The following is a 115,343-nucleotide window of genomic DNA, read 5'->3' as shown; positions in this document are numbered from 1 at the left end:
ACGATGTCGGTGCAGAACGAGCAACGCATTGGCCTGCTCGGTGCCAACGGTCAGGGGAAGTCGACCCTCATCAAGACATTGGCCGGCACGCTTGCGCCCCTCGCCGGCACGGTCAAGACCGGCAAGGGCCTTCAGATCGGCTACTTCGCACAGCATCAGGTCGAGACACTGCGTCATGACGACTCGCCGTTGCAGCACTTGCAGCGTCTCGCGCCGGACACGCGTGAGCAGGAGTTGCGCGACTTCCTCGGTGGCTTCAACTTCCGGGGCGACATGGCGACGGCATCGATTGCCCCATTCTCCGGCGGCGAAAAGGCACGCCTCGCGTTGGCGCTGATCATCTGGCAAAAGCCGAATCTGCTTCTGCTCGACGAACCGACCAACCACCTGGACCTCGAAACGCGTCATGCCCTGACGATGGCCCTCGCCCAGTTCGACGGCACGTTGATTCTCGTCTCACACGATCGGCACCTGCTGCGTGCCACGACCGATCAGTTCCTGCTGGTCGCGGGCGGCGAAGTGAAAGCGTTCGATGGCGATCTCGACGACTATCGCGACTGGCTGCTGCAACACGCAGCGGACCAACGCGCGGCAGCGCGGGAAGCCAGCAGCGGTGGCAGCGATAACGCGGGTGACGACGGCGTCAATCGCAAGGATCAGAAACGCGCTGAGGCACAGGAGCGTCAGCGTCTGTCGGAATTGCGCAAACCGCTTCAGCGCAAGATCGAGAAGCTGGAGCAGACGATAAGCAAGCTCTCGGATGAGAAAGCGAAGCTGGACGCGATTCTCGCCGACAGCGGCACCTATGAAGCGGAGAAGAAGACGCTTCTGACCGACAGCCTCAAACAGCAAGCCGAGGTCACGGCCAAGCTCGCGGATGTGGAAGCCGAGTGGCTCGAAGCGCAGGAAGCCATCGAGCAGATCATCTGACGGGATAGCCCAGACAGCACGGGAGCACGGGCAGGCACGTCCGATGCCGGGAATTCCCCGACACCCGACACCGCTGCATCAATCCCGGTGTTAAAAAAAGCCGCTTCGATTTCGCATCGAAGCGGCTTTTTCATTCATGTCTGCGGCATCACAAACCGGCCACGACCGATATCGCCTGTTCCAGACGGTCGACGGCGTGCACTTCCAGCCCGTCGATCGGTTGCTTCGGGGCATTCGCTTTCGGAATGATCGCAATCGAAAACCCGAGCTTGGCGGCTTCCTTGAGTCGATCCTGACCGCGCGGACTCGGCCGGATTTCGCCTGCGAGGCCAACTTCGCCGAACGCGACGATGCCGCGCGGCAACGGCTTGTTACGCAGCGACGAGTGAATCGCAAGCAACACTGCCAGATCCGCCGCCGGCTCCGTGATCTTCACGCCGCCAACGGCATTCAGAAACACGTCCTGATCGAAGCAGGCGATGCCTGCGTGCCGGTGCATCACCGCCAGCAACATCGCCAGTCGGTTCTGTTCCAGCCCGACGGCGAGACGCCGCGGATTCGGCACCTGCGCCGTATCGACCAACGCCTGCACTTCGACGAGCAGCGGACGCGTTCCCTCCTGCGTCACGAGCACGCACGACCCGGGCACGCTCTGCTCATGCTGCGAGAGGAACAGCGCCGACGGATTGGCCACGCCGCGCAGCCCCTTCTCCGTCATCGCGAACACCCCCAGCTCGTTCACCGCACCGAAGCGGTTCTTGAACGCCCGGACCAGACGGTACGACGAATGCGTATCCCCTTCGAAATACAGCACCGTATCGACGATGTGTTCCAGTACGCGAGGCCCGGCGAGGCTACCTTCTTTCGTCACGTGACCGACCATGATGACCGTCACGCCGCTCTGCTTGGCCGTGCGGGTCAGTTGCGCAGCGCACTCACGAACCTGCGCTACCGATCCGGGGGCAGACGTCAGCGCTTCCGAGTAGATCGTCTGAATCGAGTCGATGACGACCACGTCGGGCTTCTCGGATTCGATCGCGCCGAGAATCTTCTCCAACTGGATTTCCGCCAGCAGATCCAGCTCACCTCCGCCCTCACCTGCGGCACCGAGGCCGAGGCGCTGCGCACGCAGCGCGATCTGCGCCCCCGACTCTTCACCACTCACGTACAGCGCGCGTCGTTCACGCGCGAGATGCGCGAGCGATTGCAGCAGCAACGTCGACTTGCCGATCCCGGGATCCCCCCCGATCAGCACGACACCGCCCGCCACCAGACCGCCGCCCAGCACGCGGTCGAACTCACTCACACCGCTGGAAAAGCGCGGAACGTCGGAGGCTTCGATTTCCGCCAGCTTGCGGACCGGCGTACTCTTGGCGAGCGACTGATAGCGATGCCCCGTGGACGCTTCCGCCACCGACTCGACGAGCGTGTTCCAGCCGTTGCAGTTGGGGCATTGCCCCGCCCACTTGGGGGTTTGACCACCGCATTCGGTACAGATGTAGACGGTCTTGGCTTTAGCCATGCAGCAATTCCTGTGGTGACGCTCAGAAAGCGTGAAGCGGCACGCGACGCGCCACCGCACACATCAATTCGTAGCCGAGCGTGCCGGCCGAAGCCGCCACCTCGTCGATGCAAAGACCGCGTCCCCACAACGTGACCGGCGTACCCACACGCGCCTGCGGCACCGGCGTCAGATCGACGGACAGCATATCCATCGACACGCGGCCGATCGTGCGCGTGCGCACCCCGTCGACCAGAATCGGCGTGCCGGTCGGAGCGACACGCGGATAGCCGTCGGCATAGCCGCACGCCACGGTGCCCACACGCATCGGCGCCTCCGCCTTGAACACGCTGCCGTAGCCAACCGTGCCACCGGCCGGGACGTCCTGAATGCCGATCAATTCGGCTTCGAGCGTCATCGTGGGTTGCAGATCGAGTTGCGCCGCCGTCACTTCGAGCCCCTTCGGCGACGAACCATACAGCATGATGCCGGGACGCACCCACGCACCATGCGCACTCGGATGGAACAACGTCGCAGCGGAGTTGGAGAGACTGCGCTCGCCGGGCACGTCGCACGCACCGCGCTCGAACGTCTCCATCTGATAGGCGATGCCGCGCTCGCCATCGGCGTCCGAAAAGTGCGTCATCAGCACAATCTGGCTGACGCCGGCAATCGCGCGGGCACGTTCCCACGCAGCGCGAAAACGCTCGGGCGCGAAACCGAGACGGTTCATGCCGGAGTTCATCTTGAGCTGGATGTTGAGCGGCTTGCTCAGCCGCGTGGTTTCGAGCATGCGCAGTTGCTCGTCGCTGTGCACGGTCGTCGTCAGGCCGTATTTGTCGATGACGGCCAGGTCTTCCGGCTTGAAGAAACCTTCGAGCAGCAGAATGGGACCTGCCCATCCGAGTTCACGCAAACGCACGGCCTCGTCGAGGTCGAGCAGGCCGAAACCGTCGGCGTCGCGCAATCCGGGATAAGCGTTTTCGATGCCGTGTCCGTAGGCGTTGGCCTTCACTACGGCCCATACCTTGGCATTGGGCGCGTGACGACGGGCGACATCGAGATTGTGGGCAAGTGCTGCGGTATGAATCGAAACTTTGATTGGACGGGGCATGGCGAGGATCGAATCTCAGGAGAAGCTCGCCGGCACAGGCCGGCGGCATAACGCATCGGCATATTTTCGTGTTATAAAGCCGTGCGCACAACTTGTTTTGCCGAAATCTTTATCCCGATAACAATATCGGTCTCAGACCGAGGGCGACCGGGCGCCCGACACGGGGGCTTCAAGGCCGAACATACAGTCCATTGACGTCATTTGCATGCTTGATCAGCGCAGATACCCCTGTGTTTAAGCCCGGTTTCTTCCCGTATGGGTATCCCTGGGGGATGCCGCGGATTCCGACAACCGAGACACGCAAGTTTTACGCCGCACGGGATCGACTCAAGTACCGATGAAGAAAGGCTTTTACACCATCATGGCCGCGCAGTTTTTTTCGTCGCTGGCCGACAATGCATTGCTGATTGCTGCAATTGCCCTCCTGAAGGATCTGCATTCTCCGCAGTGGATGACGCCGCTGCTCAAACTCTTCTTCGTTCTCTCGTACGTCATTCTCGCCGCCTACGTCGGTGCGTTCGCCGACTCGATGCCCAAGGGCAAGGTGATGTTCATCAGCAACTCGATCAAGGTCGCGGGCTGTCTGATGATGCTGTTCGGCTCACACCCGCTGATTGCGTATGGTGTTGTGGGGTTCGGCGCGGCCGCGTACTCACCCGCGAAGTACGGCATTCTCACGGAACTTCTGCCAGCCGAGAGACTGGTCGCCGCGAACGGATGGATCGAAGGACTCACCGTCAGTTCGATCATTCTCGGCACCGTGCTCGGCGGCGCGCTCATCAGTCCGCACATATCGGCCTGGGTACTGCACCACACGCCCGAGGTGATCAATTCGCCCGCGATGGCCTCGATGGTCGTCATCATGGGGATCTACGTCATCGCCGCCCTGTTCAATCTGCGTATTCCTGATACTGGCGCACGTTATGCGCGTCAGGAGCGCAATCCGATCAAGCTCGTTTCCGATTTCGCCGATTGCTTCGTCACCCTGTGGCGCGACAAGCTGGGCCAGATCTCGCTTGCGGTCACCACGCTGTTCTGGGGCGCAGGTGCGACGCTGCAATTCATCGTGCTGCGCTGGGCGGAAAAAGCGCTCGGCATGACGCTCTCGGAAGGCGCGATTCTGCAAGCCGTGTCGGCCGTGGGTGTCGCCATCGGCGCCATCGTGGCCGCCTCGCGCATTCCGCTCAAACGATCGCTGTCCGTGCTGCCGGTCGGCATCGCGATGGGGATCGCCGTGATGGCCATGGCGTTCTTCTCGAAGGACCTGCTGCCGTGGGGCACCGAATGGAAGGTGCCGCTGTACCTGATCGTCTCGTACATCTTCCTCATCATCGTCGGCGCACTCGCGGGCTTCTTCGTCGTACCGATGAACGCCCTGCTCCAGCACCGCGGTCACGTGCTGCTCTCTGCCGGGCATTCGATTGCCGTCCAGAACTTCAACGAGAATCTGTCGGTGCTGATCATGCTGTGCCTGTATGCCCTGCTGATCTGGTTCAACGTGCCGGTCGGGGTCGTTATCGTTCTGTTCGGTGTGTTCGTGTCGGGCACGATGTACCTCGTCATGAAGCGTCACCAGGCCAATCAGCGCGAGTTCGATTCCGTCGCGCTCATCGGCGAAGTCAAGCATTGATATGAATTCGCAATCGCCTTCCTCGCGTCAAGCGACGCGTCAGTCGTCCGTCCCCATTGCTCTCACCATCGCCGGGTCCGATTCCGGCGGTGGCGCAGGCATTCAGGCCGACCTCAAGACGTTTTCCGCGCTCGGCGCTTACGGCGCCAGCGTGATCACGGCGCTCACCGCACAGAATACGCAAGGGGTGACCGGCATTCACACGCCGCCGGCGAGCTTCGTCACTGCGCAGATGGATGCGGTCTTCCAGGATCTCGACGTAGACGCCGTGAAGCTCGGCATGCTGGCCAACGCCGATGTCGTGCGCGCGGTCGCCGCCGGTTTGCGTCAGTACAAGCCGCGTTTCGTGGTGCTCGACACCGTCATGATTTCGAAGAGCGGTCATGCATTGTTGCAGCCGGATGCCGTAGCCGCCCTGCGCGACGAACTCCTGCCGCTGGCCGACCTGATTACGCCGAATCTGCCCGAGGCGGCAGCGCTGTTGGGTGTGGACGCGGCGACGGATGAACGCGAGATGGAGCGTCAGGCGCAAGCCCTGCGTGCGCTCGGCGCCCGTAACGTGCTGGTCAAAGGCGGGCATCTGGCCGGAGATCTGAGTCCGGACTGGCTCGTGAGCGAGGCTGGCGTCGAGCGCTTCACCGCGCCGCGCATCGCCGCCCACAACACCCACGGCACAGGCTGCACGCTGTCAGCGGCGCTTGCGGCACTGCGTCCGCGCCGCGACGGCTGGTCGGACACCGTGCGCGACGCCAAGGCCTACCTCAACGGCGCCCTCGCAGCGAGCGACGACCTCAGCATCGGCAAAGGCATCGGGCCGGTGCACCACTTCCACGCGATCTGGCCGAAGGGCTGAGCCTCGCTCATCGGCGGGCTGTCGTCGCCCGCCTCATCGCCCACGTCACCGCTTAACGATCATCGCACTCCGGGCGATGAACAACGGCCACCGGCATCGTTTCCGATTGACGTCATCCACGCCCGTCGGCATCGACGCCACTCAGATCGAAAGGGGCAGATCGAAAGGATCAGATCGACGGCGCGCCATCATCGGCGGACTGTGCGATGACCTTGCGGGCGGCCGCTTCGGCACGTTCGCTCAACTCGTCGATACGATGACGGGCGCGCGGCGCCCAGAAATCCGGCACGATGAAACCGCGCGCGTGCTCGAACCAGTCGGGCGTATCACCAGCAGGCGCATTGCCACGATCCGCCGCCTCACTCCCGCCCTCAGCCCGTCGCCGCAACGAGACGATCAGCAACGGCTCGGCCACGCCACGTTCATGCCAGTGCGCTTCGATCCGCGCACGCATTGCGTCCAGCGATAGCGCCGCCGATGCCTCGACGCGCGCCGGGGCGAGCCAGCGGGCACGCGGGAGCATCGCCCAACGTTGCGCCTGCTGCACCGACTGCGTCGATTCCGCGTGCGACCACCACTCGTCGAGCGTCGCCCACCACCCTCTGCCGTGCCCGTCCGACGCCACCCACGGCAACCGTCCGTCATGGCCCAGCGGATGAAAGAGCCAGCCCTTGAGATACACCTGCGGCAACCACGGACCGGGTGCGGGCAGCGCACTGCGTACGGCGTCGAACGTGGTCAACCGCAGTTGGTGCCCCAGCAGTCGCGCCACCTTGTCGGCAAAGCTATCCGCGAGATTCGGCCCCAGCCAACGAAACTGGACAGCGCGCTCATCGAGCGGCGGCGACGATGTCTCGGGTGGCACATACAGGTACAACTTCACCGCAAGTTCCCAATGCAGCAACCGGCGGTCGGCCTGTCGCGAAAGCAGGAAATCGCACTCGCCCAACGTCATGTTGCCGCGCCGGGCATCGCGCACTTGCAGGCCTGCCGCCAGCAAGTCGAAATCCGGACTGTGAAGGAGCGCGAAGTGCAGCAGTTGCTCCGCGTAACGCCCGAGGCGATGACTTTCGCCTCGCGCGAGCATTTCGCGCAGCGGTTCGGGATCAGCGTCGCAGGCCAAGAGCCAGTCTCGCAACGCTTGAGACGGCGAGGTCGTGAAGGCTGTGAAGGTTGTGGATGTCGTCGACGTATCGACGAGAGAGGCACGCTCGCCGGCGGCATCGGATTGCGCGGCAGTCATCACGCGATGCGCATCGACATCTGCGGATGCACGCACCGATGCAGCCTCAGCATCCTGAAAATGCGCCAGCGCCGCCGGGAACCGCGCGGCGCTGAGCAGATCGGCGGACAACAATAACCACGCGAGGTCGCGCACAGGCGCCTCGCGCAGCGTTTCGATCAGTTCGCCGTAGGTTTGTCGTCCGGAGTCGTTTCGCACACCGCCTCGTAGGTAGCCCGCGCCAGGCACCAATCCGTCCAGGCTTTGGCCTTGTCGGGCAGACTGCGCAACAGATAGGCCGGATGGTACGTCACGATCACCGGCACCCCTTCGTATTCGTGTACTCGTCCACGCAGGCTGGCGATACTCGCCTGCGTGCGCAAGATACTCTGCGCGGCGAAGCGCCCCATCACCACGATCACGCGCGGCTTGAGCAACGCCACCTGACGCTTCAGATACGGCTCGCAGCTCGCGACCTCATCCGGCTCGGGATCACGATTGTTGGGCGGACGGCATTTCAGCACGTTCGCGATATAGACGTTCTCGCCGCGTTGCAGCGCGGACGCGCGCAGCATGTTGTCGAGCAACTTGCCCGCCTGACCGACGAACGGCTCGCCCTGCAAGTCTTCCTGCTGCCCCGGCGCTTCGCCCACGAGCAGCCAGTCGGCCTCGCGATCGCCCACGCCGAACACCGTCTGCGTACGCTTTTCGCACAGCCCGCAGAGGCGGCAATTCGATACCCGCTCCGTCAGCGCATCCCAATCCAGCGTTTCTACGCCAGGCAACTTCGGTCGCGACGGCGTGTCCTCACCGCCATCGCGCACGATCGACCACAGCGCGGCATCGGCAGCGGCATCGCCATCGCCGAAACCATCGCTGTCGAGCCACATCGGCACGTCGTCGGGCGGCATGTCGGCGGCGCGGCGGTTCGTTTCGCGCGCGACGGGAGCAGGCGCAGCTTCGCGTCGTACGGGTGCGGCGGGGGCGTCGTCGAGCGCGGGGGCACGCGTCGCGGGCCGTGCGGCGCCGGCCGACGGCACCGCAGTCGGCACGTCCCACGGAGGCGGCTCCTCGCCCGGCACCGCTGTCAGCGAAACCTCGGCGACTTGCACGGGAGACGCCTCAAGCGTCGCGACATCCCCTTCGTCTGCCGTGACGGCGGACGCCGCTGCGTTCGCCACGGCGTCGTTCGACATCCACACCGGCCACAGCCCGAACTCTTCCAGAATCGCTTTAGGCCACGGCACGATCGGTCTCCCACGACAGGCGCATCACGATAGCGTCTTCACGACGCCCGCTCGCCGGATAGTATCCCTTGCGTCGGCCGATCTGCTCGAAACCGAAACGCTCATAAATGCGCAACGCACGCATGTTCGACGGACGCACTTCCAACAGCACGCCGCCCATTCCCAGCTCGCGCGAGACTCGCACGACTTCTTGCAGCAACTGCACGCCCAGGCCGTTACCCTGCATCTCGGGCGTCACGCACACGTTGAGCAAATGCGATTCGTCGACGACCGGCATCAGCAGGAAGTAACCCAGCAGCGTGCCGTCGACAGCTCGCAGACACACGCCGTGGTGCCCGGCTTCGAGCGAATCCGCGAAGTTCTGACGCGTCCAGGGAAACGGATAGGCGCGCACTTCGATGGCGATGACCTCGTCGAGATCGGCCAGCGTCATCGGCGAATAATGGTTGGGCCCGGCCTGACGCATCAGGAGGCCCCCTTGCTGTCGACCTGACTTGCCGCCTGCTTGATCGCTTCACGCTCGGCGGTCGTCTGCGCCACCTTGTTGCGGATGTAGACGGGCATGGCCTGATCGGCGGGAATCGCCTCACCACGCACGAACGCCCGCGCCGCCAGTTCGGCGACGTAACGGGCACGCGGCATGGCGTCGGCGAGCACGGCCTGCGCCTGAACGCTGGCTTGCAGACGCTCGCCGAATGCCGTCACGGCGTTACCCGCGACGACGAAATCGGTGTCCGGCGCGCGGACTTGCTCGGCCGCATCGAGTGACGGCGCCTGCATCTCGCGCCAGTCGCCGGACGCGTCGTCCCATACGTAATCGGCCCAATAGGCCTCGTTCATTCGTGCGTCGAGCGCCACGAGCACCCGCTGCGTACCCACGCGCAGGGCACGCGCGGCCTCGGCACAGGCGAGCAACGTACCGACAGGCACCACCGGCAATCCGGCGCCGAAGGCCAGTCCCTGCGCGACGCCACAGGCCGTACGTAATCCGGTGAACGAACCGGGGCCCGCGCCGAAGGCAATGGCATCGCACTCGGCCAGCGTCACGCCGGCTTCGCGCAGCACGTCGCGGGCAGCGGGAAGAATGTGGGTACTGGAGACGGGGCCGGTATCGAGATGGCGCTCGACCACGAGGGCCGGTGCGCCGGTGGCGGCATCGTGACGATACACGGCGACCGAACAAAACTCGGTCGAGGTATCGAGGGCGAGAAGCGTAATCGAAGACATGACGCTATTGTAATCGGGCGCACGCCGCGCAATCTAGCGAGATCGCGCCGATCCTCGACATCTCCGGCCCTAAGCCACCGGCATGGCGAGCGAATCGGTCCAGGCAGCGGTTGACGGCTGAGGATCGGTTGAGCGTCGGTGGAGGGTCGGTTGGCATTCGGACTGGCGAGGGATCAGAGGTGCCGGAGCACCCCACCACCGGGGCTTCACCACTCCGTGCAAATCCGAACGTGCATTACTTTCAAAACAGGTATATAATGCGCGCTTCGCCTCGCAGGGCCTTATGTGATTCCCCGCCTGGCGACGATAACTGCGTTTTGCCCCAATCCTGTGATAAGCCGCTGTAGTTCTTGCCGGTACTGGCGTTCTTAAGAACGACCCGCCACCGTCCCCTGGCTTACGATACGGATTTCGATCCGCTTTCTGCCCCATCCGCGATTTGCTTCCTGCTTGCGACGAATTGGGTTTGCCGATTGGCGCCAACGCCCCGACATAACCTTACAATCCGCAAGAGGATTCATGGAACAGCATTCCAAGCTGTCTGCCATCGCGCAGACGTATTTCCCGTCGTCCGAAGAAAACGAAAAGCCTGCCATTGAGGTCGCCAGCGACGACGACGGCAAGCCCACGTTCGCCGAACTCGGCCTGAACGAAGCCATTCTCTCGGCACTGACCACCGCCGGTTACACCCACCCGACGCCCGTGCAACAGCGCGCCATTCCGGCTGCGCTGGCTGGCCGCGACCTGCTGGTGTCGAGCCCGACGGGTTCGGGCAAGACGGCCGCCTTCATGCTGCCGGCCATTCACCGCTTCGCCGAAATGCAAGCGGCCGGCGAGCTGAACAACCGTGCCCCGGCAGCGCATCCGCGCAACCAGCCGGCCGCCCCCGGCGAGAAGCCCCGCAAGGGCCAGCGCGTGCGTCGCGTTGCCGCTCAGCCGCTGCTGCTCGTGCTTACGCCCACGCGTGAACTCGCCCAACAGGTCTCGACCGCTGCCGATACGTACGGCAAGCAACTGCGCCGTCTGCGCACGGTCAGCATTCTGGGCGGCATGCCCTACCCGCGTCAGCTCGAAATGCTGGCCAAGCAGCCCGAAATCATCGTGGCGACGCCGGGCCGTCTGCTTGACCACATCTCCAGCGGCAAGATCGATCTGTCGCAACTGATGATGCTCGTGCTCGACGAAGCCGACCGCATGCTCGACATGGGCTTCATCGATGACATTCAGGCCATCGTCGACGCTACGCCGGAAACGCGCCAGACGCTGCTGTTCTCGGCCACCATCGACGGCCGCATGGGTGAAATCACCCGCCGTCTGCTGCGCGATCCGGAAACGATCGAGATCACGCGTGGCAGCGAGCAACGCACCAACGCGAACATCGAGCAAACGCTGCACTATGTGGACGATCGCGCCCACAAGGATCGCCTGCTCACGCACCTGCTCGGTAACGATTCGCTCGACCAGGCCATCGTGTTCACGTCGACCAAGCGCGACGCCGATCTGCTGGCCGATCAACTCGAACAAGCCGGTTTCGACAGCGCTGCACTGCATGGCGACATGCCGCAAGGCGTGCGTAACCGCACGCTGCGCGCACTGCGCGAGCGTCGTGTGCGCGTGCTGGTGGCTACCGACGTCGCCGCACGCGGCATCGACGTGCCGGGCATCACGCACGTGTTCAACTACGACCTGCCGAAGTTCGCGGAAGACTACGTCCACCGTATCGGCCGTACGGGCCGTGCCGGCCGTCGTGGCGTGGCCGTGAGCCTTGCCGCGCACGCCGAAATCGGTGCTGTGCGCCGTATCGAACGTTACACGCGTCAACCGCTGCCGGTGAACGTCGTGGCCGGCTTCGAGCCGCGCCGCTCGCCGCCGAAGGCTGGCGCCGGCGGCAAGCGCCCGGGTCCGGGCCGTGGCGGTCCGCGTCATGGTCAGGGTAACGGCGGCGGTCGTTGGAGCAACAGCGGCCCGCGTCACGGCAGCAGCGGTGGCAACAGCGGTTACGGTGGTGGTAACGGTGGCAGCGGCGGCTATCAGGGCGGCCAGCGCTTCGGCGGCAACAAGCCGGCCGGCGCACCGTTCGAGCGTCGCGAAAGCAGCGGCTATCAGGGTGGCTACCAGCAGGCTGGCAGCGGCAATGGTGGTAACGGTGGTGGCAATGGCTTCTCGAACGGCGCGTCCACGGACCGCTTCGAGCGTCGTTCGCCGCGTCCGTTCGACGACAGCCGTCAGGACCGTGGCACCCGCTCGTTCGAAGGCGGCGGCTATCGTCAGGACCGCGGCAACCGCAGCTTCGACGGCCAACGTCAGGATCGCGGCTATGGCAATCGTGGCAACGGCGGCGGCTTCAACAAGCGTCGCGGCGACTAAGCAACGCTTTTGTCGGTGAGACCGGTGAGAACCGGTTTCGCATCGATCGACACAAAACCCCGGTATCGACACACGTCGTCGATACCGGGGTTTTCGTTTGTGCGGGCGATTGCGGCCCGATTGCGGCCCACTCGAGACGTCATCGAATCGCATTATTACGCTCGACATGAGAGGCCTCACGCTGAATCAACGAACATGGCGCCGGCGCAATCCCCAGGTCGACTGAGTTGCGTCATCCGCGTCGGCGGGCCGCTCGTCCGCCAGGACGGGCTGTGACACGGGCGCCGACGATCTCCGGGAATGTCGAGCGGACACTTCGCGCAATCGGAAGGCTATCTCGAGAAATTGGCGCCATTTCAGTTCAGGAACGTCGCCGCCAGCGGCCTGAAGCATGTCGAGAACCAACAGTCCCTGAAAGAGATCATCTTCGACGACCGGCATCTGCGTCTGCGGATGCACACGGGTCTTCGCCACGCCAGCCGCTGTCTCCGACGCCACAACGTCGAAGATTCCGTCACACCCGGGCGCTGGATGACAGCTAGCGAGCAACATCCAGGATTGCTCCGCGTCCTCGCAAAAATCAATCCCGGCGTACGGATCTCTCATGCCGACGAACCTGATCCTGTAACTCCCGAAACGCAGCTTGTCGGCAGCAAACACCTCACGGCGCCGCGCAATGGCATGGCGAATCGCCGGCGCCAGTTCTGCCACACTCCCCCCCGGAGTCACCGGCAATCCCAAACGTTCGAGACAGCGACGTGCGTTCTTGCGCAACACCTTGTTCAACGGCGACCTCTCCAGGTGATCCAGCCAGCTCACGAGCCACAGCGCCACGTGGGCAGACATGAGTCGGAGACCGCGAAGATCCAGCAGCCCCAGCAGACGACGCCCTTGCTGATAGATGACACCCACCGAGCGGCAACCCTCCAAAGCGCGCACCGCCCCGGCAACCCCGAACAAGAGAGATGGCAACGCATCGACACTCAAAGCAATCTCGCAAGCAGAGACATATTCCATGGCTGCGGATGACGGCTGTCTCGCTTTTTCATAGGAATCCGCAATTTTGAGATGCCAGGCGGCCAGATCCAACCCTGCATCGCGCGTCAGGCCAGTTCTTCCCAGAAATATCGACTCACCGATCGTCTCACCAGAGGTAGAGCGCCTGCTGAGGAACCGCTGCACCTCGGTTGCCGTGATGCGGCCCTCAGCGTTATCAGAACTAGCGAGCAGGACGGGTATGAACCACGAAGTCCTCGGAATCATCACCGCGATCAGGCCATCGTTGAAGACTCTGACCGCCTCCTCGAATCGACACCACGGGACCTCGGACTGAAAAAGCATCTCGGCCCGCAGTTCTGGCGAAAGACTCTTGAATACCCGAAGGCTGCACTCTCCCGTTTCGATGGGATAGTGATTGGCCCGGTCGGCGAGGTACCGCCGCCCGTCGGGGTAGACCGAGAGTTGGCAGAACGCGAGCGCCTTGCGTAGCTCGCTCAGGTCGTGCGCATCCTTACCCTGAGCCCAACGCAGCCCCGCGTCCGACATGTCGTCAATGGTTTCGACATCCGCCAGAAACGCCTCGAAGTCAGCAGCACCCGCGCCACCGGGAGATCGTATCTTCGCCTCCAGCGCGGCGATCAACGCGCGACTTTTGTCGTGAGGCGTCGGGCAGGCGCCCGACACTTCGGCAGGTTGCAACGCAACAGACGAGGGGCCGAGGGGCGGTAGCATGGCGGTGGTCGTCCTGAGAAGATAACCACACCACCCTCTCACCCCGTTCCTGCCGACGATTGCAGAAACCGACGATCCCGCCCCTCGTCCTCCTTACCCCTAGCTTGCCGCGAACCGGTCCGTCGCCTCGATCAGCCAGTGCAGAATGCTCGGTTCGCTGAAGGCGTGCCCGGCATCGGGTGCCCAGTAGAAATCTGCCTCAGGCCACGCTTTGTGAAGATCCCACGCCGTTCGCGCAGGCGTCGCCATGTCGTAGCGCCCCTGCACGATCACTCCGGGGACGTCACGCAGCACATGCGCCCCGCCGATCAACTGGTTTGGTTTGAGGAAGCCGTCGTGCACGAAATAATGGTTTTCGATGCGCGCGAAGGCAATCGCGTAATGCGGATCGCCGAAGGCTTCCGCAAGCTGATCGTCCGGCAACAGTGTGATCGTGCCGCCCTCCCACATGCTCCACGCACGTGCCGCTTCGATGCGCACGGCCTCATCGGGATGCGTGAGACGCTTCTGATAGGCGCGCATCAGATCGCCGCGCTCTTCGAGCGGGATCGGCGCGAGAAACTTCTCCCAACGGTCAGGGAACAGCCACGACGCGCCCTTCTGGTAGTACCAATGCAACTCCTCGCGTCGCACCGTGAAAATGCCTCGCACCACCAGTTCGCTGACTCGGTCGACGTGTGCCTGCGCGTACGCCAACGCCAGCGTACTACCCCATGACCCACCGAAAACGAGCCATTGTGCATAGCCGAATCTCGTGCGCAGCGCTTCGATGTCGTCGACCAGATCCCACGTCGTGTTGTAGTCCAGGCTCGCGTGCGGCAACGAGCGGCCGCAACCCCGCTGGTCGAACAGCGTGATGCAGTATTTCGCGGGATCGAACAACCGGCGATGCTCCGGCGAACATCCGCCACCGGGGCCACCGTGCAGGAACACCGCAGGTTTGCCTTTCGGATTACCGCACCGCTCCCAGTAGATCTGGTGCCCGTTGCCGACGTCGAGCATGCCGCTTTCGAACGGTTCGATGGGCGGGTACAAACCGCGTGGCGACGTCGGAATGGTCTCGACGACCTTGCCCGGACCGCGCGGCGCGCGCTGCGATGCGCGCTTGGGTTGTGCGCTGGAAACGGTGTCCGGAACCTCGGGAATATCGGGTGGCATCGGCATCCTCACGTGAACGATGATCAAAGCGTGACTCGGTGGAACGCAACGCCTGGCGCGACGGACAATCAGTCGACGCACGCCGACGATGCGAGCGCGGACGAGTAGGACGAGGACCAATACATCAAAGTTCAGTGTAGCGCGGTGCCTCAAACAAGACAAAGCAGCGCGAAAACAAAATGGGACGATGTCGCCATCGTCCCATCGTGTTGCGTTATCTGCCGACTTTCACGCATACAGTTCAATCCCGCACGAATTCGGCAACTGCCCTCAGGTACCGTCAGTGGGCCAACGTCTGCCGCATCAGACCTCTTCGTACAGCGGCAGCGTGAGGAAGTCGACGAAGTCCTCGCTCGTGCTCATCTGCTCGAAGATCACGGCGGCGCGATCGTACGTCGGCGCGACCTGCCCCACGAGTTCCTTGACGTTGGCGAGTTCCTGCGCAATCAGCTCGCGCACCAGTTCGGCAGTGACCTTGCGACCGTCGTCGAGCTTGCCCTTGGGCGAGCGAATCCATTGCCACACTTGCGAGCGCGAGATCTCGGCGGTGGCCGCGTCTTCCATCAGGTTGTGGATGGGCACGCAACCGTTGCCGGCAAGCCAAGCGCCCAGATAATGGATGCCGACGTTGATGTTGTTACGCAGCCCGGCTTCGGTAATCGGCGCTTCGGGCTTGAACTCCAGCAGATCGCGGCCCTTGACGGTCACGTCGTCGCGCTGCTTGTCGATCTGGTTCGGGCGCTCGCCCAGCACCTTCACGAACTCCTCCATGGCGACCGGCACGAGGCCCGGGTGCGCGACCCAGCCACCGTCGTACCCGTCCGTCGCATCGCGCGCCTTGTCGCTACGAATACCCGCCATCGCCTTCTCGTTTGCTTCCGGATCGCCCTTGATCGGAATCAGCGCACTCATGCCGCCGATAGCCGGTGCATTGCGGCGATGGCACGTCTTGAGCAACAGCAACGCATAAGCACGCATGAACGGCACCGTCATGTTGATGCGGCTGCGATCGGCCAGACAGAAATCGGCATCGACCTTGAACTTCTTGATGCACGAGAAGATGTAGTCCCAACGACCGGCGTTCAGGCCCGAGCTATGCTCGCGCAGTTCGTACAGGATCTCGTCCATTTCGAACGCCGCGAGGATGGTCTCGACGAGCACCGTCGCCTTGATGGTGCCCTGCGCCACGCCCAGTTCGTTTTGCGCGAGCACGAAGACATCGTTCCACAGGCGCGCTTCGAGATGGCTCTCCAGCTTCGGCAGATAGTAGTAAGGACCGAAGCCACGCGCGAGCGACGTCTTGGCGTTATGGAAGAAATGCAGACCAAAGTCGAACAGGCTGCCCGACACGCGCACGCCGTCCACGCTCACGTGCTTTTCGTCCAGATGCCAGCCGCGCGGACGCACGATCAGCGTGGCCACCTTGTCGTTCAGCTGATAGCGCTTGCCATTCTGTTCGAGGCTGATGGTGCCGCTCACGGCGTCGCGCACGTTGATCTGACCTTGCAGCTGGTTATGCCAGTTCGGGGTGTTCGAGTCCTCGAAGTCGGTCATGTAGCTGTCCGCGCCGGAGTTCAGCGCGTTGATGATCATCTTGCGCTCGACCGGACCGGTGATTTCCACGCGACGGCATTGCAGCGCCGCCGGCAGCGGCGCGATGCGCCAATCGCCGTCGCGAATCGCCTGCGTCTCGGGCAGGAAGTCGGGCACTTCACCGGCGTCGAGCCGGGCGACACGCGCTTCGCGGGCGGCAAGCAGCGTCTGACGTTGCGATTCGAACGCGCGATGCAGCTTGGCGACGAAGGCCAGCGCTTCGGGCGTCAGAATGGCTTCGTACTCGGGACGGATATCGGTGGCGTCGACATGCAGTTGCATGCCGGGGGGCAGGCTCAGGGGCATCAGGGATCTCCAACAGCTCGATTTATGTAAGAGGTGCGCCGCAAGGGGGAACATCAGGGGCTTTGCGCGGGGCCTTCCGCCTCGTTGGGCTGGTAAGGCACGCATCTCCGTCAATGCCGCGAGCCACGCAGCCCGTCAGCATTGACCGTCGATTTTATTATTGAAGCCAATCATCATAAAGATGCATGGAAATCACTTTATCTATGACTTTTTAGTACATAATCCATGCCATGGATCGCTTCAAACAAATCGAAACGTTCGTTGCCGTGGCCGCCAAGGGAAGTCTGTCTGCCGCCGCGACGCTCGAAGGTGTGGCCCCGGCCGTGATCGGACGGCGTATCGACGCACTTGAATATCGCCTGGGCGTGAAATTGCTCGTGCGCACGACGCGACGCGTCACGCTCACCTTCGAGGGCTCCGCCTTTCTCGAAGACTGCCAGCGCATTCTCAACGAAATGCACAACGCCGAAGCCGCCGTGTCTGCGGGCGGCGTGAAAGCGAGCGGCCATCTGCGCCTCTCGGCGCCGGCCGGCTTCGGTCGACGGCACGTCGCCCCGCTACTGCCGGTGTTCATCGGCGCGCACCCGGACGTCACCGTCACGCTCGATCTCTCCGACCGGCTGGTGGATCTGGTGAACGAAGGCTTCGATTGCGCGATCCGGTTGGGCGAACTGGCCGATTCCAGTCTCGTGTCGCTGCGCCTCGGCGAGAACCGGCGCGTGTGCGTGGCAGCGCCCGCCTATCTCGCGCTGCACGGCCGTCCCGAATCGCTGGAGGCGCTCGCCCGTCACAACTGTCTGGCGTTCGGCGCCACTGCCAACCAGCAACGCGGCTGGACCTTCTCGCAAGACGACAAGGTCGTCACCATCCGCGTGAACGGGACGATGGAATGCACCGACGGTGCCGTGCTGCATGACTGGTGTCTGGAGGGCTACGGGCTCGCCTGGCGCTCGTGGTGGGAAGTCGGTGACGATATCCGCGCCGGTCGGCTCGTCACGGTGCTCGACGAATTTGCTGCGCCGCCTATCGGCATTCACGCCGTGTTCCCGCAACGCCGTCACCTGCCCTTACGCGTGCGCCTGTTCATCGACCATCTCAAGCATCACTACAGCAGTTCGGCATACTGGCAAGATGAACCGCTGCCGGGCGGCATGGCGTCATGAGAATTGCACCAACGCGGAGCATGGCACTTCGCACGGTGCGTGCCGGGCGGTGCGTCAATCCGACGCCGCCGTGCGACGGAACGTTTACTACGTAATAAGCGTCTCAATTATCGACATCATGCATGACCACCGGGTTTGCCCCCGTTGCTGCAACGCGCCAAAGCCATAGAATCGAATCGAAGGTTCCGCTGACGATGCGCAGGAGGCCATATGTTATTTACCCATATCCTCATTCCTACCGACGGCTCGGAGCTATCCGAAAAAGCCGTCACTGGCGGGCTCGAACTGGCACGAGCTCTCAACGCCAAAGTCACCGGCTATTGTTGTCTCGCCGAGTATCCCTACTCTCCCTTCAGCGAATACGTGCTCGAAGCCCCGGCAACGTTCAGTGAGCGGATCGCCGAGGAAGCGTGCGCGCATCTCGACGGTCTGGCGCAAGCGGCGGCCGCCGCAGGCGTGCCGTTCGAGCGCGACAGTTCCACGTTTCCAGCGCCCTATCTGGGCATCATCGACGCCGCGGAACGTCACGGTTGCGACGTCATTCTGATGGCGTCGCATGGTCGGCGCGGTCTCACAAGCCTGCTGCTCGGCAGCGAGACACAACGCGTGCTCGTGCACTCCAAGATCCCGGTACTCGTCTACCGTTGATCCGGCACTGAGCACCGTACGTATCCGAGCCATCAGGCCACCCGCGTGAGCGCGGGTGGCGTCCTGCTTCTGTTTGCCCGGCTTGCGGACCGTCAGACCGATTTCGATGCCACATCGTCGAGACGGTAGCGCGGGGCCGGCTTCGCGTTCGAAAACTTGGGGGCGAGCAAGCGCCGGTCGGCTTCCCATCGCGCCCAATCGTCACCGTCCTGCAACGTCGGGATCGTCACCGTTTCTCCCTGATCCAATCCCACCAGCGCCGCATCGACCAGATCCTCGGCGCTCATCGTGCTCGCCGCTTCCTTTTGCTTCGCGTATCCCGCGACATCCCAGAACTCGGTCGCCGTCGCCGCCGGCAGCACGGTCTGAACACGCACGCCCTTGTTCGAGAGATCGCGCTGGAGGGCATGACCGAAACTCAGCACGTAGGACTTCGATGCACTGTAGACACCATTGAGTGCCTCGACCGCGATGCCGACGACGGACGCGATGTTGACGATCGCGCCGGCGCCTTTCGCGGCAAAGACGGGCGCGACCGCGTAGGTCAAACGCGTGAGTGCCGTGATGTTGAGGTCGATCATCGCGGTCATCTCGTCGACGTCGCTATCGAGCACCGACGCCACCGATCCCACGCCGGCATTGTTCACGAGGAGCGTGATGCTCGCGTCGTCGCGCAGCACGTTTTCGAGGGTCGCGAGTTCGGCTTTGTCGTTGAGGTCGATGGCAAGCGTCTTCACCGAGCGCCCGGTTGCCGCGATCAGCCGCTCGGCGAGTGCCGTCAGACGTGCGGCGTTGCGGGCGACGAGGATCAGATCGTAGCCGCGTCGCGCCAGACGGTCGGCGTATACCGCACCGATCCCTGCGGAGGCACCCGTGATCAGTGCCGTGCCCTTCGTGGTCGGCACTGACGATGCGGTGGAAACTGGATTCGGGGATTGTTCAGTCGTCGTCATGATTCGTTTCTCGTTCGGAAAATGGCTCCGGCGGGCTGCCGGGATGACAGTCATTCTGGTACCGACGCAAAACATCCTTAATGACATAGATGCAATGATTTAGGTCATAGAAAATGACCTAAAAATCCATTGATACGACTTGAATCCTGTATATTCCAAAAATCAGGACATTCGTTGGAGCAATGAACATGCATACCGTCGGCCTCGTCGTCTACCCCGGATTCCAGGCGATGAGTCTCTCCGTGGCGAGCGTCTTCGAGTACGCCAACGTCTTGCGAGGCGAGCGCATCTATCAGTTCCGGCTGGTGTCCGAGGACGGCGGCCCGGTGATGACCTCGCAGAGCTTCTCCGTCAACACCGACCGGCTTCGGGACTCAACTTACGACACCCTGATCGTCGCCGGCGGCAACGACGGCCAACTGCCGTCGCCCGGCCTGCTCGCTTACCTGCGCAACGCGCCGAACGAAAGCCGACGCATCGCCTCCATCTGCACGGGGTCTTTCGTGCTGGCGGCTGCCGGGTTGCTCGACGGCAAACGCGCGACCACGCACTGGTTTCATGCGCAGGAATTCCGCCATCTTTACCCCGACGTTCTGCTCGACGAAGATCGCATCTTCGTGGTGGATGGACAGCTATGGACGTCTGCCGGCATGACGGCGGGCATCGACCTTGCACTGGCCATTGCGGAGAAGGATCTCGGGTTGGAGACGACGCGACAGATTGCCCGCAAGCTGGTCGTGTACCAGCGTCGCGGCGGCGGGCAGTCGCAGTTCTCGGCGTTGCTCGAACTCGATGCCAAGTCCGACCGGGTGCAGATGGCGCTCACGTACGCCAGGGAGAATCTGAGCGCTCCGCTGTCGGTCGAGACGCTCGCGGACGTGGCTCGACTGAGTCCACGCCAGTTCAGTCGCGTCTTTCGCGAGGAGACCGGCCAGTCGCCCGCGAAGGCTGTCGAGCGGCTGCGCGTCGAAGCGGCGCGACTGATGATGGAGACTACGCGTCACCCCATCGAAATCATTGCGCGCGAGACAGGATTCGGCGACCGGGAACGCATGCGTCAGGCATTCTTGCGCGCGTTCGGGCAACCGCCGCAAGCGATTCAACGCACGTCCGGGAGTGCGGCACTCGTGTGATGCCGAACGCCCCGGGTCGCGGCCTGCCGGGCGTACCGGGCGCGATGCCTTCCCGACAACGTGAGTCATCGATCTGAAGCGGCAATGAAAAAAGGCCCGTGAGCCGGATAAGCTCACGAGCCTTCTCTCGTTCAGGCGTGCTTGCAGCCCTCACCGCGACGGGAACGCCGTCAGGTCTGCCCCGGCCGGATAAGCCGGACGCGCGATCGTCTCGACACGATACGTTCCGCCGGCCAGCGACGCGCCCCCACGCGCATCGCCGTCCTGCGGGCGCACCGCGCCCTCCCTCAGCCCGGTCAGGCTGCCTTGACCTGCGCCTTCTTTTCGTCGAAGAACTGTTCGTCCTCCGTCGAACCCTTCAGGGCCGTGGTCGATGCGTCGCGCTCGATCGTTTGCGTGACGGCATCGAAGTAGCCCGTACCCACCTCGCGCTGGTGCTTGACTGCCGTGAAGCCCTTGTCGGCTGCGGCGAATTCGGCTTCCTGCAACTCCACGAAGGCGCTCATCTGACGACGGGCATAGCCGTGAGCCAGGTTGAACATCGAGTAGTTCAGGCTGTGGAAGCCGGCCAGCGTGATGAACTGGAACTTGTAGCCCATCGCACCGAGTTCCTTCTGGAACTTGGCGATGGTGGCGTCGTCGAGGTTCTTCTTCCAGTTGAACGACGGCGAGCAGTTGTACGAAAGCATCTTGCCCGGGAAGTGCTTGTGGATGCCTTCCGCGAACTGCTTGGCGAACTCGAGATCCGGCTTGCCGGTTTCGCACCACACCAGGTCGACATACGGTGCGTAGGCAAGACCGCGAGCAATGGCCTGATCCAGACCGTTACGCGTGCGGTAGAAGCCTTCGACCGTGCGCTCGCCGGTGCAGAACGGCTGATCGAGCGGATCCACGTCGGCGGTAATCAGGTCGGCCGCTTCGGCATCGGTACGGGCGATGAGCACCGTCGGCACGCCCAGCACGTCGGCAGCCAGACGCGCCGCCACCAGCTTTGCCACGGCTTCGCGCGTCGGCACGAGCACCTTGCCGCCCATGTGACCGCACTTCTTGACCGAAGCGAGCTGATCTTCGAAGTGCACGCCGCCGGCGCCCGCTTCGATCATCGCCTTCATCAGTTCGAAGGCATTGAGCACGCCACCGAAACCGGCCTCTGCGTCGGCCACGATCGGGGCGAAGTAATCGATATAGCCTTCGTCGCCCGGATTCTTGCCTTCCGACCACTGGATCTGATCGGCGCGCGTGAAGGTGTTGTTGATGCGGCGCACGACCTGCGGCACCGAGTTCGCCGGGTACAGCGACTGGTCCGGGTACATTTCACCGGCAACGTTGGCGTCGCCGGCAACTTGCCAGCCCGACAGGTAGATGGCCTTGAGGCCGGCCTTCACCTGCTGCATGGCCTGATTGCCCGTAAGCGCGCCGAGGGCGTTCACGAACGGCTCGTCGTTGATCATGCTCCACAGGCGCTCGGCGCCGCGACGCGCCAGCGTTTGTTCCGGCTGGATCGAGCCGCGCAGACGCACCACGTCTTCGGCCGAATAACCCCGCTTGATGCCCTTCCAGCGCGGGTTGGTCGCCCAGTCTTGTTCGAGTTGCTTCACTTGCTCTTGGCGCGTCGTCATGATGATCTCTCCTGGTTTCTCGATACAGATATAAAGGGGGTAATCCGTTGCTGCCCGGTGATCGCCGCGACTGCGGTTGACCGCTTTCGGCGTGTCCAGATCGGCAGGTCTTGTATAAGAGTTTAGGGATTTCTCATGCAGCGCAACAGAACGAATTAGCGTCTCATTGAAGATTTTTTATACATACAAATCAAATACTTGAACAAACAATTTCTCAATACGAAACGTTATTTTCCTTCCTGAAATTGTCGAGTTGTGCCAAGCAGCGCAAATTTTTACGCACCGCAAAGACATTCCACATCATGAAAAAAGCCGATGACACAGGTCATCGGCTTTGGAGGATATGCCTCACCAGGGACGCTATCGTCCCGAGGGTGGGTGCCTGGCGACGTTCTGCGCGCCTGTGCAAGCCGCGCTACGCATGTTTTAGGACGCGGCTCGGCTCGTGGACGGGACCGTCTTGGGCGGCTTGCAGACCAGCCAGACAGCCACGGCGATGAAGCAGCCGCCGAAGAAGTGAGCCATCGTGACGGCTTCGTCCAGAAACAGTGCGCCCCACAGCACGCCGAACGGCGGGATCAGGAACGTGACGGTCAGCGAGCGCAGCGGCCCGAGATCGGCAATCAGACGGAAGAACAACATATAGGCGACGGCGCTGCACAGGAAGCCGAGCGCGGCCATCGCCGCCCAGACGCCGGCGGTCGTCGGCCCCGGCATACCGGACGTTGCGCTCACGTACCCGAAGAACGGCAGCAGCACCACCGCGGCCCCCAGTTGGCTGCCGAACGCGACGAGTTTGGCGTCGAGGCCACCTTTTTCGGTGATCCAGCGTTTGGTGAGATAGCCGGCGAGCCCATAGCAGGACGTGGCGACCAGACAGGCGAGCGCGCCCATCAGGACCGGGCCCGACATCGTGACCGGGCCCGTGCGAGTCAGCACCGCCACGCCGATCAGCCCGAGCACCACGCCCCAGCTCTTCGCCCCGGTCAGACGCTCGCGGAAAAACAACGTGCCGATTACCACGCCCATCATCGGCGTGGTGGCGTTCAGGATGGCGGAGTATCCGGCGGGCAGCACACGTGCGGCGAGGCAGTACATCACGAATGGGATGCCGGAATTGATGACGCCGAGCAGCATCGATGCCCCCAGCAATCCTTTGAACTCCCAACGAACGCGCAGTGCCAGCAAGATCACGGCCAGACCGACGGCACCCAGCGTGACGCGGAAAAACGCGGTGGGTAGCGGCCCGAGCGCGGGCACGATGATGCGCATGAAAAGAAAGCTCGCGCCCCAGATGGCGGAGAGCGTCAGCAAGCGGGCGATATCGGATGAACGCATGGTCGGACGGACGGCACGCGGGGCCGCCCGGAAAGAATCGGGATGCCTGAATCGTCCCACAACGGCATCGGCAGCGCTGGTCATAATCGGACATGGCGCCGTTGGGTCGGAACGTCCTGGCCATCTCGATCGTTAGGCCCCCCACCCGGAATCGATCAGACACTCACCCAAAGATGAATTCGCATCCCCTGTTTTCGGAATTGTCGTATTGAAGCCGAGAAACCCAGTGCGATAGGGTCATGAGTCGTACTCACGGAGCCCTCATCCGATATGTCGTATTCAACGCTGCCCGCGCCAATCCATTGCTACACGCTACGTCCGCTTCCGAGACCTCACGTTCAGCGTCAGCACGCCCTGCCCGCCATCGCTTCGCGCGGCTACGATCTCTGGAATCATTACGAGGTTAGTTGGCTGGACATGCACGAGCGCCCGCAAATCGCCGTCGTCGAACTGGTCATTCCGTGCGACTCGCCGTTCACGCTTGAAATGACCGATGCTCATCGGTACTTCATGACACTCCGCGAATGCCGCTTCGAATCGACGCAGGCTCTGGAAGCGCACATCGCTGGAGAACTGTCGCGCTGCCTCAACGCGTATGTGCTTGTTCGCACCACGCCCGTTCGCCAAGCCGTTCGCAGCACCGCCATGGCCGGACCTCACTCGGAAACGCTGGACACGGAGCCTGTTCCGGTGGTGCGCGGCGGTGTCGATGCCAATTTATTGCGCCAGCGCCGGGACGCCGACGTGCCGTCGGAATCCGCCGTGCACGAGTGTCTGACCTCAGACCTGTTAAGTGTTCGTTGTCCGCTGAGCGGCGGTGTCGACTACGGAACGGTATGGATCGAATACGAAGGCACCCCCATCTGCCGACGCTCGCTCATGGCCTATGTCCTGTCGTACCGCGACAGTGCCTTATACATTGAGCAATGCGTCGAGACGCTCTTCTCCGATATCCTCACGCGCTGTGAACCGTCGCGATTGACGGTCGGCGCCCGCTTCACCCGACGCCACGGGCTCGACATCAATCCGGTCCGATCGACACATGCGGTCGCCATCACCAACCTGCGAACCGTTCGTCAATGAGAGCCCCTACCCAGAAATTTTCCGCTGCTTTTTCCCAGCCACCGGACGCCAACGCCCCGCTCATACCTCAGACGACACGGATCACCCCAGCCGTCGTCATGCTGGCGATCGGGTTTGTGAGCTTCCTTCTGATCTCGAACGCGCTGGGCGCGCGGGTGTGCGAAGTCACGCTCCCATGGCGTTTCGCCGGCGAACCACTCCGTCTCACCTTCTCCGCTGCGCTGATCAGCTTCCCATTGGCGTATCTGTTCTCGTCCGCTCTGACTGAGGTCTACGGCTATCGCATCAGCCGCCTGGTGATATGGAGCGGCCTTGGCGCGAATCTGGCAATGCTGGCGTTCCTATGGCTGATGGCCATGCTGCCGACCGACCCGGCTTGGGCGGCCCAAACCGGCTTTACCGATGAAGTTCAGCGACGCTGGTTCGAGTCCATTGCCCACATGTTTCTGGCATCCGTATCGGCATGCTTCGTGGGTGAATTCGCCAACGCCGCGACGCTGGTGCGCATGAAAGTCGCCATGCATGGCCGACTGGCGAGCCTTCGCCTGATGGCGGGCAATGCGCTCGCGGCACTGCTGGACTCGGTCGTCTTCGTCGTCGTGGCGTTTGCTTACGTCCTCGATATCGACGCCATGGCTCGCATGGCCGGGCTCGAATTCATCTTCAAATGCGCACTGCAATGGCTGATGTTGCCGATAACCGTGGGCCTGACCCGGTGGCTCAAGCGCAACGACAACATTGATCACTATGACGTCGGCACTTCGCTGAATCCATTCGGCTTGCGTCTGTCGTCACGACCTTCGCCGCACAGCGACCGATAGCAATCGCCAGCCGCCGCCCACGACACTCACAGACCTCACGCCGCGCTGGTATCCCGTGCGCGGCGATAGGCGACCCAGTCGCCGCCGACGATCCGCGGAAGTTGGCTCACCGCCGACTCGCCCACGGGGTAGACGATGCACGCGTATGCCGCACCGCCGCACGTCACGTCTTGCATCTCGCGAACGAACAACCCCGCTTCGCCCGGGTAGACGGCTTCAATCTCGTCGAGTACGGGAATCAGCGCCGGGGAAATACGATAGACATCGCCGGTGACCTGCTCGGCTTGTCCGGACGTCACCCCGTCCAGCACCATGCCCGGATAGTGACCGAAATCGTAGAGGCGTCCGCCAAGCGTGCAGGTACCGACGAACACCGGCGCCGCAATTCCGTGACGCGCCGCCGCACGCATCATGTCGTTGATCTCGCCCGCACGCAGCGTGCCATAGACGAAGACGTGCACGGCATCGGCCTGCGGATCGGTCGCGGGAGAAGGCGTCGAGGTATCGGGCGAGGCATTCGTCATGTCGGGGGTCCGGATCGAAAGTGACAGGCAACGAGTTTACACTTACAAAAATCCCAATTGTCGCGATCACGCCATGCCGAATCTTGCGCCCGAGCCATCCGGTCCGATGGATGCCGAGCCGCCGACCGCCATCCCAAGCGAGTTCGACAGCTATGTCGTGCCCGAAGCCTTCGCGCCGACGCGAGCGCGCCCGGTGCGCTTGCGGGCGCGGCCGTTGAGCGACGGCATTCGCGTGCCCAACCATCGACACGCCTGGGCGCAGGTCGCCTACACGCCGCGCGGCGTCATCCAGATCGCGGTCGCAGACGCCGCGTGGATCGTCCCGCCCTCGCGCGCCATCTGGATTCCGCCCGATATCGAGCACAGCCTTCAGGTCAATGAGCCGTCGTATCTGCGCACACTCTACGTGCATCCCGAAGTCATTCCCTCGGGCCTCGATCACTGTCGTGTGGTGGAAGTCTCGCCGTTGCTGCGCGAACTGATCGCCGCCATCGACGTCCCCGACGAGGACCTCGACACGCCACGCGAGCAAATGCTCGGCGGTTTGATTCTGGACGAATTACGCCGCGCGTCGCCGCTACCGCTGGAAGTGCCTCTGCCGCGCGACAAACGGCTTCTCACGCTTTGCAACGCGATGCTCGCCGATCCGGCGCGCGCCTGGACGCTCGATCAATGGGCCAGATATGCCGGTGCGAGCCCGCGCACCATCGGACGCCTGTTCCGACAGGAACTGAACATGAGCTTCGTGCAGTGGCGCCAGCAAGCTATCCTCGCGCAGGCGATTCCGCTTGCCTCGAAAGGCTACCCGCTGGCTCGCATCGCCCGCGAACTGGGCTATCGGAGTCAGAGCGCGTTTTCCGCGATGTTCAAACGCACCTTCGGACGCACCCCGACCGATTTCTTCTCCACGCCGCCGGACATCACATCTGGCGGAACAAGTGAGCGTACTGACGACTGACGGCCACGCGGTCTTTTCGTCGCTTGAGCTTGAGGGTCAGGCGGCCAAGCGGCGTGTGCTGCGCACTCACGACCTCGCCCACATTGACCACGGTGCTGCGGTGCACTTGCCAGAAGCGCGACGGATCGAGCTGCGGCAGCAGTTCGCGCAGACTCGTGCGAATCAGCAGATCGCCATCGACCGTTGCCACAACGACGTATTTATCCGCCGCCTCGAAAAAGCAAATTTCCTCGACCGGCACGATGCGGATCTCGTCGCGCACGGAAGCCCGTACGAATTGCAGATACTCGCGAGGGGCTTGTGGCATCGTCGGTGCCCCGAGCGCGCCGGCGACACCCTCCGTCGGCTTCGTGCCCCGCACACGATTCGCACCGCTGGCCCCATGACTGTCATGCGAACCATTGGCACCCTTCGCACCATTCGCCCCCGGCGCGCCGCTTATCGCAGCCGTCGCTGACGGCACGGTCTCCAGATGCGCACGCAGCGTCGTCAGCAACTGGGAGAGCGTGTCACTGGTTGGGGCAGCCAGGCGCTCGCGTACACGTGCCACCGTCCGCGCGAGTCGCTCCGGCTCGACGGGCTTGAGCAGATAGTCGACGGCAGCGGCGTCGAAGGCATCGAGTGCGTAGCGGTCGAAAGCCGTCACGAACACGATTTGCGGCGGATGCGTCAGCCGGGCGCAAGCGCGGGCGACGTCGATGCCGGTTGCACCGGGCATCGAGATGTCGAGAAACACGACATCCGGACGCGCTTGCGCAATGGCGGCAATCGCCGACGTGCCGTCCGATGCGTCGGGCAGCACTTGCAACTCCGGCCACGCCTGCGCGAGCATGGCGCGCAGCGCGTCGGCGAGCAACGGTTCGTCTTCGGCAATCAGGGCGACGGGGGATGTCATGCACTCCACTCTCTGCGACTAGAAACCTAGGTACCGCTTGCACTGCCGACGGCGTCCGCACCTGCGGACTCCCTCACCGGCAAACGCAGCGTTGCGACGACACCCTGCGGCACGCCCTCACTGAGCGTGAGGCGCGCCTCGTCGCCATAGAGCACCCGCAAGCGCTCCCGAATATTCGTCAGACCGATACCAGCGGTACGTGCAGAACGGTCGGCATCGATTCCGCCAGATGCCACGGGCCTGTCGACGGCGAAACCTGCGCCGTCGTCCGCTACGCGAAGCACGACATACGTCACACCGGACCTTGTGCCGGATGCCATGCCGGAGGCTTCACCGCTCCCCGCACGCTCCAGTCGGGCGCTCACGGTCACCGTCGCGCCCGTGGACAGCGGCTCCACACCATGTTTGACCGCGTTCTCGACCAGCGGCTGCACGAGCATCGGCGGAAGACTCACCGCGCGACATTCGTCCGGCAGATCGAACGTATAACGCAAACGCTCGCCGAAACGTACCTGCTGAATCGCCAGTAAGGCATCGAGCAGCGCAAACTCGTCGGCGAGTGTCGTCGCATCGGCACGGGTCGCCGCAAGCGAGGCGCGCAGGAATCGGTTGAGATGCCCGAGCAGCACGCGCGCCCGTGCCGGATCGCTCGCGATGAGCGAGTCGAGATTGGCGAGCACGTTGAACAGAAAGTGGGGTTCCAGTTGCGCTTGCAGCGTTTGAAGGCGGGCATGCACCAATTGTCTGTCGGCCGCCGCCTCACGCAATGTCTGCTGCGCTGCCGCTTCCCGCAACTGCGCGATACGCGCCCGGGACCAGCCGTGATAACTGCCGATCGCCGAGGCGATCAGCGCAATCAGCAACGCCAGCGGCAAGGCATGACCGTTCACGGGTCGCCACATCGACAGGGGCAATCCCAGCAACGCCGTGCCCGTCGCAATGCCCAAGACCAGGCCGGCGACACAGCCGCCGACGACGAGCGTCAAAAACCAGGGCATCGATGGTCGGGCGTCGCCCCAGATCACCCGGCGGCCGCCGTCGATGAACAGTGTGATGGCAATGCCGATGCACTGACTGAAGACAAGGTTCTGCCAGAATGCGCCGCCAAAGCCAATCACCCACAGCAGGAACGCCACGACCGTATTGAACAGCAGGACGCCGGCCAACTCGCGAGCGAAGCGATGACCGTGGCCGTGCGGCGCCCCGAGAGCGTCGGCATGCCCAGTCTGCGCGGATGGCTGAGATTTCATCGTCGAACTCATTGCCGTGCCCCTCCTGCTGCCGAGACCCAAGTCGCGACGGCGGCGCCAGCGTCAATCTTCGATGCGGACGTCATGAGGGTTTGCGTTGGTTTATGCGGCGTAATTTGCGTCTGTTTTAATGCACCTGCCTGCTTATCGCTATTGTCGCCATGCCGGGCATCGGTGTGCCCCGGCGCGGGAGATCCCCCCGGCGGTACGTCATGTTGCCACACTTGGGCGAGCGCGACGCTGAGCGTGCGCCCCGGCACCACGACGGCCGCAATGCCCGCAATCGCCAGCCCGGCGTACAGGCCGAGCATCTGTCGGCGATGCGCGGCGACGTGGTGCTGCCGGATCGCCCTCACGGCAAACACCAGACTCACCAGCACGTACATGGCGAGCGCGTGCAGCCACGAAAAATGTCCCTTCTCCAGTTCGCGAATACCGAAGCTCGTCGCGGCAGTCGCGGCCATCGCCACGACCCACAGACGCCCCAGCCACCGATGTCGCGGTGTGCCTCGCGGTATGAGCAGAATGCCTGCCCCCACCAGCAACGCCGTCACCGCCGCCCCCAGATGCATCGCCACTATCGTCGCCATGATGTCCTCGTCAGGTTGATTCATGGCGTGACGATAGGACGCGGGCGCACCCGGCACATCCGGCTTGCGACGAACGGACAGCGATCCTCGCCAACGGTCGCCGGACGGCGCGAATGACAGCGGTCGTTCCGGGGGCATCCCATCGCGTCCGGCCGCTATTCGATGGCGACGGCAGTCACAGCAACCGCAAGGACCGCAGCGGTCGCGCATTTTCGCCGAGGATTGTGACATGACGATGCACGCGAGCCGCCGACCGTCCGGCCAGGGACCAACAGTGCTGTCAGCAACAGTAAAGCAGGACAAAAAAATCCCCGCGCTCCTTGCGAAGCGCGGGGACGACGACCTGCATTTCCGGCGATGACGCCGGTTGACGCCGGCCGACGCCTTACTCGGCGGCGGCTTCGGTCTGCTCGCTCACCTTCGCGGCGGATTCGCCCTCGAAAGTGAAGCGACCGTTGCGCCAGTCGACCGGAATCGAGTCCTTCGGCCCGAACTTGCCCGCGAGCACCAGCTTGGCGACCGGGTTCTCGATCTCCTGCTGAATCGCCCGCTTGAGCGGACGCGCCCCGAACACCGGATCGAAGCCCTCGCGCGCCACATGCGTGAGCGCCGCCTTGGTGACTTCGAGATTCATGTCGAGCTTCGCCAGACGTTGACGCAGGATCTCGATCTGGATCGTGGCAATCGACTCGATATGCTTCTGGTCGAGTCCGTGGAACACCACGACTTCGTCGATCCGGTTCAGGAACTCGGGACGGAAGTGATCCTTGATCTCCGTCCACACCGCGTCCTTGATCCGTTCCTGCGGCTCGCCGACCATCGACTGAATCATCGACGACCCGAGGTTCGACGTCATCACGATCACCGTGTTCTTGAAGTCCACGGTGCGTCCCTGACCATCGGTCATCCGGCCATCGTCGAGCACTTGCAGCAGCACGTTGAAGACATCCGGGTGCGCCTTTTCGACCTCGTCGAGCAGGATCACGCTGTACGGCTTGCGACGCACGGCTTCCGTCAGATAACCGCCTTCTTCATAGCCGACGTAGCCCGGCGGCGCCCCGATCAGACGCGCCACGCTGTGCTTCTCCATGAACTCGCTCATGTCGATGCGGATAAGGTGATCCTCCGAATCGAACAGGAACATGGCGAGCGCCTTGCACAGCTCGGTCTTGCCCACACCGGTCGGCCCCAGGAACAGGAACGAACCATACGGACGATTCGGATCCGACAGCCCGGCGCGCGAACGGCGGATGGCGTCGGCCACGGCGGTAATCGCCTCGTCCTGCCCCACCACACGCTCGTGCAGCTTGCCTTCCATGTTGAGCAGCTTTTCACGCTCGCCCTGCATCATCTTCGACACGGGAATGCCCGTGGCGCGCGAAATGACCTCGGCGATTTCTTCCGTGCCCACCTGCGTGCGCAACAGACGCGGCTGCGACTGCTGTCCCGCGGCTTCGGCGGCGTCGGCATCCTTCAACTGGGCTTCGAGTTGCGGCAGCTTGCCGTATTGCAGTTCAGCCACCTTGTCGAGCTTGCCTTCGCGTTGCAGCTTTGCGATCTCAGCACGCACGCGATCGATCTCTTCCTTGACCTGCGCGCTGCCCTGCACGGCGGCCTTCTCGGCCGTCCACACTTCTTCGAGATCGGCGTATTCGCGCTCCAGACGCGAAATCTCTTCCTCGATCAACGCCAGACGCTTCTGCGACGCTTCGTCCGTTTCCTTCTTGACGGCTTCGCGTTCGATCTTCAACTGGATGAGACGACGGTCGAGCTTGTCCATCACTTCCGGCTTTGAATCGATTTCCATCTTGATCTTCGACGCCGCCTCATCGATCAGGTCGATGGCCTTGTCCGGCAGGAAGCGATCGGTGATGTAGCGCTGGCTCAGCTCCGCCGCTGCCACGATGGCCGGGTCGGTGATCTCCACGCCGTGGTGCAGTTCGTACTTCTCCTGCAAACCTCGCAAGATGGCGATGGTCGCCTCGACGCTCGGCTCTTCGACGAGCACCTTCTGGAAACGACGCTCCAGCGCGGCATCCTTCTCGATGTACTTCCGATATTCGTCCAGCGTGGTCGCGCCGATGCAATGCAGCTCGCCGCGCGCGAGCGCCGGCTTGAGCATGTTGCCCGCATCCATCGCGCCTTCGGCCTTGCCTGCACCGACCATCGTATGAATTTCGTCGATGAACAGGATCGTGCGGCCTTCATCCTTGGCAATATCGTTCAGCACGCTCTTCAGACGCTCTTCGAACTCGCCGCGGAACTTCGCGCCGGCCAGCAACCCGGCCATGTCGAGCGCGAGCACGCGCTTGTTCTTGAGCGACTCCGGCACTTCGCCGTTGACGATACGCTGGGCAAGGCCTTCCACAATGGCCGTCTTGCCTACGCCCGGCTCGCCGATGAGCACCGGGTTGTTCTTCGTGCGGCGTTGCAGGATCTGGATCGTGCGACGAATTTCGTCGTCGCGGCCGATCACCGGATCGAGCTTGCCAGCGGCCGCGCGCTCGGTCAGGTCGAGCGTATATTTCTTGAGCGCTTCGCGCTGCCCTTCGGCATCCTGACTATCGACGGAAGCGCCGCCGCGCACGCCTTCGATGGCGGCTTCCAGCGATTTACGGGTCAGGCCGCGTGCGCGAGCCAGCTTGCCCGTCTCGCCCTTGTCGTCGGCGAGCGCGAGCAGGAACATTTCGCTGGCGATATAGCTGTCGCCATGCTTCTGCGCTTCTTTGTCGGCCTGATTTAGCAGGCCTGCGAGGTCGCGGCTGACCTGCACATTGCCGTCGGTGCCCTGCACCTGCGGCAGCTTGGCCAGCGCCGTCTCGATGTCGTGCGCCAGCGGCTGAACCTGCACGCCTGCGCGTTGCAGCAGCGAGCGCGCGGCGCCCTCGGGTTGTGCGATCAGCGCGGCGAGGAGGTGCAGCGGCTCGATGTATTGCTGGTCGCGACCGACTGCCATGCTTTGGGCATCAGCCAGCGCTTCCAGGAACTGCGTGGTGAATTTGTCTTGTCGCATCTAGTGCTCCGGTAAGAAATCTCTCTGGATCGGATGTGCGGACAATCCCCTGTGGTTTCAAGGGGCATTACAGCGCGACATTTGACATTTCGCGCAATGCCGGACGAGGGCTGGCTTCAGGGCTTGTGGCGAGGGCATGGCGCCCTCTCGGTGCGGTGGGTGCATGCCTTGAGGCAACCGCAGGACACGCCCGGGTTTGAGGCTCATAATAGCCACTTTCAGCACGCCGCACCATGCGTCCTCCTGACGGCCGGAAGCCCGGATTCCCGTCATGGCGGGCTCGGATGTCCGTCGACATGTCTACCCAGATTTCCCGCCAAATCACCGCCGAAGCCAACGATCCGGGCGCCCCGAACCACCTCGAATGGCCTGCGGCCCGCCTGTCCGAGATCGACGAAGACGCCGTGCGCCTGCTCGTCCATACGTTCTACGGGCGCATTCGTGACGACGACCTGCTCGGCCCCGTCTTTCGGCAGGCGCTCGAAGGTCGCTGGGACATGCATCTGGAGAAAATGGTGGCGTTCTGGTCAAGCATCGTGCTCGGGGCCAAACGCTACCGCGGCAATGTGACGCAGGCCCATCAGCCGTTCGGTCATCTGAGCGGCGAGCACTTCAGCCGCTGGCTCGCCCTCTTCTTCGACACGCTGGACAAGCTGTTCGAACCGCAGGCCGCCTTCGCCTTCGCGGAACCGGCGATCCGGATCGCGGAAAGCCTTCAGTTGAACCTGTTCGGATGGGAATACACGCTGCCGCCGGCGCAACGGGCGCTGCTCGACAGCATCAAGCAACGGCGGCCGGCACGGCCACATCAGTGACCTGCGGCTAAGGGACGCTTAAGGGACGCTTAAAGGACAGTGAAGGAACGCCAAGGGGCCGTTAAGGGGCGCTAAAAGTCGTTTCAGGACTTCCCGGCATTCACCCAGCGCTCACGGGCGGCGGTATCGGTCTCGCGGGCGTCGACCCAGCGTTCGCCTTGCGGCGTCGATTCCTTCTTCCAGAACGGCGCTTCGGTCTTCAGATAGTCCATGATGAATTCGCACGCGGCAAACGCATCTCCGCGATGCGCCGACGTCACGGCCACCAGCACGATCTGATCGCCCGGCCCCAGTTCGCCATAACGGTGGATCACCAGCGCATCGAACAGACGCCAGCGTTCGCGCGCCTGCACGACGATGGCCTCCAGCGCCTTTTCCGTCATGCCCGGGTAGTGCTCGAGCGTCATGCGCGAGACATCCTTGCCGTCGTTCAGGTCGCGCACGGTACCCACGAAGGTCGCCACAGCGCCCACGCGCAGATCGTCCGCCCGCAAGCGCCGGATTTCCTCCGACAGGTCGAAATCTTCGGTCTGAACACGAATCGGCATGGAATCTCGTTCCCTCTAGCTCAACCACCGGTCACCGGCGGGAAGAATGCGACTTCGCAACCCTCTGTCAGGCGGGTGGACGCCGGCACCATCGTGTGGTTCAACGCCATGCGCAACGAGCGTTGCGGCCCGAGCGTCTCGGCCCAGACCGGGCCACGCGTGCACAGCCATTCGCGTACGTCTCCCACCGTGGCAACCCCTGCGGGCACCACGTCCACGCGCTCCTCAGCGACATTCAGCGCCTCGCGGACACTGGCGAAAAAGCGAAGATCGATCTGCATAAGTCTGTCCGGCGTGCCGCCCGGGTTTGCGGGCCGCACCCCTGTCTCTCAATATAGGAGGTCGGAGAACGGCAGGAACGCCACCGTCTGCCCCGCTTCGATGCGGTGCTCCGGCGGATTGTCGATGAGACCATCGCCCCAGACGGTCGAGGTCAGCACCGCCGAACTCTGATTCGGGAAGGCGTCGAGGCCGCCCTGATCGTTGATGCGGGCGCGCACGAACTCGTTACGGCGATCCGCCTTCTTCTGCGTGAAATCGGCGCGCATCGCAATGCGGCGCGGCGTGACATTCGTCGCCCCCTGCAAACGCAGGATAAACGGGCGCACGAACAGCAGGAAGGTCACGAAGCTCGACACCGGATTGCCCGGCAGGCCAATGAAATGGGCCGTCTCGCCGTTCGCCCGTTTGACCTCGCCATACGCGAGCGGCTTGCCCGGCTTGAGCGCGATCTGCCACAGATTGAGACGCCCCTCCGCTTCCACCGCCGGTTTGACGTGATCCTCCTCGCCGACCGAGACACCGCCCGACGTGATGATCAGGTCGTTGCCGCGCGCCGCATCGCGCAAGATCGCGCGCGTGGCCGCCAGATTGTCCGGCACGATGCCGTAATCGGTCATCTGGCAGCCCAGGTTCTCCAGCAGGCTGCGCAGCACGAAACGATTGGAGTTGTAGATGCTGCCGGCGCGCAACGGCTCGCCGGGCATCGTCAGTTCGTCGCCGGTGAAGAACACGGCCACGCGCAGACGTCGGGCGACCTGAAGCTTCGCGATGCCCACCGACGCCGCCAGACCCAGCGCCGGCGCGCGCAACCGGGTACCGGCTGCCAGCACCACGCTGTCACGGCGAATGTCGGCGCCTTGTCGGTTGACGAACTCACCCGCGAGCGGCGTATGACGGATGACGACCGAGCCATCGTCACGCGCATCGCACTGCTCCTGCATCACGACGGCATCCGCGCCCGGCGGCACCGGCGCCCCCGTGAAAATGCGCGCTGCGGTGCCGCTGGCGAGCGGTTGCGGGGCGTGCCCGGCGGGAATGCGCTGCGAGACGGGCAACACCGTCTCGGCGCCGAGCAGATCGGCTACACGCACGGCGTAGCCGTCCATCGCGCTCGTGTCCATCGGCGGGACGTCGAGCGTGGCGACGACATCGGCCGCCAGCACGCGGCCGTTCGCCGCGAGCGTATCGACCGTCTCGCGCGAATCGAGCGGACGCGCCGCAGCCAACACCGCGTCGAGAGCTTCTTGAGTACTCAGCATGCAAATGGCCCGGAAGTCATTGGGCGCCCTAACGCTAAGGCACGTGAAGCGTCATAAGCGTAATCAGGCGCCCGATTCATGGAACGACGGCTCACAGGCCGGTGTGCTCCGCGATATAGGCCTTCACGCGCTCGGCATCGTTCGGCACCGTATCGAAACGCTGCGGCAGCGATTCGAGTTGCTCGAAACCTGCCGGACGCGGCGGCTCGCGGTGCAACGCCTCGCGAATCGTCTCGGCGAACTTCGCCGGCTGTGCCGTCTCCAGCACGACCATCGGCACGCCGGGTTCGAGCGCTTCGCGCGCGACCTTCACGCCATCGGCCGTGTGGGTATCGATCACGATGTCGTAGCGCTTGGCCACGTCCTGAATCGTCGCCAGACGGTCCGCGTGCGTGCTGCGCCCGGACACAAAGCCGAACTGGGTCACGCGGGCGAACGCCTCACTGCCCGACAGATCGAAGCCGCCCTCGCGCTCGACCTTCGAGAGCAGGTCGGCCGTCGCGGTGGCATCGCGGCCCAGCAGATCGAACAGGAAGCGCTCGAAGTTCGATGCCTTCGAGATGTCCATGCTCGGGCTGCTGGTATGGAACGTTTCGGCCGACTTGCGCACGCGGTAACGACCCGTGCGGAAGAACTCGTCGAGCACGTCGTTTTCGTTGGTCGCCACGACCAGCTTGCGGATCGGCAGGCCCATCATGCGCGCGATGTGACCGGCGCAGACGTTGCCGAAATTGCCCGACGGCACAGTGAACGACACTTCGCCGTCCTGCCCGGACTTGCCGCCCGTGGCTGCGAAGTAGCCCTTGAAGTAATAGACGACCTGCGCCACGACGCGCGCCCAGTTGATCGAATTGACGGTACCGATCTTGTAGCGCGCCTTGTAGGCGTGATCGTTGGAGACCGCCTTGACGATGTCCTGCGCATCGTCGAACACACCTTCCACCGCCAGGTTGAAGATGTTCGGATCTTGCAGGCTGTACATCTGTGCGGTCTGGAAGGCACTCATCTTGCCCGCCGGCGACAGCATGAAGACGCGAATGCCTTCCTTGCCGCGCATGGCGTACTCGGCCGCGCTACCCGTATCGCCGGACGTCGCCCCCAGAATGTTGAGCGCATCGCCGTGCTGCGCCAGTGCGTACTCGAACAGATTGCCGAGCAACTGCATGGCCATGTCCTTGAACGCCAGCGTGGGGCCGTTCGAGAGCGCCAGCAGCGAGAGCTGCGTGTCCTTCTCGACGCCCAGCGGCAGCAGCGGCGTGATGTCCGCAGCGTCTTCGCCCGGACGCACGTTGCGGTACACCTCGGCGGTGTACGTGCGCTTCGTCAGGTCGGCCAGCACTTCCGCCGGGATGTCGCCTGCAAACTTCGTCAGCACTTGGGCCGCCAGTTCGGCGTACGACAACTGACGCCAGGCGCGCAGTTCGTCGGCCGTCACCTGCGGATATGCCGTCGGCAAATAAAGACCGCCGTCCGGGGCCAGGCCGCCGAGCAAAATGCTGGAGAACGATTGCGGCTCGCCCGAAGTCAGGCCCGCACCGCGCGTGGAGATGTATTTCATGGGAATCGTGTCCTGTCGTATCGGTTCTTGCGAGCGGTGCCCGATGTCCGGGCCCGCTCGCCTCGGCGTGGAAATCAGCGCAATCAGCTCAGCGCTTCCATACGAATACGCGTGACCTTCGAGAGCACCGTGTCCATCGCCTCGATCTTCGCGATGGCCGCATTGATGTGCTTTTCCAGCGTCTGGTGCGTCAGGATGATGATGTCGGTCTGGTGCTCGCCTTCGCGCGATTCCTTTTGCAGCAGCGCGTCGATGGAGATGTCGAGATCGGCCAGAATACGCGTGAGTTCCGCCATCACACCGGCGCGGTCGACCACGCGCAGACGCAGGTAGTAGCTCGTGGTGACTTCGTCGATGGGCAGCACCGGGGTGTCCGACAGCGAGTCGTGCTGGAACGCCAGATGGGGCACGCGGTGCTCCGGGTCAGCCGTCTGCAGACGGGTGACGTCCACGATGTCGGCCACCACGGCCGAGGCCGTCGGCTCGGCGCCGGCGCCCTTGCCGTAGTACAGCGTGGCGCCCACGGCGTCGCCCTGCACCAGCACGGCATTCATGGCGCCTTCCACGTTGGCGATCAGGCGCTTGGCCGGAATCAGCGTCGGATGCACGCGCAGCTCGATGCCAGCTTCCGCACGACGCGTAATGCCCAGCAGCTTGATGCGATAGCCGAGCTCTTCCGCGTACTTGATGTCGAGCGCGGCGAGCTTGGTGATGCCTTCGACGTAGGCGCGGTCGAACTGCACCGGCACACCGAACGCGATGGCGCTCATGAGCGTGAGCTTGTGCGCGGCGTCGACGCCTTCGATGTCGAAGGTCGGATCGGCCTCTGCGTAGCCCAGACGCTGCGCGTCGGCCAGTGCGACGTCGAAATCGATGCCCTTGTCGCGCATCTCCGACAGGATGAAGTTCGTGGTGCCGTTGATGATGCCGGCGATCCACTGGATACGGTTGGCCGTGAGGCCTTCGCGCAGCGCCTTGATGATGGGAATACCGCCGGCCACGGCGGCTTCGAACGCGACCATCACGTTGGCCTTGCGCGCGGCAGCGAAGATTTCGTTGCCGTACACGGCCAGCAGCGCCTTGTTGGCGGTGACCACGTGCTTGCCGTTCTCGATGGCCTTGAGCACCAGTTCCTTGGTGAGGTCGTAGCCGCCGATGGTCTCGACGACGACATCGATGGCGGGGTCGTTCACGACCTCGAACGGATCGCCGGTAACCACGGCGGCGTGGCCCACGAGGCCCTTGGCGCGTTCGACGTTACGAACCGCGACCTTCGTAATCTCGATCCCCCGGCCGGCGCGACGTTGAATTTCTTCCTGGTTGCGAGCCAGTACCTGGAAGGCGCCGTAGCCTACCGTGCCGAGGCCGAGCAGGCCCAATTTGATCGGTTTCATGCAGTTTTACTCAAAAGTCGAAATCGGTTGGCGCGCATCACTTGCCGTGGCGACGGCGATAACCGTCAAGGAAGCGGGCAATGCGACTGATGGCGTCTTCCAGGTCGCCCTCGTGAGGCAGGAACACTACGCGGAAATGGTCGGGATGCATCCAGTTGAAGCCACTGCCCTGCACCAGCAGGACCTTCTCTTCGAGCAGCAACTGGAGAATGAAGTCCTGATCGTTGTCGATGGGGTACACCGCCGGATCCAGACGCGGGAACAGATAGAGCGCCGCCTTCGGCTTCACGCACGTGACGCCCGGAATGGCAGTGAGCATATTGAACGCGATCTCGCGCTGCTCATACAGGCGGCCGCCCGGCACGATCAGGTCCTTGATGCTCTGATAGCCGCCCAGCGCTGTCTGAATGGCGTACTGGCCCGGCACGTTCGGGCACAGGCGCATCGAGGCGAGGATGTTCAGCCCTTCGATATAGTCGCGCGCCGGGCCCTTGTCGCCGGACACCACCATCCAGCCCGCGCGGTAACCGCACGCGCGATAGCTCTTGGACAGGCCGTTGAAGGTAATCGTGAGGACGTCTTCGGACAGCGCGCCGATCGACGTGTGCTCTTCACCGTCGTAAATGATCTTGTCGTAGATCTCGTCGGCGTAAATGATGAGCTTGTGCTCACGGGCGAGCGCGACGATGTCCTTGAGGAGTTCGTCCGAGTACAGCGCGCCGGTCGGATTGTTCGGGTTGATGATGACGATCGCGCGGGTGTTCGGCGTGATCTTCTTGCGGATGTCCGCCAGATCCGGCTGCCAGTCGGCCTGCTCGTCGCAGATGTAATGCACCGGCGTGCCGCCGGACAGACTGACCGCCGCCGTCCAGAGGGGGTAGTCGGGCGCGGGGACGAGCACTTCGTCGCCGTCGTTGAGCAGTGCCTGCATGGCCATCACGATCAGCTCGGACGCCCCGTTGCCGAGGTAGATGTCATCGAGCTGAACGTCCTTGATGCGCTTTTGCTGGCAGTAGTGCATGATCGCCTTGCGCGCCGCGAACACGCCCCGGGAATCGGAGTAACCTGCCGAATTCGGCAGATTGCGGATCATGTCCTGGACAATCTCGTCAGGCGGCTCGAAACCGAACGGCGCCAGATTGCCGATGTTCAGCTTGATGATGCGATGACCTTCGTCTTCCATGCGCTTGGCATGTTCGAGCACGGGCCCACGAATGTCGTAGCAGACATTCTGCAATTTCTGCGATTTGAGGATCGGTTTCACGGCGGTTGTGGTCTTGACGGGCGACGCAGGAGTCCGGACAGGCCGGGAATCCGCTGAAGTCGCAGGCGGGATGAAGTGAAAAATGCCGCACTGCAACGGTTTTGCCGTGCTGCGTACGGCAAAAAGCTATAATTTAGCCAATTATGACAGAGTTCGGCAATGCATCATTGACGGTTTGCGGCATGCAAGGCAAGATGCCCGCCCGTTAGCGAGTCCGTCACCTGCCGCATCCATGACGATCTGTCGATCGCTCAGCCACCACTGGGTAACCACTGGGTAGGGAATCTCCGAAAGTGAAACTGCATCAAGACCCGTCGCAAGCAGCATTGAACACGGTCACCGGCTATGGCCCGGGCTATGTCGAGGTCAACAAGGTTCGTCACGAAGAAAGCGTGATCATTGCACCGGAGGGAGACGTCCTGCCCTGGCCGGTGTCCCGCTTCGACGCGCTCGACGCCTCTCACTTCGAAGCGCTGCGCGCCCTCGACCCCGAAGTCGTCATCTTCGGCAGCGGCGCCCGCCTGCGTTTCGCCCATCCGCGCCTGACCACGGCGCTGACCAGCCGGCGTATCGGCGTCGACTCGATGGACACGCAAGCCGCCTGCCGCACGTACAACATCCTGATGAGCGAGGGACGCCGCGTCGTCCTGGCAGTGCTCATCGAGACTGAGGCGACTGAGTGAGCCGCCGCCCGCTCAGTTCCGGCCCATCGGCCGCCGACCCTCTCGCGCCACCCGCGCCCTTCCCTTCTGTCGCCACCGGCAGCACCGGTACGCCGGATGCGGCCTATCCGCTCTCGCCTGCCGCCTTCTGGCTGTTGCTCCTCGCGTTCGCACTGGTCTGGTTCGGCGTGCTCGACTATCGCCACCTGATTGCCAGCGATGAAGGCCGTTACGCCGAGATGGCGCGCGAGATGTGGACGACCGGCGACTGGATCACGCCGCGATACAACGGTTACAAGTACTTCGAAAAACCGCCGCTGCAAACGTGGATGAATGCGCTCACGTTTGCGGCCTTCGGCCTCGGTGAATGGCAGGCGCGGCTCTGGACCGCCCTGACCGGCTTTGCCGGCGTGCTGATGGTCGGCTTCACGGGACGCCGCGTGTTCAATGCCCGCGTCGGCCTGTTCGCCGCCGCCGCGCTTGCCGCCGCGCCGTTGTGGTCGCTGCTCGGGCACTTCAACGTGCTCGACATGGGCCTGTCGTTCTTCATGGGACTGTCGCTGTGCGCACTGCTGCTGGCGCAACGCCCCGGTATCGGGCGCCCGGCCGTGCGCGGCTGGATGTGGCTGTGCTGGGCCGCCATGGCGCTCGCCGTGCTGAGCAAGGGGCTCGTCGGCATCGTGCTGCCCGGCGCCGTGCTGGTGCTCTACACCGTGATCTCCCGCGACTGGGCCCTGTGGCGCCGCCTGTACCTCGGCAGCGGCCTGATCGTCTTCTTCGCGATCGCCACGCCCTGGTTCGTGCTCGTCCAGATGCGCAACCCGGAGTTCTTCGACTTCTTCTTCATCAACGAACATTTCCGCCGCTTTGCAATGGAAGGTCATAACCGGGATGGCGCACCGTGGTACTTCGTGCCGGTGTTCCTGGTGGGCTTCCTGCCGTGGCTGTCGGTGCTGCCCGGAACCCTACGCGCAACGTGGCGCATGCCGCGTCAGCCCAATGGTTTTGCCCCGGCCGTGATGCTGTGGGTATGGTCGGCCTTCATCTTCGTGTTCTTCAGCGCGTCGCACTCGAAGCTGATTTCGTACCTGTTGCCGATCGCCCCGGCGATGGCCCTGCTCTTCGGTTTGTATCTGGCGCAGTTGCGTCGGGACACCGTACGTATGCACATGGCCGGCTACGCGATCTTCCTGATCGCCGCGCTGGTGATGGTCGCCATCTTCGTCGGACGTGCCGGCAGCGTGCGCAACCCGAACGAGTTGTACAAGGCGTTCCAGGTCTGGTTGTACTTTGCGCTCGGCGCGGGGTTGATCGGTACGCTTGTCGCGTGGCGTCTCGCACGTCACAGCGCGCGCCGCGCCTTGCTGACGTTCGCCGGCGGCATGCTGCTGCTCGTGACGATCGGCGGCATGGGGCACGAAGTGTTCGGCCGTCAGAGCACGGGGGTGCTGCTCGTGCCGGCCATCAAGGCGGAAATGCAACGTCTCGGACCCGACGTGCCGTTCTACTCGGTGAACGTACTCGATCACACCATGCCCTACTACCTCGGGCACACGATGATCATGGTGCAGCACCCGGATGAGCTTGAGTTCGGCGTGAAGCAGGAGCCGCAGAAGTGGTTGCCGACGCTCGACGCCTTTTACGCCCGCTGGCGGGCCGATCCGAAGGCGCTCGCGCTGGTCGATCCGGACACGTTCGGCAAGCTCGAAGCCGAGCATCTGCCGATGCGCATCATCGCGCGCGATGCACGGCGGGTCGTAATCTCGAAGCCTTGGCCCGAAGACAACGTAAAATAACGCGCCCGGGCCTTTCCCGGCCCGATGGCGGTATCCATAATTATTCACAAACGTTCACAAACGTTCCATGAATCTCGCGACGTTTTCCCTTATTCTCACGGGCGTGCTGCTCAACGCGTGCGCTCAGTTGTTGCTCAAGGCGGGCGCCAATACCATCGGCGCACTTGAGTTCACGCGCGCCAACATCGTCCCCATCGGTATCAAACTGGCCACACAGTTGCCGATCATGGGCGGGCTCGTCTGCTACGCCATCAGTGTGGTCGTCTGGATTCTGGCGCTCTCGCGCGTCGAAGTCTCGATTGCCTATCCGATGCTGTCGCTGGGCTACGTCGTCAATGCGTTCGCCGCGTGGTATCTGTTCGGCGAGACCCTGTCGATGCAGCGCATCCTGGCGATCGGCATCATTCTTGTGGGTGTTTATATCCTGGCGCGCAGCTAAGTCTGCCCGTCCGGCGCAATCACCGGATGCGCCGCCCCCGTCGATCCTGGCGATCCCGTGGGCTGGCGCGCATCTCATGCAGCTTCCCCTGCATATTCGAGCTACTTTGAGGGTTAGTCATACATCATGAGCGACTCGGCAACCTCCCAACCGAATCAACCGTTCCTCCCGTTCACGCGCCCGACGCTCGACGACGCGACCATCAACGGCGTGTCCGAAGTGCTGCGTTCGGGCTGGATCACCTCAGGCCCGCAAGTGCAGGCCTTTGAAAAGGCACTGTCCGAATATTTCGGCGGACGTCCGGTGCGCGTCTTCAATTCGGGCACCGCTACGCTCGAGATCGGCCTGCGTATCGCTGGCGTGCAAAGCGGCGACGAAGTCATCACCACGCCGCTGTCGTGGGTCGCAACGTCCAACGTCATTCTGGAAGTGGGCGCCACGCCGGTGTTCGTCGATGTCGATCCGGCCACGCGCAATATCGACCTCGACCTGCTCGAAAAGGCGATCACGCCCAAGACCCGGGCCATCATCCCCGTCTACCTCGCCGGTCTGCCGGTGGATATGGACCGCCTGTACGACATTGCACGCCGTCACAACCTGCGTGTCGTCGAAGACGCCGCACAGGCGATGGGTTCGAGCTGGAACGGCAAACGTATCGGCGCGTTCGGCGACCTCGTGTCGTTCAGCTTCCATCCGAACAAGAATCTGACCTCCATCGAGGGCGGCGCGCTGGTGTTCAACAACGACGACGAAGCGCGTCTGGCCGAGAAATACCGCCTGCAAGGCGTGACCCGCTTCGGCCTCGACGGCATGGACGTGGACGTGCTCGGCGGCAAGTACAATCTCACCGACGTGGCCGCACGCGTTGGCTTGGGTCAGATGCCGCATCTGGCGGCGTTCAACGCCCGCCGTACGGAACTGGCACGTCTGTATTTCGATACGCTCGCGGGTGGCGCCGCCGTCCAGTTGGGCGTCGGCCTGCCCCATGCCGATTTCACGAATTCGAACTGGCATATGTTCCAGATCGAACTGCCGCTGGAGCGCCTGAGCATCGATCGTGCCGGCTTCATGGAGCAGTTGAAGGCGCGCGGCATCGGCAGCGGCGTGCACTACCCGGCCATCCACCTGTTTACAATGTATCGTGCGTTGGGTTTCAAGGACGGCCAGTTCCCGCATACGGAACGTCTGGGCCGTGCAATCCTGACCCTGCCGCTGTTCCCTGCCATGACGGATGCCGACGTTGCGCGCGTCTGCGAAGCCGTGAATGCTATTTGCGCTGATCACAAAAAATGAATCGACCACAACTCTCTATCGTCATCCCGGTATACAACGAAGAAGCTGGCCTCGGCGCGCTCTTCGACCGGCTATACCCGGCGCTCGACAAGCTGGGCGTGACCTATGAAGTGGTGTTCGTCAACGATGGCAGCCGTGACCGCTCGGCCGCCCTGCTTGCCGAGCAATATCGCGCGCGCCCGGATGTGACGCGCGTCGTGCTGTTCAACGGCAACTACGGCCAGCACATGGCCATTCTCGCCGGCTTCGAGCACACGCGCGGCGAATGGGTCATCACGCTCGACGCCGACCTCCAGAATCCCCCGGAAGAGATCGGCAAACTCGTGGCACAACTGGCCGCCGGGCACGATTACGTGGGCACGGTGCGCATGAACCGTCAGGACACGTGGTTCCGCCGCAACGCCTCGCGCGCCATGAACCGCCTGCGCGAGCGCATCACGCGCATCCGCATGACCGATCAGGGTTGCATGTTGCGCGGCTACAGCCGCCACATCGTCGATACGGTCAATCAATGCCGCGAAATCAACACGTTCATCCCGGCACTGGCCTTTACCTTTGCGCAGAACCCGACGGAAGTGGATGTCGCGCACGAGGAACGCTTCGCCGGTGAATCGAAGTACTCGCTGTACTCGCTGATTCGTCTGAATTTCGACCTCGTGACCGGCTTCTCGGTCGTGCCGCTGCAATGGCTCTCGGGCGTGGGCATCTCGCTGTCCGCCGCGTCGGGCGTGCTATTCATCGTGCTGATCGCGCGACGTTTCCTGTTCGGCTCGGAAGTCCAGGGGGTGTTCACGCTGTTCGCCGTGACGTTCTGCCTGCTCGGCGTGATCCTGTTCGGCATGGGCCTGCTCGGTGAGTACATCGGCCGCATCTATCAGCAAGTCCGCCAGCGTCCGCGTTATCTGGTGCAAGCGGTGCTCGAAGCGCAGGCCACCGGTCACACGGAACACGCAGCCGTCGGCGGGCAAAGTGCCACGCTGAGCACGGGGGCGACCGAGTTGGGATCGCACACGTCGTGAGCGCAACGTCGGCCAAAGCCGTCGTCTTCTCGCGGCCGCGTGCCGGCGAACCAGGCGGTTTTGCGAGACGAAACAAAAACAGGCGCCAAGCCGCACGAAATGGCGCTGAAGCCGGACGCCGGGAGATCATCGTCCCGGCACATTTACCGACGTGGCGGATCGTCGCCGGGTGGTCCGCGGGCTCGCCTGTCACGCTCGCCCGCCCCTGCCGGTTTGCCCTGTGGACTGCAAGTAGTGGATAATGCGCTCCTCGGCATTTGCGGCGACGGAAATGCCATCGTCATTCATGAACTAACGCTGGACGGCAAGCTTGTCACGCCGGAACAGTTTTCCCAGCTCAATCACTGACCGTAATATGAAAAAAGTCCTGATTCTCGGTGTTAACGGGTTCATCGGCCACCACCTGTCGAAGCGCATCCTGGAGACGACCGACTGGGAAGTTTATGGCATGGACATGCAGACCGACCGCCTCGGCGATCTGATCAACCATGAGCGCATGCACTTCTTCGAAGGCGACATCACGATCAACAAGGAATGGGTCGAGTACCACATTCGCAAGTGCGACGTGATCCTCCCGCTGGTCGCTATCGCCACGCCGGCCACCTATGTGAAGGCCCCGCTGCGCGTGTTCGAGCTCGACTTCGAAGCGAACCTGCCGATCGTGCGCTCGGCCGTGAAGTACGGCAAGCATCTGGTGTTCCCGTCGACCTCCGAGGTCTACGGCATGTGCACCGACGGTGAATTCGATCCGGAAAACTCGCCGCTGATCTACGGCCCGATCAACAAGCCGCGCTGGATCTACGCCTGCTCGAAGCAGCTGATGGATCGTGTGATCTGGGGTTACGGCATGCAGGAAGGCCTGAACTTCTCGCTGTTCCGCCCGTTCAACTGGATCGGTGCCGGTCTCGACTCGATCTACACGCCGAAGGAAGGTTCGTCGCGCGTGGTCACGCAGTTCCTCGGCCACATCGCTCGCGGCGAGAACATCAGCCTGGTCGACGGTGGTAACCAGAAGCGCGCCTTTACCGACATCGACGACGGTATCGATGCACTGGTTCGCATCATCGACAACAAGAACAACGTCGCCAGCGGCAAGATCTACAACATCGGCAACCCGACGAACAACTTCTCGGTGCGCGAACTCGCCAACATGATGCTCAAGCTGGCGAGCGAATTCCCGGAATACGCGGAAACGGCCAAGAAGGTGCAACTGGTCGAAACCTCGTCGGGCGCCTACTACGGCAACGGCTATCAGGACGTGCAGAACCGTGTGCCGAAGATCGACAACACCATGCAGGAACTGGGCTGGAAGCCGACCACGTCGATGGACGACGCACTGCGCAAGATTTTCGAAGCGTATCGCGGTCACGTCGCCGAAGCGCGTCGTCTGGTCGAAGGCGAATAATGCCTGTGCCGCCCGGCATGCCACGGCATCGAAGCCGTGGCATTGTCCGGACGTCGCGCGACACGCCCGGTGCGCCCTCGGCGCATCGGGCGTTTTTGACTCCACGCGTTTGACTTCACGTTTTTTGACGCTATTTTCGACCGCTGTCGCTGCCTCGGCCTCGGACGTCGGAAATGCATCCGGTCAACTGATTCGACATTCGAGACATTGCCCGCCACGCGGGCCATGCCTTCGATGCACCACTCCTCAAGGGCGGCTATGGCCAAGATTGTCCTGAAGATCGACGTCGACACGCTGCGCGGCACACGCGAAGGCGTTCCCAACCTGCTCGCCGCGCTGGCCGAGCACTCGGCACAGGCGACGTTTCTGTTCAGCCTCGGTCCGGACCACACCGGATGGGCACTCAAGCGAGTCTTCCGTCCCGGCTTCCTGAAGAAAGTCTCGCGCACCTCGGTCGTCGAACACTACGGCTTCAAGACGCTCATGTACGGCACCCTGCTGCCCGGGCCGGATATCGGCAAACGCGCGGCCAACGTCATGCGCACCGTGCAGAGCGCCGGGCATGAGACCGGCATCCACACGTGGGACCACACGTACTGGCAGGACAATGTGCGCACGCGCGACGCCGCCTGGACGCAACACCAGATGTCGCAGGCCCACGCCCGCTTCGCGCAGATTTTCGGCGCCCCGCCGCTGACCCACGGCGCCGCCGGCTGGCAGATGAACAACCACGCGTTTCGCCAGATCGACGCCTGGGGCATGAAGTATTCGTCCGACGGACGCGGTAACGCCCCTCACTATCCGATCGTGGACGGCGTGCGTCTGAAGCACGTGCAGATGCCGACGACATTGCCGACGGTCGACGAACTGCTCGGCATCGACGGCCGCGACATCAATGGTGTTGCCGAACACTTGCTTGCCCTGACTCGCGATCCGGCGCAAGATCACGTGTTCACGCTTCATGCAGAACTCGAAGGGCAGAAGCTGGCGCCGCTGTTCCGTCAGCTGCTGGCCGGATGGCGTCGTCAGGGCCACGATCTCATCACGATGGGGCAGTATTACGAGACGCTGGATCTCAGCGCATTGCCGGCACACCCGGTGGTGTGGGGCGAGATCCCGGGTCGCTCGGGCGATCTGATTCTCGAGGGCCAGGCGGCTGCCTGACGTCGGGGTGATCGACGCGTCCCGACCCGCGCACCGAATTTCGCAAGACCCCGAATTCGACAACCTTTTCCCGAACCGGCCTGGCAAGGCCACCCAAGGAGACCATAGTGACGGTAGCCATCGACACTCCCGTGCCCGATTTCACCGCACCTGCCACCGGCGGCGATTTTTCGCTCAAGGCCCATCGCGGCCAGAAGGTGGTGATCTACTTTTACCCGAAGGACAACACGCCGGGCTGCACCACGGAAGGCATGAATTTCCGCGACAGCTACGACCAGTTTCAGGCCGCCGGCGCCCAGATCATCGGCGTGTCGCGCGACAGCCTGCGCTCGCATGAGAACTTCAAGAACAAGCTGGAACTCCCCTTCCCGCTGATCTCGGACGGCGACGAAGCGGTATGCCAACTGTTCGGTGTCATCAAGCTGAAAAAACTGTATGGCAAAGAACATCTTGGCATTGAACGCAGCACGTTCCTGATCGACGCCAAGGGTGTGTTGCGCAAGGAATGGCGCGGCGTGCGCGTGCCGGATCACGTGTCGGAAGTGCTCGCCGCAGTGCAGGCGCTCTGAGCGAATCTCGCGTGGGCCGGCGTCCGCCTCGGCGGTCGTCGGGCATGCGCGCGAGCGCTATTCGGCGGGCTGTTGCATTCAGGTCGATGCGACCGCCAGTGAGGGCATCCGACGCTATACAAGCACGGCAAGAGACGTTATAGTCGGCCGTAATGATCAAGCGCATTGAACGAGACTATTGCAGGCGTCGCCACGGCGGCGCCTTCAGCCAAGCCGCCTCTCCGGTGCGTCCGGGCAGGCGGCTTTTTTGTTGCCGGGACGTGATGTATTGCCGTTTGTCCCGGCCGAGTAGTGTTGTGTTTTCTTGAACGGGAAATCTATGCCATTGCCATCGGCGCCGACCAAACCGGGCTCGCTGCTTGCCCCGGAACAATTCCCCACTCGCCTCAAACCTTCGCGCACGGAGGCCAAGAAACCGATTCCCTCGTCTGAACAACATGCACTGGGCGAAACGTCCGGTGCCGCCGGTGCTGCCGGCGCGACCGAATTGAAGGTCGTCCCCAAACCCGCCCCGGCGACGCAGACTGCTTCACAGCCGTCGCCTGTCGCGCGTTCGCCCCAGTCGCCGCAGTCGCCTCCGAAGGCCGACTCGACCGGTGCCGGCGCCTCGCTCAAGGCGGTCAAATCGCCTTCAACAGGGTCCGGTTCGAAACGCACACGCGGCAAGGATCAGGAACCGGCCAAGCTCTTCGTGCTCGACACGAACGTGCTCATGCACGACCCGAGCAGCCTGTTCCGCTTCGAAGAGCACGACGTCTATCTGCCCATGATGACGTTGGAAGAGCTCGACAATCACAAGAAGGGCATGTCGGAAGTGGCGCGCAACGCGCGTCAGGTGAGCCGCACGCTCGACGGGCTGGTCGCCGAAAGCGGCACGAAGTCGATGGCGGAGGGCATTCCGCTCTCGCGACTCGGCAACAAGGACGCCACCGGGCGTCTGTACTTCCAGACCGACCTGCCCGACGTGCCGCCGCTCGAAGGTCTGCCGCAAGGCAAGGCCGACAACCAGATTCTGGGCGTCGTGCGCGCGTTGCAGGACAAGTTCCGCGATCGTCAGGTCGTGCTGGTGTCGAAAGACATCAACATGCGCGTCAAGGCGCATGCGCTCGGCCTGCCTGCGGAGGACTACTTCAACGACAAGGTGCTCGAGGACAGCGATCTGCTCTACTCGGGTGTGATGGCCCTGCCCCCGGACTTCTGGACGAAGCACGGCAAGGGCATGGAAAGCTGGCAGGACAACCGTACCGGCACCACGTTCTATCGCATCACCGGGCCGCTCTGTGCGAGTTTCCTCATCAATCAGTTCGTCTATCTGGAGACGAACAATGGCGAGGCACCGTTCTACGCGCAGGTTCGGGAAATCAACGGCAAGACGGCGCTGCTGCAAACGCTGCGTGACTACGGCCATCACAAGAACAATGTGTGGGGCATCACGGCGCGCAACCGCGAGCAGAACTTCGCGCTGAACCTGCTGATGAATCCCGAAGTGGATTTCATCACGTTGCTCGGTCAGGCCGGTACCGGCAAGACGCTGCTGGCGCTCGCCGCCGGTCTGGCGCAGACGCTCGACGAGAAGCGCTACAACGAGATCATCATCACGCGCGCAACCGTGCCCGTCGGTGAAGATATCGGCTTCCTGCCGGGCACCGAGGAAGAGAAGATGCAACCGTGGATGGGTGCATTCGACGACAACCTCGAAGTGCTGCAAAAGACCGACGACTCCGCCGGCGAATGGGGCCGTGCCGCCACGCAGGAACTGATTCGTTCGCGACTCAAGGTCAAGAGCATGAACTTCATGCGCGGTCGTACGTTCGTGAACAAGTTCGTCATCATCGACGAGGCGCAGAACCTGACGCCGAAGCAAATGAAGACGCTCGTCACGCGCGCCGGTCCCGGCACCAAGCTGATCTGCCTGGGCAACATCGCGCAGATCGACACGCCTTACCTCACCGAAGGCAGCTCGGGCCTCACTTACGTGGTGGATCGCTTCAAGGGCTGGGGACACAGCGGACACGTCACGCTCGCGCGCGGCGAACGTTCGCGTCTGGCGGATTACGCCGCAGAAATTCTCTGACGTCCGCCCTCATCGAGGGCTTCGATGCACGACAAGACGGCGCCTTCGGGCGCCGTTTTTATTGGCTTCGCATGAAGGTCCGGCGTCAAGGTCGTCCATCAACGCACATGGCGACCGGATGACGATATCGCCCGGCAAGCCGCGAATTTGTGACGTCAATGCCACAAAACGCACGGATTCCGGTACTTTTGCGATGCATTCGGGCGGTAAGCGTCGTAAACTCTGCGCATGCGAACCCAGCGCCCTCTCCGCATGCCTCACCCTCTGACTCGCCTGATCGCCAGATACACCACGCAGCCGGCAACGCTGGCACGCGTGCCGTGGCGAAGCGCCGGAGTGCTTGCTCTGACGCTGCTCGTCGCCGCGTGTTCGTCCGGCCCGGCAGTCCGGCAAGGGGGGAACGCGAACTATGGCAACCGCACAGTCGGCCCCGAGCGCAGCGCCGGACAAGAGGAAATCACGCTCGAAGCGATGAGCCTCGTTGGCATTCCTTACCGCTACGGCGGCAATACGCCCGACTCAGGTTTCGATTGCAGTGGACTGGTGCGCTATGTCGTGGCACGTGCTGCGGGCGTGAATCTGCCACGGACCACCGCCGACATGAGTGGCGTGGGCACGGTGCTCGAACGCGATGATCTCGCTTCGGGCGATCTGATCTTCTTCAACACGACGGGACGCGCGCATTCGCACGTGGGCATCTACGTCGGTCAGGGGAAGTTCGTGCATGCCCCGAATTCGGGCGGCACGGTGCGTCTGGAGAGTATCTTCATCCCGTACTGGGCGAAGCGCATCGATGGCGTGCGACGTGTCGCCGCCAACAAGGCCCCGGCAGGCAACACAACCTACGTCAATCGCACGGCACCGGCAACGGTGGCGCAAACGCCTGCTGCCGCCCCGCTGCCGAACGTGCCGATGGATACAACGCCGAATCGTCCGCTGACGGCAGCAACGCCGTCGCCGCTGGAGGCCCCCAGCAACACCGCCGGACTCGCCTCCCCGCCGGCGCAGGACGACGACCCCATCGCCCGCTTCGCCAACAGCTCAATGTAAAACCGCCCGACCGATGGGAGACATTCCGTCGGCCGGGCCGGATCACCGCAGGTGCGCAAGCAAAGTTGCCGCCCCGCCGATGTTGATCGCTGCGCCCATCAACACGCCAAGGGGACGGTTGCGCAAAGCCTGGATCAATGTGGTCATATTCGCCTCCTTCGTTGCTCGATAAAACACTATGAACAAATGATAATCAATCGTAATTAACTATTGAAATTGATTATCCCGATGAAGGCGATACGTCATCTCAATGGGATCCGCGATCCGGTGTCAATGCAACGCCACCGCATCCACAAGCGCCGCCAGATCGCGGTTGAAGCGGTCCGGCGATTCGACAAACGGGGCGTGCCCCGCGCCGGGATAGACGCTGACGTTGGCCGTCGGGTCCAACGCCTTGGCCCGCTGCGCGGAGGGTCCGGCCTTGACGAGCGCATCACGCTCGCCGTAGATCAGCAGCAGCGGCTTATGCATTGCCCCGAGCCCTGTAGGCGCGTCTACCGTCATCCGATGCACCACGCGCTGCATGTCGAACGATGCCAGAGCGGCATTCGCTAGCAGGCGGTCGAATGTCGGGGCGTCCGGCTGAGTTTCGAAACACAGCTTCAGGAAGGCATTCTCGGCGTCGAGACGGGTTTTCAGGTCGGCGGATGTCATGTCGCGATAAATCTCGGGATGCGGCACGATCTGATCCGGCTTCAGCTCGATCACACCGCCCACATAGATCGCGCCCGCAATTCGCGCATCGCCATACGCCGCCAGATAGTTGGTGGCCACCGCCGCACCGAGCGACCATCCGACGATGACGGGCTGCCTGGCCCCCGACCCTGCGATCACGGCGGCCAGATCGTCTGCCCAACGGCGACCATCGGTGTAGGCGTCTGCGCGTTCCGGTTTACCCGACTGTCCATGCCCACGCAGGTCAAATGTAATCAGACGGTAGCGTTGCAGGAGCGGGCTGTTCGTCTGCGCATCCCAGCTCAGATGGCTGCCCAGCAATCCGTGGACGAAGACGATGGCTGGGCCATCCGGATTGCCGGATTCCTGCACCGCGATCGAAACGCCGTCCGGCGCGGTGACGGTGTACGAGACCGGAGCAGCTTGCGCGAGCGTGGCGGCACCGGACAAGGCCAGCACCGTCAACCAACGACGCAGGCCCTTGAAAAGGTTGAAACTGAACATGATTGAAAGACTTCGATGTGGAAGGATCGACAGTCTCAACCCTCACACCAATGTGAGAGTCAAGCAAAACTGCTAAGCTCGATCACATGACACATCCCGCGCCTCCCATGCCCCTCAAAATCGGCGAACTCGCACGAGCGACGGGCGTCAGCATCCGCGCCATCCGCCATTACGACGACCATGGGCTACTGACATCGACCCGCGCCGAGAACGGCTATCGCGCGTTTCAGCCGGTTGCGATCACGCAGGTCAGACAGATTCAGCGCCTGATCGCGACCGGCTTCAGTCTGGAGGAGATTCGCAGTTTTCCCGACTGCATGCGGCTGATCGAAGGCGCGAAGGCCTGCAAGGAAATCTCGGAGACGCAACGCAAGCGGCTGGCCGCGCTGGAGCAGCAGATTGCCGATCTGGAGCGTCGGCGGGCACGGTTGAGGAGCATGCTGATGGAAGATCGTGAAGCGACGGGAGATGCCGGGACGTCGTCACCCACCTAGCCACACACGGGCGCATGGCGGCGCCATCCCCGCCTTTCGTCACTCGCTCGGGCGGATCAATATCGCAATGCCCGACTCGCCGATCCGATCAGCAGACAACAAAAAAGCGGCCGAAGCCGCTTTTTTGCACGTCGAGAAAAGCGCCGTCGTCAGACAGCGCTTCATCTCACAGGAACTGCTTGCCGACCCACCACGCGATGGCGGCAATGAAGGCCGATGCCGGGATCGTCAGCACCCATGCCCAGACGATGTTGCCCGCGACGCCCCAACGCACAGCGGACAGCTTGCGCGTGGCGCCCACCCCGACGATAGCGCCGGTGATGGTGTGCGTGGTCGAGACCGGCACGCCGAGCCACGAGGCGAAGAACAGCGTGAACGCCCCGCCCGTCTCGGCGCAGAAACCGCCAACCGGCTTGAGCTTCGTGATCTTCTGCCCCATCGTGCGCACGATCCGCCAGCCACCGAACATGGTGCCCAGACCGATCGCCAGATAGCAGCCGATGATCACCCACAGCGGCGGTTCAGCGGCTTCCTGCGGCCACAGACCGGCGGCGATCAACAGCATCCAGATGATGCCGATGGTCTTCTGTGCGTCGTTACCGCCGTGTCCCAGGCTGTACATACCGGCCGAAACCAGTTGCAGACGACGGAACCAGCGGTCCACACGTGCCGGTGGCGTGCGGAAAAACAGCCACGACACGAGCAGCATGAAGAACGAGCCGAGCACGAACCCGAGCAGCGGCGAGACGAAAATGAATGCCACGGTTTGCAGCAGACCGCTCGCGACGAGCGATCCCGTGCCCGCCTTGGCCACCGCCGCGCCGACCAGACCACCGATCAGGGCGTGCGACGAGCTCGACGGAATACCGTAGTACCACGTGATGATGTTCCAGGCGATCGCACCGACGAGCGCACCGAAGATCACATAGTGATCCACGATCTCGGGGTGTACCGTGCCCTTGCCCACCGTCGCCGCGACTTTCAGGTGAAAGACAAACAGCGCGATGACGTTGAACATGGCGGCGAAAGCCACCGCCTGATGCGGCTTGAGCACGCCCGTCGAGACGACCGTAGCGATCGAATTGGCGGCGTCGTGAAAACCGTTCATGAAGTCGAACAGGAGCGCCAGAACGACCAAGAGTCCGACCAGCCAGAGGCTGATGTGCAGCGTTGCCATCGAAAGTCTCCGCTCAGGCGTTTTCCAGCACAATGCCTTCGATGATGTTGGCAACGTCCTCGCACTTATCGGTCACCGATTCGAGCAATTCGGACACAGCCTTCTGCTTGATCAGCTCTTTCACGTCCGCTTCTTCGCGGAACAGCTTCGACAGCGATGCGCGCAGCAAACGATCGGCTTCCGATTCGAGGCCGTCGATCTCTTCGCAAAGCTTCAGGATATCGCGCGCACGATCCATGTCGTTGAGCAGTGCGACCGTGCTTTGCACACGCTCGCAGCACTTCACGCAGATCTCGCCGAGCGTACGGGCCTCGGTCGGCACGCTCTTGATGTCGTACATCCAGACGGCCGTCGCCACGTCTTCCATCAGATCCAGGATGTCGTCCATGGTGCTGATCAGCTTATGGATCTCATCGCGGTCGAAAGGCGTGATGAACGTCTTGTGCATCAAGTCGATGGTCTCGTGCGTGATGCGATCCGCTTTCTTCTCGTTGTTCTGCACGGCAACGGTACGTGCCTCGGCGTTGGGCAGGTCGTTGAGCATGGCGGACAGCTCACGGCTGCCTGCCACCATGCACGCCGCGTGCTGGTTGAACAGGTCAAAGAACTTGCCCTCGGTGGGCATGAAGCGACCGAACATTATGGGGAAACTCCGGGTATTAATAGGGGACGGGTCGACACAAAAACGTCACATTCTACCTCGTCGGAGGCATGCGTTACCGCACGCGCATCCGAACAGGTGGAAATCGGGCGTCAGTATTGTGGGCCGGCCAGATTGTCGAACTTCGTGTAGGCACCGATAAACGCCAGGCGCACGTGGCCGATAGGACCGTTACGCTGCTTCGCGATAATGATCTCGGCCGTGCCCTTGTCTGGGGTATCGGGGTTGTAGACTTCGTCGCGATAGATGAACAGGATGATGTCGGCATCCTGTTCGATAGCGCCCGATTCGCGCAAATCCGACATCACGGGACGCTTGTTGGGACGCTGTTCGAGACTTCGGTTCAGCTGCGAGAGCGCAATCACCGGCACGTTCAGCTCTTTGGCGAGGCCCTTGAGCGAGCGCGAGATTTCGGAAATTTCGGTGGCGCGGTTCTCACCGCCGCCCGAGCCGCTCATCAGCTGAAGGTAATCGATGATGATCAGACCGAGCTTGCCGCACTGACGCGCCAGACGTCGCGCGCGCGCACGCAATTCCATCGGATTGAGTGCCGGCGTTTCGTCGACGAACAACTGCGTCTCGTTCATCTTCTGCATGGCATGCGTGAGCTTCGGCCAGTCTTCGTCGACCAGCTTGCCGGTACGCAGACGATGCTGATCGAGACGCCCCACCGAACCCAGCATACGCATGGCTAGCTGCGTGCCCGGCATTTCCATCGAGAACACGGCGACAGGCAGCCCTTCTTCCACGGCGATGTGCTCGCCGATGTTCATCGAGAACGTCGTCTTACCCATCGACGGGCGGCCGGCCACGATGATCAGGTCGCCACCGTTGAAGCCGGACGTCATGCGGTCGAGATCGACGAAGCCCGTCGGAATACCGGTGATGTCGCTACCGCCTTCGCGGTGGTACAGCTCGTCGATACGCTCGACGACCTGCGTGAGCAGCGGTTGCAGTTCGAGGAAGCCGCTCGTGCTGCGCGAGCCCTCTTCGGCGATGGCGAACACTTTCGCCTCCGCCTCGTCGAGCATCTGACGCACTTCCTTACCTTGCGGATTGAAGGCATCCGAGGCAATTTCATCGGCCACGGTCACGAGCTTGCGCAGCACCGCACGGTCGCGCACGATTTCGGCGTAACGACGGATGTTTGCCGCGCTTGGCGTGTTCTGCGCCAGTGCGTTCAGATAGGCGAGCCCGCCCACATCCTCGGCTTTGCCGGCGGAAGTGAGCGATTCGAAAACGGTGATGACGTCGGCAGGACGATCGCCGGAGATCAGGCGACCGATATGCTGATAGATCTGTCGGTGGTCGTATCGATAGAAATCGTGTTCGGACAGGAAGTCGCCGATACGATCCCAGGCGCTGTTATCGAGCAGCAAACCGCCGAGCACGGATTGCTCCGCCTCGATGGAGTGCGGTGGCACCTTGAGTGAATCGAGCTGGGGATCGGGCGCGTTCATGCCGGGCATTATACCGTCCCCGCGATCCCGGTCAGCCCCGGCGAAATCCCGCTTGCGCGACGATTTTTCCGAGCGTGGTTTGTTCAGCAGTTTCCCTGGAGGCAGCATAAGGTGGCGCTATCGAACGGTGACGTGGATGGAGGTGAGCGCGCAACCGGAAGGCGGTCGGCGTAGATCGGCGTATGACCGGCAACCGGATCTTCCGGCGGCCATGCATGACGGAACAGCAACAGAACGGACAGACATAAAAAAACGGAAGCCGGTAGACCGACTTCCGTCTTTTATTCGCGTCGGGAAGCTGACGCGGGTACGACTTAGGCGTGCTCGCCCAGCACCGACACCGTGACGTCGATCACGACGTCCGTGTGCAGTGCCACTTGAACCGGGAAGTCACCCACGGTCTTGAGCGGGCCGTTCGGCAGACGCACTTGCATCTTCTCGACCTTGAAACCTTGGGTGCCCAGGGCTTCGGCGATGTCGAAGTTGGTGACCGAACCGAACAGACGACCGTCAACGCCGGCCTTCTGTGCGATCTGAACGGTCAGACCCGACAGCTTTTCGCCTTCGGCTTGCGCCGTAGCCAGCTTGTCGGCAGCAGCCTTTTCCAGTTCGGCGCGGCGAACTTCGAATTCGGCGATCGCGTCCTTGGTGGCGCGGCGAGCCTTCTTCGTCGGGATCAGGAAGTTACGTGCGAAACCGTCCTTGACCTTCACGATGTCGCCCAGGTTACCCAGGTTGACGACCTTTTCCAGCAGAATCACTTGCATTATCTATTCTCCTTCGTCGACTGGCGATTAAGCACCGTGCAGATCGGTGTACGGCAGCAGCGCCAGGAAACGCGCGCGCTTGATAGCCGTATCGAGCTGGCGCTGGTAGTGCGCCTTGGTGCCCGTCAGGCGAGCCGGGGTGATCTTGCCGTTGTCGCCGATGAAGTCCTTCAGCGTTTCGACATCCTTGTAATCGATCTGCTCGACACCAGCGACGGTGAAGCGGCAGAACTTCTTGCGCTTGAACAGCGGGTTTTGCTGTTGGCGGCGGCGATCAAACTTCTTGTTTTTACCGTTAGGACGCGGCATGTTCAACAATCCTTTTCAAATGCTTGCAATGCTGTGATGTGAAACACCAGGGTGCGGCTATTGCGATGCTTCTTTGCCAGAAACCCAGCCCACTGGGCCGGTTTCTCAAGTCCCAACGCCATGACTTTGGCACTGATGGGACCGATCGCAACTGCCGGTATCGAGAACTCGACCTGACGGGCAACGCCCGCCTCTTCGGCTGTTCCCTCGTGCGCCAGCGTGACATCGATGACGGGAAGCCCGGCCGGGGTATAGCGCAGCGTGCCGATTTCGACGATGCTGGCCTCGAGCCGTAGGCGATTCACGCGGTCAATGTTTCCGTTGGCACCCTGATGCGTTCCGGTGCGCTAATTACGAAGCAGCAGCTTCGGTCGCGGGCGTCGCGGCAGCCTTCTTGGCTTCTTCGCGGGCCACTTCCTTCATCATCGGCGACGGTGCGGTCTCAGCCTTCTTCATCTTGACGACGAGGTGGCGCAGAACGGCGTCGTTGAACTTGAATGCGTGTTCCAGCTCGTCCAGGGTTTCCTGGTCGCATTCGATGTTCATGCAAACGTAGTGAGCCTTGGCCAGCTTTTCGATCATGTAGGCCAGTTGACGACGGCCCCAGTCTTCGACGCGGTGGATCTTGCCCTGGCGGGACTCGACCGTGCCACGATAGCGCTCGATCATGGCAGGCACTTGCTCGCTCTGATCGGGGTGAACGATAAATACGATTTCATAATGACGCATATGTTGCTCCTTATGGACAAAGCTGCCTGGGCGTCAGAACCAGTGCAGCAAGGTTGCAGAACCCGCGATTCTAGCGGATTTCATGTCGATCATCAACACCCGTCCTATCGGTACCCGCCATATCGCCCCCGCATCGCCCTTTGCAGCGCCCTCTCGGATGCCCCCGCGACGGCGCCTCGACAGCCTTCCCATGACGTCAACCGTTCTCCAGCCAGTAATTCGGACGTGCGTAAATCTGCCGCAACTGCTCGATGAAGAGCCGCACGCGGGCGGGCTGAAAGCGCTGCTGGGGATAGACGGCCAGAATGTCGTAGTCCGGCAGCGCGTACTCGTCCAGCACGGTTTCCAGCTCGCCTGACAGCAGTTCGCGCTGAATCTCCCACGTCGAGCGCCAGCCGAGCCCCAGCCCTTCGAGCGCCCAGCGGTGCAGCAACTCCCCGTCGTTGCAATCGAGATTGCCCGCCACGCGTGTCGTCACCAGCTTGCCCTGCCGCTTGAAGTACCAGCCGCGTTGCTGTCCGCCTTGCAGATTGAACGCGAGGCAGTTGTGCCTGGCGAGATCCTCCAGCGTCTTGGGACGGCCGTGCCGTGCGAAATAAGCGGGCGTGCCGCACACCACACGCCGGTTCTGGGCGAGTTTGACGGCCACGAAGTTCGGATCGACCGAGCCGCCGATGCGAATCCCCATGTCGTAGCCTTCGCGCACGATGTCCACCACGCGATCCGTCAGATTGAACGAGATCTGCACTTCCGGGTGCAGACGCAGGAACGCGGGCGCGTGTGGCGCCACGTGCTTGCGGCCGAACGCCGCCGGGGCAGACACGATCAGGTGACCGGAGACGGCATGCCGCCCGGCGCTGATCTCGTTCTCCGCCATGTCCCAGTCGCCGAGCAACTGTTTGCAACGCTCCAGAAAAGCGCCGCCCTCTTCCGAGAGCGCCAGGCGTCGCGTGGAACGGTACATGAGCTTGATGCCGAGTCGCTTTTCGAGGGCGTCGATGCGCCGCCCGAGGATCACCGGCGAGACCCCCTCCTTGAGGGCTGCGGCGGCCAGACTGCCCGCCTCGGCCACCTGCACGAAGGTTTCAATTTGTTTGAAACGGTCCATCGCGTCTCCATTCGATACTTTTTGTTCTTAAAAAAACGATCTTTTGTGATCTTATCAAACAAATCGTACCGGCTTAAAGTGACCTCCAACAACGATTCACTATTACTCACTGGAGGAGTCACATGGCCAAGATGACCGCCGTAGAGGCCGCCGTCCGCGTGCTGGAGAAGGAAGGCATCACTACCGCATTCGGCGTTCCCGGCGCCGCCATCAACCCGTTCTATTCGGCACTGCGCAAGGCCGGCAGCGTCGAGCACGTGCTCGCACGCCACGTCGAAGGCGCCTCGCACATGGCCGAAGGCTACACCCGTGCGGAAGCGGGCAACATCGGCGTTTGTATCGGCACCTCGGGTCCGGCAGGCACGGACATGATTACCGGCCTGTATTCGGCACAAGCCGATTCGATTCCGATTCTTTGCATCACGGGTCAGGCACCGCGCGCCCGTCTGTACAAGGAAGATTTCCAGGCTGTGGACATCGAGTCGATCGCCAAGCCCGTCACCAAGTGGGCCGTGACGGTGCGTGAGCCGGCGCTCGTGCCGCGTGTGTTCCAGCAGGCGTTCCATCTGATGCGCTCGGGCCGTCCGGGTCCGGTGCTGATCGATCTGCCGTTCGACGTGCAGGTCGCCGAGATCGAATTCGATCCCGAAACGTATGAACCGCTGCCGGTGTACAAGCCTGCGGCCACGCGTGCCCAGATCGAGAAGGCGATTCAGATGCTGGTCGCCTCCGAGCGTCCGCTGATCGTCTCGGGTGGCGGCGTGATCAACGCCGACGCCGCCGATCTGCTCGTCGAGTTCGCCGAGACCGTCAACGTGCCGGTCGTGCCGACGCTCATGGGCTGGGGCACCATCGCCGACGACCATCCGCTCATGGCGGGTATGGTCGGTCTGCAAACGTCGCACCGCTTCGGCAACGCGACGATGCTCGCCTCCGATTTCGTGATGGGTATCGGCAACCGCTGGGCGAACCGCCACACCGGCAGCGTGGATGTCTTCACCAAGGGTCGCAAGTTCGTGCACGTCGATATCGAGCCGACGCAAATCGGCCGCGTGTTCGGCCCCGACTACGGCATCGTCTCCGACGCCAAGGCCGCACTGACCCTGTTCGTGGAAGTCGCCAAGGAACTGAAGGCCGCGGGCCGTCTGCCGGACCGTTCGCAATGGGTCGCCGATTGCCAGAAGCGCAAGCGCACCATGCTGCGTCGTACCGATTTCGATCAGGTGCCGATCAAGCCGCAACGCGTGTATCAGGAAATGAATGCGTTCTTCGGCCGCGACGTGCGCTACGTGTCGACCATCGGTCTGTCGCAGATCGCCGCTGCGCAGTTCCTGCACGTGAACAAGCCGCGCCACTGGATCAACTGCGGTCAGGCCGGCCCGCTGGGCTGGACGGTGCCGGCTGCCATCGGCGCGAAGGTCGCATCGCCGTCGTCGGACGTCGTGGCGATCTCGGGCGACTACGACTTCCAGTTCATGATCGAAGAGCTGGCCGTGGCCGCGCAGTTCAAGGTGCCGTACATCCACGTCGTGGTGAACAACTCGTACCTGGGTCTGATCCGTCAGGCACAGCGCAACTTCGACATGGACTACTGCGTGCAGCTCGCGTTCGAGAACGTGAACTCGCCGGAATTGAACGGTTATGGCGTCGATCACGTGAAGGTGGCCGAAGGCCTCGGCGTGAAGGCCATCCGCGTGTTCCAGCCGAACGACATTCAGCCGGCGCTCGCTCAGGCCCGCAAGCTGATGGCCGAGTTCTCGGTGCCGGTGATCGTGGAAGTGATTCTCGAGCGCGTGACCAACATTGCGATGGGCACGGAAATCAACAACGTCAATGAGTTCGAAGAAATCATCGACGTCGTGGAAGAAGACGACGCAGTGTCGGCCTAAGTCCGCCAGCACTGCCAACGGTTTGCGGGGCGCGTGCGTCCCCTCCGCTTTCGGCTAGACCCCGTAACGGCCAAAGCACGCGCTCCGCAATCCAGCAGCACCGAGCAACATCAAGCAATACCACGCAATACCTGGTGACACCCAGCCGTACCCCGGCTCACCCAAGCATCACCCTTGCATCGAATCGTCGAAACCACCCCCTAGAAAAAAGAGAGGAGTCAGCGCAATGCCGAAATTTGCCGCCAACCTGACCATGCTGTTCAACGAGGTGCCGTTCCTCGACCGCTTCAAGGCGGCCGCCGCAGCGGGCTTTCGCGGCGTGGAGTTTCTGTTCCCCTACGCGTTTCACCGCGACCAGATCGCCGACAAGCTGAACCAGTATCAGCTCGACCTCGTGCTGCACAACCTGCCCGCCGGTAACTGGGATGCAGGCGAGCGCGGCATCGCCATCTTCCCTGATCGCGTGGCCGAGTTCCGCGACGGCGTGGGCGAAGCCATCACCTACGCCAAGGCGCTCGGCGTGAAGCAACTGAACTGCCTCGTGGGCAAGCAAGGCGCCGACCTGTCGACGCAAGTCGCCACGGAAACGCTCGTGGGCAACCTGCGCTTCGCCGCCGACGCCCTGAAGGCCGAAGGCATCCGTCTGCTGGTCGAGCCGATCAACACGTACGACATTCCCGGCTTCTTCGTGAACCGGACGAAGCAGGCACTGGAAATTTTCGACGCCGTCGGCTCGGACAATCTGTTCCTGCAATACGACATCTATCACATGCAGCGCATGGAAGGCGAACTGGCCAAGACCATCGAGACGAATCTGGCGCGCATCGCTCACGTACAACTCGCGGACAACCCGGGCCGCAACGAGCCGGGCACGGGCGAAATCAACTACGCGTACCTGTTTGCGTTCCTCGATCGCATTGGCTATCAGGGCTGGATCGGTTGCGAGTACAAGCCCGCGACGACCACGACCGACGGCCTCGGCTGGTTCAAGGCCGCAGGCCTGCGCGAAGCCGCCTGAGCGGCACGAACGCACGAGCCTGCCCCGCACACCCCCGGTTCAACCGCACCTCGCCTCCCCCGGCGCAGTGCGCAAGACATGACGGTGACGGCGCACGCGGTGCGTCGCGCCGCCCGACCGGGTTTCGACGAGGAAGGGCCCCGCCGGCCGCATGCAGGGGGCATGCGGCCGGAGTCCGGGGGACGCGTCAATCACAAGGCATGCACGGCATCGATGCCGCTCACGCCTTGGCGCCCTGCTCGTCCGGCGCCCGGCAACAACACTTCAAACTTTGGCAACAAGGAGTCTCGAAATGGCACAACTCGGTTTTATTGGTCTGGGCATCATGGGCGCGCCGATGGCGAAGCATCTGCAAAACGCCGGTCACAAGCTGTTCCTGTACGAGCGCCGCACGCCCCCGCAAGACCTGATCGACGGTCAGGCCACCGTCTGCACGTCGGCCAAGGAAGTCGCCAAGCGCGCCGATATCGTGTTTGTGATGGTGCCCGACACCCCTGATGTGGGCGCCGTGCTGTTCGGTCAGGACGGTCTGGCCGAAGGCCTCTCCGCCGGCAAGATCGTCGTCGACATGAGCTCGATCTCGCCGATCGAAACCAAGGAATACGCCAAGAAGATCAAGGCACTCGGCTGCGAATACCTCGACGCACCGGTCTCGGGCGGCGAAGTGGGCGCGAAGGCCGCGTCGCTGTCGATCATGGTCGGCGGCTCGCAAGCCGCGTTCGACGACGTGAAGCCGTTCTTCGAACTCATGGGCAAGAACATCACGCTCGTGGGCGAAAGCGGCGCAGGCCAGACGTGCAAGGTCGCCAACCAGATCGTGGTCGCACTGACGATCGAAGCCGTGGGCGAAGCCCTGCTGTTCGCCTCGAAGGCCGGCGCCGATCCCGCCAAGGTTCGTGCAGCGCTGATGGGCGGCTTTGCATCGTCGCGCATTCTGGAAGTGCACGGCGAGCGCATGGTCAAGCGCAACTTCGAGCCGGGCTTCCGTATCGCCCTGCACCAGAAGGATCTGAACCTGGCGCTGCAGACGGCGAAGACCCTCGGCGTGTCGCTGCCGAACACGGCCACGGCGCAGGAACTGTTCAACGCCTGTGCCGCCAACGGTGGCGCAGCGTGGGATCACTCGGGCATGGTGCGTGCGCTGGAAATGCTCGCGAACCATACCGTCGCGTAATCCGGCAGACCGTCAAAGGAACGACAGGCACCCGTCGGCAGTAACGCCGTCATGCGTGGCATGGCGGCACGGCGGGCGTCGCACCGCGTAGTTCGCGAGAAGACGAAGCAAACGGCTGACAGAGAAAAGCCGTCCGCAGGCAAAAAAGCAGGGAGAAGTGAGAGAGGTACCAGAGTGTACTGGCGAGGACGTCGACAGACGCCCTGCCGAGCGTCACGGCGCGAGTCGAGCGAAAGTGCGACTGGCGCCGTATTTTTTTGATCAGTACTCGTCGAACAGACTCTGCATGCGCTCGCGCGGCACACCGGCCTGCAACGCCAGCATCAGCAGCACGCGCGCCTTGTACGGATGCAGATTGCCGGTGCTCACGAAGCCGTACTGATCGTCCGGCGCGGCGCCGTTATGCATCACGTGACCGCTGCCCACGCGCGACGCACGCACGACCGTCACCCCGCGCTGCACCGCCTCGGCCAGAGCCTGTTGAAGCAACGAGTGCAGCGAGCCGTTGCCGGTGCCTGCGACCACAATGCCTTGCACACCGGCTTCCACCAGCGCATCGACGGCAATACGCGACACGCCCGCATAGCTCGACACCACTTCCACCGCCGGCAATTCGCCGGACAAGCCGACGAACTCGCTCTCGACGGTGTGGTATTGCAGCGGTTCCCGCTGAAACGCAACGCGCTCGTCCTGCACCCAGCCGAGCACGCCGATTTCCGGCGAGTGAAACGCATCGACTTTATAGGTGCTCGTCTTGATGACGTCGCGAGCGCAATGAATCTGGTTGTTGATGGCGACCATCACGCCGCGTCCGCCCGAGATCGGATCGGTCGCCACGCGCACAGCGTTGAGCAGATTGAGCGGACCGTCGGCCGAGAGTGCCGTGGCCGGACGCATCGCCGCCGTCAGCACGACGGGTTTGCGGCTGTTGATCGTGAGATGCAGGTAATACGCGGTCTCTTCGAGCGTATCGGTGCCATGCGTAATCACGGCGCCGGCCACATCCGGTTGCGCGAGCAAGGCGTTCACGCGTGCGGCGAGCTTCTGCCACAGCGACATGCTCATGTCCTTGCTGTCGATCTGCGCGACCTGTTCCGCATGAATATGCGCGACGTTGCCCAGCGCGGGCACGGCGGCGAGCAGGTCCTGAACACCGAGCGCCCCGGCCTGATAACCGGCGGTGCGCGTGGCGTCGGCCGCGCTGCCCGCGATCGTGCCGCCCGTGGCGAGCAGCGCAATGCGCGGCAGCTCACCGGAGGACACGGTGTAGTGAGGAATCGGGTTGAATGAGGTCAAGGTCATGCCAGCGATTGTATCCAATACTGCCCCGCTTCCCAATCGCTGAAAATATCGATCCCGCCACGAGAGCGGGATCCGGCTTCAGGGGGCCATTCAAGCCGCGAATTCCAGCGCTTCGCGCAGCTGTGTCGAGATTTCCTGCTCCTTGAGCGCCGGTGCGAGCATCTCAATGAACCGATAAGCATACGAGCGCAGGAACGCCCCGCGACGCAGGCCGATACGCGTCGTGCTGGGCTCGAACGCATTGTCCAGCTCCAGCACCGCCAGATCCTGGTCCTTGCGCGGGTCGACGGCCATCGCCGCCACGATCCCCACACCCAGCCCCAGTTCCACGTACGTCTTGATCACATCCGTATCGAGCGCGGTGAGCACGATATCCGGCACCAGCCCCTGATCGGTGAACGCCTTGTCCACGTGCGAGCGTCCGGTGAAATCGCCGTCATACGTGATGATCGGATATTCGGCGATGTCGGCGAGCGTCACGTTCTCGCGGCCCACGAGCGGGTGGTCTTTCGGCACGACCGCCACGTGGTGCCATGAATAGCACGGGAACGTGACGATATCGGGAAAGCGGTCGAGCGCCTCGGTCGTGATACCGATGTCGGCTTCGCCGTCGATGACCATCTGCGCGATCTGGCGCGGGCTGCCCTGGCGCAGCGCCAGATGCACCTTCGGGTAGACGCTGGTGAACTGCTTGATCACCTGCGGCAACGCGTAACGCGCCTGCGTGTGGGTCGTGGCCACGACGAGATGCCCGCTGTCCTGATCCGCGAACTGGCGCGCCACGCGGCGCAGGTTCTCGGCGTCGAGCAGCATGCGCTCGATCAGTTGCAGCACCGCCTTGCCCGGCTCAGTCAGGCCGGTGAGTCGCTTGCCGCGACGCACGAACACGTCCACACCGAGTTCGTCTTCCAGATCCTTGATCTGCTTGCTCACGCCCGACTGCGACGTGTACAGCGCACTCGCCGCTTCCGTCAGATTGAGGTTCTGGCGCACCGCTTCGCGCACGTAGCGCAATTGCTGGAAATTCATGATCTAACTCCGCCCTGTTACTTGTCTGTCCATGACGTCGACGATGTCTGCCATGTCTGTTTGAATACGTACAACTTGTTGTCCTGTCGATCGATGCCGCCCGACATCACGCAATGTCACGCAATGTCGCGCAACGTCACCGTGTGCGGCCCCTTGCCTGCGACTCCCACCGGCAACTCACGCCTGCGCAGAGAACACCCGCAACTGACGCGGCACGGCGCGCAACGGGGTACCGGCATCCGCGCCGAGCGCCTTCCAGCCCGAGCGCGTGAGTTCAGCTTCCCACACGGCGTCGCCCGGTGCGGCAAGTTCCACGCGCACGGTGCCGCCCAGCGGAATCGCGCGACGCACGGCCACGTCGATCCCCGGACCGCCATCGTTCGCATTGACCAGCGCCAGATCGTGCGGACGCACATACGCAATTGCCCGCCCGTCCTGCGGCACCGCCGGCAAGTCGTCCTTGTGCACCGTCACGCGATACTGGCCCGCATCGGCAATGAAATCGTGCGTCTGCAACTCACCCGAGAGCCGGTTCGCCGCGCCGAGAAACTCGTAGACGAACGCACTTTCCGGCGTGTCATAGACATCCTGCGGCGCGCCGATCTGCTCGACCTTGCCGCGATTCATCAGCACGATGCGATCGGCGACTTCGAGCGCCTCCTCCTGATCGTGCGTGACGAAAATCGTCGTGATGTGCAGCTCGTCATGCAAACGGCGCAGCCAGCTACGCAACTCCTTGCGCACCTTGGCGTCGAGCGCGCCGAACGGCTCGTCGAGCAGCAGCACTTTCGGCTCCACCGCAAGCGCACGGGCCAGCGCGATACGCTGACGCTGGCCACCGGAGAGTTCCGCCGGATAGTGATCGGCCAGCCAGTCCAGTTGCACCAGACCGAGCAACTCATGCACCTTGGCACGGATCTGGGCATCGGACAGACGATTGCGGCGCGACTTCACACGCAGACCGAACGCCACGTTCTCGAACACCGTCATGTGACGGAACAGCGCGTAGTGCTGAAACACGAAACCGACCTGGCGCTCACGCGTGCCCACGGACGCCACGTCTTCACCATTGAGCACCACGCGCCCGGCATCGGCAAATTCCAGCCCGGCAACGATGCGCAGCAGCGTGGTCTTGCCGCAACCCGACGGCCCGAGCAGCGCGACCAGTTCGCCGGTCGGAAATTCGAGACTGACGTCGTCGAGCGCGTTGAAGTCGCCGAAGCGTTTCGAAACCTGTTGTACCTGGATGCTCATTGTCTTGCTCCTCGATGCTTGATCTGACGATGCCGGAGATGGCGCTTCAGGCCTGCACGGCGTCTGCACGACGCGCCGCCTTGTCCTGCGCCAGCTTGTGTTCGGCCCAGAGCTTCAAGGCCAGCGTTGCCAATGCCAGCAGCGCGAGAATCGACGCCGCCGCAAAAGCCCCTACCGTGTGGTAGTCGTTGTATTCAATTTCCACGTGCAGCGGCAGCGTGTTCGTCTCACCGCGGATATGGCCCGAGACAACGGACACCGCGCCGAACTCGCCCATCGCACGGGCGTTACACAGAATCACGCCGTACAGCAGACCCCATTTGATCTTCGGCAGCGTCACCCGCGTGAACACCTGCCAGCCGCTCGCGCCCAGCACGCGCGCCGCCTCTTCTTCTTCGCTGCCCTGCGCCTGCATCAGCGGAATCAGTTCACGCGCGACGAACGGGAACGTGACGAACACCGTCGCGAGCACCAGCCCCGGCAATGCGAATACGATCTTCAGGTTGTGCGCGTCGAGAAAATCCCACAGCGGCCCCTGACGTCCGAAGATCAACAGGAATGTCAGCCCGGCCACGACCGGTGACACGGAAAACGGCAGGTCGATGAGCGTCGTCAGTACGCTCTTGCCCCGGAATTCGAAGCGCGCGATCGCCCACGATGCCGCCACGCCGAACACCAGATTCAGCGGTACGGCGATCACCGCGATCAACAGCGTCAGGCGGATGGCCGACAGCGCGTCGTCGTTGGTCAGGCCATCCCAGTAAGCGGCGAAACCCTTGCCTAGTGCCGTGACGAACACCGAGGCGAGCGGCAGCACGAGAAACAGCGCGAAGAACAGCAGCGCTACGCCGATGAGGATGGCCTTGACGAACGCGGGCTCGTCGGTCGGATCGGATTGGCGTGCCTTGGCGGTTTGCGGCAAGGTGCGCGACAGTGTGAGTGAATCGGACATGATCGAAACGTTCTCTTCGAAGGCGGACCGGGTTGTGCGTGATCGGTGCGTTGTGCCTGGTGACGTCAGCCAGTTACAAACCGCTGGCACGACGGCCCGAATGACGACGTTGCAGCCACCATTGCAGGGTATTGATGAGCAACAGCAGCACGAACGAGATCAGCAGCATGACCACGGCGAGCGCCGCCGCGCCGGCGAAGTCATATTGTTCGAGCTTGGTGATGATCAGCAGCGACGTGATCTCGGAGACCATCGGGATGTTGCCCGCGATGAAAATGACCGAGCCGTACTCGCCGACGGCACGCGCAAACGCCAGCGCAAAACCCGTCAGCAACGCCGGCAACACCGCCGGGAGAATCACGTGACGCAGCGTCTGCCAGCGTGTGGCCCCAAGGCACGCCGCCGCTTCTTCCTGCTCGCGCTCGAACTCTTCGAGCACCGGTTGCAGCGTGCGCACGACGAACGGCAGACCGATGAAGGTCAGCGCCACGAAAATGCCCAGCGGCGTGAAGGCGATCTTGATGCCGAGCGGTTCGAACCAGCGTCCGACCCAGCCGTTCGGCGCGTAGATCGCGGCGAGCACGATACCCGCCACCGAGGTCGGCAACGCGAACGGCAGGTCGATCAGCGCATCGACGAAGCGCTTGCCCGGGAACGTGTAGCGCACCAGCACCCACGCTAGGATGAAACCGAACACGGCGTTAAGCGACGCCGCCGCGAGCGAGATGCCGAACGTGAGGCGGTACGACGCCAGCACGCGCGGCGAACTCACGGCGGTGACGAAACTCGCCCAGTCGAGCGAGCTTGCCTTGATGAAGACCATCAGCAACGGCACCAGCACCACAAGGCTCAGGTACGCGACGGTGTAGCCCATCGTCAGGCCAAAGCCCGGCAAGGCACTTGGCTTACGCCACAGAGGAAAGAGTGCGGTACTCATGCGAAGGTCCCTGCCTGATTACTTCTTGGTGTAGATCTGGTCGAAGATGCCGCCGTCGGCGAAGTGCTTGGCCTGCGTCTTCGTCCAGCCGCCCAGATCGGCGTCGACCGTGTAGAGCTTGAGCTTCGGATACTGCGCCTCATACTTTTTGGCGATTTCCGGCGAACGCGGACGATAGAAGTGCTTCGCGGCGATTTCCTGACCTTGCGGCGAGTACAGCCATTGCAGATAGGCTTCGGCGGCCTTGCGGGTACCGTGCTTGTCCACGTTCTTGTCAACGATGGCCACCGGCGGCTCCGTCAGGATCGACGACGACGGCACCACGATGTCGAACTTGTCCGGACCGAGATCCTTCACCGACAGCAGCGCTTCGTTTTCCCAGGCGATCAGCACGTCGCCGATGCCACGCTCCACGAAGGTCGTGGTCGCCCCACGCGCGCCCGAATCCAGCACGCCGACGTTCTTATAGATCGCCTTGACGAATTCCTGCGCCTTCTGCTCGTTGCCGCCCGGTTGCTTGAGCGCGTAGAGCCAGGCCGCGAGGTAGTTCCAGCGGGCGCCGGCCGACGTCTTCGGGTTCGGCGTCACCACGCTGATGCCCGGCTTGGCGAGGTCGTTCCAGTCCTTGATGTTCTTGGGGTTGCCCTTGCGCACCAGCAACACGATGGTCGACGTGTACGGCGTGGCGTTGTCCGGCAGACGCTTCTGCCAGTCCTTGTTCACCAGGCCAGCGGAAGCCAGTTCATCGATGTCGGCCGAGATGCCGAGCGTGACGACGTCGGCGGGTGCGCCATCGAGCACGGTACGGGCCTGCTTGCCCGAGCCGCCGTGCGAGGCTTTCACCGTCACCGTGTCGCCGGAGACTTGCTTGTAATGGGCTTCGAAAGCCTTGTTGTAATCGGCGTACAGCTCGCGCGTCGGGTCGTACGACACGTTGAGCAGCGACAGGCTTGCGGCCTGCGCCTGAATCGTCATGCCGGCGGCCAATGCCAGACCGCCCAGCGCGACTACCAGCTTCTTAGCTTTCCATCCCCGTGCTGCTTTGTTCATGACTTGCACTCCTTGTTTGCTTCTCGTGTGTAGGAGGCCAGTCTATGAGTCCGTCTAAATAATTAAAAATAATATTTTCGCTTTTGTTTATGCCGGAATAAGGATTAGAGAATTTGTGCTGATGACCGCGAACACCCCGTGGGAGGGCTTTCCGTGTGATGAATACCGTCCGTCAGACGTAAGGGGAGCCTGCCAATGCCGTCACGATCCCCGCTGCGCCTTGATCCACAAGGCTCAGGAAGCTTTTCTCGGCGATGGCGGTGTCCTGCGTTTCCCGGAAAGTCCGGTGCGCGTGCAGGAAGGCGACCGTCCAGGCCGCGAGCAGCAGCGCGGCCGCCAGTTGGGCCTGCACGTCCGGCGACGCCTGTCCGGCGCGCTCGGCGAGGGCCTGTGCCACCACGTCGGCCAGTTCGTCCCGAATCGCCCGGGCACGCGCCTTAAGGGTTTCGCTGCCTTCGATCGTCTTCACGAATCCCTGGCTTTGCGCCGAGAAATCCACGAACGGGCTGCCTTGCGCGACCAGCCGGTGCGCCAGCAGACGCAACGCTTCGACCGGCGAAACACCGTCAGCTCCCCCACGGATCGCCTCGCGCAGCGCTTCACGCCCCTCCTCGTCGCGGTCGAAGAACATGTCCTCCTTGCGCGGGAAGTGGTTGAAAACCGTCATGCGACCCACGTCGGCGGCGGCGGCGATCTGGTCCACCGTCACGTGATCGAACCCATGCTCGTGGAAAAGCCGCGTCGCCGCGTTGGAAATGCCCTGTCGCGTGGCAAGGCGCTTGCGTGACCTCAGTGATTTCAAATCGGTTGGCGTTGACATGTCGATTCCGATGACCTAGTTTACATGTACTTAGTACATTTATATACGAAGTATATGACGAAACACATCGATGTGGTAATTGCGGGTGCCGGGCCGGTCGGTCTGTTGAGCGCCATCGAACTGACGCTCGGCGGTGCACAAGTGGTCGTGCTGGAGCGCCTGGCCTCGCCGAGTCAGGCGATGAAGGCGCTCTCCTTCGGGCCACTGGCAGGCGAAGCGCTACTGCGACGCGGCATGCGCGCTGCCGTGAACGAGGCGCAGGCGCGCGGCGCTGACGCCATGCGCGCGTTCACCGAACAGACGGGGTCGGACCTGCGGGTACGCGCGTCAAAGTTTAATGGCCATTTCGCCGGGCTTTCCCTCATTCGGCGCGACGCTCAGGTCGATCCCGATCGTCGACCTCGGCATGTCGATCAGCCAAGCCTCGAAGCGATGCTGGCCGAACGGGCGCGGGCGTTGGGTATCGACGTACGTCGCGAGCACGACATCACCGCCGTCGAGGCATCGGACGACAGCGTGCAAGTGCGCTGGACCTCACCGTCAGGCGACGGTCATCTTCGAGCCGATTACCTCATCGGCTGCGACGGCGGACGCAGCACCGTACGCAAGTTGAGCGGCTTTGCGTTCCCCGGCACCGAGCCGACGCTCACGTTCTACCAAGCCATCGCGGATGTCGACCATCCGGAGCTGCTGGTCCCCGTCGGCTGGAATCGCACGGCGCACGGCGTGTTCTGCTACGGCCCGGTGCCCGGACGCCTCTTCATGCTCGACTTTTCCGGCCCGCCGCGCGACCGTCAGGCGCCAGTGACACGAGAGGAGATCGAGGAAGTCCTGCGCCGCACCAGCGGGAAAGACGTCCGCGTGAACACGTTGCACAGTGCGAGCCGATGGGCGGACAACACGCGACTCGTCGACACCTACCGGCTGGGGCGCGTGTTTCTCGCCGGCGACGCCGCCCACGTGCACTCCCCCTTCGGCGGGCAGGGGCTGAGTCTGGGCTTGCTCGACGCCGCCAATCTCGGCTGGAAACTTGCCGCCGTGATCCGCGGCGACATGCCCGACAGCCTGCTCTCGACCTACTCAGCCGAGCGCCGCCCCGTGGCCGAAGCCGTGCTGGCGAACACGCGTGCGCAGGTGGCGATCCTGCGGCCCGATCCGCAATCGGGTGCGATGCGCGATCTGATTGCCCGGTTGATGGACTTCGACGACGTCAATCGCTTCATCGGCGAGATGATGACCGGCGTGTCGACACGCTACGACCTTGGCGCCACCGACGCCACGCATCCGGACATCGGCCGACTCGCGGGCGACTGGCAACTTGCCGATGGCGTCTATCTCTACGACGCCATGCAGGAAGGCAACGGCTTACTGCTCGACGCGACGCCATGGCAACGCGCATCGCAGATCGTCGCCGCGGCGACACCGAGCGTTCGTTGCGTGACGGTGAGCGAAGGGCCGTCGATGCTGTTGCGCCCCGACGCCTGCATTGCATGGCGCAATGAGGACGATCGCACCGACGACGTCGACGGCCTCAGGGATGCCCTGCGCCAATGGTTTACAGCCTGATGAATAACGCCGTGGCGACGGCCGACGCCGCCACGGCGTCACCACGTCATATTCAAACGCCGCAGATTGCGGCTATACTCCGCAGCGTGAAACTGCTCCGCCTCATCCTCGTCCTGTTGCTGTGCGCAACGCTTCCCCTCAGTGGGCTGGCGGCCAGCGGCATGGCGGGCGATTGTCCGATGCAGATGTCGATGTCCGGCGAACCGGGCGACACGATGGCGATGACGGCCATGACAACCATGACGTCATCGATGGACATGAGCGCGATGGCAGTCTCGTCGGGCATGGATCATTGCGACGGCATGTCGATGCCGTCCGGCGGCAAGACCAAGGCCCCCTTGTGCAAGGTCGCCGCGCAGTGCAACCTCGGCAGCCTCTATCACCCGACGATCACGCCTGAAGTCGCACGCGCGGCCAGCGTCGCCCGCAAGACCGGCTTCTTCTACACCGACGCCCTGCGCTCACGCGCCCCCGACGGCCTCTGGCGTCCACCCACCTCGCTGTAACCCCCTGCTCTGACCATTGGTTCGCCGTCTGAACGGCGAGATCGTCCTTTTCAGGACGCGAATGCCGCATGGCATTCGTACGCGTGGGGTTTCACATGCATCCGATTTTCAACGCACCGGGCAACCGGCGCGTCAGCGCACGCGCGTGCGCCGTATTTCTCTTGTTATCCGCTGCCAGCGCCACAGCGCTGGCGCAAGACGCAGGCCTGTCGTTGGCCGCCTCCCTGCAATCGGCCATGGATCGTTCCGCTTCACTGCAAGCGGCGCAGGCATCCGTCCGGGCGAGCACCCAAGCGGCTGCTCGTGCCGGACAGCTCCCCGACCCCGAACTCAAGGCAGGCATCGACAACCTGCCCGTGAACGGTGATCAGCGGTTCACCGTCGGCCAGGACTTCATGACGATGCGACGTATCGGCATCGAACAGGAGTGGGTGTCGTCGGACAAGCGCCGGCTCCGTTCGGACTTCGGTGACCGGGTCGTCGACCGGCAACGCTCCGGGTATCTGGCGCAAGTCGCCAACGTCCGCCAGCAGACAGCCGCCGCATGGCTGAACGCCGCTTACGCCAAGCAATCGGCAACGGTGGCGCAGGCACTCGTCTCGCACATGACCCACGAACTCGATGCGACCACCGCATCGTTTCGTGGCGCGAAGTCCACCGCGACCGACGTCGCACAGGCGCGACAAATGCTGGCCCTCGCGCAGGATCAGGCCCTCAAGGCGCTGCAAGCCGAGCGCACGGCTCTCATTGCCTTGTCGCGCTGGACCGTCGCACCGGTCACCGACGTGTCGGGCGAGCCGCCGTCACTGGATTCGACCGTGCCGTCGCTGAGCCCGGAGCAACTGGCCCGCGTGCAGCCGATGCTGGCAGAAGGCGCCGACGACATCGCCGTCGCCGATGCAGACACCGCAGTCGCCACCAGCAATCGCACGCCGAACTGGAAGTGGGAAGTGTCGTATCAACAGCGTGGCGCGCAGTACTCGAACATGGTCTCCATCGGGGTGAGCATTCCGTTGCCGATCAACCGCGCACAGCGTCAGGACCGCGACGTGGCGGAGAAGGCCGAACTCGCCGACAAGGCCCGTCTGACCTATCAGGACACACGGCGTCAGGTCGAAGCGGACATTCGCACCCTCGCCACCTCGCTCTCGAACGGGCGCGAGCGCATCGCGAATCTGCAAAGCACCCTCCTGCCCGCTGCCGAACAACGCGTGGCGCTCGCAACGGCGGCCTATCGAGCCGGCACCGGCTCGCTGGCCGACGTCTTCGCCTCACGCCGCAGCCTGCTCGACGCACAACTGCAAGTCATCGACCTCCAGCGCGAAGTCTCACTGGTCTGGGCTCAGCTCGAGTACCAGGTGATTCCGCCGTCGATGGCCGCCGCCCGTTAAGAGACATCCTCATGAAAAAGAACACTGTGATTTACGCCTGCGCGGCACTCTTCTCGGCGAGCGCATTGCTGAGCGTCGGCTACCTTGGCGGACGACACTTTGCCTCGGCGAGTGCGCAGGCCTCTGCCTCCCCGAGCGACGCCGCCGCCCCTGACGGCAAAGCGCGTCGCGTACTGTACTGGCACGACCCGATGATGCCGAGCCAGCACTTCGATAAGCCCGGCAAGTCGCCGTTCATGGACATGCAACTCATGCCTGTGTATGCCGACGAAGCCGACGCCGGGGACGGCGCGGGCAATGGTTCCGGCGGCGTCCGGATCGACGCCGGGTTGCAGCAGAACCTCGGCATTCGCTATGCCACGGTCCGGCGTGCCGAGGTGGCCGCCGGTTTCGACGTCGTTGGCGCCACGCAATTCGACGAGTCGCAGGCGGACGTCGTGCAGTCGCGCGTGACCGGCTACATCGACCGTCTCTATACAAACGCCCCGATGCAGCACGTGGCACAGGGCACACCGGTGGCGTCGCTGTTCGTGCCGGACTGGCTTGCACCGCAGGAGGAGTTTCTCGCGCTGCTTCACAGCGGGATGAATGGCGGAATGAATGGCGCGCTGCTCGATGCATCCCGCGCCCGCATGCGCGCCCTTTCCATTCCGGAGACGTTGATCGCCAGCCTTGAGCGCACCGGCCAGCCGCAAACCCACGTGGTGCTGAGCGCGCCGCGCGCGGGCGTGCTGACTGAATTGAATGTGCGCAACGGGGCGATGGTGTCACCGGGCCAGACACTCGCGAAGGTCGCAGGACTCTCGAAGCTCTGGCTGGTGGTGGAGATTCCGGAAGCGATGGCGCTGCGCGTGCGGCCCGGCATGAAGGTCGACGCCACGCTCGCTGCCGACGACGCGCAACACATCACCGGACGCGTTCGCGAAATCCTGCCCGGCATCAATCCCGGCAGTCGTACGCTGCAAGCGCGTCTCGAGCTGGACAACTCCGGGGAGCGTCTCACGCCGGGCATGCTCGTGCGCGCGCATCTGAGCGATGCGAAACCGGTATCGCAACTGCTCGTGCCGTCCGAGGCCGTCATCACCACCGGCAAGCGCGCCGTCGTGATCGTGCGCAACGCCGACGGACGCCTGCAACCCGTCACCGTCACCACAGGCAGCGATACCGGTGCAGACACGGCGATTCTCGCGGGACTGACAGAAGGTCAGGAAGTGGTGGCGTCCGGTCAGTTCCTGATCGACTCCGAAGCCAGCCTGAAGTCGGTGTTGCCGAAGATGAGCGATGCGGCCGCCATGCCGGCAGCGTCGGCGTCATCGGCAACGTCAACCACGCAGACCATGCCGGAAATGTCGGGCATGGCGTCTTCAGCAGCCGAAGGAGACCGTCAATGATTGCGCGTCTCATTCGCTGGTCGATTCACAACCGGCTGCTGGTCCTGCTCGCGTCGCTGCTCATCGCTGCGTGGGGCGTCTACTCGCTCACGCAGACGCCACTCGACGCCCTGCCCGATCTCTCCGATACCCAGGTCATCATCAAGGCGTCCTACCCCGGAAAGGCACCACAGGTCATCGAAGATCAGGTGACGTACCCGCTGACCACGACGTTGCTTGGCGTGCCCGGCGCGAAAACGATCCGCGCGTACTCGTCGTTCGGCGATGCGTTCGTCTACGTGCTGTTCGACGACAAGACGGATCAGTACTGGGCGCGTTCGCGCGTGCTGGAGTATCTGAATCAGGTGCAAAGCCGTCTGCCGCAGGGCGCGAAAGTATCGCTCGGCCCGGATGCCACCGGTGTGGGCTGGGTCTACGAGTACGCGCTCGTCGACCGCACCGGACGTCACGATCTGGGACAACTGCGTGCGCTCAACGACTGGTTCCTGAAGTTCGAGCTCAAGGCCGTGCCCGACGTCTCCGAAGTCGCCTCCATCGGCGGCATGGTGCGTCAGTATCAGGTCGTGCTCGACCCGGACAAGCTGCGGGCGTTCGGCATCTCGCAGGCGACGGTCACCGAAGCGTTATCGAAGGCCAATCAGGCGTCCGGCGGGTCGGTCGTGGAGATGGCGGAGTCGGAGTACATGGTGCGCTCGACGGCGTATCTGCGCTCGCTCGACGACTTCCGCCATGTCGTGCTCCGCACCGACGCCGGCGGCACACCGGTCCTGCTCGGCGATGTCGCACGTATTCAGGTCGGACCGGAGATGCGACGCGGTGTTGCCGAACTGAACGGTCAGGGCGAAGTCGCAGGCGGGGTCGTCGTGATGCGCTCGGGCAAGAACGCGCTCACGACCATCGAAGCCGTCAAGGCGAAGCTCTCCGATCTGAAGCGCTCGCTGCCGCCCGGCGTGGAACTGGTCACGACGTACGACCGCTCGCAACTGATCGAGCGCGCCGTCTACAACCTGAAAGACAAACTCATCGAGGAGTTCGTCATCGTCGGGATCGTGTGCGCCGTCTTCCTGTTCCATCTGCGCAGCGCACTGGTCGCCATCCTGTCGTTGCCGCTGGGTGTGCTCACGGCGTTCATCGTCATGCGCTATCAGGGCGTGAATGCGAACCTGATGTCGCTCGGCGGCATTGCGATCGCCATCGGCGCCATGATCGACGCCGCGATCGTGATGATCGAGAACGCCCACAAGCATCTCGAAGCGTTCGAGCACGAACACCCCGGCGAACGACTGAGCGCATCGCGACGATGGACGCTCATCGCCGAGTCGGCCGCAGAAGTCGGCCCCGCGCTGTTCTTCTCGCTGCTGATCATCACGCTGTCGTTCATTCCGGTGTTTTCGCTCGAAGGGCAGGAAGGCAAGCTGTTCTCACCGCTCGCGTTCACGAAGACGTACACGATCGCAGCGGCGGCAGGGTTGTCGGTGACGCTCGTGCCCGTGCTGATGGGCTATCTCATTCGCGGACGCATTCCACACGAGGCGTCGAACCCGATCAACCGCGTGCTGATGGCGATGTACCGGCCGTTGCTCGAAGCGACCCTGCGGCGTCCGTGGGTCGCCATCGGTGCCGCGCTCGTGGCGCTGGCCCTCACCGCGATTCCGATCTCACGGCTCGGCGGCGAGTTCATGCCGCCGCTCGATGAGGGTGATCTGCTCTATATGCCGACCGCGTTGCCGGGAATTTCGGCAGCGAAGGCTTCGGAACTGTTGCAGCAGACCGACCGGCTCATCAAGACCGTGCCGGAAGTCGAGACGGTGTTCGGCAAGTCCGGACGTGCCGACTCGGCCACCGATCCCGCACCGCTGGAAATGTTCGAGACCACCATCCGGTTCAAACCACGCGATCAATGGCGCCCGGGCATGACGCCGCAAAAGCTGATCGACGAACTCGACAGCCGCGTGAAAGTGCCCGGCTTGTCGAACGTGTGGGTGCCGCCGATTCGCAACCGTCTGGACATGCTATCGACCGGCATCAAGACACCTGTGGGCGTGAAGATATCGGGCCCCGATCTCGCACAGATCGACAAGATCGCGGCGCAGATCGAGGAGACCGTCAGGCACGCACCGGGCGTCACGTCTGCGCTTGCCGAGCGCCTCAACGGCGGGCGCTATGTCGACGTCGATATCGACAGGCTCGCGGCAGCGCGCTATGGCCTGGCGATTGCCGACATTCAGGCCGTGGTGGCTTCGGCCGTGGGCGGCGACAACGTGGGCGAAGTGATTGCGGGTCGCGAACGTTTTCCGATCAATCTGCGCTATCCGCGTGAATTCCGCGACTCGGTGCAGACGCTTCGCGATCTGCCGATCGTGACGGATCGCGGCGCGCAGATTCGTCTGGGCGACGTGGCCGCGATTCGCATCGAAGACGGGCCGCCGATGATTCGCAGCGAGAACGCACGCCTGTCCGGGTACGTCTACGTCGACATCCGGAACACCGATCTGCAAACAGCGGTCGCCGGCATGCAGCGGCTTGTCGCCGAGAAAGTCGCGGTGCCCCCCGGCTATTCCATCGCATGGTCCGGACAGTTCGAGTATCTCGAACGCGCGGCGGCGAAGTTGCGCACCGTGATTCCCATCACGCTCGCCGTGATCTTCGTGCTGCTCTTCCTGACGTTCAACTCCGCGGTCGATGCGTTGATGCTGATGTCGACGATTCCGTTCGCGCTCGTGGGCGGGTTCTGGCTGATTTGGGGGCTGGGGCACGCCGTGTCTGTCGCCACGTCGGTCGGCTTCATCGCACTGGCGGGGGTGGCTGCGGAGTTCGGCGTGGTCATGTTGCTGTACCTGCGTGGCGCATTGGCCCGGCATCTGGCAAACGGCGCCACGCTGAACGAAGCGTTGCTCATCGACGCCATTCGTGAAGGCGCGGTGTTGCGAGTACGCCCCAAGGCCATGACGGTCGCCGTCATTCTCGCGGGCCTCGTGCCGATCATGGTCGGTCACGGCGCAGGCTCCGAAGTCATGCAGCGCATTGCCGCGCCGATGGTCGGCGGCATGATCACCGCCCCGCTGCTTTCCATGTTCGTCATTCCGGCCGCGTGGCTGCTGTTGCAACGTCGGCGTCTGAAGTCTCTCGCGCCTCATGCAGGCACGTCTTCCGATGCGGCGCCCGCCGTAGTCGTAGTTTCCCCTGTTGCATCCCCCGGCACAGACGTGCCGTCCACTCTCTCTGGAGAAAAGCAATGAAGCAAGTTCTTATCGTCTCGGGTGTTCTGTTGGCCTCGCTCAGCGCATCGGCGTTTGCCGCCGGTGACATGGGCAATATGGCGATGCCCGCCGAACCGACCACCACACCGGCCTCCACGGCGGACGCCAACGCCGCGCTGACCGATGCAACCGTCAAGAGCGTCGATACGTCGACTGGCATGGTGATGCTCCAGCACGGCACGATGGCCAACATCGGTATGCCTGCCATGACCATGGCGTACAAGGCGAAAGACGCTGCCATGGCCAAGGGCATCCATGCGGGCGAGAAGGTCCGTGTACGCGTGGAGAACGTGAGCGGCACACTCACTATCGTCCGAATGGACAAGTAAGCGACCCAAGCGCCAGCGGCGGGCCTCCCAAAGCGGGAAGCCCGCCGCGCGGGCATGTCGGGCGATCCGAACGCCCCCACGCCGGGGACGTGTGGCAGGAACTTCATCCACTACATGAAGTTTTCCCTTGCGTTTTTGCAAACACTGTACAAAAATACAGCCACCTGTGCTTCCATACAGTGATGCCATGATCAAACTTACCGCCCGTCAACAGCAGGTCTACGAACTGGTTCAGCAAGCGATCGAACGCACCGGCTTTCCGCCGACGCGCGCAGAGATTGCCGCCGAGCTGGGCTTTTCTTCCGCCAACGCTGCGGAGGAGCACCTGCGGGCGCTGGCGCGCAAAGGTGTGATCGAGCTGGCGGCCGGTCAGTCGCGCGGCATTCGCCTCAAGCGTCTTGACGAAGCCGGTGGCGCCCACCAGTTCACGTTGCCGCATATGGGCCTGATGCAACTGTCGTTGCCGCTGGTCGGACGCGTTGCTGCGGGTAGCCCGATTCTGGCGCAGGAACATATCGAACGTAACTTCCAGTGCGACCCGAACATGTTCGCGCGCCAGCCCGACTACCTGTTGAAGGTGCGCGGGATGTCGATGCGCGATGCCGGTATTCTCGACGGCGATCTGCTCGCGGTTCAAAAGGCCGCAGACGCACGTGAAGGCCAGATCGTCGTGGCGCGTATCGGCGACGACGTGACCGTCAAACGTTTTCACCGCGTGAAGGGCGGCGTCGAACTGATTGCCGAAAACCCCGACTTCGAAAACATCAATGTCGACGAAGGCAGTGGTGATTTTGCGTTGGAAGGGATTGCGGTCGGCTTGATCCGCAACAACGATCTCTGACGGTCGTTCAGCGCGAATACCGGGGCGGCCTGACGTAGCAACGTAGCGCGTCGCCCCACTCCCTGAAGTTTTGCATTTCCGACTGCGCCGGGCTGGGTCCGGCGCCCGTGCCCTGCTGCGCCTGCGATTTGTAACGACGCTTTGCGATGCCCTCTCTTGCAACGGACATCGTCAACCCATCGGACATGCGCTAAGCAGCAGAACACGTCCCTCTGACCCGCATTGGAAGAAGGATCGCATCATGGCTCGACTCTTAGGTTTGCTGCGTACGTCGCTTGGTCAACCGCGCGTGCGCGTGTCGTCACAGACGCGTCTCTCGGCGGTGTATGGACTGTCGGCGTTGTCCGGTCCGTTCGCATCGGCGCCCGCCATCGCCCGCTCCTACACGGTGCCCGCGCGCACTCGCACCACAACGTTGCCACGCACGATTGCGGCAGCCATGGCAACGGCCACGCGTCGCGCCTGCCCTGCCGGGAAAGCCGTCAAGGCATCGCGTGATGTGCGCGAACAGCAAGCGCGGCGCGACGGGCAGCCTGCACAGGAAAGTCATGACGTGCGCGTCTATCGCGATATGTCGCACATCGTGATGGTCGGCACGTTCGCGGACATTTGCCGCAAACTCGATCAGGCCGTCGGCGAACAGTTCTGTCAGGCGGCGGTGTAACGTCAGTCGTGCCACCGACGACCCACGCATCGCCCCTGGTCGCAGAGGTAGCACGCGCGTGTCGGACTTGTTGACGGTATCGCTGATGGAATCGTCGGCTTGCGCTCAAGACCTCGAAACTATCGACGATGCCGGATCGTAGATCCGATACATCGATCGAAGGCGAGCGCAGGTTTATTCGGGCGACTTGCCGAGGTCGCGTAGCGGATTGTCTGCGCCGCGCCGCTCGCCGTCGAAGAACCGCTGGACGTCTTCCGGCTTGACCGCTTCGATGCTCGGGTGTTGCCAGCGTGGCTTGTGGTCCTTGTCGACCACCATCGCGCGAATGCCCTCTACGCCTTCGGCGCCCGTGCGACCGTCGAGGTTGAAGACACTGCGCATCATCAACCACTCTTCGCGCAGTTCGTCCGCCAGCGACAGTTTTCGTGCGCGACGTACCTGTTCCAGCGCCACACACACCATGAGCGGCGAGCGCTTGGTACGCAGCAGGTCTTCCGTCTCCTCCGCCCAACCTGAGTACTCGCAACGTGCTTCGAGTTTGAGCGCCTTCAGGATCGCCGGCATGTCGGCCAGCGCGAAGTGCTCGTCGATGACGTCGCGCAACGGCGCCAGCTTGCCCGGCGCGAGCCCTGCCGGGGGAAGACTTTCGCGACAGAAACGCCGCGCGGCGTCGAGCACAGCATCGCTGTCAGGCCAATCGCCACGGGCGAGATGCTCGCACAGTGCCGGCAACGAGGCGCGCGGCAGTACGACATCCGCCAGACCGATTTCGCATGCGTCGACAGCACCGAACACGACACCCGTTGTCCCGAGGTATTCACCGAGATGACCCGCCAGGTTCGCGAGAAAGAAGCCGCCGCCGACATCGGGGAACAGGCCGATAGCTGTCTCCGGCATCGCCATGCGCGTGGCTTCCGTTACGATACGCAGCGCAGCGCCTTGTGAAATTCCCATCCCACCGCCCATCACGACACCGTCCATCAGCGCGATGTACGGTTTCGGATACGAAGCAATGGTGTAGTTCAGCACGTACTCGTCGGTGAAGAAATCCATGATATCCGTGCGCCCGGCACCGATCGCCTCATGGAAATAGCGAATGTCGCCACCGGCGCACAGGCCCTTCTCTCCCTCGCCTTGCAGCACCACACCAAGCACCGCCGGATCCTCGCGCCATTCGGCAAGCGCCGACGCCATCGCACGAATCATGTCGTGCGAGAGCGCGTTGAGCGCCTTCGGACGTGCCAGCGTGATAAAGCCGATGCGGCCACGGATTTCGGTTCGAACAAATTCGGTCATGTCTGGTGAACGATTCACAAGCGTCAACGAAATGGATCTGGCATCGCCCCGCCGATCCGGCAAAGGCACGTCAGATCCCCAGGGGGGATTGACCACCGGCGCACTTGGGACATTGCCCTCAAACACTCGGCGCGAGCAAAGACACCATCAAAACGGCAAACAAGACGGCAAACAAGACGGCAAACAAAAAAGCCGGCGCAAGGCACCGGCTTTTTTTCCAACAGACTGGCATCGCGACGCGCCCGGACTTTCGTCCACCACGCCGCGCACGCCATCGCCGGCTTTACTTCTCTTCGCGCGAGGCGCGCTTGCGCTCGTGTTCCTTCAGGTGACGCTTGCGCAGGCGAATCGTCAGCGGCGTGACTTCCACCAGTTCGTCGTCGTCGATGAATTCCACGGCGTATTCGAGGTTCAGTGCGATCGGCGGCACCAGACGCACGGCTTCGTCGGTACCCGACGCACGCACGTTCGTGAGCTGCTTACCCTTGATCGGGTTGACCACGAGGTCGTTGTCACGGCTGTGGATACCGATGATCATGCCTTCGTACAGTGCATCGCCCGGCGACACGAACATGCGGCCGCGATCTTGCAGCTTCCACAGTGCGTAGGCCACGGCAGCGCCGTCGTCCTGCGAGATCAGCACGCCATTGCGACGCTCACCCAGCGAACCATCCTTGAGCGGGGCGTAGGCATCGAAGATGTGGCTCATCAGGCCCGTACCACGGGTCATCGACAGGAAGTCGCCCTGGAAGCCGATCAGACCACGTGCCGGAATGCGGTATTCGAGGCGCGTACGACCACGGCCGTCCGACACCATGTCCAGCATTTCGCCCTTGCGGCGGCCGATTTCTTCCATGACCGCGCCCTGGTGTTCGTCTTCCAGGTCGATGGTCAGCATTTCGTACGGCTCGTGCTTCACGCCGTCGATTTCCTTGAGCACCACGCGCGGACGCGACACGGCCAGTTCATAGCCCTCGCGACGCATGTTCTCGATCAGAATCGTCAGGTGCAGTTCGCCACGGCCCGACACTTCGAAGACGGAATCTTCGTCGGTGTCTTTCACGCGCAGCGCCACGTTGTGATTCAGTTCCTTGTCCAGACGGTCGCGGATCTGACGGCTCGTCACGAACTTGCCTTCACGGCCGGCGAGCGGCGACGTGTTCACGCAGAAGTTCATCGTGAGCGTCGGCTCGTCGACGGTCAGCAGCGGCAGCGCTTCGGGCGTTTCCACGTCGCAGATCGTCGCGCCGATACCCACGTCTTCGATACCGTTGATCAGCACGATGTCGCCGGCTTGTGCGCCTTCTTCCGTCATCACGCGCTCCAGGCCCTTGAACGTCAGGACCTGATTGATCTTGCGCTTGAGAATTTCACCGTCCGGGCCCGAACGCATCACGACTTGCTGGCCCGGCTTGATGCGGCCACGCGTGATACGGCCGATACCGATACGGCCGACGAACGTCGAGTAATCGAGCGAGCTGATCTGCAATTGCAGCGGCGCGTCCGCATCGGCGTCGCGCACCGGCACGTGTTCGAGAATCGCGTCGAACAGCGGCTTCATCGTGCCTTCGCGAACGTCCGAATCGAGGCTCGCGAAACCGTTCAGGGCCGAAGCGTAGACGACCGGGAAGTCGAGCTGTTCGTTGGTCGCGCCGAGCTTGTCCATCAGGTCGAACGTCTGGTCGATGACCCAGTCCGGACGTGCGCCCGGGCGGTCGATCTTGTTAACCACGACGATCGGCTTCAGACCAAGGCCCAGGGCCTTGCGGGTCACGAAGCGCGTTTGCGGCATCGGGCCTTCGACAGCGTCGACGACCAGCAGCACGCTGTCGACCATCGAGAGCACACGCTCCACTTCACCGCCGAAGTCCGCGTGTCCCGGCGTGTCGACGATGTTGATGTGGGTGCCTTCGTATTCGACGGCGCAGTTTTTGGCGAGGATCGTGATGCCGCGCTCTTTTTCAATGTCGTTCGAGTCCATCACGCGTTCAGCGACTTGCTGGTTTTCGCGGAAGGTGCCCGACTGGCGCAGCAACTGGTCGACGAGCGTGGTTTTGCCGTGGTCGACGTGCGCGATGATGGCGATATTACGGAGAGCGCGGGTCATGAAAGAGGTGCTCGAAAAAGCCTTTGGAGAATCCGCGATTCTACCACTTGCGCGTGTCCCGCGTCATGGCCTTTCTGCATTGCAACAACGGCGCCTGTTCTGACTCACGGGCGTCACGAAATTTCCGGGCGTCGTTTCCTCCCTCCGAACACCCCCGGATTTCCCCGCAGCGCACCAATCTAGAGCATTCCATCTAATTTTCATCGCAATATTTGCCTAGTCAACTATTGCATCGACTTGAAATTAATTAAGTACCCGCTATAATCGTGACAAGTCAACTATTGCAGCAGCACGAAAATGTCCGAACCTCCTGTGACTTCCTCCGCGACCGTGCCGACGTCTCAGCCGGAAGCGCCGCAAGCCGATCCCCCACGCGACGGCTACAACATCGACGATTCGCTCGGGTATCTGGTGGCGCGTGTGCGTCAGTTGATCCTGGCGGAATTGACGAAGGAAACGTCGCAGTACGGTCTCACCAGCACGCAGGCCACCATGCTCTACAAGGTGGCGACGGGCAAAAGCAAGACGGCAGCCGATCTGGCGCGTGACTACTGTATAGATGCGAGCGCCGTGACCAGGCTGCTCGACCGGCTCGAAGCCCACGGACTGCTCGTTCGCGAGCGCAGCAAGATGGACCGACGCACCGTGAACCTGAGTGCGACCGAGGCCGGCTATGCCATGGCCGACCGGATGCCGGACATCTTCACGCGCGCCGCCGACCATCTGATGCGTGGTTTCAGCGTGGAAGAAGTGGGATTTCTGAAGAGTCTGCTGCGACGGGTGATTGCCAACGGCGAAGTCGGATGACGGCGGCGAGCCGATCCTGAAAACGTCCGAAATACGTTGATTTCCCTTCGAAAAAGCCTGTCGAGTCCACTATTTCAAGGTCTCGCCAGCAGCAGTTTCCCGATTACTGTCAGTACAAGACTTCACTCGTAAAGGTTTTGCGATGAAAGCGGCCTCACCGTTCCTCCCGCGTCTGCGGGCCCGCTCAGCGATTTCCGCCATTTGTCTGGCGGCTGTGACGCTGGGCTTTGCCGGTTGTGCGAACTTCGCCGGCATCCATAGCGACAAGCAGATCAGCACGCCCGATCAGTATCAGACCCAGCGCAGCCTGCCCTCCGAGGGCGGCCAGTGGCCGGGCACCGACTGGGCGCAGCGTTTCGGTGATCCGCAACTCGTCTCCCTGATCGACGAAGCCCTCGTCGGCAACCCCGATCTCGCCATGGCCGCTGCCCGTCTCAAGGCCGCGCAGGCGCAGACCGAAGGCGCGGCCGCTGCGCTGCTGCCGTCGGTCGGCTTCTCGGGCGACGTGTATCGCACGCAATTCACCCAGAACACCATTTACCCGCCGGGTTACGGCGGCACGTGGTTCACGCAGGGCGATCTGACCGCCTCGCTGTCGTGGGAACTCGATCTCTGGGGCAAGAACCGTTCGGCACGCGCACAGGCTACCTCGGCGGAGCGCGCCGAAGAAGCCGAAGATCAGGAAGTGCGTCTCGCCCTGTCGACCGCCGTGGCCCGCGCGTACAACCAGTTGGCTCAGCAATACGCCCTGCACGACGTGCTCGATCGCATCGGCAAGCAACGCCAGAACCTCGGCAAGCTGACGTCGGATCGCGTGCGCGCCGGACTCGACACGCAAGTCGAGCAGAAGCAGGCCGATAGCAACAGCGCCGACATTCAGACGCAACTCGCCCAGCTCGACGGTCAGATCCTGCTCACGCGCCACCAACTCGGCGTGCTTCTCGGCAAGGGCCCGGATCGCGGTCTGGAAATCGCGCCGCCGAAGCTTGCCCAACTGGCCACGCCGGCCCTGCCCGACAACCTGCCGCTCGCGCTGCTCGGCCGTCGCCCGGACATCGTCTCGGCACGCTGGGGCGTGGAATCGCAGCTCCAGGGCGTGGACGTCGCCAAGGCCCGCTTCTATCCGGACGTGAACCTGAACGCCGCATTCGGCTTCTCCACCTTCGGGCTGGGCAAGCTGATCGACCCGACCAGCCAGAACATTCAGGCCGGTCCGGTGATCTCGCTGCCGATCTTCGACGGCGGCCGGTTGCGCGCCAACCTAAAGGGACAGTACGCGGCCTATGAGAGCGCCGTGGCGAACTACGACTCCACGCTGAACAAAGCCCTCGGCGACATCGCCGATCGCATGTCGTCGATCCGTTCGGCCGACAAGCAGATGGTGTCGCAACGCGTGGCGCAAGACGCCGCGCAACGCGCCTACGACCTCGCGATCGATCGCTACAAGGCTGGCCTGACGCCGCAACTGACCGTGCTCACCGCCGAGTCATCGCTGCTCGCGCAGGAACAGGCGCGCGTGAATATCGACTTCGCCCGCCGCGACCAGCAGATCGGTCTGATCAAGGCGCTGGGCGGCGGCTTCGACGCACAGGCCGCTGGCCTCGTCGTCGGACAGGAACGCCCGGCAAAGACGGACGGTGAATCCGTCAGCGCACAGTCCCACTAAGGCCCTGAGCGCCACACAAAACAAGACAAACGTCAAAAGCACATTGAGAGATTAGTACGGAGCAAATGATGAGCGAGAACCAACAACAAGCGCCTGCCCAGCCGGCGCAAAGCAATGGCAAGCGCCGCCGCATGATGCTGACGCTGACGGCCGTGATCGCAATCGCGGCCATCGGCTACGGCGCTTACTACGGCCTGTACGCCCGCTATTACGAAGACACTGACGACGCCTACGTTGCCGGCAACGTGGTCCAGATCACGCCGCAGGTGGCCGGTACCGTCACCGGCGTGAAGGTCGACGACACGCAGATGGTCAAGGCTGGCCAGCCGCTGGTCACACTGGACCAGACCGACGCACGTGTCTCGCTGCTGCAAGCCGAAGCGAACCTCGCGCAGACGGTGCGCCAGGTGCGCACGTACTTCGTGAACAACGATGCGTATGCGGCCACCGTCGCCATGCGCGAGTCGGAACTGACGAAGGCACAGGCCGACGTGAAGCGTCGTGAGATGGCCATCGCCACGGGCGCCGTGTCGCGCGAAGAACTGGCCCACGCCCAGGACGCCGTGAAGACCGCGCAAGCCGCGCTCGAACAGGCCCGCGCCCAGTTGGTGTCGAACAAGGCCCTCACGGACAAGACGTCGGTGACCACGCATCCGAACGTGCAGCAGGCCGCCGCCAAGGTGCGCGCTGCCTATCTCGACTACGCACGCACGTCGATCCCCGCCCCGGTGGACGGCTACGTGGCCAAGCGTTCGGTGCAGGTCGGCCAGCGTGTGGCGACCGGCGCGCCGCTCATGGCGCTGGTGCCGCTCAACGAAGTGTGGGTCGATGCCAACTTCAAGGAAGTGCAGATCGCCCACATGCGCGTCGGTCAGCCGGTGACCCTCACGGCAGACGTGTACGGCTCGGCCGTGGAATACAAGGGTACGGTCGCAGGCTTCTCCGCGGGCACGGGCAGCGCCTTCTCGCTGCTGCCGGCGCAGAACGCCACGGGCAACTGGATCAAGGTGGTGCAACGTCTGCCGGTGCGTATCGCGCTCGACGCGAAGCAGTTGCAGCAACATCCGCTGCGTGTCGGTCTGTCGATGCAGGTCAAGGTCAACGTGCGTAACACCGATGGCAAGGAACTGGGCGAAGCTCCCACCCTGCCGGTGTACTCGACCGACGTGTACGACAAGGTCGGTCACGACGCCGACGACATCGTCGCCAAGATCATCACCGAGAACGCCGGTGCGAGCGCCAATGCAGGCGCCAGCGCAGGTGGTACCAACGACACGCGCAATCAGCCGGCCCGCGCTCGTCCCCTGTAAATCGGAGGGGGGTGCCCCCCACCCCCTTTGACATCTCATGGCAACTCAAAACGCTCCTGCCCCGCTCTCGGGAGGGCAGCTGGTACTCGGCACCATCGCGTTGTCGCTCGCCACGTTCATGAACGTGCTCGACACATCGATTGCCAACGTATCCATTCCCGCCATCTCCGGCGACCTGGGTGTCTCGTCGAGCCAGGGGACGTGGGTGATTACGTCGTTCGCCGTCGCCAACGCCATCTCGGTGCCGCTCACCGGCTGGCTGACAGAGCGCTTCGGCGCAGTGCGACTGTTCATCTCGTCAATCCTGCTGTTCGTGCTGGCCTCATGGCTGTGCGGCATGGCGCCGACGCTCGAAATCCTGCTCGCGGCGCGCGTGCTGCAAGGCGCCGTGGCCGGGCCGATGATCCCGCTCTCGCAATCGCTGCTGCTCTCGAGCTATCCACCCGCCAAGAGTTCGATGGCCCTTGCCTTATGGGGGATGACGACACTCGTCGCCCCGGTGATGGGCCCGATTCTCGGCGGATGGATCTCGGACAACTACCACTGGCCGTGGATCTTCTACATCAATATCCCGGTCGGTATCGGCGCCGCTTACGTCACCTGGCTGATCTACGCAAAGCGTGAAACGCCAACGCAGCGCAAACCGATCGACACCGTCGGTCTGGCTTTGCTCGTGCTGTGGGTCGGGTCGTTGCAGGTGATGCTCGACAAGGGCAAGGAACTCGACTGGTTCAACTCGTCGACCATCGTCGTGCTGGCGCTCGTGGCACTCGTGTCGTTCTGCTTCTTCGTCATATGGGAGATCACCGAGAAGCACCCGGTGGTCGACCTGACACTGTTCAAGCGGGTCAACTTCACCGGCGGCGTGATCGCCATTTCCGTGGGGTACGGGCTGTTCTTCGGCAACCTCGTGATCCTGCCGCAGTGGCTTCAGATCTATCTCGGCTACACGGCAACGGAAGCCGGTCTGGTGATGGCGCCTGTCGGGTTGTTCGCGATCATCCTGTCGCCGATCATCGGCAAGTTCCTGCCCAAGCTCGACGCACGCTGGGTCGTGACCGTCTCGTTCCTGCTGTTCGCCCTCGTGTTCCTGCTGCGCTCGCACTTCAACACGCTGGTCGACACTCGCACGCTGATGCTTCCGACCTTCCTGCAAGGGGTGCCGATGTCGATGTTCTTCATCCCGCTCACGGCCATCATCTTGTCGGGCCTGCCGGGGCATCGCATTCCGGCGGCAGCGGGTCTGTCGAACTTCGTGCGGATTACCTGCGGTGCCGTGGGGACGTCGATCGCCACGACCGTGTGGGATAACCGTATCTCGCTGCACCACGCGCAGCTCACGGAAAACCTGACGCCCTACGACGCCACGTTCAACGGTTCGGTGCAGTCGCTCAATCAGCTCGGCATGTCGACACCGCAAGCGCACGGCTACATCGACCGGCTGGTGACGCAACAATCGGCCATGCTCGGCGCGAACGACATCTTCTGGATCTCGGCCGTGCTGTTCGTGCTGATGATCGCGATGGTGTGGATTACGCGCCCGATCCGTGGCGGAGGTGGCGGCGACGCTGCCGCGGGCGCCCACTGACGCAACAGGCTTCCCCCCGAGTGCCCGGCCCTGCTCTGTACTACCGGGCACTTCTTGAACCCCGCTGAAGTTAGCGGGGTTTTTTTCATCCGACGAGATAGCGCAGTGCGGCGGTCGCCGCGATGCTGATGACGACGGTCGGCAGCAGCGAACAGCGCATTGCGACGAGCAGCGTCACCGCAAGCGCAATGAGATCGGCAGGCCGATCCGCCACGAACGACGGCGCGATCACCGAGATCAGGACACATCCCGGCAGGCTTTCCATGACGGAACGCATGCGCGGACTCAGCACACGATCGCGCAACAGGAGAAAGCCCACGACGCGTGTGGCATACGTGGTGGCCGCCATGAGCGCGACCGTCGCCACAGGCAGCAGCGTGGCGGCATTGAGCGAATCGAGCACGTCAAACATTGCGCGGCTCCATCAGCACGGCGGCGAGCAGTCCGGCCACCGCGCCCGCAGCGACGTACCACGAGCCCGGCACGTAAAGGTACGTTAGCGCTGCGGCAACGAGACTCACCAGCCACGGCAAGCTCTTGCGCATGCCGCGCCACATCCCCCGCAGCAACACGAGGAAGACGGCGGTGAACGCCATATCGAAACCGTACTGTTCGATGTCGCCGAGCACGGGCCCCAACACCGCACCGAGGGCCGTGAAAGCGATCCACGCGAGCCACAGGTTCACGCCGACACCGAGGTAATACGGCAGGCTGATGCGGTCCGCCTTACGCGCCTGGGTATCGGCCAACGCCATCGCCCAGGCTTCGTCGCACATCAGGAACAGCGACGGCAATGCGCGACGCAACGGCACGTGGCGAAGCAACGGCGCAAACGCCGCGCCCATCAGGACGTGACGCGAATTGACGAGGCACGACATGGCCACGATCAGCGCGAGATGCGGCGGCGAAGACCAGAGGTGAACGGCGGTGAATTCCGATCCACCGGCAAAGTTCATACCGGTCATGAGCGGCACCAGCCACGCGGGCATGCCCTTCTGGGTGGCCTGCGCGCCAAGCACCATGGCAAAGGGGACGAAACCGAGCATGACGGGCAACGACGCACGCATGCCGCGCGCCACTTCGAGTTTGACATCGGACTGCTGTGACGACGCAGCCGAAGAAGACATTCCAGACACAACCACTCCTGCAATAACCACTGGATGCGCAGGATAGCGGACGTCGCTTGTTGATGTCTTGTATGTTCTTGCGATTTTGCGTGACGACGAAAACCATCACCGTCTCCGCCTCCACCTCTCCCCCCCCATCACTCAGGTGCGGCGTCACGCGCATCGATCCGGATGCTTTGCAGATCGTCGTCGGTTACCGCTGCCTCATCCGATGCCTTCGGGGTAGACGGCTTGACGAGCGACTCCGAGCCTGCGGCAGCGAGTTTGGTCGCACCGCCCGCCTTTTCCAGCCACAGATAAAAGTCGAGCAGACCGTCGGGCAACGACGTCGTATCGTCGCTGAACGGCAAACGGGCGATCAGCCCGACGAACAGCGCCGCCGATGCCTGACGAATCCGCACGGCGAAGGCCTTTTGCCATGCCGGATCGCCGTGTGATACGAGTGTCTTGCGTAATTCGTCGAGCATGCGCTTGATCAGGCGGCTGGGCAGCGAGCGCGAGGGTGAAACCCCTTCTGCCCCTTCTACCATTTCCGCCACTTTTGTGGCTTCCGCCGGATCACCCGACTTTGCGGGACCGAGTATGTCGAGTAGTTTTGCGAATCCGCCCTGCCTGTCGATCCACGCCACCAGATTCGCGAGGCTGTCCCCTTGGAAGGAGAAGCTTCCCGGCCGACGGAACTCGACACTCCAGCATACGAGATCGCTCAGCGCCAGCACCGCAAAATATGGCGACAGCAACATCCCCGGCGTGAATACAGCGCTACCGATTCGCAGCACCTTGCACTGCACGGCACGCGCGACTCGCCGCTGCGTGGGCCGCACCAGTTCGCACACCATCTCGCCGGAAAGCCGGGCGAAGACGTCCGGCATGAAGTACGGCGACGCCACGCTCACGAGTTGACACACAAGGCTCGCGACATGGGTCGTCAGCACGATGCTGCTGAGCAGGCAGGAATAGTGCGACATGGAATTGACGGTGTTTGCGGCGTCCGGGGTGGGATCGATAACGATGGCAACGTGTTCTTCGTTACCCTCGTTCGCCTCGATGACCTCGTCGCGACCGTTTTCACGGTTCGCCTCACGAAGCTGCCACGCTCTGAGCAACGCGTCCGTTTCTGCGTCAATGCGCGCTACGTCCTCAAACCCTTCAGCGACCGAGTGACTTTCGGGAACCGGGCTCAGGGGATCCTCCGATGAGTCGATCGGTCGGAAGCCCTGCGGCTCAGGCAAAGCGGATGCATGAGACGAAGTGGCCATGCTGCTCGCTTGCGGGACGTCTCCCGGCACATTGCAGGTGTCCGCCTCGATAGGGATAGCGTGAAACGGTGCGCATTGCGGCCCGCCGATGCCTGAGATCATCGCTGCGTGTCCTCGTCTGGCCCCGTGCTTGTACGCGTCCCGTCAGCGTCTCGTCGACTGCCCGCGCGTTGGCTGACTGTCTGCGCTTGCGACTGATCGCGACGGCGTGACGGCGTGACGGCAGCGCCTCGACCAACGCCCCACCGCCTGACGCGAGCACTGTGCGCCGCCCTATGACCGAACGCTTGCGTAATTCGCTTTCCAGCACCGCCTCCGCTGCCATGCCCATGCATGAGGCGGATCCGCGCCGTTTTCCAGGCGAAGGCAGATGTCACGCAATCGCAGTATCATTGCGCATCCCCCGGCCCGATGCTCCCACGGCGATATGCCGCGCACGCTGCCTATGCCGCCGAACGGCCGGGAAAGTACTATCCGTCAGCAAAAACAAACATCATGACTACCCCGCAGAACCCGATCGAACGCTCCGAAGTCACCTTCCGCTTTCTGGCAGAGCCTGCCGCCGTCAACTTCGGCGGCAAAGTGCACGGGGGCTCGCTGATGAAATGGATCGATGAGGTGGCGTACGCTTGCGCCGCCACGTGGTCGGGCCGCTATTGCGTGACGGTCAGCGTCGGCAACATTCGCTTCCGCCGTCCGATTCTCGTCGGCAATCTGGTGGAACTGCGTGCTCGTATCGTGGCCACGGGCCGCACGAGCATGCACATCCACGTGTCGGTCCACGCCGGCGATCCGAAGTGGGGCGAACTGCGGCAGACGACCGATTGCCTGATGGTGTTCGTCGCGGTCGACGAGAGCAATCACCCGGTGGGCGTGCCCTCGTTCGAACCGAAAACCGACGAACAGAAGGCATTGGCCAAGTACGCCATGGACGTGAAGGCAGCGCTCGACGCCATCGTCGAACTCAAGCCGGAAAACGTCGCGAGCTGACGGGATTGGGCGGGCGGCCCGCACCGTCTGCCCTTGCCGGTAAGCCGAGACTTCCTGAGAGACTGCTCTTAGCGCACACGGCAGCTCCCGGACGTCTCATCGTCCCCACGAATGGATTGCAGATTTGTCGTTTCGGAGGAAAGCCGCCGATGCCGCGCGGAACGGTCAAGCATTACTTCCCGGACAAAGGGTACGGATTCATCACCCCGGATGACGGCAGCGAAGTCGTTTTCGTCCACGAGACCGAAATATGCGTGCCCGGCACGCCCGAGCTTCGCACCGGCCAGATCGTCGAGTACGAGACCACGCGTGGAGACGCCTATTTGCTGGCGGTCAACGTGCGGGAAGTGGCGGCCTGACGCTTCGCTTCCCGTCGCTCAGGTTTGATCACGCCCTCTGCCCCCCTTTTGCTCACGCGCCCATTCGTCGTCCACCTACCTGACAACGTTGACAGTTACCGATCGCAGAAGCTGGTGCTGAAATAGCGGTAGGTTCGCGAGTTTTTTCCGAACCGCAACGCCAACGAAAAGGAGCGCACCATGCCGATGGGAACCGTTAAATGGTTTAATCCTGACAAAGGATTTGGCTTCATCACGCCAGACAATGGCGGGGAAGACGTGTTCGTCCATGCCGTTGCCATCCAGAGCAGCAACCCGGACAAATTTCTCACGGAAGGTCAAAAAGTCGAGTACCAGACGATCATGGGGCCCAAGGGCCTTCAGGCTGACAACGTCAAGCCGCGCTGAATTGCGGCGCGGCGCCACCAGCGCCGCCTCCCATCACTGCGTCTTGAGCAACCGCTGGGGTGTTAGCAGCGCTTCGCCGTCGAGGCGTGCAACGCCCAGCAGACGTGCAGCGGTGTCGGCGTTGGCTTCGGCGTAGACCTTGACTTCGATGCCGTCGTGCTCGGCAGCACATGCACGCAAGGGTGCGGGACAACGCAGATCGTCCAGACGCAGACGTTGCCCATGACTGAAGCGCTTCGCGAGCGTATCGTCGAGCCATACGGCGGGCAACGTCTTGAGCAACGCATCGACCGGGGCGAGCTTCTCGACGCGCTGTGCATGATCGAGCGCATTCAGGTATTCCAGCGTCACGGCGCCCTCAAGCGTGAGCGGACCGACCGCCGTACGTCGCAGCGCACGCAGATGTGCCCCGCAACCCAGCGCTTCACCGATGTCTTCCGCCAGCGTACGCACGTAAGTGCCTTTGCTGCACGTCACGCGGAACGTGAATTCGTTCTCCGCCGGCAACGCGCATTCCGTCATTTCCAGCAGATGGATCGTCACCGACCGCGCCTCTCGCTCGATGGTCTGACCGGCGCGGGCATACTCGTAAAGGGGTTTGCCGTCGCGCTTGAGTGCCGAGTACATCGGCGGCACCTGTGAAATCGGCCCGGTGAAGCGCGGTAATACGGCACGAATCGCGGCTTCGTCCACCTGCACCGGACGCGTTTGCAGCACCTCGCCTTCCGCGTCGCCCGTCGTTGTAGTCTCCCCCAGACGCACTCGCGCTTCGTACGTCTTGTCGGCTTCGAGCAAGTCCTGCGAGAACTTCGTCGCCTCACCGAAACAGAGTGGCAACAGCCCTGTCGCCAACGGATCGAGCGTGCCCGTGTGACCTGCCTTGAGCGCCTGAAGCGCACGCTTGGCCTTGATCAAGGCATCGTTGGACGACAGCCCCAGCGGCTTGTCGAGCAGCAACACACCGTCGAGCGGGAAACGAGGGAGCTTTTGGCGGGGTGCCTGCGAACGCGGGTCCGTCATGTGTGGGAATGACTTGAGAAATTCGAATGGGGTAACGCCGCGGCGCGCATCGACAGCGCTCGGGCATCGCAACACCGCCGGACTCGCTTTGCGCCAGCCCGGCAGGCTACGTTGTCAATCGACGACTTACTTGCCGTCGCCTTCCTTGTGATCGCCTTCAACGCCATCGTCGGCATCGTCGTCGGCTTGCGCATCTTGCGCATCTTCCTTCGCACGCGTGGCGTTGGCCGTATCGATCAGACGCGACATCTCGATGGCGCGTTCAATCGACTGGTCGAAGTGGAAATGCAGCGTCGGCACCGTGTGAATGTGCAAGCGCTTGAACAGCAGATTGCGCAGGTAGCCTGCGGCTTCGTTGAGCGCTTCGCCGGTCGCTTTCGGATCGCCGGTGAGCGTCGTGTAAAACACCTTCGCATGCGCGTAATCAGGCGTCACTTCCACGCTTTGCAGCGTGACCAGCCCAATGCGCGGGTCCTTCACTTCGCGCTGAATCAACTCCGAGAGATCACGCTGGATCTGATCGTTGATGCGAAGATTTCGACCGGGAACGCCACGTTTCTTTGCCATAACATACTCGCTAGTAATGCAATGGCCCACGCCACCGGTTTCCCGGCTTGGTGGGCCATTCCACTTCCGTTGTGCAAATCGCGTTACAGCGAGCGCGCAACTTCCGTGATTTCAAACGCTTCCAGTTGGTCGCCTTCCGTAATGTCGTTGAAGTTCTTCACCGACAGACCGCACTCGAAGCCTGACTTGACTTCCTTGACGTCATCCTTGAAGCGCTTGAGCGAATCCAGCTCGCCCGTGAAGATGACCACGTTGTCGCGCAGCACACGCACGTGCGACGAACGCTTGACGAAGCCGTCGAGCACCATACAGCCGGCCACCGTACCGACCTTCGGCACCTTGAACGTCTGACGCACTTCGACCATACCCGTGATTTCTTCCTTCTTCTCCGGCGCCAGCATGCCCGACATTGCTGCCTTCACCTCATCCACTGCGTCATAGATGATGTTGTAGTAGCGAATATCGATACCGTTCGACTCGGCCAGCTTGCGGGCCAGTGCATCGGCACGCGTGTTGAAGCCGATGATGACCGCCTTCGAAGCCGTTGCCAGGTTGACGTCGCTTTCGCTGATGCCACCGACCGCAGCGTGCACGATCTGCACACGCACTTCCGGCGTCGAGAGCTTGTTGAGCGACTGCGCCAGTGCTTCCTGCGAACCCTGAACGTCTGCCTTGATGATGAGGGGCAGCGTCTTGACTTCGCCTTCGGCCATCTGCTCGAACATGTTCTCCAGCTTCGCAGCTTGCTGCTTGGCCAGCTTCACGTCGCGGAACTTGCCCTGACGGAACAGTGCGATTTCACGTGCCTTGCGTTCGTCCTGAACCACCAGCACTTCTTCACCGGCGCCCGGCACTTCCGACAGACCCTGGATTTCGACCGGGATCGACGGACCTGCGTCCTTCGTGTTCTTGCCGGTTTCGTCCAGCATGGCGCGAACGCGACCGTAAGCCTGACCTGCCAGCACCATGTCGCCGCGCTTGAGCGTGCCCGACTGCACCAGAATCGTGGCGACCGGACCCTTACCCTTGTCCAGCTTCGCTTCGATCACGATACCCTTGGCCGGCGCTTCCACCGGTGCCTTCAACTCCAGCACTTCGGCTTGCAGCAGCACGTTCTCGAGCAGATCGTCGATACCCGTACCCGTCTTGGCCGACACCGGCACGAACGGCGAATCGCCACCGTACTCTTCCGGCACCACACCTTCGGCCACCAGTTCCTGCTTCACGCGGTCCGGGTTGGCTTCGGGCTTGTCGATCTTGTTGATCGCCACCACGATCGGCACACCGGCCGACTTCGCGTGGGCAATCGCTTCCTTCGTCTGCGGCATCACACCGTCGTCCGCCGCGACCACGAGAATCACGATGTCCGTTGCCTGTGCACCGCGAGCACGCATGGCCGTAAAGGCCTCGTGACCCGGCGTGTCGAGGAACGTCACCGTACCGCGCGGCGTGTCGACGTGATACGCACCGATGTGCTGCGTAATGCCGCCGGCTTCGCCCGACGCCACCTTGGCGCGACGGATGTAGTCCAGCAGCGAGGTCTTGCCGTGGTCGACGTGACCCATCACGGTCACCACCGGCGGACGCGGCAGCGCTTCGGCTTCCGTCACGTCGTTGCCGAGGTCGAGCAGCGTTTCCGGATCGTCCAGCTTGGCGGCGATTGCGCGGTGCCCGAGTTCCTCCACCACGATCATCGCCGTTTCCTGATCGAGCACCTGGTTGATGGTCACCATCTGGCCCATCTTCATCATCAGCTTGATGACTTCGGCGGCCTTGACCGACATCTTGTGCGCCAGATCGGCAACGCTGATCGTTTCCGGCACGTGCACATCACGCACGACCGGTTCGGTCGGTGCCTGGAATGCCTGACGATCGTCCTGCGAATGACGGTCGCCGCGACGGCCGCCACGGCCACCGCCGCGCCAGCCATCCGAACCACCGCTCGTATCGCCGCGCGTCTTCATGCCGCCACGCTTGTTGCGATTGTCGGTGTCCTTCTGCCAGGCGCCCGGCTTCTTGTCCTTCTTGTCGGCAGCACCCGCCGTCGTCGAGGCCGGCGCGGCGGCCGGCTTCTTGTCTGCCGGCTTGGCAGCCGCACCTTCCGGCTTGGCCGGCTTGTGCAACGTACCCTTCGCAGCATCGGGCTTCGCCGGCGCGGCGGCAGCAGGTGCCGGCTCCGGTGCCTTCAGCACGCGACGCGGTGCATTCATCATTTCGCGAATTGCGCGGGCTTCGGCTTCGGCCGCGGCACGACGCTTGCGAATCGCTTCTTCTTCGGCGCGCGCCTTGTCAGCCGCTGCGCTCGCCTTTTCGGCGGCTGCACGGGCTTCTTCGCTCGCCTTGCGAGCCTGCTCGCGCTCGGCGTCAGCCTTGGCGGCAGCGGCCTTCTCGGCTTGTGCTGCCTGCGCTGCCTTTTCGGCGTCGGCCTTGGCTGCCTTGTCGGCTTCCACTTGCGCCTGCTTTTCGGCTTCAGCGTCGGCTGCCTTGGCTTCGGCCTTCGCCTTCTGCTCTTCGGCTGCCTTCGCTGCTGCGGCTACGCGCTCCGCTTCCTCACGCACACGGCGCTCGGCAGCTTCCTTCTCTTCGCGCTCGCGACGCTCGGCCTCTTCGCGCTCCAGTTGTTCCTGGCGACGCTTGAGTTCGGCCGCTTCTGCTGCCAGACGCTCCGCTTCGCGGCGTGCGTCTTCTTCGCGCAGACGGAGGGCTTCGTCTTCGGCAGCCGCTGCAGCGTTCTCAGCGCCTTCCGCGACGTCGTCGCGCTTGACGAACGTGCGCTTCTTGCGCACTTCGACCTGAATCGTCCGCGCCTTACCGGTCGCGTCGGCCTGCTTGATTTCCGAGGTCTGGCGACGCGTCAGAGTAATCTTCTTTTTGTCGCCGTCGCCAGCGCCGTGCGATCGGCGCAGGTGCTCCAGCAGACGGGCCTTGTCGGCTTCCGTCACCGAATCGTCGGCGCTGAGTTTGTCCACGCCGGCGGCTTTGAGTTGCTCCAGCAACACGCCGGCCGGCATTTTCAGTTCTTCAGCAAATTGGGCTACGTTGATGCTCGCCATTCAAACCTCTTCAAGCAAGGCCAGGCGCCTTGCGGTTAACTTCAAAGTTCACTGTTCCATATGCATGCCGGGGCAGGTCATCATTGGAACCAGTGCTCTCGCGCTTTCATGATCAGGGCCTTGGCGGCTTCTTCGTCGACGCCCGTCATTTCGGTCAGTTCGTCGACAGCCAGTTCGGCCAGATCATCGCGCGTCTGAATTTCATGCTCGGCCAGTTTGGCCAGCAACTCCGGCGTCATGCCGTCGAGGCTCTTGAGATCGAGAGCGACACCTTCGACCTTCTCCTCGGTGGCAATCGCCTGCGTGAGCAGTGCGTCGCGCGCACGATTGCGCAGCTCGTGCACCGTGTCCTCGTCGAATGCTTCGATTTCGAGCATTTCGTTCAGGGGCACGTAGGCGATTTCTTCCAGGCTCGAGAAACCTTCCTCGATCAGGATGTCCGCCACTTCCTCATCCACATCGAGACGCTGCATGAACAACGTGCGCAGCGTGCCGCGCTCCTCGTTCTGCTTCTCGGCCGATTCGTCCGGCGTCATGATGTTGATCTGCCAGCCCGTCAGTTCCGACGCGAGACGCACGTTCTGACCGCTGCGACCGATCGCCACTGCCAGTTCGTTCTCGTCGACGACGACGTCCATGCTGTGCTTCTCTTCGTCCACGACGATCGACTGCACCGCCGCCGGCGCCAGCGCGCCGATCACGAATTGCGCGGGGTCTTCCGACCACAGCACGATATCGACGTTCTCGCCGCCAAGCTCGTTACGCACCGCCTGCACACGCGTGCCGCGAATGCCCACGCAAGTCCCGATCGGATCGATACGCTTGTCGTACGCCACGACGGCGATCTTGGCGCGCACGCCCGGATCACGAGCGGCCGACTTGATTTCCAGCAGACCCTGTTCGATTTCCGGCACTTCCATGCCGAACAGTTCGATCAGGAATTCGGGAGCGGTACGCGAGAGTTCGATTTGCGGGCCGCGAGCCGTACGGTCGACCTTCACGATGAACGCGCGAACGCGGTCGCCGATACGCAGGTTTTCCTTCGTGATGAGCTGATCGCGACGCAGCAGCGCTTCGACACGGCCCGACTCGACAATCAGGTTGCCCTTGTCGAGACGCTTGACCGTACCGGTCATAATCTTTTCGCCGCGCTCGAGGAAGTCCGACAGGATCTGCTCACGCTCGGCATCGCGAATGCGTTGCAAAATGACTTGCTTCGCAGCTTGCGCACCAATACGGCCGAACTCGACCGATTCCACCGGCTCTTCGATGAACTCGCCGATTTCGATCGAGGGATTTTCTTCCTTGGCTTCGAACGACAGGATCTGCTTGTCCGGCTCCTGCAAACCCGCTTCGTCCGGCACTACCAGCCAGCGACGAAAGCTCTCGTGCTCGCCCGACTCACGGTCGATGTGCACGCGAATGTCGACGTCTTCGGTGTAGCGCTTCTTGGTGGCCGAAGCCAATGCTGCTTCAAGCGCGCCGAACACGACATCCTTGTCGACGTTCTTTTCGCGCGCGAGCGCATCGACCAACAGCAATACTTCGCGACTCATCGTTTGCGACTCCTAAAATCAATCTGCGGCACAAGGCGCGCACGGTCAATATCCGCGAGGGTGAATTCGAGCAGCGCCGGGCCGCCCTTGCCTTCGAATTCAAGGCTCAAGTTTTCGCCTTGCGGCGCCTGCAAAATGCCGCGGAACTGCTTGCGGCCTTCAAGCGGCACACGCAACGTGAGACTCACTTCGACGCCGGCAAAACGCTCGAAGTCACGCAGCTTGCGCAGCGGACGGTCAAGCCCCGGCGACGACACTTCAAGTCGGTCGTAATTGACGTTCTCGACCATCAGGACGTGCGAGAGCTGACGGCTTACCGTCTCGCAGTCATCGATCGTGATGCCCTCCGGCTTGTCGATGTAGACGCGCAGCAGTCCGCCGCCGGCGCGCTCAAGATCGACCAGCTCGTAACCCAGGCCTTCGACCGTGGTCTCGATCAGTTCTGGCAATTGCAACTTTGCTCACCCTAGAAAAACTCGCGCGCATCAGCAGCGCCCGACATGTCTGCGCGCCCCGCATGGGACGTCGCACGATGCCCGCCTAGACCGTCCGGGCCGGTGTACCTGAGTCGGCACACCCACTCCCCGACACGGCGGCATCGGCCGCGCAAAACGCTCGCGGCAAAAAAAAATGGGCGAAACGCCCATTTCTTACAGCCTCATTGCGCATGAGGTGCGCGTCGCAGCAGAACGCCCGACACGCAAACCAGCTTATTCATTGATTTTATATGGTTTTGGCCCGATTTGCAACGCTTGGCGGCGGAAAAGCGTCCTGACCGAGCGCCGTTGCTACCTTGCTGCGCTGCAAAATCGGAGCACCCACTCAGCGGGATCGATTGCCGCCGCGGTTACCACGGTTGCCCTGGTTACCGCCGCCGCCACTCGCGCGATTTCCGCCGCGACTGCGATTGCCGTTTCCATTGCCGCCGTTACCACCGTAACCGCCGTTACCACCACCGCCACCATTGCCACCACGCGACTGGCCGCCGTAACCACCGCCCCCCGCGTTACCGCCACCGAAGCGGCGTCCCTCGCCGCGCGGCGAAGGCGTCTGCCCCGGATAGCCGCCGCTCGGACCGACGAACGCCGTCAGCGGATTGGCACGTGGGCGACGCGACTGACCCGGTTCGCGAGCGAACACGCCAAGGGCCGTCTGCATCGGATCCGGCTGACGACGCGGCTCCTTCGGTGCGCCGGCCTTGCCGCCGCGACCGCCGTTACCGCCGTTACGTGCGCCCTTCTCGTCCGACGCCGCCCCCGGCACCTTCATGCCGACCGCAGCGAACAGCGAGCGCACCTGCGCTTCGTCCATCTCTTCGTAACGGCCTCGCTTGAGGCCACGCGGCAGCGTCAGCGGACCGTAACGCGTACGGATCAGACGACTCACCATCAACCCTGCGGCGTCGAACATACGACGCACTTCGCGGTTACGACCTTCGGCCAGCGCCACGTGATACCAGTGGTTCGAGCCCTCGCCACCGCCGTCCTTCAAGCGCAGGAAGTTGGCCTCGCCATCGTCCAGCTTGATGCCGTGCAGCAGTTGCTGACGCGACGCTTCGCTCAACTGACCGACGGTGCGCACCGCGTACTCGCGCTCGATCTCATAGCGCGGGTGCATGAAGCGGTTCGCCAGATCGCCCGACGTCGTCAGGATCAGCAGACCTTCGGTGTTGAAATCGAGACGCCCGACTGCGAGCCATTTGGCCGTCTTCATCGGCGGCAGACGATCGAACACCGACGTGCGGCCTTCCGGATCGGAATGACTGACGATTTCGCCTGCCGGTTTGTGATACAGCAGCACGCGCGGCGGCTTGCTGGTGATACGGCGCTTGACGAGCTTGCCGTTGATACGAACCTGATCGGTCGGCAGAATGCGCTGGCCGATGTGCGCCGGTTCCGAGTTCACGGAGACGCGACCGGCGAGGATCAGCTCCTCCATCTCGCGACGCGAACCCATGCCGGCTTCGGCCAACACCTTATGCAGCTTCGGCGCTTCGTCGTCCGGAGACAGCACGCGACGGTCTGCCGGGCGGCGGCCGCGCTGAGCGCGTGCCGAAGCCGCGTTATCGCCTTCGCCGTCTTCCGCATCGAATCCACCCGACGTGACGAACGCGAACAGATCGCCATCACCCGAATTGCCTGCATTGCCAGCATTGCCGGCACCGCCCTTACCCCGCGCACCGCCAGCCGGTCCCTTGCGACCACGGCCTTGCGGCTTGCCGGACGGGCTCTGACCACCTTGGCCGCCCTGCGCGCCTTGTCCGCTCGGTCCGCCCTGTCCGCCTTGCGCACCTCGCTTCGCACGGCCGCCCGGTGCAGCGCCATTGGCGCCACCAGAGGGCTGCGGCTGTTGCGCATCGTCGCGCTTGGCACCACGCGGCTTGCGCGAGTTCGTGCGGGCACGCCCTTGCGCCGCCGAAGGCGCACCATCGGCATCCGACGCCTGCGGCGCATCTAGGGACGACGAGGACAACGCACCTTGCGCTGCGTCCGAACCGGCGACTTCACCGTTATCGTCGCCTTCGCGCTTGGCCTGCTGGGCCGCACGACGGCGGGCGATCAGACTGCGCGGACCACGGCGCAAACCGCGGCGCGACGCCTTTTCATCGCCGCCCTCGCCTTCCGGCGAACGTGCATCGGCACCGGCATCGCGTGCGTGCAGGTCCTGGGATTCTTCGTTTTGTTTCAACACAACCTCATTGGAAAACGGGATCGTTGCGGGCAGGCGTAAATCGCTGCCCTGATCCGTGTTCGCACCATGAATGCGCGGCAAATGCGTGCCGCGGCTTCGTTCTTATCGCAAACGGCCCTTCGGGTGAGTACGGCGCCAGGCGCCGCCGCCTCAGGTACCGGTGACGAGATTCTTGTCGTCCCCGTCGTTCTCGTCGTCATCCAGCGCACCGGGCGTGGGCTGCCCGGCAGCGGCTTCGTTCGCTGCCGAGTCGACAGCGTGCGGGGAAACCTCTTGCGCCAACGACGCTGCGGGATCTGCCGCATGCGTCGTGCCTTCTTCCGTACCGGCGTCCTGCATATCTTGCGGCGAATCCTCGCCGACAGGAACGACAGCCTCCGATACTTCGGAAAATTCCTTGTATTGCGCGACGTCGTCATCCGACCGCTCGCCATCGAGCCCGGCCGATGCATCGTCGCGCCAATCGTCATCGCTCACATCGGCCACGCCGGACACATCGCCTTGCGGCATGCTGTCCTGCTCACTGACGTGCGCCGGTTCGTCGAGTTCCTCGGTATCCGGGGAAATTTCGGCAGACGGGCCAATCTCGGCATCGTCCGACGTATCGACGACAACGTCCGTCGCGACCGGCTGCCCGGCATCCGTCGACGATTCCGCCTCGGCTTCGGCCAACACGGCGTCCAGCAAGGCATCTTCCGTCACCGCCTCGCCAGCGTCGCCGCCAGGCGGAAGCGGACGCTGATCCTCCGGCAATCCTTGTGCGAGCGGCAGATCGTCGGCGCGTGTCTGCGCCAGCAGCGCAAGTGCTTCGGCGTCGGCGACCGGCGCATCATCAGACACCGCCTCGTCACCGTCATCCCCCTCGGCACGCTCGCCGAATTCGATGTTCTGCTGCGCGAGCAAATCGATCTGCGCCTGCGCCGCCGGATCTTCCAGCGGCGGCAGCGCATCGAGCGCGCGCAAGCCCAGATCGTCGAGGAAGTCCTTGGTCGTGGCGTACAGGCCGGGGCGTCCCGGCACGTCGCGGTGACCAATCACCTCGATCCAGCCACGATCCTCGAGCTGCTTGATGATCTGCGTATTGACCGTTACGCCGCGAATCTCTTCGATATCGCCGCGCGTGACCGGCTGGCGATACGCAATGATCGCTAGCGTCTCCATCACGGCGCGCGAGTACTTCGGCGGCTTCTCCGGATTGAGGCGGTCAAGGTATTCACGCATGCGCGGACGGCTCTGGAAACGCCAGCCGGTGGCCAGTGCCACCAATTCCACACCTCGGCCATCCCATTGCACGCGGATTTCCTCGAGCAGCGCGCGCACCGTGTCACCGGACACGGCGTCATTGAAAAGCTTACGCAGATCGCCGACCTTGAGCGGCTCCTGCGCGCAAATCAACGCGGTCTCGAGGACGAGTTTCGCCTCTTGGGTATTCATGTGCGACTAAGCAGACCGGGGGCTTGGCAACCCGGTATCAGGAATAAATGGATGCTTGGAACACGAGAAACGGTCGTCGATCGAAAAAACAACCGCTTCGCATAAGCGCGCGCCCTTTTGTGTTCGGTCGTAGTGACGGCGGCGCGACCAGAATGCTTCGAAACGACCTGCCGGGAAAACGCCCAGGCCGATAGTGCGGCGAGACGGACGTCCGGTATGTGCGCAATTATTACTGAAACACTGACGCCCGTAAAGCATCGTCGAAACCTCGGCGTCCCGCCAGCCGAAATAGCGAGTCGACGCCTCATGGTAAACTCTCAAAATAACTTCAGGGGCCACCATGACCACCGAGATCGGTCGCATTCCCGGCAACCCCATTCCGGTTGCCCAGCCTCGTTGTTCCACCTGCTCACTGGGGCAGTTCTGCCTGCCCGTCGGCATCCCTGAGCCGGAGCTGGAACGACTTGACGCACTCGTCAGCGAGCGCCGCCGCCTCAAGAAAGGCGAAGTGCTTTATCACGCCAACGATGATCTGAACGCCGTCTACGGCATTCGCTTCGGGTCGCTCAAGAGCTGCGTCACGGCCCCCGATGGCCGCGAGCAGGTCGTCGGCTTTCACCTCCAGGGCGAGTTGATCGGTCTGGATGCCGTCGCCGACAACCATCATCCGACGACCGCCGTCGCGCTGGAAGACAGCGAACTTTGCATCGCCCGCTTCAACGAGTTGGAGACGCTGTCGCGTCAGGTGCCGTCGCTACAGCGCCAGTTGCATCGCCTGATGAGTCAGGAAATCCGTAACGAGCACCAGCAACTGCTTGCGCTCGGGACGATGCGCGCCGAGGAACGTCTGGCCGTTTTCCTCCTGAATCTGTCGGAGCGGCTGTCGGCGCGCGGTTACGCGGCGAACGAGTTCGTGCTGCGCATGAGCCGCGAAGAAATCGGAAGCTTCCTCGGCCTCAAGCTGGAGACGGTCAGCCGCCTGTTCTCGCGCTTCGCGCAGAACGGCATGATCGAAATCCGCCAGCGTCACGTCAAGATCATCGACGGTGTCGCCCTGCGCGAGCTCGCCGGCGTGCATCACTGCTGATCCGGCGTCCGGGGGCGCACGAGCGCCCCCGCTCCCGCGCCCCCTCACCGGCTCGCACTTCCCCTAACTTCCCCGCACGATTCACTCGTTTCGCTCGCTTCGTTACCGTCCCATCGCTCGGACGGCACTTCTGCGTTACCCATAAGCTACCGGCCCAGCCCGGTGGATGCCTTGCGCCAGATCAAACGTCGCTCACCGCGCGCCCATCTGCCAGCCGCGGGCTTTCGGCACATCAGCCAATCCGGCACCCGCAGGCACCGCCGGGCAAATCAGGCCCCTGCTGCCCGCCACGACGACCCGCGGCAACACCAATCCGTCGCGCGTTCGACAAGCCCGGGCAAACCCTCCATAATCGGCGCGTTCACCACGCGGCACATCCGCCGGGCGGTGTTTCGAGCGTTGGACCCCGACGGAGGCCGTCGTTATGCCCGCAACCATATTTCTTAGCCCGGAAGACGCCGAGCACGCGTTCTACGAAGCGTTGCGCGCCGGCGACACCGATACGCTGATGGACGTCTGGTCGGAAGACGAGGAAGTCGTCTGCATCCATCCCTCGGGCCCCCGCCAGGTCGGCCCCGCGGCCGTACGCGCGAGTTGGCGGCAAATTCTCACCAAAGGCGGCCTTCAGGTAACGGTCAGTCACCTTCAAGTCGCGCACAACCCGCTGTGCGCCGTCCACAACGTGCTTGAGCAGATACAGGTCGAAACCCGTCCGGAAGCGCGTTACGCGTTCGTGCTGGCGACCAACGTCTACCTGAAGGAGGCAGACGGCTGGCGGCTCGTGTTGCACCACGCCAGCCCCGCCATCGGCCACGAGGATACGGGCACGCAATTGCCTCGCACGCATCGCCTGCATTGAGGCGTACCCCGCCACGTCGCCACGTCACCGTCTCAGCGCGGTTCCGTTGTCCACGCCGGCGTCCACATCCCAATACGGCACGGGACCGAAACGTTCCTGCAGAAATTCGATGAGCGCATGGGTTTTCGGCGGCACGAAGGCCCGGCTCGGATAGACCGCCCAGATAGCGACCTCCTCCGCCAGCGGGTACGCGGGCAGCACCGGCACGAGTTCGCCGTGCTTCAGATGCGCCCCGATATCCCACGTCGACTTGAGCGCAATGCCAATGCCGGCGAGTACCGCGTCGCGCAACACCTCGCCGTTATCGGAAGCCAGACGCCCGCTCACGCGCACATTCAACGTGCCGCCCGGCGTCACGAAGCGCCAGTCGCGCTGATCCCCGAGAATCAGACAGTCGTGAGCGGCGAGATCCCCCGGATGCCGGGGCGTGCCGTGCGCCGCCAGATAGGCGGGAGACGCACACAGTGTGCGCGTATTCGACGCGAGCTTTCGGGCGACCAGCGTCGAATCCCGCAGGGCACCGACACGAATGGCGAGATCCACCCCTTCCTCCAGCAGATCGACGACACGATCCGTGAGCCGGAAATCCAGCGAAATCCCGGGATAGCGCTCGAGAAACGCCGGCAGTGCCGGGGAGACGTGCTGCCGCCCGAACGACGATGAGCACGACACCCGCAAACGCCCTTGTGGCGCAGCCAGCCCTTGCCCGACGCTCGCCAGCGCCTGCGCTTCGGCCACGAGCAACGCCTGCGCCTGCAGCAGAAACACCTCGCCCTCCTGCGTGAGCGCGACGCGCCGTGTCGTCCGGTGCAGCAAGCGGGCGCCCAGCGCGGTCTCCAGTTGCACCAGACGCGTGCTGGCCGCCGCCGGGGACAAGCCCCGCTCGCGCCCCGCCGCCGACACGTTTCCCAGCGCGGCCACCCGAACGAACAACGCTACGGTATCGAGGTCCAAGGACATTTATCGGAATTTCCAAAAAATCTTTTCCGCATTATCCGAATTATCAAAGCAATCGACTAGCCGTAATCTCTCGTTATCGGATTCGGCGCGTCGCCAGATCGCCACAAGGCGGGCGACGGGCCGCCACTTCAGGAGAAAGCACATGAAAGCCATTGGATTGACCCGTTACCTGCCGATCGACGACCCGAAGTCGCTCGAAGACATCGAACTCCCCACCCCGACGCCCGCCGGTCGCGACGTGCTGGTCAAGGTCGAAGCCATTTCCGTCAATCCGGTCGACACCAAGGTGCGCGCCCCGAAGGACAAGACCGAAGCCACGCCGCGCGTGCTGGGTTGGGACGCCGCCGGAACCGTTGCCGCCATCGGGCCGGAAGTGACCCTCTTCAAGGTCGGCGACCCGGTCTACTACGCCGGCAGCATCACGCGCCCCGGCGCGAACAGCGAATTCCATCTGGTGGACGAACGGATCGTGGGCCACATGCCGACGTCGCTCGACTTCGCGAACGCGGCCGCACTGCCGCTCACGACGATCACCGCGTGGGAAGCCCTGTTCGATCGTCTGGGCATCGCACCGGACGGCAGCGACGAAGGCAAGTCGATCCTGATCGTGGGCGGCGCAGGCGGTGTGGGGTCCATCGCCATTCAGCTGGCCCGCCGACTGGCGAAGCTGACGATCGTGGCGACCGCCTCGCGGCCGGAGTCGGGCGACTGGTGCCGTCAACTCGGCGCGCAGCACGTCATCGATCACTATCAAGACATGCCCACGCAGTTGAAGGCCATCGGTCTGCCGCAGGTGGATTTCGTGCTGTGCCTGAACGATACGGACACACACTTCCCCGCAATGGCCGAGGCCGTCGCCCCGCAAGGCAAGATCTGCTCGATCGTGGAGAACGCCGGGCCGCTCGAAATCGGTTTGCTCAAGAGCAAGAGCGCCACATTCGTCTGGGAGTTCATGTTCACGCGCGCCATGTACGAGACGCCGGACATGATCGCGCAGCACAAGCTCCTGACCGAAGTCGCGCGACTGGTCGACGCCGGCACGCTGCGCACCACGGTCGGCGAGGTGCTGGGCCCGATCAACGCCACCAACCTGCGACGCGCCCACGCGCAACTCGAAGGCGGCCGCACCATCGGCAAGCTCGTGCTCGCCGGGTTCTGACCGGGTTCCGACCGGGTTATAAGTCACGCCGCCACGGCAGCACACGCACCGGCAAGCGGCTAGCCGCTTGCCAATCACGGCGGCGCGACGATTGGTGACGCGCGTGCGCCAGCATGCATTCCCCGCAGAAACAAAACGGCGCTTGCCCCATCGAGGCAAGCGCCGTTTCGCTGTTCAAATCCGCTCAGACCGCCGCCGAACGCATCAGGCGTCCCGCGACGGACTCACGATCCCATCGTCATTTGGCCGACGGTACCGTCCCCTCCGGCAACGCGACCGCCTCGGCCGGATGCACGATCTCGCCGCCCAGCGCATTCACGCCCGCCATCAGACGCTCGAACGCCGCACCGACCAGCGTGGGATCGCCCTTCACGCCGAGATCGATGTGACGACGTGCGTAAATCGCGCCACGTTCGGCGTCGCCCACGCTCGGCAGACTGAACACCTTGATGCCGTCGTACTCCGCTTCGATGGCTTCCATGAGCGGCGTGAGCGTCGATTCGGCCAGTCCGAACACGAGCACCGAACGCTCGGCGTGCTTCGTCAGGTGATGCAGGTCGGCGTAGTAGGTATCGAGCGCCCAGGCCATCATCGGCCACGCCATGACCGGAAAGCCCGGCATGAAGTGATGCTGCTCGACGGAGAACCCCGGAATCTTGTTATACGGATTCGGCAGCACACGTGCGCCGACCGGGAACTCGCCCATCTTCAGACGATGGCGGTTATCGGGCAGCGACATGTCCGCAACGCCATCGGGGCTCGTGTCGGCAATACGTTCCATGATGAGCGCTTCGGCTTCCGGCGTGAGCGCCAGCGGCACGTTGAGCGCCGCCGCCGCGCACTGGCGAGTGTGGTCGTCCGGCGTGGCGCCGATACCCCCGGTCACGAACACGATGTCGTCGCTGGCGAACGTGCGGCGCAGCGTGGCCGTGATGCGCGCCGGATCGTCGCCGACATACTCGGCCCAGCCAAGCTGCATGCCGCGCTCGGTGAGCAATTCGATGAACTTGGGCAGATGCTTGTCGTGACGGCGTCCCGAGAGGATTTCGTCGCCGATGATGATGATGCCGACCGCCATGATGCTTCCTTTCTCTTGTCGTCAGTGCCTGGGGGATTGCGTCGCGCCGAGCCTCGGGCGCGTGCCATTCGACGATTGTGCCACTTTCACGGCGAACCGTTGGGGGAGCGTGGCCCCGGCAAAAGGGGCGACTCCGGGGATTCCGGCAATGCCTGCGCCGGCGGCAGATCTTCGCTCTCGGACGTCGGCATGCCAGCCACCGGCAGCACGGTTCCGGCAAACACCGGCTCGCGGTGCGCCTCTTCCGCGCGCATGCGCGACAACGCCCGCAGGCAATAGTGGGCGAACCACAGCGCCGAGAACACGAAGATCACCACGTACAGCCAGATCGCCAGCAGCGCAATGACCGGGAACAACACGATCATGATGACGGATGAGACCCACAGCAGCGTCGGCAACGAGCCGAGCAAACCGGTAGCCACGCCGATCACGAGCAACGGCAGCCGCTTCTCGCGCACCAGCCTGCGCCGCTCCTCTGGACTCGCGTGAAACGCCAGCGCGTCGTAAGTCATCACCCGATAGGTCAACCAGCCCCACAGCAACGGCGGCACGATGGCGAAAAACGGCGGCACCAGCCAGAGCGGCAGCGTGACGAGCGCGGCGATCAGAAACACGACCGTCGCACCGAGCGACTGACCGAGGCTGCCCCAGAACGAGCCGCCCTGCCGGGCTTCGAGATGAATGAAGTGACGGCGCGACAGATGCCGCAGCACCGCCGGCATCGACCAGCCCGCAATGAGCAGCAGCGCGGTCACGACGATCAGGGGGACGAGCAGCGCCACCAGGATGAACGGCGCGAGCGCCATGCGCACGCTGTCCACCCCGAAATAGCCGAAGAAGCGGTAAATCCACTGCGTGAATTCCCACTGTTCAAGCCAGACGCGAAGGAAATCGGTGAACGGTTCCCATCCGAACCAGATCACGGCGCCCCAGAGAAGACCGGAGACGATGAAGGGCATTGCGGTGAGCCACAGCATGCGCGGATGCAGCAGACTCACGAGCGCGCGGCCGAGCGCGCGAAGAATATCGTTCATTCAGGTGCTGTACGAACCGAAACGGGCGTCGCGAGGACACCCGTTCGGCAGAGCCTTGGGAGTAAGGCCTTGATGTTACAGCACCGGTGCGCGGTCGTAGAAATAGATCCCGTGCGGCGAGCGTCCGACCGGAATCGTATTGATCAGCTTGCGCGACGTCAGATCGATGATGCCGACCTTGCGCGCCCAGCGGAACGTGACCCACAGCGTCTTCTTGTCGGCGGTGAGTTCCATGTCGTCCGGCCCCGGCAGCAGCCCGGTGATGTTGCCCACGTTCGTGAGCGAGTCCTGATCGATGATGCTGATCGTGCTCGACACCCGGTTCGAGATCAGCACGTGCTTGCCGTCGGCGAGCGAGCGGAAGTTGTGCGCGCCCTTGCCCGTCGGAATCGTCTTGACGACCTTCTGGTTACGCCAGTCGACCACCGCGGCATAGTCCGCACCGGTCATGCCCACGAGCAGATACTTGTCGTTCGGCGTGAGCCACACGCCCGCCGGGCTGTCACCGACCTTCATCTTCCAGATCACCTTCTGGGTGGCCAGATCGATGGCGGCGACCTCGTTCGATTCCTGCAACGAGATGAACACGAGCTTGCTGTCCTGCGTGAACACGAGGTGGCTCGGCATCTTCTTGATGGGAATCCGCTGGGCGACGCTCAGGTTCTTGCCGTCGAAGCGGTACACGTCCACCCGATCCAGACGCAGCGCATTGGCCACGAACCACTTCTTGTCCGGCGAAAAGCCGATCTGGTACGGATCCTCGATGTTCTCGATCTTGCGCTGGATCTGCCCCGTCTTCGGATCGAGGAAGACGAGGTTGTTGCCGACCGAATTGGCGACGATGAGCGACTGGTTGTCGGGCGTCGCCATCAGGTGATGCGGCTCCTTGCCGACCGGGAACGTCTGAATCACCTTCTGCGTGGCCTTGTCGATCAGGCTGACACTGGCGTCGGCCGAGTTCAGCACGACCACGACGCTGTCGGGCGCAGGGGCGGCCGCCCGGGCCGGAGCGGACAGCGCCGCAAGACCGAAGGAAGCTGCCAGAGCGGCAGCGAGCAGAAGTTTGCGCATCACGAAGTCTCTGGAAAAAGTCTCGCTATTGTAGGCCGGGAACGCACCGCCAAGGCGCGCCCCACCTACATTTTTTGATCAGGCGAAACACGATTCCGACACTTCATGACCTGGCGCAAATCGCGACAGGCCCGGATGGCCCCGGCAACGTGACACCGACGCCATAGCGCCACGCCATGTCAGCGCTGCAACGCCTCCCAGACCTTGTGCAGACGTTTGACCGACACCGGCATCGGCGTGCGCAACTCCTGTGCGAAGAGCGAGACCCGCAACTCTTCGAGCAGCCAGCGGAACTCGTCGAGCCGCACGTCGCCATGATCGCGTCGTTGCGATGTCGCGCGCTGCCAGTTTTGCAGCAATGGCCCCAGTTCGCTCATGGCTCGTGCGTCGCGGGTCGGATCGGCCTTGAGCTTGTCGATACGGCCCGTCATCGCTTTCAGATAGCGCGGGAAATGCGCCAGTTGCGCGTACGGCGTGTCGATCAGGAAGCGCTTGCCGATCAGCCGCTGCAACTGCGCCGTCAGATCGGCGTACGCCTGCGCGAACGGCTTGGCCTGCGCCAGCTTCTTCTGTAGCGCTGCATACTCGGTCAGAATCTGTCCGGCCAGCCGCGCGATCTCCTGCGCGAGCAACGTCAGACGTCCCCGCCCTTCGTCCTTGCGCGCCACGAACGACGCATTGTCGCTCGGCCACGGCAACTGCAAACAGGCGCGCTCCAGCGCCAGATCGACAATCTGGTCGCGCAGTTCCTCCTGCGTGCCGAGACTCATGTATTGCATGGCCATCTGCTGCAAACCGGGGATGTTCTTCTCGAGGTACTTCACCTGCTCGCGCAACTGGATCGCGAAAAGACGTCGCAGACCGGCACGATGCTGGCGCTGCGCCTCGTCCGGGTCGTCGAACACTTCCAGATCGCAATGGTCTGCCCGGTCGACGAGCGCCGGGTAGCCGAACAGCGTCTGTCCGCCCCGCCGGATCTCGAGCATTTCCGGCAGTTCGCCGAAGCTCCACGTCGTGAGGTTGTCGTAACGACCGGGTTCGACGGCCGACGACGACGAAGCGGTTGGCGCCGCGACTTTGCCAGTCCCCTTGCCCGACTGACCGGCCTTCGCGCCATCACGCCCGCCTTGGCCTTGCGCTGGCCCGGCGTCCGCCGACACGACACCGGTCGGCGTCGCCCCGCTCTTCGCCGCGAGTTGCTGGAAGGTACGTTGCGCCTGCTGGCCGAGTTCGGCGCGCAGTTGTGCAAGGTTGCGCCCCATCCCGAGCTGACGCCCGTGCTCGTCGATCACCTTGAAGTTCATCGACAGGTGCGCCGGGAGCACTTCCAGCTTGAAGTCGCTCGACTTGAGCATGACGCCGGTCAACTCGCGCGCGTCGGCCATCAGGGCGTCGAGCAACGCCCCCTGCCCGAACGTCGCCCGGTCGACGAAGCCTGCCGCGTATTCCGGCAACGGCACGAAGTGACGGCGCAGCTTCTGCGGCAACGACTTCATCAGCAGGTGCGCCTTCTCCTTGAGCATGCCCGGCACCAGCCACTCGCAGCGGCGGGCGTCGACCTGATTGAGCGCGTAGAGGGGCACGGCGAGCGTGACACCGTCGCGCGGCGTACCCGGCTCGAAGTGGTACGTGAGCGCCATTTCGATGCCCGCGATCGCCGTCTTCTTCGGGAAGAGGTCGGTCGTCACGCCCGCTGCCTCGTGACGCATCAGATCGTCGCGCACGAGATAGAGCAGTTTCGGCGCGCCCTTCGACGTCTCCCGATACCAATGCTCGAAGCTCGCGCCGTCGTACAGATCGGCGGGCACGTGCGCGTCGTAGTACGCGTAGATCAGTTCGTCGTCGACCAGCACGTCCTGACGACGCGACTTGTGTTCGAGTTGCTCGATGTCCGCGATGAGCTTGCGGTTATGCGCGTAGAACGGGAGCTTCGTTTCCCATTCGCCTTCGACGAGGGCGCTGCGCAGGAAAATCTCACGCGCACGACGCGGATCGCGCGGGCCGAAGTTCATGCGTCGGCGGGCGTAGATCGTCAGGCCGTAGAGCGTGCCGCGCTCGTAGGCGACGACCTGCGCGGCCTTCTTCTCCCAGTGCGCGTCGGACAGCGACGTCTTCACCAGATGCTTGCCCACGCGCTCGATCCACTCCGGTTCGATGCGCGCGATGCAGCGTGCGTAGAGGCGGCTCGTCTCGACGAGTTCGCCGGCCATCACCCAGCGTCCGGCCTTCTTGACGAGCGAGGACCCCGGCCAGATGTGGAACTTGATGCCGTGTGCGCCTAGGAAGTGCGGATCGTCGTCGGCCTTGCAGCCGATATTGCCGAGCAACCCCGCGAGCAAGGCCAGATGCACTTGCTCGTAGGTCGCCTCGGACTCGTTGAGGCGCCAGCCTTGCTCGCGCACCACGGTGAGCAACTGGCTGTGCACGTCGCGCCATTCGCGCAGCCGCAGTTGCGACAGGAAGTTCTCGCGGCACGCCTGTGCGAGCAGACGGTTCGACTTCTTGTGCGCGATAGCCTCTTCGAACCACTTCCAGATCTTGATCCAGGAAAGGAATTCGGACCGCTCGTCGGCGAACTTCTTATGGGCGTTGTCGGCGGCGTCCTGCGCTTCGATCGGCCGGTCGCGCGGGTCCTGCACGGCCAGACCGCTGGCGATGATCAGCACTTCGCGCAGCGACTGCTGGTCGCGCGCGGCGAGGATCATGCGCCCCACGCGCGGGTCCAGCGGCAGACGCGCCAGTTCGCGACCGAGCGGCGTGAGCTGATTGGCGTCGTCGACGGCGCCCAGTTCGTTCAGCAACTGATAGCCGTCGGCGATGGCGCGGCCCGGCGGCGGCTCGATGAACGGGAATTCCTCGACCTTCGCGAGTCGCAGCGACTGCATCCGCAAGATGACGGCGGCCAGCGACGAGCGCAGGATTTCCGGATCGGTAAAGCGCGCGCGCGACTGGAAGTCGGCTTCGTCGTACAGACGGATACACACGCCGTCGGCCACACGGCCGCATCGCCCTGCCCGCTGGTTGGCCGCCGCCTGCGAGATCGACTCGATCTGCAACTGCTCGACCTTGTTGCGGTACGAGTAGCGCTTCACGCGCGCCGTGCCCGCGTCGACGACATAACGGATGCCCGGCACGGTCAGCGACGTCTCGGCGACGTTGGTGGCGAGCACGATGCGTCGCGCGTTGGACGGCTTGAACACCCGCTCCTGATCGGTCGCCGACAGGCGCGCGAACAGCGGCAGAATCTCGGTGTGCGGCGGATGGTGCTTGCGCAGCGATTCGGCCGCCTCGCGAATTTCGCGCTCGCCGGGCAGGAAGACGAGCACGTCGCCCGAGCCTTCACGACAGAGTTCGTCGACGGCGTCGACGATGCCGTCCATCAGATCGCGTTCGCGGTCGCGCGCGCTGGCGCGGCTGCCCTCGCGTGCATCACGTCCTTCACGTCCCTCGGCGTTCGCGATGCGCACGTCGTCCTGAATCGGTCGATAGCGCACCTCGACCGGATACAGACGTCCGCTCACTTCGATGACCGGTGCCGGACGCAGCGCCTCCCCCTCGCCCGTGCCGAAGTGGCGGGCGAAGCGGTCGGCGTCGATGGTCGCCGAGGTGATGATGACCTTCAGATCGGGGCGGCGCGGCAGCAACTGCTTGAGATAGCCGAGCAGGAAGTCGATGTTCAGACTGCGCTCGTGCGCCTCGTCGATGATGATAGTGTCGTACGCACGCAACAGCGGATCGGTCTGCGTCTCGGCGAGCAGAATCCCGTCCGTCATCAGTTTGACGGACGCGCCATTCGAGAGCGTGTCGTTGAAGCGCACCTTGAAGCCGACGATTTCGCCCAACGGCGTGTTCAGTTCGTCGGCAATGCGGCGTGCCGTGGCCGAGGCGGCGATCCGGCGCGGTTGCGTGTGCCCGATGAGGCCGGTGCCGCCCGCGCCCAGGCCGCGCCCCAGCGCCAGACAAATCTTGGGAAGCTGTGTGGTCTTGCCCGAGCCGGTCTCACCGCTCACGATCACGACCTGATGGCCGGCGATAGCGCGCGCGATCTCCTCGCGTCGGCCGGACACCGGCAGCGCTTCGGGGAAGGCGATCTCCGGCACACGGTTGGCAGCGGCCTGCCGGGCGGCCAGACGTTCGGCATCGCGTTTGACGCGTTCCGCCAG

100 protein-coding genes (1 of these 100 running past the window's edge) are annotated in these 115,343 nt (G+C 63.3%); 43 read left to right on the top strand and 57 right to left on the bottom strand.

The features are described from left to right. Nucleotides 1–930, top strand: partial view of an ATP-binding cassette domain-containing protein gene (locus tag A9762_RS26575; protein ID WP_069344961.1) — the end only. The gene continues 1,008 nt to the left of window position 1, outside the view; the window shows 930 of its 1,938 coding nt (coding positions 1,009–1,938); its start codon lies beyond the left edge, outside the window; it ends in the stop codon at nucleotides 928–930. A 148-nt stretch (nucleotides 931–1,078) separates the two neighbouring features. Here the strand turns inward: A9762_RS26575 and radA are convergent, their stop codons facing one another. After that, nucleotides 1,079–2,452, bottom strand: a complete 1,374-nt coding sequence (gene radA / locus A9762_RS26570; RefSeq protein ID WP_069344960.1) for a DNA repair protein RadA — start codon at nucleotides 2,450–2,452, stop codon at nucleotides 1,079–1,081. Nucleotides 2,453–2,474: 22 nt separating this feature from the next. Further along, nucleotides 2,475–3,545 (bottom strand): alanine racemase, encoded by a 1,071-nt coding sequence (gene alr, locus A9762_RS26565; RefSeq protein ID WP_069344959.1) that lies wholly within the window; start codon nucleotides 3,543–3,545, stop codon nucleotides 2,475–2,477. A gap of 337 nt (nucleotides 3,546–3,882) precedes the next feature. On the opposite strand from alr, the gene lplT reads away from it, so the two are divergent. Next, nucleotides 3,883–5,175, top strand: coding sequence for a lysophospholipid transporter LplT (gene lplT, locus A9762_RS26560; RefSeq protein ID WP_069344958.1), 1,293 nt, complete (start codon nucleotides 3,883–3,885; stop codon nucleotides 5,173–5,175). A gap of 1 nt (nucleotide 5,176) precedes the next feature. Next, nucleotides 5,177–6,028 carry a bifunctional hydroxymethylpyrimidine kinase/phosphomethylpyrimidine kinase gene (gene thiD / locus A9762_RS26555; RefSeq protein WP_069344957.1) on the top strand — a complete coding sequence of 284 codons (852 nt, stop codon included), beginning with the start codon at nucleotides 5,177–5,179 and terminating at the stop codon, nucleotides 6,026–6,028. A 169-nt stretch (nucleotides 6,029–6,197) separates the two neighbouring features. Here the strand turns inward: thiD and A9762_RS26550 are convergent, their stop codons facing one another. The 4 genes from A9762_RS26550 to tsaB are packed head-to-tail and all read right to left on the bottom strand — an operon-like array spanning nucleotide 6,198 to nucleotide 9,724. Continuing rightward, nucleotides 6,198–7,469, bottom strand: coding sequence for a DUF1853 family protein (locus tag A9762_RS26550; protein WP_069344956.1), 1,272 nt, complete (start codon nucleotides 7,467–7,469; stop codon nucleotides 6,198–6,200). Then, nucleotides 7,430–8,497 (bottom strand): uracil-DNA glycosylase family protein, encoded by a 1,068-nt coding sequence (locus tag A9762_RS26545; RefSeq protein WP_083254320.1) that lies wholly within the window; start codon nucleotides 8,495–8,497, stop codon nucleotides 7,430–7,432. Before A9762_RS26545 ends, A9762_RS26550 begins: the two co-directional genes overlap by 40 nt. Further along, nucleotides 8,484–8,963: a ribosomal protein S18-alanine N-acetyltransferase gene (gene rimI, locus A9762_RS26540; RefSeq protein ID WP_069344955.1), complete on the bottom strand. Its 480-nt coding sequence runs from the start codon at nucleotides 8,961–8,963 to the stop codon at nucleotides 8,484–8,486. The genes A9762_RS26545 and rimI overlap by 14 nt, the downstream gene beginning before the upstream one ends. After that, nucleotides 8,963–9,724 (bottom strand): tRNA (adenosine(37)-N6)-threonylcarbamoyltransferase complex dimerization subunit type 1 TsaB, encoded by a 762-nt coding sequence (gene tsaB, locus A9762_RS26535; RefSeq protein ID WP_069344954.1) that lies wholly within the window; start codon nucleotides 9,722–9,724, stop codon nucleotides 8,963–8,965. The genes rimI and tsaB overlap by 1 nt, the downstream gene beginning before the upstream one ends. Before the next feature lie 519 nt (nucleotides 9,725–10,243). Between tsaB and A9762_RS26530 the strand changes: the two genes are divergently transcribed. Beyond that, on the top strand, nucleotides 10,244–12,091 hold the full coding sequence (locus A9762_RS26530) for a DEAD/DEAH box helicase (RefSeq protein WP_069344953.1): 1,848 nt from the start codon (nucleotides 10,244–10,246) through the stop codon (nucleotides 12,089–12,091). A 186-nt stretch (nucleotides 12,092–12,277) separates the two neighbouring features. Here the strand turns inward: A9762_RS26530 and A9762_RS26525 are convergent, their stop codons facing one another. The 3 genes from A9762_RS26525 to aceB form a co-directional block, all read right to left on the bottom strand. Continuing rightward, nucleotides 12,278–13,822, bottom strand: coding sequence for a hypothetical protein (locus A9762_RS26525; protein ID WP_069344952.1), 1,545 nt, complete (start codon nucleotides 13,820–13,822; stop codon nucleotides 12,278–12,280). Nucleotides 13,823–13,921: 99 nt separating this feature from the next. Next, nucleotides 13,922–14,857, bottom strand: a complete 936-nt coding sequence (pip, locus tag A9762_RS26520; protein ID WP_069345029.1) for a prolyl aminopeptidase — start codon at nucleotides 14,855–14,857, stop codon at nucleotides 13,922–13,924. Nucleotides 14,858–15,283: 426 nt separating this feature from the next. After that, entirely contained in the window at nucleotides 15,284–16,879 is a 1,596-nt protein-coding gene (gene aceB, locus A9762_RS26515) for a malate synthase A (protein WP_069344951.1), read from the bottom strand. 230 nt (nucleotides 16,880–17,109) lie between these two features. On the opposite strand from aceB, the gene A9762_RS26510 reads away from it, so the two are divergent. Together A9762_RS26510 and A9762_RS26505 are read left to right on the top strand one after the other, a co-directional pair. After that, on the top strand, nucleotides 17,110–18,042 hold the full coding sequence (locus A9762_RS26510) for a LysR family transcriptional regulator (protein WP_069344950.1): 933 nt from the start codon (nucleotides 17,110–17,112) through the stop codon (nucleotides 18,040–18,042). Between the two features lie 210 nt (nucleotides 18,043–18,252). Next, nucleotides 18,253–18,690 carry a universal stress protein gene (locus A9762_RS26505; RefSeq protein WP_069344949.1) on the top strand — a complete coding sequence of 146 codons (438 nt, stop codon included), beginning with the start codon at nucleotides 18,253–18,255 and terminating at the stop codon, nucleotides 18,688–18,690. A 92-nt stretch (nucleotides 18,691–18,782) separates the two neighbouring features. Here the strand turns inward: A9762_RS26505 and A9762_RS26500 are convergent, their stop codons facing one another. Further along, a complete protein-coding gene (locus tag A9762_RS26500; protein WP_069344948.1) occupies nucleotides 18,783–19,643 on the bottom strand; it encodes an SDR family oxidoreductase in 861 nt (286 codons plus the stop codon). A gap of 188 nt (nucleotides 19,644–19,831) precedes the next feature. Here A9762_RS26500 and A9762_RS26495 point away from each other — a divergent pair, with 188 nt between their 5' ends. Then, a complete protein-coding gene (locus A9762_RS26495) occupies nucleotides 19,832–20,776 on the top strand; it encodes a GlxA family transcriptional regulator (protein WP_069345028.1) in 945 nt (314 codons plus the stop codon). Between the two features lie 150 nt (nucleotides 20,777–20,926). Here the strand turns inward: A9762_RS26495 and A9762_RS29305 are convergent, their stop codons facing one another. The 3 genes from A9762_RS29305 to A9762_RS26485 all read right to left on the bottom strand — a co-directional run bounded on the left by A9762_RS29305 (nucleotide 20,927) and on the right by A9762_RS26485 (nucleotide 23,733). Beyond that, nucleotides 20,927–21,052, bottom strand: a complete 126-nt coding sequence (locus A9762_RS29305) for a hypothetical protein (RefSeq protein WP_256388794.1) — start codon at nucleotides 21,050–21,052, stop codon at nucleotides 20,927–20,929. Between the two features lie 20 nt (nucleotides 21,053–21,072). After that, a complete protein-coding gene (gene aceA, locus A9762_RS26490; protein WP_069344947.1) occupies nucleotides 21,073–22,395 on the bottom strand; it encodes an isocitrate lyase in 1,323 nt (440 codons plus the stop codon). Nucleotides 22,396–22,821: 426 nt separating this feature from the next. Continuing rightward, complete coding sequence (locus A9762_RS26485; protein ID WP_069345027.1) at nucleotides 22,822–23,733, bottom strand: DMT family transporter; 912 nt, start codon at nucleotides 23,731–23,733, stop codon at nucleotides 22,822–22,824. Nucleotides 23,734–24,003: 270 nt separating this feature from the next. Here A9762_RS26485 and A9762_RS26480 point away from each other — a divergent pair, with 270 nt between their 5' ends. Together A9762_RS26480 and A9762_RS26475 are read left to right on the top strand one after the other, a co-directional pair. Beyond that, a complete protein-coding gene (locus A9762_RS26480; protein ID WP_083254319.1) occupies nucleotides 24,004–24,816 on the top strand; it encodes a hypothetical protein in 813 nt (270 codons plus the stop codon). 116 nt (nucleotides 24,817–24,932) lie between these two features. Further along, nucleotides 24,933–25,637: a VUT family protein gene (locus A9762_RS26475; RefSeq protein WP_170836339.1), complete on the top strand. Its 705-nt coding sequence runs from the start codon at nucleotides 24,933–24,935 to the stop codon at nucleotides 25,635–25,637. Nucleotides 25,638–25,672: 35 nt separating this feature from the next. Here the strand turns inward: A9762_RS26475 and A9762_RS26470 are convergent, their stop codons facing one another. Continuing rightward, nucleotides 25,673–26,161, bottom strand: a complete 489-nt coding sequence (locus A9762_RS26470) for a gamma-glutamylcyclotransferase (protein WP_083254317.1) — start codon at nucleotides 26,159–26,161, stop codon at nucleotides 25,673–25,675. Between the two features lie 73 nt (nucleotides 26,162–26,234). On the opposite strand from A9762_RS26470, the gene A9762_RS26465 reads away from it, so the two are divergent. Next, entirely contained in the window at nucleotides 26,235–27,119 is an 885-nt protein-coding gene (locus tag A9762_RS26465) for a helix-turn-helix domain-containing protein (protein ID WP_371443435.1), read from the top strand. Here the strand turns inward: A9762_RS26465 and A9762_RS26460 are convergent. The 4 genes from A9762_RS26460 to clpB form a co-directional block, all read right to left on the bottom strand. After that, nucleotides 27,082–28,014 carry a LytTR family DNA-binding domain-containing protein gene (locus tag A9762_RS26460; RefSeq protein WP_069344943.1) on the bottom strand — a complete coding sequence of 311 codons (933 nt, stop codon included), beginning with the start codon at nucleotides 28,012–28,014 and terminating at the stop codon, nucleotides 27,082–27,084. The two genes, A9762_RS26465 and A9762_RS26460, sit on opposite strands and share 38 nt — an antisense overlap. 26 nt (nucleotides 28,015–28,040) lie before the next feature. Further along, a complete protein-coding gene (locus A9762_RS26455; RefSeq protein WP_170836338.1) occupies nucleotides 28,041–29,264 on the bottom strand; it encodes a sensor histidine kinase in 1,224 nt (407 codons plus the stop codon). An 8-nt stretch (nucleotides 29,265–29,272) separates the two neighbouring features. Then, entirely contained in the window at nucleotides 29,273–29,878 is a 606-nt protein-coding gene (locus A9762_RS26450) for a DUF2306 domain-containing protein (RefSeq protein ID WP_170836337.1), read from the bottom strand. A 361-nt stretch (nucleotides 29,879–30,239) separates the two neighbouring features. Then, on the bottom strand, nucleotides 30,240–32,867 hold the full coding sequence (clpB, locus tag A9762_RS26445) for an ATP-dependent chaperone ClpB (protein WP_069344940.1): 2,628 nt from the start codon (nucleotides 32,865–32,867) through the stop codon (nucleotides 30,240–30,242). 296 nt (nucleotides 32,868–33,163) lie between these two features. Here clpB and A9762_RS26440 point away from each other — a divergent pair, with 296 nt between their 5' ends. After that, the gene (locus tag A9762_RS26440) at nucleotides 33,164–33,682 is read left to right on the top strand and encodes a group III truncated hemoglobin (RefSeq protein ID WP_069345025.1); all 519 of its coding nucleotides are present in this window, start codon (nucleotides 33,164–33,166) and stop codon (nucleotides 33,680–33,682) included. 83 nt (nucleotides 33,683–33,765) lie between these two features. Here the strand turns inward: A9762_RS26440 and moaE are convergent, their stop codons facing one another. The 6 genes from moaE to A9762_RS26410 all read right to left on the bottom strand — a co-directional run bounded on the left by moaE (nucleotide 33,766) and on the right by A9762_RS26410 (nucleotide 39,987). Further along, entirely contained in the window at nucleotides 33,766–34,230 is a 465-nt protein-coding gene (moaE, locus tag A9762_RS26435; protein ID WP_069344939.1) for a molybdopterin synthase catalytic subunit MoaE, read from the bottom strand. Nucleotides 34,231–34,250: 20 nt separating this feature from the next. Next, nucleotides 34,251–34,511 (bottom strand): molybdopterin converting factor subunit 1, encoded by a 261-nt coding sequence (gene moaD / locus A9762_RS26430; RefSeq protein ID WP_069344938.1) that lies wholly within the window; start codon nucleotides 34,509–34,511, stop codon nucleotides 34,251–34,253. A 48-nt stretch (nucleotides 34,512–34,559) separates the two neighbouring features. After that, on the bottom strand, nucleotides 34,560–35,771 hold the full coding sequence (gene glp / locus A9762_RS26425) for a gephyrin-like molybdotransferase Glp (protein ID WP_069344937.1): 1,212 nt from the start codon (nucleotides 35,769–35,771) through the stop codon (nucleotides 34,560–34,562). Nucleotides 35,772–35,862: 91 nt separating this feature from the next. Beyond that, entirely contained in the window at nucleotides 35,863–37,329 is a 1,467-nt protein-coding gene (thrC, locus tag A9762_RS26420) for a threonine synthase (protein ID WP_069344936.1), read from the bottom strand. A gap of 83 nt (nucleotides 37,330–37,412) precedes the next feature. Further along, on the bottom strand, nucleotides 37,413–38,723 hold the full coding sequence (locus tag A9762_RS26415) for a homoserine dehydrogenase (RefSeq protein ID WP_069344935.1): 1,311 nt from the start codon (nucleotides 38,721–38,723) through the stop codon (nucleotides 37,413–37,415). Nucleotides 38,724–38,760: 37 nt separating this feature from the next. Continuing rightward, nucleotides 38,761–39,987, bottom strand: a complete 1,227-nt coding sequence (locus A9762_RS26410) for a pyridoxal phosphate-dependent aminotransferase (protein WP_069344934.1) — start codon at nucleotides 39,985–39,987, stop codon at nucleotides 38,761–38,763. A gap of 293 nt (nucleotides 39,988–40,280) precedes the next feature. On the opposite strand from A9762_RS26410, the gene A9762_RS26405 reads away from it, so the two are divergent. From A9762_RS26405 to A9762_RS26360, 10 genes are all read left to right on the top strand, one after another. Continuing rightward, the gene (locus tag A9762_RS26405) at nucleotides 40,281–40,670 is read left to right on the top strand and encodes an Mth938-like domain-containing protein (protein WP_069344933.1); all 390 of its coding nucleotides are present in this window, start codon (nucleotides 40,281–40,283) and stop codon (nucleotides 40,668–40,670) included. Further along, nucleotides 40,667–42,445 carry a glycosyltransferase family 39 protein gene (locus A9762_RS26400; RefSeq protein ID WP_069344932.1) on the top strand — a complete coding sequence of 593 codons (1,779 nt, stop codon included), beginning with the start codon at nucleotides 40,667–40,669 and terminating at the stop codon, nucleotides 42,443–42,445. The genes A9762_RS26405 and A9762_RS26400 overlap by 4 nt, the downstream gene beginning before the upstream one ends. 67 nt (nucleotides 42,446–42,512) lie before the next feature. After that, a complete protein-coding gene (locus A9762_RS26395; protein ID WP_069344931.1) occupies nucleotides 42,513–42,884 on the top strand; it encodes an SMR family transporter in 372 nt (123 codons plus the stop codon). Between the two features lie 126 nt (nucleotides 42,885–43,010). Further along, entirely contained in the window at nucleotides 43,011–44,177 is a 1,167-nt protein-coding gene (locus tag A9762_RS26390; RefSeq protein ID WP_069344930.1) for a DegT/DnrJ/EryC1/StrS aminotransferase family protein, read from the top strand. Further along, on the top strand, nucleotides 44,174–45,196 hold the full coding sequence (locus A9762_RS26385; RefSeq protein ID WP_069344929.1) for a glycosyltransferase: 1,023 nt from the start codon (nucleotides 44,174–44,176) through the stop codon (nucleotides 45,194–45,196). The genes A9762_RS26390 and A9762_RS26385 overlap by 4 nt, the downstream gene beginning before the upstream one ends. Before the next feature lie 355 nt (nucleotides 45,197–45,551). Beyond that, nucleotides 45,552–46,601: a bifunctional UDP-4-keto-pentose/UDP-xylose synthase gene (locus A9762_RS26380; RefSeq protein ID WP_069344928.1), complete on the top strand. Its 1,050-nt coding sequence runs from the start codon at nucleotides 45,552–45,554 to the stop codon at nucleotides 46,599–46,601. A gap of 258 nt (nucleotides 46,602–46,859) precedes the next feature. Next, nucleotides 46,860–47,765: a polysaccharide deacetylase family protein gene (locus A9762_RS26375; RefSeq protein WP_069344927.1), complete on the top strand. Its 906-nt coding sequence runs from the start codon at nucleotides 46,860–46,862 to the stop codon at nucleotides 47,763–47,765. A 107-nt stretch (nucleotides 47,766–47,872) separates the two neighbouring features. After that, nucleotides 47,873–48,334: a peroxiredoxin gene (locus A9762_RS26370; RefSeq protein ID WP_069344926.1), complete on the top strand. Its 462-nt coding sequence runs from the start codon at nucleotides 47,873–47,875 to the stop codon at nucleotides 48,332–48,334. Between the two features lie 319 nt (nucleotides 48,335–48,653). After that, entirely contained in the window at nucleotides 48,654–50,408 is a 1,755-nt protein-coding gene (locus A9762_RS26365; RefSeq protein WP_069344925.1) for a PhoH family protein, read from the top strand. A 252-nt stretch (nucleotides 50,409–50,660) separates the two neighbouring features. Beyond that, complete coding sequence (locus tag A9762_RS26360; RefSeq protein ID WP_083254315.1) at nucleotides 50,661–51,458, top strand: C40 family peptidase; 798 nt, start codon at nucleotides 50,661–50,663, stop codon at nucleotides 51,456–51,458. Between the two features lie 270 nt (nucleotides 51,459–51,728). Here A9762_RS26360 and A9762_RS26355 read toward each other — a convergent pair whose 3' ends face one another. Then, complete coding sequence (locus tag A9762_RS26355; RefSeq protein ID WP_069344924.1) at nucleotides 51,729–52,637, bottom strand: alpha/beta fold hydrolase; 909 nt, start codon at nucleotides 52,635–52,637, stop codon at nucleotides 51,729–51,731. 86 nt (nucleotides 52,638–52,723) lie between these two features. Here A9762_RS26355 and A9762_RS26350 point away from each other — a divergent pair, with 86 nt between their 5' ends. Continuing rightward, complete coding sequence (locus tag A9762_RS26350) at nucleotides 52,724–53,131, top strand: MerR family transcriptional regulator (RefSeq protein ID WP_069344923.1); 408 nt, start codon at nucleotides 52,724–52,726, stop codon at nucleotides 53,129–53,131. A 166-nt stretch (nucleotides 53,132–53,297) separates the two neighbouring features. Here the strand turns inward: A9762_RS26350 and A9762_RS26345 are convergent, their stop codons facing one another. The 8 genes from A9762_RS26345 to A9762_RS26310 form a co-directional block, all read right to left on the bottom strand. Continuing rightward, entirely contained in the window at nucleotides 53,298–54,308 is a 1,011-nt protein-coding gene (locus tag A9762_RS26345; RefSeq protein ID WP_044455536.1) for an inorganic phosphate transporter, read from the bottom strand. A gap of 13 nt (nucleotides 54,309–54,321) precedes the next feature. Continuing rightward, complete coding sequence (locus A9762_RS26340) at nucleotides 54,322–54,948, bottom strand: DUF47 domain-containing protein (protein WP_069344922.1); 627 nt, start codon at nucleotides 54,946–54,948, stop codon at nucleotides 54,322–54,324. Nucleotides 54,949–55,061: 113 nt separating this feature from the next. Beyond that, nucleotides 55,062–56,429, bottom strand: a complete 1,368-nt coding sequence (locus A9762_RS26335; RefSeq protein WP_069345023.1) for a replicative DNA helicase — start codon at nucleotides 56,427–56,429, stop codon at nucleotides 55,062–55,064. A gap of 314 nt (nucleotides 56,430–56,743) precedes the next feature. After that, nucleotides 56,744–57,196, bottom strand: a complete 453-nt coding sequence (gene rplI / locus A9762_RS26330) for a 50S ribosomal protein L9 (protein WP_069344921.1) — start codon at nucleotides 57,194–57,196, stop codon at nucleotides 56,744–56,746. 27 nt (nucleotides 57,197–57,223) lie between these two features. After that, the gene (gene rpsR, locus A9762_RS26325; protein WP_010803800.1) at nucleotides 57,224–57,505 is read right to left on the bottom strand and encodes a 30S ribosomal protein S18; all 282 of its coding nucleotides are present in this window, start codon (nucleotides 57,503–57,505) and stop codon (nucleotides 57,224–57,226) included. A 2-nt stretch (nucleotides 57,506–57,507) separates the two neighbouring features. After that, nucleotides 57,508–57,810 (bottom strand): primosomal replication protein N, encoded by a 303-nt coding sequence (gene priB, locus A9762_RS26320; RefSeq protein WP_044455532.1) that lies wholly within the window; start codon nucleotides 57,808–57,810, stop codon nucleotides 57,508–57,510. A gap of 46 nt (nucleotides 57,811–57,856) precedes the next feature. Further along, a complete protein-coding gene (gene rpsF / locus A9762_RS26315; RefSeq protein WP_044455531.1) occupies nucleotides 57,857–58,234 on the bottom strand; it encodes a 30S ribosomal protein S6 in 378 nt (125 codons plus the stop codon). A gap of 196 nt (nucleotides 58,235–58,430) precedes the next feature. Then, nucleotides 58,431–59,342: a LysR family transcriptional regulator gene (locus A9762_RS26310; RefSeq protein ID WP_069344920.1), complete on the bottom strand. Its 912-nt coding sequence runs from the start codon at nucleotides 59,340–59,342 to the stop codon at nucleotides 58,431–58,433. Between the two features lie 122 nt (nucleotides 59,343–59,464). Here A9762_RS26310 and gcl point away from each other — a divergent pair, with 122 nt between their 5' ends. From gcl to A9762_RS26295, 3 genes are all read left to right on the top strand, one after another. After that, nucleotides 59,465–61,231: a glyoxylate carboligase gene (gene gcl / locus A9762_RS26305; RefSeq protein ID WP_069344919.1), complete on the top strand. Its 1,767-nt coding sequence runs from the start codon at nucleotides 59,465–59,467 to the stop codon at nucleotides 61,229–61,231. Nucleotides 61,232–61,457: 226 nt separating this feature from the next. Continuing rightward, on the top strand, nucleotides 61,458–62,249 hold the full coding sequence (gene hyi, locus A9762_RS26300; protein WP_069344918.1) for a hydroxypyruvate isomerase: 792 nt from the start codon (nucleotides 61,458–61,460) through the stop codon (nucleotides 62,247–62,249). A gap of 151 nt (nucleotides 62,250–62,400) precedes the next feature. After that, nucleotides 62,401–63,423 (top strand): 2-hydroxy-3-oxopropionate reductase, encoded by a 1,023-nt coding sequence (locus tag A9762_RS26295; RefSeq protein WP_256388793.1) that lies wholly within the window; start codon nucleotides 62,401–62,403, stop codon nucleotides 63,421–63,423. 261 nt (nucleotides 63,424–63,684) lie between these two features. Here the strand turns inward: A9762_RS26295 and A9762_RS26290 are convergent, their stop codons facing one another. The 7 genes from A9762_RS26290 to A9762_RS26260 form a co-directional block, all read right to left on the bottom strand. Further along, a complete protein-coding gene (locus A9762_RS26290; protein WP_069344916.1) occupies nucleotides 63,685–64,725 on the bottom strand; it encodes an asparaginase in 1,041 nt (346 codons plus the stop codon). A 90-nt stretch (nucleotides 64,726–64,815) separates the two neighbouring features. Continuing rightward, entirely contained in the window at nucleotides 64,816–65,754 is a 939-nt protein-coding gene (locus tag A9762_RS26285; protein WP_069344915.1) for a CysB family HTH-type transcriptional regulator, read from the bottom strand. A 177-nt stretch (nucleotides 65,755–65,931) separates the two neighbouring features. Further along, nucleotides 65,932–67,008: a sulfate/molybdate ABC transporter ATP-binding protein gene (locus tag A9762_RS26280; RefSeq protein ID WP_069344914.1), complete on the bottom strand. Its 1,077-nt coding sequence runs from the start codon at nucleotides 67,006–67,008 to the stop codon at nucleotides 65,932–65,934. A 46-nt stretch (nucleotides 67,009–67,054) separates the two neighbouring features. Continuing rightward, nucleotides 67,055–67,960, bottom strand: coding sequence for a sulfate ABC transporter permease subunit CysW (gene cysW / locus A9762_RS26275; RefSeq protein WP_069344913.1), 906 nt, complete (start codon nucleotides 67,958–67,960; stop codon nucleotides 67,055–67,057). A 73-nt stretch (nucleotides 67,961–68,033) separates the two neighbouring features. After that, the gene (gene cysT / locus A9762_RS26270; RefSeq protein WP_069344912.1) at nucleotides 68,034–68,897 is read right to left on the bottom strand and encodes a sulfate ABC transporter permease subunit CysT; all 864 of its coding nucleotides are present in this window, start codon (nucleotides 68,895–68,897) and stop codon (nucleotides 68,034–68,036) included. 18 nt (nucleotides 68,898–68,915) lie between these two features. Then, nucleotides 68,916–69,947, bottom strand: coding sequence for a sulfate ABC transporter substrate-binding protein (locus A9762_RS26265; protein WP_069344911.1), 1,032 nt, complete (start codon nucleotides 69,945–69,947; stop codon nucleotides 68,916–68,918). Nucleotides 69,948–70,119: 172 nt separating this feature from the next. After that, nucleotides 70,120–70,767, bottom strand: coding sequence for a TetR/AcrR family transcriptional regulator (locus tag A9762_RS26260; RefSeq protein ID WP_069344910.1), 648 nt, complete (start codon nucleotides 70,765–70,767; stop codon nucleotides 70,120–70,122). 54 nt (nucleotides 70,768–70,821) lie between these two features. On the opposite strand from A9762_RS26260, the gene A9762_RS26255 reads away from it, so the two are divergent. From A9762_RS26255 to A9762_RS26220, 8 genes are all read left to right on the top strand, one after another. Continuing rightward, a complete protein-coding gene (locus A9762_RS26255) occupies nucleotides 70,822–72,333 on the top strand; it encodes an FAD-dependent monooxygenase (protein ID WP_069344909.1) in 1,512 nt (503 codons plus the stop codon). A gap of 86 nt (nucleotides 72,334–72,419) precedes the next feature. Next, nucleotides 72,420–72,839, top strand: coding sequence for a hypothetical protein (locus A9762_RS26250; RefSeq protein ID WP_069345022.1), 420 nt, complete (start codon nucleotides 72,420–72,422; stop codon nucleotides 72,837–72,839). A gap of 95 nt (nucleotides 72,840–72,934) precedes the next feature. Then, nucleotides 72,935–74,230: a TolC family protein gene (locus A9762_RS26245; protein ID WP_069345021.1), complete on the top strand. Its 1,296-nt coding sequence runs from the start codon at nucleotides 72,935–72,937 to the stop codon at nucleotides 74,228–74,230. Nucleotides 74,231–74,241: 11 nt separating this feature from the next. Then, nucleotides 74,242–75,621, top strand: coding sequence for an efflux RND transporter periplasmic adaptor subunit (locus tag A9762_RS26240; protein ID WP_069344908.1), 1,380 nt, complete (start codon nucleotides 74,242–74,244; stop codon nucleotides 75,619–75,621). Next, a complete protein-coding gene (locus A9762_RS26235; protein ID WP_069344907.1) occupies nucleotides 75,618–78,860 on the top strand; it encodes an efflux RND transporter permease subunit in 3,243 nt (1,080 codons plus the stop codon). Before A9762_RS26240 ends, A9762_RS26235 begins: the two co-directional genes overlap by 4 nt. After that, nucleotides 78,857–79,210: a copper-binding protein gene (locus A9762_RS26230; protein WP_069344906.1), complete on the top strand. Its 354-nt coding sequence runs from the start codon at nucleotides 78,857–78,859 to the stop codon at nucleotides 79,208–79,210. The genes A9762_RS26235 and A9762_RS26230 overlap by 4 nt, the downstream gene beginning before the upstream one ends. Nucleotides 79,211–79,397: 187 nt before the next feature. Then, the gene (gene lexA / locus A9762_RS26225) at nucleotides 79,398–80,051 is read left to right on the top strand and encodes a transcriptional repressor LexA (protein ID WP_069344905.1); all 654 of its coding nucleotides are present in this window, start codon (nucleotides 79,398–79,400) and stop codon (nucleotides 80,049–80,051) included. A gap of 241 nt (nucleotides 80,052–80,292) precedes the next feature. Beyond that, complete coding sequence (locus A9762_RS26220; RefSeq protein ID WP_139133417.1) at nucleotides 80,293–80,715, top strand: hypothetical protein; 423 nt, start codon at nucleotides 80,293–80,295, stop codon at nucleotides 80,713–80,715. Between the two features lie 174 nt (nucleotides 80,716–80,889). Here the strand turns inward: A9762_RS26220 and A9762_RS26215 are convergent, their stop codons facing one another. Together A9762_RS26215 and typA are read right to left on the bottom strand one after the other, a co-directional pair. Beyond that, nucleotides 80,890–82,011 carry an enoyl-CoA hydratase/isomerase family protein gene (locus A9762_RS26215; RefSeq protein ID WP_069344903.1) on the bottom strand — a complete coding sequence of 374 codons (1,122 nt, stop codon included), beginning with the start codon at nucleotides 82,009–82,011 and terminating at the stop codon, nucleotides 80,890–80,892. 283 nt (nucleotides 82,012–82,294) lie between these two features. After that, nucleotides 82,295–84,118: a translational GTPase TypA gene (gene typA, locus A9762_RS26210; RefSeq protein WP_069344902.1), complete on the bottom strand. Its 1,824-nt coding sequence runs from the start codon at nucleotides 84,116–84,118 to the stop codon at nucleotides 82,295–82,297. Nucleotides 84,119–84,415: 297 nt separating this feature from the next. Between typA and A9762_RS26205 the strand changes: the two genes are divergently transcribed. From A9762_RS26205 to A9762_RS26190, 4 genes are all read left to right on the top strand, one after another. After that, nucleotides 84,416–84,925 carry a MarR family winged helix-turn-helix transcriptional regulator gene (locus A9762_RS26205; RefSeq protein ID WP_083254314.1) on the top strand — a complete coding sequence of 170 codons (510 nt, stop codon included), beginning with the start codon at nucleotides 84,416–84,418 and terminating at the stop codon, nucleotides 84,923–84,925. Nucleotides 84,926–85,067: 142 nt separating this feature from the next. Further along, nucleotides 85,068–86,591, top strand: coding sequence for an efflux transporter outer membrane subunit (locus A9762_RS26200; protein ID WP_069344900.1), 1,524 nt, complete (start codon nucleotides 85,068–85,070; stop codon nucleotides 86,589–86,591). A gap of 68 nt (nucleotides 86,592–86,659) precedes the next feature. Further along, nucleotides 86,660–87,901 carry an HlyD family efflux transporter periplasmic adaptor subunit gene (locus A9762_RS26195; RefSeq protein ID WP_069344899.1) on the top strand — a complete coding sequence of 414 codons (1,242 nt, stop codon included), beginning with the start codon at nucleotides 86,660–86,662 and terminating at the stop codon, nucleotides 87,899–87,901. A 37-nt stretch (nucleotides 87,902–87,938) separates the two neighbouring features. Further along, nucleotides 87,939–89,489, top strand: a complete 1,551-nt coding sequence (locus A9762_RS26190; protein WP_069344898.1) for a DHA2 family efflux MFS transporter permease subunit — start codon at nucleotides 87,939–87,941, stop codon at nucleotides 89,487–89,489. Nucleotides 89,490–89,574: 85 nt separating this feature from the next. Here the strand turns inward: A9762_RS26190 and A9762_RS26185 are convergent, their stop codons facing one another. The 3 genes from A9762_RS26185 to A9762_RS26175 form a co-directional block, all read right to left on the bottom strand. Then, complete coding sequence (locus A9762_RS26185) at nucleotides 89,575–89,901, bottom strand: AzlD family protein (RefSeq protein ID WP_069344897.1); 327 nt, start codon at nucleotides 89,899–89,901, stop codon at nucleotides 89,575–89,577. Continuing rightward, nucleotides 89,894–90,616, bottom strand: coding sequence for an AzlC family ABC transporter permease (locus A9762_RS26180; RefSeq protein WP_069344896.1), 723 nt, complete (start codon nucleotides 90,614–90,616; stop codon nucleotides 89,894–89,896). Before A9762_RS26180 ends, A9762_RS26185 begins: the two co-directional genes overlap by 8 nt. Nucleotides 90,617–90,753: 137 nt before the next feature. Further along, nucleotides 90,754–91,722 (bottom strand): hypothetical protein, encoded by a 969-nt coding sequence (locus tag A9762_RS26175; protein ID WP_139133416.1) that lies wholly within the window; start codon nucleotides 91,720–91,722, stop codon nucleotides 90,754–90,756. Between the two features lie 648 nt (nucleotides 91,723–92,370). Between A9762_RS26175 and A9762_RS26170 the strand changes: the two genes are divergently transcribed. The 3 genes from A9762_RS26170 to A9762_RS26160 all read left to right on the top strand — a co-directional run bounded on the left by A9762_RS26170 (nucleotide 92,371) and on the right by A9762_RS26160 (nucleotide 93,611). Beyond that, nucleotides 92,371–92,865 (top strand): acyl-CoA thioesterase, encoded by a 495-nt coding sequence (locus A9762_RS26170; protein ID WP_069344894.1) that lies wholly within the window; start codon nucleotides 92,371–92,373, stop codon nucleotides 92,863–92,865. A 149-nt stretch (nucleotides 92,866–93,014) separates the two neighbouring features. Next, nucleotides 93,015–93,224: a cold-shock protein gene (locus A9762_RS26165; protein WP_069344893.1), complete on the top strand. Its 210-nt coding sequence runs from the start codon at nucleotides 93,015–93,017 to the stop codon at nucleotides 93,222–93,224. Between the two features lie 180 nt (nucleotides 93,225–93,404). Next, nucleotides 93,405–93,611: a cold-shock protein gene (locus tag A9762_RS26160; protein WP_069344892.1), complete on the top strand. Its 207-nt coding sequence runs from the start codon at nucleotides 93,405–93,407 to the stop codon at nucleotides 93,609–93,611. 33 nt (nucleotides 93,612–93,644) lie between these two features. On the opposite strand, the gene truB is transcribed toward A9762_RS26160, so the two are convergent. The 7 genes from truB to scpB form a co-directional block, all read right to left on the bottom strand. Continuing rightward, on the bottom strand, nucleotides 93,645–94,631 hold the full coding sequence (gene truB, locus A9762_RS26155) for a tRNA pseudouridine(55) synthase TruB (RefSeq protein ID WP_069344891.1): 987 nt from the start codon (nucleotides 94,629–94,631) through the stop codon (nucleotides 93,645–93,647). 126 nt (nucleotides 94,632–94,757) lie between these two features. Then, nucleotides 94,758–95,198 carry a 30S ribosome-binding factor RbfA gene (rbfA, locus tag A9762_RS26150; protein ID WP_069344890.1) on the bottom strand — a complete coding sequence of 147 codons (441 nt, stop codon included), beginning with the start codon at nucleotides 95,196–95,198 and terminating at the stop codon, nucleotides 94,758–94,760. A gap of 83 nt (nucleotides 95,199–95,281) precedes the next feature. Beyond that, complete coding sequence (infB, locus tag A9762_RS26145) at nucleotides 95,282–98,251, bottom strand: translation initiation factor IF-2 (RefSeq protein ID WP_069344889.1); 2,970 nt, start codon at nucleotides 98,249–98,251, stop codon at nucleotides 95,282–95,284. An 80-nt stretch (nucleotides 98,252–98,331) separates the two neighbouring features. Continuing rightward, nucleotides 98,332–99,807, bottom strand: coding sequence for a transcription termination factor NusA (gene nusA, locus A9762_RS26140; protein WP_069344888.1), 1,476 nt, complete (start codon nucleotides 99,805–99,807; stop codon nucleotides 98,332–98,334). Next, a complete protein-coding gene (rimP, locus tag A9762_RS26135) occupies nucleotides 99,804–100,262 on the bottom strand; it encodes a ribosome maturation factor RimP (protein ID WP_044455501.1) in 459 nt (152 codons plus the stop codon). Before rimP ends, nusA begins: the two co-directional genes overlap by 4 nt. 367 nt (nucleotides 100,263–100,629) lie before the next feature. Further along, complete coding sequence (locus tag A9762_RS26130; RefSeq protein WP_069345020.1) at nucleotides 100,630–102,468, bottom strand: pseudouridine synthase; 1,839 nt, start codon at nucleotides 102,466–102,468, stop codon at nucleotides 100,630–100,632. A 180-nt stretch (nucleotides 102,469–102,648) separates the two neighbouring features. Continuing rightward, entirely contained in the window at nucleotides 102,649–103,932 is a 1,284-nt protein-coding gene (scpB, locus tag A9762_RS26125; RefSeq protein WP_069344887.1) for an SMC-Scp complex subunit ScpB, read from the bottom strand. Nucleotides 103,933–104,272: 340 nt separating this feature from the next. On the opposite strand from scpB, the gene fnr reads away from it, so the two are divergent. Beyond that, nucleotides 104,273–105,019: a fumarate/nitrate reduction transcriptional regulator Fnr gene (gene fnr / locus A9762_RS26120; protein ID WP_069344886.1), complete on the top strand. Its 747-nt coding sequence runs from the start codon at nucleotides 104,273–104,275 to the stop codon at nucleotides 105,017–105,019. 436 nt (nucleotides 105,020–105,455) lie between these two features. Continuing rightward, the gene (locus A9762_RS26115; protein ID WP_170836341.1) at nucleotides 105,456–105,878 is read left to right on the top strand and encodes a nuclear transport factor 2 family protein; all 423 of its coding nucleotides are present in this window, start codon (nucleotides 105,456–105,458) and stop codon (nucleotides 105,876–105,878) included. A gap of 24 nt (nucleotides 105,879–105,902) precedes the next feature. Here A9762_RS26115 and A9762_RS26110 read toward each other — a convergent pair whose 3' ends face one another. After that, a complete protein-coding gene (locus A9762_RS26110) occupies nucleotides 105,903–106,838 on the bottom strand; it encodes a LysR family transcriptional regulator (protein WP_069344884.1) in 936 nt (311 codons plus the stop codon). Between the two features lie 142 nt (nucleotides 106,839–106,980). Here A9762_RS26110 and A9762_RS26105 point away from each other — a divergent pair, with 142 nt between their 5' ends. Then, complete coding sequence (locus tag A9762_RS26105) at nucleotides 106,981–107,997, top strand: zinc-binding alcohol dehydrogenase family protein (RefSeq protein ID WP_069344883.1); 1,017 nt, start codon at nucleotides 106,981–106,983, stop codon at nucleotides 107,995–107,997. Nucleotides 107,998–108,235: 238 nt separating this feature from the next. Here A9762_RS26105 and A9762_RS26100 read toward each other — a convergent pair whose 3' ends face one another. The 4 genes from A9762_RS26100 to hrpA all read right to left on the bottom strand — a co-directional run bounded on the left by A9762_RS26100 (nucleotide 108,236) and on the right by hrpA (nucleotide 115,343). Then, nucleotides 108,236–109,075: a molybdopterin-binding protein gene (locus A9762_RS26100; protein WP_069344882.1), complete on the bottom strand. Its 840-nt coding sequence runs from the start codon at nucleotides 109,073–109,075 to the stop codon at nucleotides 108,236–108,238. Nucleotides 109,076–109,161: 86 nt separating this feature from the next. After that, nucleotides 109,162–110,109 (bottom strand): EI24 domain-containing protein, encoded by a 948-nt coding sequence (locus tag A9762_RS26095; protein ID WP_240493721.1) that lies wholly within the window; start codon nucleotides 110,107–110,109, stop codon nucleotides 109,162–109,164. 75 nt (nucleotides 110,110–110,184) lie between these two features. Further along, complete coding sequence (locus A9762_RS26090) at nucleotides 110,185–111,180, bottom strand: beta-propeller fold lactonase family protein (protein WP_069344881.1); 996 nt, start codon at nucleotides 111,178–111,180, stop codon at nucleotides 110,185–110,187. A 179-nt stretch (nucleotides 111,181–111,359) separates the two neighbouring features. After that, the gene (gene hrpA / locus A9762_RS26085) at nucleotides 111,360–115,343 is read right to left on the bottom strand and encodes an ATP-dependent RNA helicase HrpA (protein WP_083254313.1); all 3,984 of its coding nucleotides are present in this window, start codon (nucleotides 115,341–115,343) and stop codon (nucleotides 111,360–111,362) included.

This window comes from Pandoraea sp. ISTKB (assembly GCF_001721285.1).
Classification (GTDB): domain Bacteria; phylum Pseudomonadota; class Gammaproteobacteria; order Burkholderiales; family Burkholderiaceae; genus Pandoraea; species Pandoraea capi.
Note: the sequence above shows the minus strand (reverse complement) of the source record. Positions and strands in the feature narration are given on the sequence as shown.

Bases quoted from the DNA above. Each gene is read 5' to 3' on its own strand.
- radA (WP_069344960.1), bottom strand. From the start codon at position 2,452: ATGGCTAAAGCCAAGACCGTCTACATCTGTACCGAATGCGGTGGTCAA.
- alr (WP_069344959.1), bottom strand. From the start codon at position 3,545: ATGCCCCGTCCAATCAAAGTTTCGATTCATACCGCAGCACTTGCCCAC.
- lplT (WP_069344958.1), top strand. From the start codon at position 3,883: ATGAAGAAAGGCTTTTACACCATCATGGCCGCGCAGTTTTTTTCGTCG.
- thiD (WP_069344957.1), top strand. From the start codon at position 5,177: ATGAATTCGCAATCGCCTTCCTCGCGTCAAGCGACGCGTCAGTCGTCC.
- rimI (WP_069344955.1), bottom strand. From the start codon at position 8,963: ATGCGTCAGGCCGGGCCCAACCATTATTCGCCGATGACGCTGGCCGAT.
- tsaB (WP_069344954.1), bottom strand. From the start codon at position 9,724: ATGTCTTCGATTACGCTTCTCGCCCTCGATACCTCGACCGAGTTTTGT.
- A9762_RS26530 (WP_069344953.1), top strand. From the start codon at position 10,244: ATGGAACAGCATTCCAAGCTGTCTGCCATCGCGCAGACGTATTTCCCG.
- A9762_RS26525 (WP_069344952.1), bottom strand. From the start codon at position 13,822: ATGCTACCGCCCCTCGGCCCCTCGTCTGTTGCGTTGCAACCTGCCGAA.
- aceB (WP_069344951.1), bottom strand. From the start codon at position 16,879: ATGCCCCTGAGCCTGCCCCCCGGCATGCAACTGCATGTCGACGCCACC.
- A9762_RS26510 (WP_069344950.1), top strand. From the start codon at position 17,110: ATGGATCGCTTCAAACAAATCGAAACGTTCGTTGCCGTGGCCGCCAAG.
- A9762_RS26505 (WP_069344949.1), top strand. From the start codon at position 18,253: ATGTTATTTACCCATATCCTCATTCCTACCGACGGCTCGGAGCTATCC.
- A9762_RS26500 (WP_069344948.1), bottom strand. From the start codon at position 19,643: ATGACGACGACTGAACAATCCCCGAATCCAGTTTCCACCGCATCGTCA.
- A9762_RS26495 (WP_069345028.1), top strand. From the start codon at position 19,832: ATGCATACCGTCGGCCTCGTCGTCTACCCCGGATTCCAGGCGATGAGT.
- aceA (WP_069344947.1), bottom strand. From the start codon at position 22,395: ATGACGACGCGCCAAGAGCAAGTGAAGCAACTCGAACAAGACTGGGCG.
- A9762_RS26485 (WP_069345027.1), bottom strand. From the start codon at position 23,733: ATGCGTTCATCCGATATCGCCCGCTTGCTGACGCTCTCCGCCATCTGG.
- A9762_RS26480 (WP_083254319.1), top strand. From the start codon at position 24,004: ATGTCGTATTCAACGCTGCCCGCGCCAATCCATTGCTACACGCTACGT.
- A9762_RS26470 (WP_083254317.1), bottom strand. From the start codon at position 26,161: ATGACGAATGCCTCGCCCGATACCTCGACGCCTTCTCCCGCGACCGAT.
- A9762_RS26465 (WP_371443435.1), top strand. From the start codon at position 26,235: ATGCCGAATCTTGCGCCCGAGCCATCCGGTCCGATGGATGCCGAGCCG.
- A9762_RS26460 (WP_069344943.1), bottom strand. From the start codon at position 28,014: ATGACATCCCCCGTCGCCCTGATTGCCGAAGACGAACCGTTGCTCGCC.
- A9762_RS26455 (WP_170836338.1), bottom strand. From the start codon at position 29,264: ATGAAATCTCAGCCATCCGCGCAGACTGGGCATGCCGACGCTCTCGGG.
- A9762_RS26450 (WP_170836337.1), bottom strand. From the start codon at position 29,878: ATGAATCAACCTGACGAGGACATCATGGCGACGATAGTGGCGATGCAT.
- clpB (WP_069344940.1), bottom strand. From the start codon at position 32,867: ATGCGACAAGACAAATTCACCACGCAGTTCCTGGAAGCGCTGGCTGAT.
- A9762_RS26440 (WP_069345025.1), top strand. From the start codon at position 33,164: ATGTCTACCCAGATTTCCCGCCAAATCACCGCCGAAGCCAACGATCCG.
- moaE (WP_069344939.1), bottom strand. From the start codon at position 34,230: ATGCCGATTCGTGTTCAGACCGAAGATTTCGACCTGTCGGAGGAAATC.
- moaD (WP_069344938.1), bottom strand. From the start codon at position 34,511: ATGCAGATCGATCTTCGCTTTTTCGCCAGTGTCCGCGAGGCGCTGAAT.
- glp (WP_069344937.1), bottom strand. From the start codon at position 35,771: ATGCTGAGTACTCAAGAAGCTCTCGACGCGGTGTTGGCTGCGGCGCGT.
- thrC (WP_069344936.1), bottom strand. From the start codon at position 37,329: ATGAAATACATCTCCACGCGCGGTGCGGGCCTGACTTCGGGCGAGCCG.
- A9762_RS26415 (WP_069344935.1), bottom strand. From the start codon at position 38,723: ATGAAACCGATCAAATTGGGCCTGCTCGGCCTCGGCACGGTAGGCTAC.
- A9762_RS26395 (WP_069344931.1), top strand. From the start codon at position 42,513: ATGAATCTCGCGACGTTTTCCCTTATTCTCACGGGCGTGCTGCTCAAC.
- A9762_RS26390 (WP_069344930.1), top strand. From the start codon at position 43,011: ATGAGCGACTCGGCAACCTCCCAACCGAATCAACCGTTCCTCCCGTTC.
- A9762_RS26385 (WP_069344929.1), top strand. From the start codon at position 44,174: ATGAATCGACCACAACTCTCTATCGTCATCCCGGTATACAACGAAGAA.
- A9762_RS26380 (WP_069344928.1), top strand. From the start codon at position 45,552: ATGAAAAAAGTCCTGATTCTCGGTGTTAACGGGTTCATCGGCCACCAC.
- A9762_RS26375 (WP_069344927.1), top strand. From the start codon at position 46,860: ATGGCCAAGATTGTCCTGAAGATCGACGTCGACACGCTGCGCGGCACA.
- A9762_RS26365 (WP_069344925.1), top strand. From the start codon at position 48,654: ATGCCATTGCCATCGGCGCCGACCAAACCGGGCTCGCTGCTTGCCCCG.
- A9762_RS26360 (WP_083254315.1), top strand. From the start codon at position 50,661: ATGCCTCACCCTCTGACTCGCCTGATCGCCAGATACACCACGCAGCCG.
- A9762_RS26355 (WP_069344924.1), bottom strand. From the start codon at position 52,637: ATGTTCAGTTTCAACCTTTTCAAGGGCCTGCGTCGTTGGTTGACGGTG.
- A9762_RS26350 (WP_069344923.1), top strand. From the start codon at position 52,724: ATGACACATCCCGCGCCTCCCATGCCCCTCAAAATCGGCGAACTCGCA.
- A9762_RS26345 (WP_044455536.1), bottom strand. From the start codon at position 54,308: ATGGCAACGCTGCACATCAGCCTCTGGCTGGTCGGACTCTTGGTCGTT.
- A9762_RS26340 (WP_069344922.1), bottom strand. From the start codon at position 54,948: ATGTTCGGTCGCTTCATGCCCACCGAGGGCAAGTTCTTTGACCTGTTC.
- A9762_RS26335 (WP_069345023.1), bottom strand. From the start codon at position 56,429: ATGAACGCGCCCGATCCCCAGCTCGATTCACTCAAGGTGCCACCGCAC.
- rplI (WP_069344921.1), bottom strand. From the start codon at position 57,196: ATGCAAGTGATTCTGCTGGAAAAGGTCGTCAACCTGGGTAACCTGGGC.
- rpsR (WP_010803800.1), bottom strand. From the start codon at position 57,505: ATGCCGCGTCCTAACGGTAAAAACAAGAAGTTTGATCGCCGCCGCCAA.
- rpsF (WP_044455531.1), bottom strand. From the start codon at position 58,234: ATGCGTCATTATGAAATCGTATTTATCGTTCACCCCGATCAGAGCGAG.
- A9762_RS26310 (WP_069344920.1), bottom strand. From the start codon at position 59,342: ATGGACCGTTTCAAACAAATTGAAACCTTCGTGCAGGTGGCCGAGGCG.
- gcl (WP_069344919.1), top strand. From the start codon at position 59,465: ATGGCCAAGATGACCGCCGTAGAGGCCGCCGTCCGCGTGCTGGAGAAG.
- hyi (WP_069344918.1), top strand. From the start codon at position 61,458: ATGCCGAAATTTGCCGCCAACCTGACCATGCTGTTCAACGAGGTGCCG.
- A9762_RS26295 (WP_256388793.1), top strand. From the start codon at position 62,401: ATGCAGGGGGCATGCGGCCGGAGTCCGGGGGACGCGTCAATCACAAGG.
- A9762_RS26290 (WP_069344916.1), bottom strand. From the start codon at position 64,725: ATGACCTTGACCTCATTCAACCCGATTCCTCACTACACCGTGTCCTCC.
- A9762_RS26285 (WP_069344915.1), bottom strand. From the start codon at position 65,754: ATGAATTTCCAGCAATTGCGCTACGTGCGCGAAGCGGTGCGCCAGAAC.
- A9762_RS26280 (WP_069344914.1), bottom strand. From the start codon at position 67,008: ATGAGCATCCAGGTACAACAGGTTTCGAAACGCTTCGGCGACTTCAAC.
- cysW (WP_069344913.1), bottom strand. From the start codon at position 67,960: ATGTCCGATTCACTCACACTGTCGCGCACCTTGCCGCAAACCGCCAAG.
- cysT (WP_069344912.1), bottom strand. From the start codon at position 68,897: ATGAGTACCGCACTCTTTCCTCTGTGGCGTAAGCCAAGTGCCTTGCCG.
- A9762_RS26265 (WP_069344911.1), bottom strand. From the start codon at position 69,947: ATGAACAAAGCAGCACGGGGATGGAAAGCTAAGAAGCTGGTAGTCGCG.
- A9762_RS26260 (WP_069344910.1), bottom strand. From the start codon at position 70,767: ATGTCAACGCCAACCGATTTGAAATCACTGAGGTCACGCAAGCGCCTT.
- A9762_RS26255 (WP_069344909.1), top strand. From the start codon at position 70,822: ATGACGAAACACATCGATGTGGTAATTGCGGGTGCCGGGCCGGTCGGT.
- A9762_RS26245 (WP_069345021.1), top strand. From the start codon at position 72,935: ATGCATCCGATTTTCAACGCACCGGGCAACCGGCGCGTCAGCGCACGC.
- A9762_RS26240 (WP_069344908.1), top strand. From the start codon at position 74,242: ATGAAAAAGAACACTGTGATTTACGCCTGCGCGGCACTCTTCTCGGCG.
- A9762_RS26235 (WP_069344907.1), top strand. From the start codon at position 75,618: ATGATTGCGCGTCTCATTCGCTGGTCGATTCACAACCGGCTGCTGGTC.
- A9762_RS26230 (WP_069344906.1), top strand. From the start codon at position 78,857: ATGAAGCAAGTTCTTATCGTCTCGGGTGTTCTGTTGGCCTCGCTCAGC.
- lexA (WP_069344905.1), top strand. From the start codon at position 79,398: ATGATCAAACTTACCGCCCGTCAACAGCAGGTCTACGAACTGGTTCAG.
- A9762_RS26220 (WP_139133417.1), top strand. From the start codon at position 80,293: ATGGCTCGACTCTTAGGTTTGCTGCGTACGTCGCTTGGTCAACCGCGC.
- A9762_RS26215 (WP_069344903.1), bottom strand. From the start codon at position 82,011: ATGACCGAATTTGTTCGAACCGAAATCCGTGGCCGCATCGGCTTTATC.
- typA (WP_069344902.1), bottom strand. From the start codon at position 84,118: ATGACCCGCGCTCTCCGTAATATCGCCATCATCGCGCACGTCGACCAC.
- A9762_RS26205 (WP_083254314.1), top strand. From the start codon at position 84,416: ATGTCCGAACCTCCTGTGACTTCCTCCGCGACCGTGCCGACGTCTCAG.
- A9762_RS26200 (WP_069344900.1), top strand. From the start codon at position 85,068: ATGAAAGCGGCCTCACCGTTCCTCCCGCGTCTGCGGGCCCGCTCAGCG.
- A9762_RS26195 (WP_069344899.1), top strand. From the start codon at position 86,660: ATGAGCGAGAACCAACAACAAGCGCCTGCCCAGCCGGCGCAAAGCAAT.
- A9762_RS26190 (WP_069344898.1), top strand. From the start codon at position 87,939: ATGGCAACTCAAAACGCTCCTGCCCCGCTCTCGGGAGGGCAGCTGGTA.
- A9762_RS26185 (WP_069344897.1), bottom strand. From the start codon at position 89,901: ATGTTTGACGTGCTCGATTCGCTCAATGCCGCCACGCTGCTGCCTGTG.
- A9762_RS26180 (WP_069344896.1), bottom strand. From the start codon at position 90,616: ATGTCTTCTTCGGCTGCGTCGTCACAGCAGTCCGATGTCAAACTCGAA.
- A9762_RS26170 (WP_069344894.1), top strand. From the start codon at position 92,371: ATGACTACCCCGCAGAACCCGATCGAACGCTCCGAAGTCACCTTCCGC.
- A9762_RS26165 (WP_069344893.1), top strand. From the start codon at position 93,015: ATGCCGCGCGGAACGGTCAAGCATTACTTCCCGGACAAAGGGTACGGA.
- A9762_RS26160 (WP_069344892.1), top strand. From the start codon at position 93,405: ATGCCGATGGGAACCGTTAAATGGTTTAATCCTGACAAAGGATTTGGC.
- truB (WP_069344891.1), bottom strand. From the start codon at position 94,631: ATGACGGACCCGCGTTCGCAGGCACCCCGCCAAAAGCTCCCTCGTTTC.
- rbfA (WP_069344890.1), bottom strand. From the start codon at position 95,198: ATGGCAAAGAAACGTGGCGTTCCCGGTCGAAATCTTCGCATCAACGAT.
- infB (WP_069344889.1), bottom strand. From the start codon at position 98,251: ATGGCGAGCATCAACGTAGCCCAATTTGCTGAAGAACTGAAAATGCCG.
- nusA (WP_069344888.1), bottom strand. From the start codon at position 99,807: ATGAGTCGCGAAGTATTGCTGTTGGTCGATGCGCTCGCGCGCGAAAAG.
- scpB (WP_069344887.1), bottom strand. From the start codon at position 103,932: ATGAATACCCAAGAGGCGAAACTCGTCCTCGAGACCGCGTTGATTTGC.
- fnr (WP_069344886.1), top strand. From the start codon at position 104,273: ATGACCACCGAGATCGGTCGCATTCCCGGCAACCCCATTCCGGTTGCC.
- A9762_RS26110 (WP_069344884.1), bottom strand. From the start codon at position 106,838: ATGTCCTTGGACCTCGATACCGTAGCGTTGTTCGTTCGGGTGGCCGCG.
- A9762_RS26105 (WP_069344883.1), top strand. From the start codon at position 106,981: ATGAAAGCCATTGGATTGACCCGTTACCTGCCGATCGACGACCCGAAG.
- A9762_RS26100 (WP_069344882.1), bottom strand. From the start codon at position 109,075: ATGGCGGTCGGCATCATCATCATCGGCGACGAAATCCTCTCGGGACGC.
- A9762_RS26095 (WP_240493721.1), bottom strand. From the start codon at position 110,109: ATGAACGATATTCTTCGCGCGCTCGGCCGCGCGCTCGTGAGTCTGCTG.
- A9762_RS26090 (WP_069344881.1), bottom strand. From the start codon at position 111,180: ATGCGCAAACTTCTGCTCGCTGCCGCTCTGGCAGCTTCCTTCGGTCTT.